Source organism: Cupriavidus sp. GW822-FHT02D05 (genome assembly GCF_058802485.1).
The window spans coordinates 1-114,272 of sequence record NZ_JBXAOE010000024.1 but is presented as its reverse complement, the minus strand read 5'-3'; the positions used below and the strand labels follow the sequence as shown (position 1 = coordinate 114,272).

The 114,272-nt window shown below is 65.7% G+C and carries 96 protein-coding genes and 2 pseudogenes (1 of these 98 running past the window's edge); 64 read left to right on the top strand and 34 right to left on the bottom strand.

Going from position 1 to position 114,272, the window contains the following annotated elements; genetic code table 11:
* The 3 genes from AC1RQK_RS28395 to AC1RQK_RS28385 form a co-directional block, all read right to left on the bottom strand.
* Window positions 1-1,089 carry the 5' portion of a tripartite tricarboxylate transporter permease gene (locus AC1RQK_RS28395; RefSeq protein WP_492812536.1) on the bottom strand. It extends 300 nt beyond the left edge of the window, so the window shows 1,089 of its 1,389 coding nt (coding positions 1-1,089); the start codon lies at window positions 1,087-1,089; its stop codon lies beyond the left edge, outside the window.
* Between the two features lie 39 nt (window positions 1,090-1,128).
* The gene (locus AC1RQK_RS28390; RefSeq protein WP_492812534.1) at window positions 1,129-1,638 is read right to left on the bottom strand and encodes a hypothetical protein; all 510 of its coding nucleotides are present in this window, start codon (window positions 1,636-1,638) and stop codon (window positions 1,129-1,131) included.
* 118 nt (window positions 1,639-1,756) lie between these two features.
* On the bottom strand, window positions 1,757-3,043 hold the full coding sequence (locus AC1RQK_RS28385) for a hydroxymethylglutaryl-CoA reductase, degradative (protein WP_492812532.1): 1,287 nt from the start codon (window positions 3,041-3,043) through the stop codon (window positions 1,757-1,759).
* 111 nt (window positions 3,044-3,154) lie between these two features.
* Between AC1RQK_RS28385 and AC1RQK_RS28380 the strand changes: the two genes are divergently transcribed.
* Window positions 3,155-4,546 (top strand): aminotransferase-like domain-containing protein, encoded by a 1,392-nt coding sequence (locus AC1RQK_RS28380; protein WP_492812530.1) that lies wholly within the window; start codon window positions 3,155-3,157, stop codon window positions 4,544-4,546.
* A 243-nt stretch (window positions 4,547-4,789) separates the two neighbouring features.
* Window positions 4,790-5,443, top strand: coding sequence for a peroxiredoxin (locus AC1RQK_RS28375; protein WP_006158821.1), 654 nt, complete (start codon window positions 4,790-4,792; stop codon window positions 5,441-5,443).
* Window positions 5,444-5,605: 162 nt separating this feature from the next.
* Here the strand turns inward: AC1RQK_RS28375 and AC1RQK_RS28370 are convergent, their stop codons facing one another.
* The 3 genes from AC1RQK_RS28370 to AC1RQK_RS28360 form a co-directional block, all read right to left on the bottom strand.
* A complete protein-coding gene (locus AC1RQK_RS28370; RefSeq protein WP_492376364.1) occupies window positions 5,606-5,890 on the bottom strand; it encodes a hypothetical protein in 285 nt (94 codons plus the stop codon).
* A 133-nt stretch (window positions 5,891-6,023) separates the two neighbouring features.
* Window positions 6,024-7,241, bottom strand: a complete 1,218-nt coding sequence (locus AC1RQK_RS28365) for a CaiB/BaiF CoA transferase family protein (protein WP_492376363.1) — start codon at window positions 7,239-7,241, stop codon at window positions 6,024-6,026.
* 81 nt (window positions 7,242-7,322) lie between these two features.
* A complete protein-coding gene (locus tag AC1RQK_RS28360) occupies window positions 7,323-8,294 on the bottom strand; it encodes a patatin-like phospholipase family protein (RefSeq protein ID WP_492376362.1) in 972 nt (323 codons plus the stop codon).
* A 175-nt stretch (window positions 8,295-8,469) separates the two neighbouring features.
* Here AC1RQK_RS28360 and poxR point away from each other — a divergent pair, with 175 nt between their 5' ends.
* The 15 genes and pseudogenes from poxR to dmpG all read left to right on the top strand — a co-directional run bounded on the left by poxR (window position 8,470) and on the right by dmpG (window position 23,175).
* Window positions 8,470-10,173: a phenol degradation transcriptional regulator PoxR gene (gene poxR, locus AC1RQK_RS28355; RefSeq protein WP_492812527.1), complete on the top strand. Its 1,704-nt coding sequence runs from the start codon at window positions 8,470-8,472 to the stop codon at window positions 10,171-10,173.
* Window positions 10,174-11,437: 1,264 nt separating this feature from the next.
* Window positions 11,438-11,656: a phenol hydroxylase subunit gene (locus tag AC1RQK_RS28350; protein WP_150987093.1), complete on the top strand. Its 219-nt coding sequence runs from the start codon at window positions 11,438-11,440 to the stop codon at window positions 11,654-11,656.
* A gap of 88 nt (window positions 11,657-11,744) precedes the next feature.
* Window positions 11,745-12,740: an aromatic/alkene monooxygenase hydroxylase subunit beta gene (locus tag AC1RQK_RS28345; protein ID WP_492375386.1), complete on the top strand. Its 996-nt coding sequence runs from the start codon at window positions 11,745-11,747 to the stop codon at window positions 12,738-12,740.
* A 10-nt stretch (window positions 12,741-12,750) separates the two neighbouring features.
* A complete protein-coding gene (locus AC1RQK_RS28340) occupies window positions 12,751-13,023 on the top strand; it encodes an MmoB/DmpM family protein (RefSeq protein ID WP_492375385.1) in 273 nt (90 codons plus the stop codon).
* Between the two features lie 39 nt (window positions 13,024-13,062).
* Window positions 13,063-14,577, top strand: a complete 1,515-nt coding sequence (locus AC1RQK_RS28335) for an aromatic/alkene/methane monooxygenase hydroxylase/oxygenase subunit alpha (RefSeq protein WP_150987097.1) — start codon at window positions 13,063-13,065, stop codon at window positions 14,575-14,577.
* A 32-nt stretch (window positions 14,578-14,609) separates the two neighbouring features.
* Entirely contained in the window at window positions 14,610-14,969 is a 360-nt protein-coding gene (locus AC1RQK_RS28330; RefSeq protein WP_416053218.1) for a phenol hydroxylase subunit P4, read from the top strand.
* A 28-nt stretch (window positions 14,970-14,997) separates the two neighbouring features.
* Window positions 14,998-16,065: an NADH:ubiquinone reductase (Na(+)-transporting) subunit F gene (locus tag AC1RQK_RS28325; protein ID WP_492375384.1), complete on the top strand. Its 1,068-nt coding sequence runs from the start codon at window positions 14,998-15,000 to the stop codon at window positions 16,063-16,065.
* 13 nt (window positions 16,066-16,078) lie between these two features.
* Window positions 16,079-16,426: a 2Fe-2S iron-sulfur cluster binding domain-containing protein gene (locus AC1RQK_RS28320; RefSeq protein WP_492375383.1), complete on the top strand. Its 348-nt coding sequence runs from the start codon at window positions 16,079-16,081 to the stop codon at window positions 16,424-16,426.
* 61 nt (window positions 16,427-16,487) lie between these two features.
* Window positions 16,488-17,420: a catechol 2,3-dioxygenase gene (locus AC1RQK_RS28315; protein WP_174423991.1), complete on the top strand. Its 933-nt coding sequence runs from the start codon at window positions 16,488-16,490 to the stop codon at window positions 17,418-17,420.
* Window positions 17,421-17,728: 308 nt separating this feature from the next.
* Window positions 17,729-19,183, top strand: a complete 1,455-nt coding sequence (locus tag AC1RQK_RS28310) for a 2-hydroxymuconic semialdehyde dehydrogenase (protein WP_492812523.1) — start codon at window positions 17,729-17,731, stop codon at window positions 19,181-19,183.
* A gap of 8 nt (window positions 19,184-19,191) precedes the next feature.
* Window positions 19,192-19,974 (top strand): 2-oxopent-4-enoate hydratase, encoded by a 783-nt coding sequence (gene dmpE, locus AC1RQK_RS28305; protein ID WP_492812521.1) that lies wholly within the window; start codon window positions 19,192-19,194, stop codon window positions 19,972-19,974.
* A 32-nt stretch (window positions 19,975-20,006) separates the two neighbouring features.
* Window positions 20,007-20,795 (top strand): 2-oxo-3-hexenedioate decarboxylase, encoded by a 789-nt coding sequence (gene dmpH / locus AC1RQK_RS28300; RefSeq protein ID WP_492812519.1) that lies wholly within the window; start codon window positions 20,007-20,009, stop codon window positions 20,793-20,795.
* An 81-nt stretch (window positions 20,796-20,876) separates the two neighbouring features.
* Window positions 20,877-21,071 (top strand): annotated as a pseudogene (gene thmT / locus AC1RQK_RS28295) (2-hydroxymuconate tautomerase); the annotation flags it as partial.
* Window positions 21,072-21,132: 61 nt separating this feature from the next.
* Entirely contained in the window at window positions 21,133-22,098 is a 966-nt protein-coding gene (locus tag AC1RQK_RS28290) for an acetaldehyde dehydrogenase (acetylating) (RefSeq protein ID WP_492375379.1), read from the top strand.
* A gap of 24 nt (window positions 22,099-22,122) precedes the next feature.
* Window positions 22,123-23,175: a 4-hydroxy-2-oxovalerate aldolase gene (gene dmpG / locus AC1RQK_RS28285; protein WP_492375378.1), complete on the top strand. Its 1,053-nt coding sequence runs from the start codon at window positions 22,123-22,125 to the stop codon at window positions 23,173-23,175.
* A gap of 45 nt (window positions 23,176-23,220) precedes the next feature.
* Here the strand turns inward: dmpG and AC1RQK_RS28280 are convergent, their stop codons facing one another.
* Window positions 23,221-24,174 carry a GlxA family transcriptional regulator gene (locus AC1RQK_RS28280; protein WP_492375377.1) on the bottom strand — a complete coding sequence of 318 codons (954 nt, stop codon included), beginning with the start codon at window positions 24,172-24,174 and terminating at the stop codon, window positions 23,221-23,223.
* 124 nt (window positions 24,175-24,298) lie between these two features.
* Here AC1RQK_RS28280 and AC1RQK_RS28275 point away from each other — a divergent pair, with 124 nt between their 5' ends.
* From AC1RQK_RS28275 to AC1RQK_RS28255, 5 genes and pseudogenes are all read left to right on the top strand, one after another.
* Window positions 24,299-25,150 carry an SDR family NAD(P)-dependent oxidoreductase gene (locus AC1RQK_RS28275; protein ID WP_492375376.1) on the top strand — a complete coding sequence of 284 codons (852 nt, stop codon included), beginning with the start codon at window positions 24,299-24,301 and terminating at the stop codon, window positions 25,148-25,150.
* A gap of 1,184 nt (window positions 25,151-26,334) precedes the next feature.
* Window positions 26,335-26,577: pseudogene (locus tag AC1RQK_RS28270) on the top strand (hypothetical protein); the annotation flags it as partial.
* A gap of 98 nt (window positions 26,578-26,675) precedes the next feature.
* Window positions 26,676-28,724: an ATP-binding protein gene (locus AC1RQK_RS28265; protein ID WP_492375375.1), complete on the top strand. Its 2,049-nt coding sequence runs from the start codon at window positions 26,676-26,678 to the stop codon at window positions 28,722-28,724.
* Window positions 28,725-28,862: 138 nt separating this feature from the next.
* On the top strand, window positions 28,863-30,719 hold the full coding sequence (locus AC1RQK_RS28260) for a diguanylate cyclase domain-containing protein (protein ID WP_492375374.1): 1,857 nt from the start codon (window positions 28,863-28,865) through the stop codon (window positions 30,717-30,719).
* Window positions 30,720-30,963: 244 nt separating this feature from the next.
* Window positions 30,964-33,666 (top strand): excinuclease ABC subunit UvrA, encoded by a 2,703-nt coding sequence (locus AC1RQK_RS28255; RefSeq protein WP_492375373.1) that lies wholly within the window; start codon window positions 30,964-30,966, stop codon window positions 33,664-33,666.
* A gap of 58 nt (window positions 33,667-33,724) precedes the next feature.
* Here AC1RQK_RS28255 and AC1RQK_RS28250 read toward each other — a convergent pair whose 3' ends face one another.
* Window positions 33,725-34,498: an IclR family transcriptional regulator gene (locus AC1RQK_RS28250; protein ID WP_492812514.1), complete on the bottom strand. Its 774-nt coding sequence runs from the start codon at window positions 34,496-34,498 to the stop codon at window positions 33,725-33,727.
* Between the two features lie 97 nt (window positions 34,499-34,595).
* On the opposite strand from AC1RQK_RS28250, the gene AC1RQK_RS28245 reads away from it, so the two are divergent.
* The 8 genes from AC1RQK_RS28245 (at window position 34,596) to AC1RQK_RS28210 (ending at window position 41,662) form a co-directional block, all read left to right on the top strand.
* Window positions 34,596-35,564 (top strand): Bug family tripartite tricarboxylate transporter substrate binding protein, encoded by a 969-nt coding sequence (locus tag AC1RQK_RS28245; protein WP_150987139.1) that lies wholly within the window; start codon window positions 34,596-34,598, stop codon window positions 35,562-35,564.
* A gap of 79 nt (window positions 35,565-35,643) precedes the next feature.
* Entirely contained in the window at window positions 35,644-36,327 is a 684-nt protein-coding gene (locus AC1RQK_RS28240) for an RraA family protein (RefSeq protein ID WP_416053202.1), read from the top strand.
* Entirely contained in the window at window positions 36,324-37,274 is a 951-nt protein-coding gene (locus tag AC1RQK_RS28235) for an NAD(P)-dependent oxidoreductase (RefSeq protein WP_492812511.1), read from the top strand. The genes AC1RQK_RS28240 and AC1RQK_RS28235 overlap by 4 nt, the downstream gene beginning before the upstream one ends.
* 256 nt (window positions 37,275-37,530) lie before the next feature.
* Window positions 37,531-38,445: a Bug family tripartite tricarboxylate transporter substrate binding protein gene (locus AC1RQK_RS28230; RefSeq protein ID WP_253931491.1), complete on the top strand. Its 915-nt coding sequence runs from the start codon at window positions 37,531-37,533 to the stop codon at window positions 38,443-38,445.
* A complete protein-coding gene (locus tag AC1RQK_RS28225; RefSeq protein ID WP_492812509.1) occupies window positions 38,442-38,690 on the top strand; it encodes a hypothetical protein in 249 nt (82 codons plus the stop codon). The genes AC1RQK_RS28230 and AC1RQK_RS28225 overlap by 4 nt, the downstream gene beginning before the upstream one ends.
* A gap of 80 nt (window positions 38,691-38,770) precedes the next feature.
* The gene (locus AC1RQK_RS28220) at window positions 38,771-39,715 is read left to right on the top strand and encodes an SMP-30/gluconolactonase/LRE family protein (RefSeq protein WP_492812507.1); all 945 of its coding nucleotides are present in this window, start codon (window positions 38,771-38,773) and stop codon (window positions 39,713-39,715) included.
* Between the two features lie 89 nt (window positions 39,716-39,804).
* The gene (locus AC1RQK_RS28215) at window positions 39,805-40,644 is read left to right on the top strand and encodes an amidohydrolase family protein (protein WP_492812505.1); all 840 of its coding nucleotides are present in this window, start codon (window positions 39,805-39,807) and stop codon (window positions 40,642-40,644) included.
* Between the two features lie 40 nt (window positions 40,645-40,684).
* The gene (locus AC1RQK_RS28210) at window positions 40,685-41,662 is read left to right on the top strand and encodes a Bug family tripartite tricarboxylate transporter substrate binding protein (protein WP_492812503.1); all 978 of its coding nucleotides are present in this window, start codon (window positions 40,685-40,687) and stop codon (window positions 41,660-41,662) included.
* Window positions 41,663-41,784: 122 nt separating this feature from the next.
* Here AC1RQK_RS28210 and AC1RQK_RS28205 read toward each other — a convergent pair whose 3' ends face one another.
* Complete coding sequence (locus AC1RQK_RS28205; protein ID WP_492375365.1) at window positions 41,785-42,690, bottom strand: LysR family transcriptional regulator; 906 nt, start codon at window positions 42,688-42,690, stop codon at window positions 41,785-41,787.
* Between the two features lie 469 nt (window positions 42,691-43,159).
* Between AC1RQK_RS28205 and AC1RQK_RS28200 the strand changes: the two genes are divergently transcribed.
* From AC1RQK_RS28200 to AC1RQK_RS28170, 7 genes are all read left to right on the top strand, one after another.
* On the top strand, window positions 43,160-46,207 hold the full coding sequence (locus AC1RQK_RS28200) for a xanthine dehydrogenase family protein molybdopterin-binding subunit (RefSeq protein ID WP_492812500.1): 3,048 nt from the start codon (window positions 43,160-43,162) through the stop codon (window positions 46,205-46,207).
* Window positions 46,204-47,019, top strand: a complete 816-nt coding sequence (locus tag AC1RQK_RS28195) for an FAD binding domain-containing protein (RefSeq protein ID WP_492812498.1) — start codon at window positions 46,204-46,206, stop codon at window positions 47,017-47,019. The genes AC1RQK_RS28200 and AC1RQK_RS28195 overlap by 4 nt, the downstream gene beginning before the upstream one ends.
* Entirely contained in the window at window positions 47,016-47,594 is a 579-nt protein-coding gene (locus tag AC1RQK_RS28190; RefSeq protein ID WP_492812496.1) for a (2Fe-2S)-binding protein, read from the top strand. Before AC1RQK_RS28195 ends, AC1RQK_RS28190 begins: the two co-directional genes overlap by 4 nt.
* The gene (locus AC1RQK_RS28185) at window positions 47,587-49,203 is read left to right on the top strand and encodes an AMP-binding protein (protein WP_492812494.1); all 1,617 of its coding nucleotides are present in this window, start codon (window positions 47,587-47,589) and stop codon (window positions 49,201-49,203) included. The genes AC1RQK_RS28190 and AC1RQK_RS28185 overlap by 8 nt, the downstream gene beginning before the upstream one ends.
* Before the next feature lie 3 nt (window positions 49,204-49,206).
* Window positions 49,207-50,022, top strand: coding sequence for an enoyl-CoA hydratase/isomerase family protein (locus AC1RQK_RS28180; protein ID WP_492812492.1), 816 nt, complete (start codon window positions 49,207-49,209; stop codon window positions 50,020-50,022).
* Between the two features lie 90 nt (window positions 50,023-50,112).
* Entirely contained in the window at window positions 50,113-51,462 is a 1,350-nt protein-coding gene (locus tag AC1RQK_RS28175) for an MFS transporter (RefSeq protein WP_492812490.1), read from the top strand.
* Window positions 51,463-51,559: 97 nt separating this feature from the next.
* Window positions 51,560-53,329, top strand: a complete 1,770-nt coding sequence (locus AC1RQK_RS28170; RefSeq protein ID WP_492812488.1) for a putative bifunctional diguanylate cyclase/phosphodiesterase — start codon at window positions 51,560-51,562, stop codon at window positions 53,327-53,329.
* Window positions 53,330-53,393: 64 nt separating this feature from the next.
* Here the strand turns inward: AC1RQK_RS28170 and AC1RQK_RS28165 are convergent, their stop codons facing one another.
* The 5 genes from AC1RQK_RS28165 to AC1RQK_RS28145 form a co-directional block, all read right to left on the bottom strand.
* The gene (locus AC1RQK_RS28165; protein ID WP_492812486.1) at window positions 53,394-55,202 is read right to left on the bottom strand and encodes a methyl-accepting chemotaxis protein; all 1,809 of its coding nucleotides are present in this window, start codon (window positions 55,200-55,202) and stop codon (window positions 53,394-53,396) included.
* Between the two features lie 397 nt (window positions 55,203-55,599).
* Entirely contained in the window at window positions 55,600-56,583 is a 984-nt protein-coding gene (locus tag AC1RQK_RS28160) for an aliphatic sulfonate ABC transporter substrate-binding protein (RefSeq protein WP_492375114.1), read from the bottom strand.
* A gap of 210 nt (window positions 56,584-56,793) precedes the next feature.
* On the bottom strand, window positions 56,794-57,606 hold the full coding sequence (locus AC1RQK_RS28155) for a MetQ/NlpA family ABC transporter substrate-binding protein (protein ID WP_492375115.1): 813 nt from the start codon (window positions 57,604-57,606) through the stop codon (window positions 56,794-56,796).
* Between the two features lie 474 nt (window positions 57,607-58,080).
* Window positions 58,081-59,355 (bottom strand): O-acetylhomoserine aminocarboxypropyltransferase/cysteine synthase family protein, encoded by a 1,275-nt coding sequence (locus AC1RQK_RS28150; RefSeq protein WP_492812483.1) that lies wholly within the window; start codon window positions 59,353-59,355, stop codon window positions 58,081-58,083.
* A gap of 121 nt (window positions 59,356-59,476) precedes the next feature.
* Window positions 59,477-60,445 (bottom strand): aliphatic sulfonate ABC transporter substrate-binding protein, encoded by a 969-nt coding sequence (locus AC1RQK_RS28145; protein WP_492375117.1) that lies wholly within the window; start codon window positions 60,443-60,445, stop codon window positions 59,477-59,479.
* A 691-nt stretch (window positions 60,446-61,136) separates the two neighbouring features.
* On the opposite strand from AC1RQK_RS28145, the gene cyoA reads away from it, so the two are divergent.
* The 9 genes from cyoA (at window position 61,137) to AC1RQK_RS28100 (ending at window position 70,932) form a co-directional block, all read left to right on the top strand.
* Window positions 61,137-62,105, top strand: a complete 969-nt coding sequence (gene cyoA, locus AC1RQK_RS28140; protein WP_492812481.1) for a ubiquinol oxidase subunit II — start codon at window positions 61,137-61,139, stop codon at window positions 62,103-62,105.
* Between the two features lie 8 nt (window positions 62,106-62,113).
* Window positions 62,114-64,090 carry a cytochrome o ubiquinol oxidase subunit I gene (gene cyoB, locus AC1RQK_RS28135; protein ID WP_492375119.1) on the top strand — a complete coding sequence of 659 codons (1,977 nt, stop codon included), beginning with the start codon at window positions 62,114-62,116 and terminating at the stop codon, window positions 64,088-64,090.
* A 3-nt stretch (window positions 64,091-64,093) separates the two neighbouring features.
* The gene (cyoC, locus tag AC1RQK_RS28130) at window positions 64,094-64,744 is read left to right on the top strand and encodes a cytochrome o ubiquinol oxidase subunit III (protein WP_477133450.1); all 651 of its coding nucleotides are present in this window, start codon (window positions 64,094-64,096) and stop codon (window positions 64,742-64,744) included.
* Complete coding sequence (locus AC1RQK_RS28125; RefSeq protein WP_150987177.1) at window positions 64,744-65,118, top strand: cytochrome o ubiquinol oxidase subunit IV; 375 nt, start codon at window positions 64,744-64,746, stop codon at window positions 65,116-65,118. Before cyoC ends, AC1RQK_RS28125 begins: the two co-directional genes overlap by 1 nt.
* A 390-nt stretch (window positions 65,119-65,508) precedes the next feature.
* The gene (locus AC1RQK_RS28120; protein WP_043356066.1) at window positions 65,509-66,291 is read left to right on the top strand and encodes a GntR family transcriptional regulator; all 783 of its coding nucleotides are present in this window, start codon (window positions 65,509-65,511) and stop codon (window positions 66,289-66,291) included.
* A gap of 62 nt (window positions 66,292-66,353) precedes the next feature.
* Window positions 66,354-67,400 carry a Rieske 2Fe-2S domain-containing protein gene (locus tag AC1RQK_RS28115; protein WP_492812478.1) on the top strand — a complete coding sequence of 349 codons (1,047 nt, stop codon included), beginning with the start codon at window positions 66,354-66,356 and terminating at the stop codon, window positions 67,398-67,400.
* On the top strand, window positions 67,400-68,344 hold the full coding sequence (locus tag AC1RQK_RS28110) for a PDR/VanB family oxidoreductase (RefSeq protein ID WP_492812476.1): 945 nt from the start codon (window positions 67,400-67,402) through the stop codon (window positions 68,342-68,344). The genes AC1RQK_RS28115 and AC1RQK_RS28110 overlap by 1 nt, the downstream gene beginning before the upstream one ends.
* A 64-nt stretch (window positions 68,345-68,408) precedes the next feature.
* Window positions 68,409-69,746: an MFS transporter gene (locus tag AC1RQK_RS28105; protein WP_253931963.1), complete on the top strand. Its 1,338-nt coding sequence runs from the start codon at window positions 68,409-68,411 to the stop codon at window positions 69,744-69,746.
* A 91-nt stretch (window positions 69,747-69,837) separates the two neighbouring features.
* Window positions 69,838-70,932 (top strand): porin, encoded by a 1,095-nt coding sequence (locus AC1RQK_RS28100; protein ID WP_492812474.1) that lies wholly within the window; start codon window positions 69,838-69,840, stop codon window positions 70,930-70,932.
* 91 nt (window positions 70,933-71,023) lie between these two features.
* Here AC1RQK_RS28100 and AC1RQK_RS28095 read toward each other — a convergent pair whose 3' ends face one another.
* The 6 genes from AC1RQK_RS28095 to AC1RQK_RS28070 are packed head-to-tail and all read right to left on the bottom strand — an operon-like array spanning window position 71,024 to window position 77,087.
* Window positions 71,024-72,388, bottom strand: a complete 1,365-nt coding sequence (locus tag AC1RQK_RS28095) for an LLM class flavin-dependent oxidoreductase (protein WP_492812472.1) — start codon at window positions 72,386-72,388, stop codon at window positions 71,024-71,026.
* An 11-nt stretch (window positions 72,389-72,399) separates the two neighbouring features.
* A complete protein-coding gene (locus tag AC1RQK_RS28090) occupies window positions 72,400-73,350 on the bottom strand; it encodes a TauD/TfdA dioxygenase family protein (protein WP_492375125.1) in 951 nt (316 codons plus the stop codon).
* Between the two features lie 31 nt (window positions 73,351-73,381).
* Complete coding sequence (locus AC1RQK_RS28085) at window positions 73,382-74,224, bottom strand: ABC transporter ATP-binding protein (RefSeq protein ID WP_492375126.1); 843 nt, start codon at window positions 74,222-74,224, stop codon at window positions 73,382-73,384.
* A gap of 56 nt (window positions 74,225-74,280) precedes the next feature.
* On the bottom strand, window positions 74,281-75,102 hold the full coding sequence (locus tag AC1RQK_RS28080; RefSeq protein WP_492812469.1) for an ABC transporter permease: 822 nt from the start codon (window positions 75,100-75,102) through the stop codon (window positions 74,281-74,283).
* A 34-nt stretch (window positions 75,103-75,136) separates the two neighbouring features.
* Window positions 75,137-75,985, bottom strand: a complete 849-nt coding sequence (locus AC1RQK_RS28075) for an ABC transporter permease (RefSeq protein ID WP_492375128.1) — start codon at window positions 75,983-75,985, stop codon at window positions 75,137-75,139.
* A gap of 4 nt (window positions 75,986-75,989) precedes the next feature.
* The gene (locus AC1RQK_RS28070) at window positions 75,990-77,087 is read right to left on the bottom strand and encodes an ABC transporter substrate-binding protein (RefSeq protein ID WP_492812466.1); all 1,098 of its coding nucleotides are present in this window, start codon (window positions 77,085-77,087) and stop codon (window positions 75,990-75,992) included.
* 250 nt (window positions 77,088-77,337) lie between these two features.
* On the opposite strand from AC1RQK_RS28070, the gene soxC reads away from it, so the two are divergent.
* From soxC to AC1RQK_RS28040, 6 genes are all read left to right on the top strand, one after another.
* Window positions 77,338-78,603 carry a sulfite dehydrogenase gene (gene soxC / locus AC1RQK_RS28065; RefSeq protein WP_492812464.1) on the top strand — a complete coding sequence of 422 codons (1,266 nt, stop codon included), beginning with the start codon at window positions 77,338-77,340 and terminating at the stop codon, window positions 78,601-78,603.
* Window positions 78,590-79,189 carry a c-type cytochrome gene (locus tag AC1RQK_RS28060; RefSeq protein WP_492812462.1) on the top strand — a complete coding sequence of 200 codons (600 nt, stop codon included), beginning with the start codon at window positions 78,590-78,592 and terminating at the stop codon, window positions 79,187-79,189. The genes soxC and AC1RQK_RS28060 overlap by 14 nt, the downstream gene beginning before the upstream one ends.
* A 205-nt stretch (window positions 79,190-79,394) precedes the next feature.
* Window positions 79,395-80,312: a TauD/TfdA dioxygenase family protein gene (locus tag AC1RQK_RS28055; RefSeq protein ID WP_492812460.1), complete on the top strand. Its 918-nt coding sequence runs from the start codon at window positions 79,395-79,397 to the stop codon at window positions 80,310-80,312.
* Between the two features lie 115 nt (window positions 80,313-80,427).
* Window positions 80,428-81,462, top strand: coding sequence for an ABC transporter substrate-binding protein (locus AC1RQK_RS28050; RefSeq protein WP_370563885.1), 1,035 nt, complete (start codon window positions 80,428-80,430; stop codon window positions 81,460-81,462).
* A gap of 1 nt (window position 81,463) precedes the next feature.
* Window positions 81,464-82,312 carry an ABC transporter ATP-binding protein gene (locus AC1RQK_RS28045; protein WP_492375133.1) on the top strand — a complete coding sequence of 283 codons (849 nt, stop codon included), beginning with the start codon at window positions 81,464-81,466 and terminating at the stop codon, window positions 82,310-82,312.
* 19 nt (window positions 82,313-82,331) lie between these two features.
* Window positions 82,332-83,228, top strand: coding sequence for an ABC transporter permease (locus AC1RQK_RS28040; RefSeq protein ID WP_492812457.1), 897 nt, complete (start codon window positions 82,332-82,334; stop codon window positions 83,226-83,228).
* 54 nt (window positions 83,229-83,282) lie between these two features.
* Here AC1RQK_RS28040 and AC1RQK_RS28035 read toward each other — a convergent pair whose 3' ends face one another.
* The 3 genes from AC1RQK_RS28035 to AC1RQK_RS28025 form a co-directional block, all read right to left on the bottom strand.
* Window positions 83,283-83,828, bottom strand: coding sequence for a shikimate kinase (locus tag AC1RQK_RS28035; RefSeq protein ID WP_150987212.1), 546 nt, complete (start codon window positions 83,826-83,828; stop codon window positions 83,283-83,285).
* Window positions 83,829-83,917: 89 nt separating this feature from the next.
* Window positions 83,918-84,742, bottom strand: coding sequence for a 3-oxoadipate:acetyl-CoA acetyltransferase (locus AC1RQK_RS28030; protein ID WP_492375135.1), 825 nt, complete (start codon window positions 84,740-84,742; stop codon window positions 83,918-83,920).
* 46 nt (window positions 84,743-84,788) lie between these two features.
* Window positions 84,789-86,672 (bottom strand): bifunctional sugar phosphate isomerase/epimerase/4-hydroxyphenylpyruvate dioxygenase family protein, encoded by a 1,884-nt coding sequence (locus AC1RQK_RS28025; RefSeq protein ID WP_492375136.1) that lies wholly within the window; start codon window positions 86,670-86,672, stop codon window positions 84,789-84,791.
* Between the two features lie 131 nt (window positions 86,673-86,803).
* Between AC1RQK_RS28025 and AC1RQK_RS28020 the strand changes: the two genes are divergently transcribed.
* Window positions 86,804-87,571, top strand: coding sequence for an IclR family transcriptional regulator domain-containing protein (locus tag AC1RQK_RS28020; RefSeq protein WP_309404875.1), 768 nt, complete (start codon window positions 86,804-86,806; stop codon window positions 87,569-87,571).
* 24 nt (window positions 87,572-87,595) lie between these two features.
* On the opposite strand, the gene AC1RQK_RS28015 is transcribed toward AC1RQK_RS28020, so the two are convergent.
* From AC1RQK_RS28015 to AC1RQK_RS28000, 4 genes are all read right to left on the bottom strand, one after another.
* Window positions 87,596-88,555, bottom strand: coding sequence for an AEC family transporter (locus AC1RQK_RS28015; RefSeq protein ID WP_492375137.1), 960 nt, complete (start codon window positions 88,553-88,555; stop codon window positions 87,596-87,598).
* A gap of 74 nt (window positions 88,556-88,629) precedes the next feature.
* The gene (locus AC1RQK_RS28010; RefSeq protein WP_492375138.1) at window positions 88,630-89,691 is read right to left on the bottom strand and encodes a porin; all 1,062 of its coding nucleotides are present in this window, start codon (window positions 89,689-89,691) and stop codon (window positions 88,630-88,632) included.
* A gap of 329 nt (window positions 89,692-90,020) precedes the next feature.
* Window positions 90,021-91,433, bottom strand: coding sequence for an MFS transporter (locus AC1RQK_RS28005; protein WP_492375139.1), 1,413 nt, complete (start codon window positions 91,431-91,433; stop codon window positions 90,021-90,023).
* A 290-nt stretch (window positions 91,434-91,723) separates the two neighbouring features.
* The gene (locus AC1RQK_RS28000; RefSeq protein ID WP_492375140.1) at window positions 91,724-92,683 is read right to left on the bottom strand and encodes a LysR family transcriptional regulator; all 960 of its coding nucleotides are present in this window, start codon (window positions 92,681-92,683) and stop codon (window positions 91,724-91,726) included.
* Window positions 92,684-92,804: 121 nt separating this feature from the next.
* On the opposite strand from AC1RQK_RS28000, the gene AC1RQK_RS27995 reads away from it, so the two are divergent.
* Window positions 92,805-93,857 (top strand): Gfo/Idh/MocA family protein, encoded by a 1,053-nt coding sequence (locus AC1RQK_RS27995; protein WP_492375141.1) that lies wholly within the window; start codon window positions 92,805-92,807, stop codon window positions 93,855-93,857.
* Window positions 93,858-93,934: 77 nt separating this feature from the next.
* Complete coding sequence (aroQ, locus tag AC1RQK_RS27990) at window positions 93,935-94,384, top strand: type II 3-dehydroquinate dehydratase (RefSeq protein ID WP_492375142.1); 450 nt, start codon at window positions 93,935-93,937, stop codon at window positions 94,382-94,384.
* A 514-nt stretch (window positions 94,385-94,898) separates the two neighbouring features.
* On the opposite strand, the gene AC1RQK_RS27985 is transcribed toward aroQ, so the two are convergent.
* Window positions 94,899-95,732 carry a shikimate dehydrogenase family protein gene (locus AC1RQK_RS27985; protein WP_492376772.1) on the bottom strand — a complete coding sequence of 278 codons (834 nt, stop codon included), beginning with the start codon at window positions 95,730-95,732 and terminating at the stop codon, window positions 94,899-94,901.
* Window positions 95,733-96,177: 445 nt separating this feature from the next.
* Here AC1RQK_RS27985 and AC1RQK_RS27980 point away from each other — a divergent pair, with 445 nt between their 5' ends.
* From AC1RQK_RS27980 to AC1RQK_RS27970, 3 genes are all read left to right on the top strand, one after another.
* Entirely contained in the window at window positions 96,178-97,323 is a 1,146-nt protein-coding gene (locus AC1RQK_RS27980; protein WP_492376773.1) for a 4-hydroxyphenylpyruvate dioxygenase family protein, read from the top strand.
* Window positions 97,324-97,557: 234 nt separating this feature from the next.
* Window positions 97,558-98,520: a hypothetical protein gene (locus tag AC1RQK_RS27975; protein ID WP_492376774.1), complete on the top strand. Its 963-nt coding sequence runs from the start codon at window positions 97,558-97,560 to the stop codon at window positions 98,518-98,520.
* Window positions 98,521-98,614: 94 nt separating this feature from the next.
* Complete coding sequence (locus AC1RQK_RS27970) at window positions 98,615-99,385, top strand: class I SAM-dependent methyltransferase (RefSeq protein WP_492376775.1); 771 nt, start codon at window positions 98,615-98,617, stop codon at window positions 99,383-99,385.
* Window positions 99,386-99,426: 41 nt separating this feature from the next.
* On the opposite strand, the gene AC1RQK_RS27965 is transcribed toward AC1RQK_RS27970, so the two are convergent.
* From AC1RQK_RS27965 to AC1RQK_RS27955, 3 genes are read right to left on the bottom strand one after another with little or no spacing between them, the layout of a single operon-like run.
* Window positions 99,427-100,923, bottom strand: a complete 1,497-nt coding sequence (locus tag AC1RQK_RS27965) for an efflux transporter outer membrane subunit (protein ID WP_492387171.1) — start codon at window positions 100,921-100,923, stop codon at window positions 99,427-99,429.
* A 1-nt stretch (window position 100,924) separates the two neighbouring features.
* Window positions 100,925-104,140: an efflux RND transporter permease subunit gene (locus AC1RQK_RS27960; RefSeq protein ID WP_492812449.1), complete on the bottom strand. Its 3,216-nt coding sequence runs from the start codon at window positions 104,138-104,140 to the stop codon at window positions 100,925-100,927.
* A 15-nt stretch (window positions 104,141-104,155) separates the two neighbouring features.
* Complete coding sequence (locus AC1RQK_RS27955) at window positions 104,156-105,388, bottom strand: efflux RND transporter periplasmic adaptor subunit (RefSeq protein ID WP_492376597.1); 1,233 nt, start codon at window positions 105,386-105,388, stop codon at window positions 104,156-104,158.
* Between the two features lie 698 nt (window positions 105,389-106,086).
* Here AC1RQK_RS27955 and AC1RQK_RS27950 point away from each other — a divergent pair.
* The 6 genes from AC1RQK_RS27950 to AC1RQK_RS27925 all read left to right on the top strand — a co-directional run bounded on the left by AC1RQK_RS27950 (window position 106,087) and on the right by AC1RQK_RS27925 (window position 110,805).
* On the top strand, window positions 106,087-106,266 hold the full coding sequence (locus tag AC1RQK_RS27950; protein WP_492376596.1) for a hypothetical protein: 180 nt from the start codon (window positions 106,087-106,089) through the stop codon (window positions 106,264-106,266).
* A 46-nt stretch (window positions 106,267-106,312) separates the two neighbouring features.
* Window positions 106,313-106,861: a sigma-70 family RNA polymerase sigma factor gene (locus AC1RQK_RS27945; RefSeq protein WP_492376595.1), complete on the top strand. Its 549-nt coding sequence runs from the start codon at window positions 106,313-106,315 to the stop codon at window positions 106,859-106,861.
* On the top strand, window positions 106,858-107,649 hold the full coding sequence (locus AC1RQK_RS27940) for an anti-sigma factor family protein (protein ID WP_492376594.1): 792 nt from the start codon (window positions 106,858-106,860) through the stop codon (window positions 107,647-107,649). The genes AC1RQK_RS27945 and AC1RQK_RS27940 overlap by 4 nt, the downstream gene beginning before the upstream one ends.
* 196 nt (window positions 107,650-107,845) lie before the next feature.
* Window positions 107,846-108,304: a hypothetical protein gene (locus tag AC1RQK_RS27935; RefSeq protein ID WP_416053151.1), complete on the top strand. Its 459-nt coding sequence runs from the start codon at window positions 107,846-107,848 to the stop codon at window positions 108,302-108,304.
* A gap of 309 nt (window positions 108,305-108,613) precedes the next feature.
* Window positions 108,614-109,342: an IclR family transcriptional regulator gene (locus tag AC1RQK_RS27930; protein WP_492376593.1), complete on the top strand. Its 729-nt coding sequence runs from the start codon at window positions 108,614-108,616 to the stop codon at window positions 109,340-109,342.
* Between the two features lie 233 nt (window positions 109,343-109,575).
* Complete coding sequence (locus AC1RQK_RS27925; protein WP_492376592.1) at window positions 109,576-110,805, top strand: GGDEF domain-containing protein; 1,230 nt, start codon at window positions 109,576-109,578, stop codon at window positions 110,803-110,805.
* Between the two features lie 37 nt (window positions 110,806-110,842).
* Here the strand turns inward: AC1RQK_RS27925 and AC1RQK_RS27920 are convergent, their stop codons facing one another.
* From AC1RQK_RS27920 to AC1RQK_RS27910, 3 genes are all read right to left on the bottom strand, one after another.
* Window positions 110,843-111,709 (bottom strand): citryl-CoA lyase, encoded by an 867-nt coding sequence (locus tag AC1RQK_RS27920; RefSeq protein ID WP_492376591.1) that lies wholly within the window; start codon window positions 111,707-111,709, stop codon window positions 110,843-110,845.
* Window positions 111,706-112,905, bottom strand: coding sequence for a CaiB/BaiF CoA transferase family protein (locus AC1RQK_RS27915; RefSeq protein WP_253933369.1), 1,200 nt, complete (start codon window positions 112,903-112,905; stop codon window positions 111,706-111,708). Before AC1RQK_RS27915 ends, AC1RQK_RS27920 begins: the two co-directional genes overlap by 4 nt.
* 72 nt (window positions 112,906-112,977) lie before the next feature.
* Complete coding sequence (locus tag AC1RQK_RS27910; protein WP_492376590.1) at window positions 112,978-113,955, bottom strand: Bug family tripartite tricarboxylate transporter substrate binding protein; 978 nt, start codon at window positions 113,953-113,955, stop codon at window positions 112,978-112,980.
* Window positions 113,956-114,272 lie beyond the last annotated feature (317 nt).

Here is a 114,272-nt window from a genome sequence, read left to right as displayed (position 1 = left end):
CCCGTAGCCGAGAAACTCCCAGTGGTTCAGCAGGTTGTGCAGGTTGTGGGTCTGGCCGGCGCCGGCGTCCACGGTGTAGACGGGCGGCGCGTTGAACAGCGGCGCGGCGGGGCCGGCAGCAACCGGGCTGAGCGGCAAGCCGAAGGCGATGAGCGGGATCAGGGCCTCGGCAATATAGGTGGCTTCCGTGATGCCATTGCGTGCGCTGAGCACGGTGGTCAGGCGGTGATAGGCGTGCTTGACCCGTGCCCCCACGATCTCGCCGAGGACCACGGTCATGGCGACCGGGCTGAACACGAACGTCGCGCTCGACACGGTGGCGGTGGCCACGGTCCATTTCACCTGGCTGCGATCTAGCACCTTGAACGGATTGGGGAAGTACCCCGACCAGCCTTTGACGTCAGGCGCCAGCGCGAACGTGCGCACGCGGTCCCGCTGCATGCGCGGGCGATCCACCGGGGAGATGGAGGAGAAGAGATCCGCAATGAGCGGGCCGATGGCAATGCCCAGGAAGTAGCTGATGCTCAGCTTGACACCGAACTTCGCCGTCAGCGTCTGCAACGCCACGATGACCACGACAAAGGGTACCAGCGTGGCCACCGAGGCCCACCTGCCGGCGGAGCTGTAGGCGATGATCACGGCGGCCACCACGAAGATCCACGGCGCGGCCTTGGTGATCGCCGAGCCGAACGGCGCGAGCAGGACGGCGAAGAGCACCGCCAGCGGCACGGCGATAAACGCCGCGATGAGGGCGCCCGAGATCATCTTGCGCAGCGCGATATGCGGCACGCCCAGGTTGCGCAGATGGTTGGCGTCCTGCAGCAGCGGCGTGGCCATCGTGTCGCCGGGGATGCCGAGCAGCGCGGTCGGGATGGCGTGGGTCATGTGCTTGGCGACGGCGCCGGCAAGGAAGAACGTGAAGACCCCCTCGGGCGGCACGCCCAGCAACACCACCAGCAGCGTCAGCGGCGCCAGCGTGGTGGTTTCATCGGTGCCGGAGATCAGGCCGATCGCCGCAAAGACGACGGCGCCGGCCAGCCCCATGCCGGCGGCAATGAGAATGTGGGTAAGCAATGCAGATTCGATCATGATGAGCCTTCGATATCCTGGATATCCGTGGGCCGGCGTTCAAGCCAGGTTGGACCGGGGACTGACGGGCGTGGTGTGTGTGGTGGGCGTGGAGAGCGCCACGTCCTGCGCCGGCTGCGGCACGCCGTTGCGGCGCTCGCGCGCGGCGAAGAGCTCGAAGAGTTGCAGCTCCTTGAGCTCCTGCACCACGGGCGCGGGAAGGTCCGCGATGGCGCCGAGCCCGCCGGCTTCCTCCGCGAGCTTGTCCAGCACTTGCTCGCGCCAGGTCGGATCGGCGGCCTCGCCTTCGATCACTTCCCGCTTGGGCCGGAACAGGCAGGCGCAGATGAGGCCCGCGAGCAGGCAGCCTGCCAGGCCGGCCAGCATGGCGTAGGCACGCGCCAGCTCCGGTGTCTTGACCAGCCCGTTGAGCATGCGGCTGGCGAGCAGGAATCCCGTCAGGCTGACCACGGCCCCGATGGCGATGGACCACGCCAGGTGCCGGGTATCCGCGGTGTCTCCCCAAACCTCGACGAGACGCCGCGCCGAGGGCGCTTGCTGTGTGTTCATTGACATGTCTCCGGATGTGGCTGGCATCCCGGTGCGTGCTTGCATGCTTGCGCGCGTCGATGCCAGCTCTGGTTCTTGTTGTTCGCCGCGGCTGTGCCGCATGTTCCTGCTTACCTGCTTACCTGCTCCTGAGCGCCGCCAGCAACGCTACCGCCCGGTCGGTGCGCACGTCTTTCTCCTCGGCCATGCGCTTTGCAATGCGGTCGACCTCGTCGCCGGTGGCGCCGGCCACCAGCGCGATATTGCGCGCATGCAGCGCCATGTGGCCGCGCTGGATGCCCTCGGTAGCCAGCGCCCGCAGCGCGCCAAGATTCTGCGCCAGGCCCACCGCGACCGCGGTCTCGCCGAGTTCCTGGGCGGATTTGACGTCGAGGATCTTCAGCGCCAGGCGTGCCAGCGGATGCGTCTTGGTGGCACCCCCGACGAGACCCACCGGCATCGGCATTTCGATGGTGCCGACCAGGGCGCCGCCGGTGTCTTTCTCCCAGTGCGTCAGAGACGTATAGCGGCCGCCGCGGCAGGCATAGGCATGGGCGCCGGCCTCGACCGCGCGCCAGTCATTGCCGGTCGCCACGATCACGGGGTCGATGCCGTTCATGATTCCCTTGTTGTGCGTGGCGGCCCGGTAGGGGTCGATGGCGGCAAAGGTATACGCGTCGATCACGCCCTCGATGATCTCGGCGCCGCTGCGCTCCTGGGTGGCGAGCACCGCCGGCGTCAGCCGCACGCGGGCACGCGCCAGCCGCAGGTCGGCCAGGTTGGAGAGGATGCGCAGCCGCACGGAGCCGCCGGTGATGTTCTCCACAAGCGGCGAAACGGCTTCGGCCATGGTGTTTACCGTGTTGGCGCCCATGGCATCGCGCACATCCACGATCAGGTGGATCACAACCATGGCCCCGCGCGGCGTATCGGGGAAGACATGGACCTCGATGTCCTTGCAGCCGCCGCCAAGGCCAATCAGCACCTTGTCGCGGCTGTTTGCCACGTCCAGGATCGCGGCCCGCTGCTTCAGCAAGGCCTGCCGGGCGCCGTAAGGGTCCGTGACGCCCAGGACCTGCACCTGCGCCCGCATCAGCGGACCTGTGCTGGAAGCCTCGAAGCCGCCGCATTCGCGCGCCAGCTTGGCCATGAACGAGGCCGCGGCCACCACCGACGGCTCTTCCACCACCATCGGCACCAGCACGTCCCGGCCATTGACCTGGAAGTTGCCCGCGACGCCAAACGGCAGCTCAAATGTGCCGATCACATTCTCGATCATGCCGTTGGCGAGTTCGACACCCAGGGCGCCGGGCTCGGCCACGAGCCGGATGTCGTGCGCCGACAAGGCGGCGGCATCGCCTACGTAGGCCAGGCGCTGGGCAGGCGTCATGGCGCGGAAATTGGGCAGGCGAGAATCGGTCACCATCGGTGTCTCCGTGAGTGGGTTTGGAATGGAGACAGTTTAGGTACACTGTACCAGCATAAAAAGGTACAGTTGGGCAGGACAGTTTGATCCAGCCTTCCGGAGCACAAGCCGATGACGAACCCCAGATCCCCCTCGATTGCCACCGTGCTGGCCGATGCCATCGAGAGGCAGATTGTCGAAGGCGCTTACCGCACCGGCGACAAGCTGCCCTCGCTCAGGGAGCTGGCGCAGCTACACGGGTACAGCAAGAACACGGTCGTCGCCGCGTTCGAGATCCTGGTGGGGCGCGCGCTGGTGGAACCCCGGCGCGGCGCGGGCTACTTCGTGCTCGAGCGGCCCGCCAAAGCGCCGCGGGACGAAGATGCCGGTTCGCTGCGGCGCGCGATGGACATCGTCTGGCTGATGCGCGAGCAATTGAAGAGCAGCCCGGACGTGCTGGCGGTGGGCGATGGGTTTCCGCCGGTGGCGTGGCTAGCGGAAGCGCGCCTGGACAAGTACCACCACAAGGTGGTGCGCACCGGCCTGGGCGCCTTGTTCCGCTACGGCAACCGCTTCGGCTACGGGCCCCTGCGCGATCACCTGGTGCGCAAGCTGGGCGACCTTGGCATCGGCGCCGATCCCCGGCAGATCGTGCTGACGCATGGCGCCAACGATGCCATCGACCTGGTGATACGGTATTTCCTGCCGGCCGGCGCGACGGTCCTGGTCGACGATCCCGGCTATTACCCGCTGTTCGGCAAGCTCAAGCTGGCTGGCGTCAGGATTGTCGGCGTGCCGCGCCTTGCCGATGGGCCTGACCTGGAGGCGCTGGAGCAGTTGCTGATCCAGGAACGGCCGCGCTTGTTCTTCACCCAGTCCGTCGCGCACAACCCCACCGGCTCGGACCTCTCCGCCGCCAAGGCCTACCGCGTGCTGCAGCTGGCGCAGAAGTTCGACCTGCTGCTGGTGGAAAACGATGCGCTGGCGGATTTCAAGCCCACCACGCTGCCCCGGCTCGCGGCGCTGGATCAGCTGGAGCGGACCATCTATATCGGCAGCTTCTCCAAGTCCGTCTCCGCCGCGTTGCGGGTGGGATTCATTGCCTGCGGTGCGGATCTGGCAAGCGATCTCGCCGATCTCAAGGCGCTGATCCACGTGAGCAGCTCGGAGTACTGCGAGCGCACCGTCGATGTGATCCTGAGCGAAGGGCACTACCAGCGCTACATCACCAAGCTGCGCTCCCGCCTGGCGGAGGCCACCGACAAGGCGCTGGCGCTGTTCGAGCGGCTGGATGCGCGCATCTTTGCGCGGACCGGGCAGAGCTTGTACCTGTGGGGGGCGTTGCCGAACGTGGACGACTCGCTGGTGCTGGCGCAGAGGCTGCTGCCGCAGAAGGTCGTGATCGCCCCGGGCCGCGTCTTCCGCGTGGACTCCGAGGCGACATCGCCGTGGTCGCGCTTCAATGTGGGCGCGGTGCTGGATCCCAGGTTCGAGGCGGCTGTACGCGGCGCGCTGGATCGTTAGCGCAATGCCGCAACGGAATATCCGGCTGGCGCAGGTGATTCACGAAGTACGCGAGATCGGTTGCCGGGCGTGCGGCGCATGGTACTGGAGGCGCGCTTGCATTACCTCTCGTATCCACCTTTGCGCAGCGTCACAGCCCACTATACTGAGCCTAGCGCGCCGAAAGTCACGGCAGCGTCGGGACGACAGCCGCTACCATGCCGGTCATTGTCTCGCCCCCACTTAAACCCATGGAGGTTGAACATGTCGATTCGCATCGGTGACGAAGCGCCCGATTTCACTGCCGATACCACGGAGGGGAAAATCAGTTTCCACGAATGGATTGGGGACAAATGGGCCATCCTGTTTTCCCATCCGAAGGACTTCACCCCGGTCTGTACCACGGAACTGGGCTATATGGCCCGGCTCAAGCCGGAATTCGACCGGCGCAACACCAAGATCATCGGCCTGAGCGTGGACCCGGTCGCGGACCACCAGAAGTGGGTCAAGGACATCGAGGAGACGCAGGGCCACGCCGTCAACTATCCCATGATCGGCGACGTCGACCTCACGGTCGCAAAGCTCTACGACATGATTCATCCGAACGCGAGTGGCGGGCCGCGCACTGCCGTGGACAATGCCACCGTGCGCTCGGTGTTCCTGATCGGGCCGGACAAGAAAGTCAAGGCGATGCTGGTCTATCCGATGAGCGCCGGCCGCAATTTTGACGAAGTGCTGCGGCTGCTGGATTCGCTGCAGCTGAATGCAAAGCACACGGTAGCCACGCCGGTGAACTGGAAGCCGGGCGAAGACGTGATCATCCCCACCTCGGTCTCCGACGACGACGCCAAGAAGAAATACCCGCAGGGTTTCAAGACGCTCAAGCCGTATCTGCGGGTGGTGTCGCAGCCGAAGTAAGGCATGCGTCGGATGGGCTCGCAGTGCGATGGTGGCGCCGGTCCTCCGGCTGGAGGACGGTGCGTATTGTTGTAAGCCCGGTCGTAAGCGCGGTCGTAAGCGCGGTCGTAAGCGCGGTCGCGAACCCGGTCGCATGCCTGGTCGCGAGCGCGCATGCGCTCGTCAGCCCGCGCCTGCCAGCGAAGCCCTCAGTTCATCGCGCTGCGTGAAACTCGGCGTGGCCAGCCAGCCGACGAAGTCGTCGTGCCAGTTCTCCCAGGCGTTTTCGTCGAAGTCGAAGGCCTCGTCCAGGTGCCCGCCGTCGCGCAGGTAGGTGCCGACGATCCGCGTGCCATCCCAGTACGCCGCCACCGCCACGTCGGCGAGGTCCGCCGTGGTCCCGACCGGGAGGTCGCGCAGCAACATGGACAAGTGTGCCTTGAACGATGCGAATTCGTTTGAGGTCATGGCTTGCTCCGCTGATGGGAAGAGTATGTCCAGAGGATGTACCCGTTCCCGGGGCGCGTCAATTCCGAGCGTTGCGCGCCGCACGCAAGGCAGCCAACCGAGCGGCCAACCGAATGGCCAACCGAATGGCCAACTACAGGATTCCCCGCTCCCTCAAGCCCGCGACGTCCTCGTCGCTTAAGCCCAGTTCCGCCCGCAGGGCCGCATCCGTGTGCTCGCCCAGCATCGGCGGGCAGCGCATCGCCACGGGCGTGGCCGAGAACCGCATCGGGCTGCGCAGGCTCGGCGCATTCACGCCGCGCCCGTGCGGCAGTTGCACCAGCAAGCCCCGATGCTTCACCTGCGCATCTTCGAACACTTCGTCGAGCTCGTTGATCGGGCCGCCGGGCACGCCGGCGCGCTCCAGCGACGCCAGCAGGTCCGCCGCGTTCCAGGTGGCCACTCGCTCGGCAATCGTCTCGCGCAGCGTATCGCGGTTGGCAACCCGGTTGGCGTTCTGCATGTAACGCGGATCAGCGGCCAGCTCGGGCATGCCGAGCAGCTTGCACAGCGCGGCGAACTGGCCGTTGTTGCCGGAGGCAATGATCAGGTGGCCGTCGCGGCAGGCAAAGACTTCGGAGGGCGCGGCCACGGGGTTGCTGTTGCCGGCGCGCCGGGGCAGCTTGCCGGTCATCTGGTAGCCCAGCGCCAGGTGGCCATTGACGGCGACCGAGGCATCGAGCATGGCGGCATCGATGTACTGGCCTTCGCCGGTGGCCTGGCGGTGGTAGAGCGCGCCTAGCAGGGAGACGGTGGCGTACAGGCCGGTGAGGATGTCGGTGATGGGGATGGCGGTGCGCATCGGCTCGCCGCCAGGGCTGCCGTCCGGCTGGCCGCAGGTGCTCATCAGGCCGGCCATGCCTTGCAGGATGAAGTCATAGGCCGGGCGCGCTGCGTAGGGGCCATCGGGGCCGAAGCCGGTGACCGAGCAATAGATCACATCGGGGCGCACCGCGCGGATGGACTCGTAGTCCAGGCCGTATTTCTTCAGGCTGCCAGCCTTGTAGTTCTCCACCACCACGTCGCAACGGGCGGCCAGCTGGCGTACCAGCTCGGCGCCCTCGGGCCGGGAGATATCGATGGTGAGCGACTGCTTGCCGCGGTTGCAGGCCAGGTAGAAGGCGGAGTCGTTGGTGGCCGCGCCCTGCGCATCGGTCAGGAACGGGCCCATCTTGCGGGTGTCGTCGCCGTCGCCGGGCTTCTCGATCTTGTAGACGGTGGCACCCATGTCGGCCAGGTTCTGCGTGGCCCATGGGCCGGCTACCACCCGCGTCAGGTCGAGTACCTTGATGCCGTCGAGAATTGCGCTCATGTGCTTGCCACCCGGAGGATTGAGATCCCGCATCATTCGCCGGATCGGCCGGCCACGCAATTCGCCAATGCCAAAGCCAGCTTACTGCGGGGCGCAAGCGTGCGTGTGGCCGGCGTGGGGTTGATGCGTATGGTCGGACCCTTGTGCCGGGTGCGCGGGGTGCGCCTGGTGCGGATCGTAGTCGCAGCTCGGGTTGGCTTCGTCGTGCGAATGCGGGGACAGCGCGCCGGGGATGTGCCGGCTGTCGAGTCCGCCGGCGTTGAGCCAGGCCAGCGTGGCCGCGGCGGCACGGTCTATCAGCGTGCCGCACTGGGTGTAGTCGTAGGGGGAGACGTCGAGCGGGCACAGCGGCGGGACCACCGAGATATGCGCGTGATCGGCCCAGCGCTCGAGGTCCTGCACCAGCTGGCGCGCCACCAGCAGCGACAGCGCGTTGAAGGCATGGTCGATGGGCCCGCGCGGCTCGCGCCGCCGCGCGCAGGCAAAGCCTGCCGGCAGCACCACCACGCGTGTGGCGCCCAGGCGGATGGCGGTGGACACCGGCGTGTTGTTGGCCACGCCGCCATCTATCAGTTGCCGCCCGCCCAGCGACACCGGCGGAAACACGCCCGGGATGGCTGCGCTGGCGAGCACCGACTGGACCAGGCTGCCGGAGGACAACACCACCTCCGCGCCGGTTGCCATATCGGTGGCCACCACGTATAGCGGCACTTCAGCGCGCTCCAGTGCAATATCGCCAAAGTGGCGCGACAGCAGGCGCTGCAGCGCGGCGGAGTCGACCAGGTGGGCGCGCTGTCCGCGCAGCATGCCAAACAGGCTGCGCCACGACCACGGCATCACCTCGGCCCGGCGCAAGCCGCGCCAGAGCGTCTCGAGCTGGTTGGTGCCTGCGACATGCGGGTTGCAGGCGTAGTAGGCGCCGTTGATGGCGCCGGCCGAGGCGCCGATCACCAGGTCGGGCTTGACGCCCCACGCCACCAGCTCGCGCAGCATGCCGGCCTCGATGGCGCCGAGGCTGCCGCCGCCTGCAAAGACAAATGCGGTTTTTTCCATAGTTTGTGGTGCGGTGCAATAGCCCCGGGGATCCCTGTCAAGGAAAGCATAGGCGACATTGCGCCGGCATGACAGGCGCACGTGGGGCCGGTGGGCGCGGATGGCACATAATGTGCGTGCAGTGCTAGGAAAAGCACGCGCGCCGAGGGTGTCCTGGCCGCCAAGAGAGGAGACAATGAGCAGTTCAACCGACAAGTTTTCGGCCACCATGCGCGACGGCCTGGCCCATCTCGCGCGGCGCCTGCGCTTTGCCATGGAGGAGGGTTCCATCTGGCTGGACGAGCAGCGCATGATCCTGATTCATACTGCGGCGCTGGGCGCCTTGCGCAAGGAATTGGTGGATACCCTAGGCATGGAGCGCGCGCGCGGCTTGTTCATGCGCATGGGCTTTCATTCCGGCATGCGCGACGCGGAGCTGGCCAAGAAGCTGCGCCCGGGCGACAGCGACTTTGGCCTGCTCGAGATCGGGCCCTGCCTGCACACCATCGAAGGCGTGGTGCGGGTGACGCCGGTCAAGGTGGACATCGACATCGCCGCGGGCATCTACGACGGCGAATTCCTGTGGGAGGACTCCTTCGAAGGCGACGTGCACCGGCAGTTGTTCGGCATTGTCGACGCGCCTGCCTGCTGGATGCAGATCGGCTACGCCACGGGCTACACCTCGGCCCTGATGGGCCGCACCATCCTCTACCGCGAGGTCGAGTGCATTGCCTGCGGCGCTGATCACTGCCGCATCGTCGGCAAGCCGCTGGAGGCGTGGGAGGACGGCGCCGAAGTGCTGGCGCTTTACCAGCCCGACCCGGTGATCGAGACCATCCTGGAATTGCAAAGCGAGGTCGAGCACCTGCGCGCCTTGCAGCGCAGCACCGACAAGCCAGCCGACCTGGTCGGCGGCTCGCCCGAGTTCCGCGCTGCCTGGGGCTTGCTGCAACGCGCCGCCGGGAGCAGCGTCACGGTGCTGCTGCTGGGCGAGACCGGCGTTGGCAAGGAGCGCTTTGCGCAAGCGTTGCACGGCGTGAGCGCCCGGGCCGACAAGCCCTTCATCGCGGTCAATTGCGCCGCGATTCCCGATGAGCTGATCGAGGCCGAGCTGTTCGGCGTGGAGAAGGGCGCCTTCACGGGCGCGCACCAGTCGCGCCCGGGCCGCTTCGAGCGGGCGCATGGCGGCACCCTGTTCCTGGATGAGCTGGGCGAGCTGTCGGCGTCGGCGCAGTCCAAGCTGCTGCGGGTGCTGCAGGAGGGCGAGGTAGAGCGCGTGGGCGGCACCGAGCCGCGCAAGGTGGATGTGCGGCTGGTGGCGGCCACCAACGTGGACCTGGCCGAGGCCGTGAAGCAGGGCACCTTCCGCAAGGACTTGTATTACCGGCTCAACGTCTACCCCGTCACCATTCCGCCGCTGCGCGAGCGGCTCGACGATATCCGCCTGCTGGTGGAGCGCTTCGTGGCCCGCTACGGCGCGCGCCACGGCAAGAAGATCGTCGGCATCACCGACCGCGCGCTGGCCGAGCTGCGCCGCTATGACTGGCCGGGCAATGTGCGCGAGCTGGAGAACGTGATCGAGCGTGGCGTGATCCTGGCCAGCAACGGGGGGCAGATATCAGCGGACCACCTGTTCCTGCCGACCAGCGCGCCGCCTGGCATGGACACCGCGCCGCGCCTTGGCGTCAAGGGCACCTTGCCCGAACTGCGGGAGGCCGCCGTGCATGGCTTGCTCGATCATATGGCTGAGCAGCAGCTCGCGCTGGGCGATGTGGAGACGGTGTTGATGGAGGCGGCCATGCAGCGCGCCAATGGGAATATGAGCCAGGCGGCGCGGTTGCTGGGGATTACGCGGCCGCAGTTGGCGTATCGGTGGAAGATGAGGGGAGGGGGGCGTTGATCGTATGGTGGCTGGTTGTTTGATCGGCGGTGGCATCTTGCGCCCAAGTGCGTACGACATCGGCCTTTGGGGTTGGTCGCTGTTTCTTTGAACGGCGATGGTTATTGCACCCAAGAGCCATACGACATCCCCCTGCGGGGGCTGCCGGTCACTCTTCTTTGCGTCGGCAAAGAAGACTAACGAGAAGAAAGCCGACCCTGCCGGGAGCAGAGCAATAAGGCTCTCGAATATCGGTGGTTTCGTCGTACGGCCCGGAGTGTTGGCTGGCCTTCGCCATACCGGCTTGGAGGGCATCGAAAATGCATGACCCAATGGTCACGTGGTGGAGCCCCTGATCGCTTTGCTCGGTGAGCGTTCGACCATCTGCCGTTACCGGCACGAAGCGCCGCGACACATCGCCCGTCAATGGTTTCGTGGTGGGGCGGGCGCGGTGGTGAAGGTCTCGGGCTAATCAAGGCGGTGCCACCGCGCCCACGACGGAACCGGTGCGCTCGCAACTTCGTGGCCGGCCGCGCCGCGAGCGACAGACAGCTTGAAGCAAGTGGTGTCTACTACCGGGGGCCTCACCACGAATCCCGGAAGCTGGCAGATTCGTGGCCGGTCAAACCGGTACCGGCAGAAGCGAGCAGAACCGCTGGCCCTACGACGAAACCAGCGCCCTGCGCCCCCGCGATTGTTCTGCTCCCGGCAGGGTCGGCTTTCTTCTCGTTAGTCTTCTTTGCCGACGCAAAGAAGAGTGACCGGCAGCCCCCGCAGGGGGATGTCGTATGGCCTTTGGGTGCAAAAACCAACGCCGTACAAAGAAAGAGCGACCAACCCAGCAGAGCGATGTCGTCTGGCTCTTGGGTGCAAACGCCAACACCGTTCAAACAATCACCGCCACCCACCCCCAATGACCCATTTAATCATTTGATCCATCCACCAATCCCCACCCCAATCAAGTAACCACCCCGCTTATTGCGCCGCATGCGCCCGCAATCCCTTCCCCCTCCTACTTCTAACCCCCTTCCTTGTTGCAACGCCGCAGCCTTGCGAAGTCACACCTGGCTCCCCGCAAACTGCCACCCGGCGCGGCCTTTGATCATTTGATCAAATTCCACCATCCACTTCATCAATTGATTGAGCCCCGGCGCACGCGCAGTTCCGGGTAAACGCGAAACCCAGCGCGGCCCGAATCCCGACGCGCCTTGTGGCGCCGTCGTTTGCGCCAGCTGGCACGCTCTTCGCAATAGAGGCCATACAGCCCACGCGAAGGAGCAGCGTCATGATCAACCAGTCGGTCCCCTTGTTTGAAGCCTCGCCCCGGTTCGTCCGCGTTGATGGCCGCACGCCCGAGGGCTTTGTGCAGTTCGCGTTCAGCGTGGCGGACCCCGAGCTCAATGTCGAGCTGATCATGCCCGAGCCGATGTTCGAGGCCTTCTGCAGCGTCAACCACGTGCGCTTCCTGCCGCCGGAGATCCCCGCGCCCGATCAGGACGACTGAGCACGGCCAGCCCCCACGCACCGGACCACCCACCGAACCACGCACAGAACCACCCACATAAAAACAGCAAGACCCAGGAGACCAAGCGATGCAAGTCGATATCAAGACCCAGCAGATCCAGCCGCTGCGCCAGACCTACGGCCATGTGGCGCGCCGCTTTGGCGACAAGCCCGCCTCGCGCTACCAGGAGGCCACCTACGATGTGCAGTCGGAAGTGAATTTTCACTACCGCCCGACCTGGGACTCGCAACACGAGATCTACGACAAGCGCCGCACCGCGATCGTGATGGCGGACTGGTACGCGCTCAAGGACCCGCGCCAGTACTTCTACGGCGCCTACGTGACGGCGCGCGGCCGCCAGCAGGACGCCACCGAGAAGAGCTTTGCCTTCGTGGAAAAGCGCGGCTTGCTGCAGGCGTTGCCCGCCGAATGGCAGGACCGCCTGGCCGACGGCCTGCTGCCGCTGCGCCATGTGGAGTGGGGCGCCAACATGAACAACTTCTATTGCGCCGACTACGGCTGGGGCACGGCCATCACCCAGGCCTGCACCTACTGCGCGATGGATCGCCTGGGCATTGCCCAGTACCTGTCGCGCATCGGCATGCTGCTCGACGGCAACACCGGTGTGGCGCTGGAGCGCGCCAAGGTGGCCTGGATGGAGAGCGCCGCGTGGCAGCCGATGCGCCGGCTGGTCGAGCGCAGCTTTGTGATCGAGGACTGGTTCGAGACCTTCGTTACCCAGAACCTCGTGCTCGACGGGCTCCTGTATCCGCTGGTGTACCAGCACGCCGACGCGGCCATCGTGCGCGCCTGCGGCACCGGGCTGGCGGTGCTGACTGAGTTCATGAACGACTGGCGCGAGGAGCACGCACGCTGGGTCGACGCGGTGATCCAGACCGCCGCGGCAGAGTCCGATGCCAATCGCATGCTGCTGTCCGGCTGGGCTCGCGCCGCACGCGCGCAGGTGGCCGAGGCGCTGGTGCCGGTGGCCGACACCTTGCTGGGCGAGGGCGGCGAGCAGGTGGTGGCGCTGTGCGTGGAGCAGTTCGACACGCGTCTTAACAAGCTCGGCCTTGCCGCCTGAGGAAACCGCCATGACCGCCAACGTCTATATCGCGCTGCAGAGCAACGACGACACCCGTCCCATCATCGAGGCCATCACCGAGGCCAACCCACACGCGGTGGTGTCGCAGTTTCCCGCCATGGTGAAGATCGACGCGCCGGGACACCTGACCATCCTGCGCGAACTGGTCTCCGACAAGCTCGGGCGCGACTGGAACCTGCAGGAGATCCACCTGAACCTGATTTCGCTGTCGGGAAACATCGACGAAGACGACGACGCCTTCACCCTGCACTGGAACGCCTGAATCGGCCCGCCCACAGCAAAAACAACGGAGACAGACAACATGGACGCACGCAAGAAGCTCAACCTGCGCGAGAAGTACGCCACGATGACGCGCGACCTCGGCTGGGAAACCACCTACGAGCCGATGGACAAGGTTTTTCCCTACGACAAGTACGAAGGCATCAAGATCCACGACTGGGATAAATGGGAAGACCCGTTCCGCATGACCATGGACGCCTACTGGAAATACCAGTCGGAAAAGGAGCGCAAGCTGTACGCGATCATCGATTCGTTCGTGCAGAACAACGGCCACCTCAACGTCTCGGACCCACGCTACCTGAACGCGCTGCGCCTGTTCCTGACCGGCGTGACGCCGCTGGAGTACGCGGCGCACCGCGGCTACGCCCACCTCGGACGGCACTTTCGCGGCGCCGGCGCGCGGGTGGCGGCGCAGATGCAGTCGATCGACGAGCTGCGCCACGCCCAGACCCAGATGCACACGCTGTCGGTCTACAACAAGTACTTCAACGGCTTCGGCGAATGGCAGCACATGCATGACCGGGTCTGGTACCTGTCCGTGCCCAAGTCCTATTTCGAAGACGCCATGAGCGCGGGCCCGTTCGAGTTCATCACCGCGATCTCGTTCTCCTTCGAATATGTGCTGACCAACCTGCTGTTCATGCCCTTCATGTCGGGTGCGGCCTACAACGGCGACATGGCCACGGTGACCTTCGGCTTCTCGGCGCAGTCCGACGAATCGCGCCATATGACGCTGGGCCTGGAAGTGGTGAAGTTCCTGTGCCAGCAGGACCCGGACAATATCCCCATCCTGCAGAAGTGGCTGGACAAATGGTTCTGGCGCGGCTTTCGCCTGCTTACGCTGGTCGGCATGATGATGGACTACATGCTGCCCAAGCGCGTGATGTCGTGGGCGGAAGCCTGGGAGATGTACTTCGAGCAGGCCGGCGGCGCGCTGTTCAAGGACCTGGAGCGCTACGGCCTGCGCATGCCCAAGTACCACGAGGTGGCCACCAAGACCAAGGACCGCATCACCCACGAGGCTTGGGGCACCTTCTACAACTACGCTGCCGCGGCCGGCTTCCATACCTGGGTGCCCAAGCAGGACGAAATGGCCTGGCTGACGGAGAAATATCCCGACACCTTCGCGCGCTACTACAAGCCGCGCCTCGACTACTGGCAGGAGCGCCAGCAGCAAGGGGAGCGCTTCTACAACGCCACGCTGCCGATGCTGTGCCAGACCTGCCAGATCCCGATGGTGTTTTCGGAGCCGGACGACCCCACCCAGACCTGCTACCGGGAGAGCAGCTACCACGGCATGCGGTTCCACTTCTGCTCGGACGGCTGCAAGGACATCTTCGACGGCGAGCCGCAGAAGTACGCGCAGGCCTGGTTGCCCGTGCACCAGATCTACCAGGGCAACTGCGGCGGTGGATCGCTGGACGACGTGCTTAAGTGGTACCGCATCAACCCTGGCGCGGACAACCTGGATTTCGAAGGTTCGCAGGATCAGAAGAACTGGAACGCCTGGAAAGGCGTGCCGGGCACGGCTGCCTGAGCAGCTGGCAGACAAGAAATAAGGAGACCACCATGTCCGTCGTATCCATTGGCCCCTACGCGTTCGAGCCCGCCGACCGCGAAGCGGTGTTCCACGGCAACCGCCTGCTCTACATCGGCTGGGACCGCCACCTGCTGTTCTGTGCGCCGCATTGCCTTCCCTTGCCGCCGTCGATGCGCCTGCGCGATGTCGTGGAGAACGTGCTGCCGGGCGTCTACGGCTATCACCCTGACTTTGCCCGCATCGACTGGAGCCGCGTGGAGTGGCTGCGCGGCAGCGAGCCCTGGCAGCCAGACCTTGATCGCACGCTGGAAGAGAACGGCCTGGGCCACAAGGCGGTGATCCGGTTCCGCACACCGGGGCTGGATGGCATTGGCGGCAGTGGCAGCTAACAGTGGCAGCTAAGGTAGGAGACACAAGATGTATTCCCTGACCATTGAACCGATCGGGCAGACCATACCCATCGCGCCGGGCCAGACCGTGCTGGATGCTTGCCTGCGCAACGGCGTGTGGCTGCCGCACGCCTGCTGCCACGGGCTGTGCGCCACCTGCAAGGTGCAGGTGGTGGAGGGCGAGTTCGAGCATGGAGAGGCCTCCAGCTTCGCGCTGATGGACTTCGAGCGCGACAGCGGGCAGTGCCTGGCCTGCTGCGCCACCGCGCAGTCCGACATGGTGATCGAGGCCGATATCGAGGAAGACGCCGACTCGCTCGGACTGCCGCTGGCTGACTATCGTGCCGAGGTGGTGGAGGCCCGCGCGCTGACCCCCACCATCCGCGGCATCTGGCTGCGCGTGAAGGGGGGCGCTGCGGCTGCCTTCCAGGCCGGCCAGTACCTCAACCTGCGCGTGCCGGGCTGCGACCAGCCGCGCGCGTTCTCGCTGGCCAACCGTCCGGGCGACGACGTGGTGGAGCTGCATGTGCGGCGGGTGGAAGGCGGGCAGGCCACCGGCTACCTGCACGATCGGTTGTCGGTGGGCGACGAACTCGGTTTCTCCGCGCCTTACGGCCGCTTCTTCGTGCGCAAGTCAGCGCAAAAGCCGATGCTGTTCCTGGCGGGCGGCTCAGGCTTGTCCAGCCCGCGCGCCATGATCCTGGACATGCTCGCCGCCGGCGAGACCCTGCCGATCACGCTGGTGCAGGGCGCGCGCAACCGCACGGAGCTGTACTACGACGAGGCGTTCCGTGCACTGGCCGGCGCGCATCCCAACTTCCGCTATGTGCCCGCGCTCTCCGACGAACCGGCGGACAGTGGCTGGGTTGGCGCGCGCGGCTATGTGCATGACGTCCTGCACGGCCTTTATGCCAATGGCGCTACCGCCGACTTCCGTGGCCACAAGGCCTATCTGTGCGGCCCGCCGCCGATGATCGAAGCCTGCATCCGCACGTTGATGCAGGGCCGGCTGTTCGAGGAGGACATCCACACCGAGAAGTTCATCTCGGCCGGCGACGCACAGAACAGCGCGCGCAGCCCGCTGTTCAAGATCTGATGGAGGGCGCGGCATGCATACCGTCGAGATCGCGGGAAGCGGCCAGTGCTACCCCTGCGCGCCGGAGCAGAACCTGCTGCGCGCCATGGAAGCCCTGGGCAAGCGTGGCATTCCCGCGGGCTGCCGGGGCGGTGGCTGCGGGGTGTGCAAGGTGCGCATCGAGGTTGGCCGCTACCACACCGGCAAGATGAGCCGCGCCTGCCTGTCGGAGGCGGAGGAGGTGAGTGGGGTTGTGCTCGCCTGCAAGGCCTTCCCCGACAGCGATATCCGCCTGCAGCCGGTGGCGTTGCTGCAGCGCTGCCTGGACAAGCAGCGGGCGCGGCAGGAGGCAGCGCAAGCGCAGTTGAACAAGCAGCAATAAATGCAGCAAAAAAAGCAGCAATAAAAGATGGACCAATAACCCCATCATCAAGGAGACAGTCATGGCATTGACAGGCGTATTGCGCCCGGGGCACGTGGCACTGCGCGTGCTGGAACTCGAACCGGCGCTCAAGCACTACACCGAGGTTCTCGGGCTGATCGAAACCGCGCGCGACGACAAGGGCCGCGTCTACCTGAAGGCCTGGGACGAGCACGATCACCACAGTGTGGTCCTGCGCGAGGCCGACAGCCCGGGCATGGACTACATGGGCTTTCGCGTGGATAGCGGCCGCACGCTGGAGCGGCTGGCGCAGGAGGTGGAGCAGTCCGGACTCGCTTCGGACTTCCAGTGGATTCCCGCCGGCGAGCATCCGCGCACCGGCGTGCGCTTTCGCTTCACCATTCCCACGGGACATGCCATCGAGCTCTTTGCCGACAAGGACAAGCTGGGCTGCCTGACCGGCGACAGCAACCCCGACCCGTGGCCGGACGACCTGCGCGGCATGGCGCCCAGCCGCTTCGATCATTGCCTGCTGTACGGCGATGACCTGGATGGCACGGTCAAGCTGTTCCGCGACGTGCTTGGCTTCACGCTGGCCGAGGAGGTGGTCGCCGGCCCTGACAAGATGATGATCGGCGCCTTCCTGACGTGCTCCAACAAGGCGCATGACATCGCCTTCATCCGGCATGCGGAGAAGAACAAGTTCCATCACGCCTCGTTCAACCTGGACAACTGGGGCGAGGTGTTGAAGGCCGCCGACATTATTTCCAAAAAGGACGTGTCGCTCGATATCGGGCCGACGCGCCATGGCATTACACGCGGCGCGACGATCTATTTCTTCGATCCTTCGGGCAACCGGAACGAGGTCTTTTCCGGCGGCTATATCCACTATCCGGACAAGCCGACCATCACATGGACCGACAACGAACTGGGCAGGGCGATCTTCTATCACGACCGCAAGCTGAACGACGCGTTCCTGAATGTACTGACCTGATTCCCGGCGCGACGACTTCTCCGATGCCAAATGTTCGCTCCCCTCTCCCACCGTGTGGGAGAGGGGAGCAAAGCAGGGTAGAGGCGTAGTGAGACGAGACGTCAGGAACCAAATGTTTGCTCCCCTCTCCCGCTTGCGGGAGAGGGGCGGGGGAGAGGGCGGGCGGTGGCAATAGTGAAGGCGCTCACTCCGAGCTAACGCCCACCCTCTCCCCGGTCCCTCTCCCACTGCGTGGGAGAGGGGAGCAAGGCGAAAGGCGAAAGACAGCAAGGCAAAGCGGCGCACCCTGCCGCACCAAGCGAGACAACATGAAAGAGTTCAAGAACTTCATCAACGGCGAATGGGTGGCCACCAACCGCCAGTTCGACGACCGCAACCCGGTCGACAACAGTCTGATCGCCCGTGTGCACGAAGCCGGGCAGGCCGAGGTCGATGCCGCCGTCGCAGCGGCAAAGCAAGCGCTGAGGGGCCCGTGGGGCAAGATGACCGTGGCGCGGCGCGTCGAGATATTGCACGCGGTGGCCGATGGCATCAACCGCCGCTTCGACGACTTCCTGCAAGCCGAGATCGCCGATACCGGCAAGCCGCACTCCCTTGCCAGCCACATCGATATCCCGCGTGGCGCCGCCAACTTCAAGGTGTTCGCCGACCTGATCAAGAACGTGCCGGCAGAGAGCTTTGCCATGGCCACGCCGGATGGCGGTGAGGCCATCAACTATGCGGTGCGCTCGCCGCGCGGCGTGATCGGCGTGGTGTGCCCGTGGAACCTGCCGCTGCTGCTGATGACCTGGAAGGTAGGCCCCGCGCTGGCGTGCGGCAACACGGTGGTGGTCAAGCCATCCGAGGAAACGCCGGCGACCGCCACGCTGCTCGGGGAGGTCATGAACGAGGCCGGCGTGCCGCCAGGCGTCTACAACGTGATCCATGGTTTCGGCCCGGATTCCGCTGGCGCCTTCCTGACCGCGCATCCGGATGTGAACGGCATCACCTTCACCGGCGAGACGCGTACTGGCGAGGCCATCATGAAGGCGGCTGCCAATGGCGTGCGCCCGGTTTCGTTCGAGCTGGGCGGCAAGAATGCCGGCATCGTGTTCGCCGACGCGGATTTCGACAAGGCTGTGGCCGGCATCACCCGCTCGGCCTTCGAGAACAGCGGCCAGGTCTGCCTGGGCACCGAGCGCGTCTATGTGCAGCGGCCCATCTTCGCGCGTTTCGTCGCGGCGCTCAAGGCCAGGGCCGAGGCCCTGCGCATTGGCAGGCCGAATGACGAGGGCGTCAACATGGGCCCGCTGGTGTCGCTGGAGCACCGCGACAAGGTGCTGTCCTACTACCGCAAGGCGGTGGATGCGGGCGCTACCGTGGTCACCGGCGGGGGGGTGCCTGATATGCCCGGCGCGCTGGCCGAGGGCGCCTGGGTGCAGCCCACCATCTGGACCGGCCTGCCGGAGGACTCGGCGGTGATCCGCGAGGAGATCTTCGGCCCCTGCTGCCATATCGCGCCGTTCGATACCGAGGAAGAGGCCATCCGCCTCGCCAACGACACGCCTTACGGGCTGGCCGCCACCGTGTGGACGTCCGACCTGGGCACCGCGCACCGCATGGGCAGCGCGCTGGAGGTGGGCATCTGCTGGATCAACGCGTGGTTCCTGCGCGACCTGCGCACCGCCTTCGGCGGCGCCAAGCAATCCGGCATCGGCCGCGAGGGCGGGGTGCACTCGCTGGAGTTCTATACCGAGCTGCGCAATGTGTGCGTGAAACTTTGAGGCAGGCCATGAGACCAGAAGACATTGTTGAGATCGGCACGAGCTTGCATCAGGCGCTGGATAAACGGCAAGCCATCGCCCCGCTGACCGAGCGCTATCCCGAACTGTCCATCGACGACGCCTACCGCATCCAGCTGGCTATGGTGCAGCACCGCCTGGACGCCGGCGAGCGCGTGATCGGCAAGAAGATCGGCGTGACCAGCCGGGTGGTGATGGACATGCTCGACGTGCGCCAGCCGGACTTCGGCCACCTGCTGTCCGGCATGGTCTACGGAGACGGCGCCGCCATTGCCGCCGATACGCTGATCGCGCCCAAGGCGGAGGGCGAGATCGCCTTCGTGCTCAAGGAAGACCTGGAAGGTCCCGGCGTGACCAACGCCGATGTGCTGCGCGCCACCGCCTATGTGCTGCCGTGCTTCGAGATCGTCGACTCGCGCATCCGCGACTGGAAGATCCGGATCCAGGACACCGTGGCGGACAACGCATCGTCTGGTGTGTTCGTGCTGGGCGACGCCGCCGTGGACCCGCGCGGCCTTGACCTTGGCACCGTTGGCATGACGCTGGAGAAAAACGGCGAGATCGTCGCCACTGGCGCGGGCGCTGCCGCCCTCGGCCACCCGGCCAACGCCGTGGCGTGGCTGGCCAATACGCTTGGGCGTCTTGGCATGGGGCTGAAGAAGGGCGAGGTGATCCTGTCAGGCTCGCTGGCCGCGATGGTGCCCGTCCAGGCCGGCGACCAGCTTCGCATCAGCCTGGGCGGCATCGGCTCCGCCGGCGTGCGCTTCGTTTGATCGGATTTCATATAGCAGCCCAGGACAACGCCATGCACCTCACCCAAGACACCATCCAGCAGCTCGCCGAGCACCTGGATAACGCCGAGCGCAACCGCGAGCCGGTGCGCAAGATTACCGACACCCATCCCGATATGGACTGGGATGACGCCTACGCCATCCAGGACGCGATCCGGGCGCGCAAGCAAGCGCGCGGCACCCGCATTGCGGGCCTGAAGATGGGGCTGACCTCGTTTGCCAAGATGCGCCAGATGGGCGTGACCGATCCGGTCTATGGCTTCTTGACCGACTACGGCGCCTGCACGGACGGTGGCGCCATCGATACCGCATCGTTGATCCATCCCAAGGTGGAGGCCGAGATCGCCTTCGTGCTCAAGCATCCGCTCAAAGGGCCGGGCTGCCATATCGGCGACGTGCTGGCCGCCACCGATTTCGTGCTGCCGGCGGTGGAGGTGATCGACTCGCGCTATGAGAACTTCCGCTTCGACCTCAAGAGCGTGATCGCCGATAACACGTCGTCGGCACGCTTTGTCGTCGGCGGCACGCATCGCAGCGCCGAGGGGATGGACCTGAAGAACCTTGGCGTGGTGCTGGAGAAGAACGGCGAAGTGGTGGCCACCGCCGCCGGCGCAGCCGTGCTCGGCCACCCGGCCAGCAGCGTGGCCATGCTGGCGAACATGCTTGGCGCACGTGGGCGCGAGCTGCCGGCGGGCACCTTCATCATGACCGGTGGCGTAACCGAGGCCATCGCGGTGGCGGCCGGCGATAACATCACGGTGCGCTACCAGCATCTCGGCACCGTATCGATGCGTTTCGTTTGATGCGCTTCGTTTGATGCGCCCGGCGAGCGTGCTGGTGGCGCGGTACGATGCCACCCACTCAACCCACCCCGCAGGAGAAAAACCATGCCCATCATGCAAGTGTTTCTGATCGAAGGCCGGACCGAGGAACAAAAGGCTCGCCTGATCAGCGCGCTGACGGACGCCGCCGTGGAATCAATCGGCGCGCCGATCGAGAGCGTGCGCGTGATGATTACCGAGGTGCCCAAGACGCAGTTTGGCATCGCGGGCAAGACAGCGAAGGAACTCGGCCGCTGAGGGAGCGGCATACGGAATGCCTGGCGGCACCCGACCTGGACCGCCCGGGCACGGAGACAACATGGACATGAAAGCAGGCGCCGGTGGCAGCCATCCGCCCGGCAAGCACAAGGTAGCCATCATCGGCTCGGGCAATATCGGCACCGACCTGATGATCAAGGTCATGCGCCACGGCCGGCATCTGGAGATGGGCGCGATGGTCGGCATCGACACCGCCTCCGACGGCCTGGCCCGGGCCGCGCGGCTGGGCGTGCCCACCACGGCCGAGGGCATCGAAGGCCTGGTGAGGATGGCCGGCTTTGGCGATATCCGCATCGCCTTCGACGCCACCTCGGCCGGCGCCCACGCGCATCACAACCAGATCCTGCAGCAGCACGGCGTCCAGGTGATCGACCTGACCCCGGCCGCGCTCGGGCCGTACGTGGTGCCGGTGGTCAACCTGGACCAGCAGCTCGGTGCCAGCAATATCAATATGGTCACCTGCGGCGGCCAGGCCACCATCCCGATGGTGGCGGCGGTGTCTCGCGTGGCCAAGGTGCATTACGCGGAGATCGTGGCCTCGATCTCCAGCAAGTCCGCCGGGCCGGGCACGCGCGCCAATATCGACGAATTTACCGAGACCACCAGCCAGGCGATCTGCTCCGTGGGCGGCGCGGCGCGCGGCAAGGCCATCATCGTGCTGAATCCGGCCGAGCCGCCGCTGATGATGCGCGACACGGTGTTCACGCTGTCCGACGACGCTGACGAGGCGGCGATAGAAGCCAGCGTGCAAGCCATGGCGAAGGCGGTGCAGGCCTATGTGCCCGGCTACCGGCTCAAGCAGCGGGTGCAGTTCGAGCGCATCGATCCGTGCGCGCCGTTGAATATCCCGGGGCTGGGGCGGATGAGCGGGCTGAAGACATCGATCTTCCTCGAAGTGGAAGGCGCCGCCCATTACCTGCCGGCTTATGCCGGCAACCTCGACATCATGACCAGCGCCGCGCTCGCCTGCGCCGAGCGCCTGGCGCAAACACGGCTGGCTGCGTAAGCGGCGCGCTCACGGAGACAAGACATGACCCAGCAAGCCACGCAGAAGAAACTCTATATCTCGGATGTCACGCTGCGCGACGGCAGCCACGCCATCCGCCATCAATACAGCCTGGCCGACGTGCGCCGCATCGCCGCAGCGCTGGACGGCGCCAAGGTGGACTCGATCGAAGTCGCGCATGGCGACGGGCTCGCCGGCTCCAGCTTCAATTACGGCTTCGGCGCGCATACGGACCTTGAGTGGATCGCGGCGGCGGCAGAGACCGTCCGCCATGCCAAGGTCGCCACCTTGCTGCTGCCCGGCGTGGGCACCGTGCACGACCTGCGCGCCGCGTACGATGCCGGCGCGCGCGTGGTGCGGGTTGCCACGCACTGCACCGAGGCGGATGTGTCGCGCCAGCATATCGAGTACGCGCGCGAGCTCGGCATGGACACGGTGGGCTTCCTGATGATGAGCCACATGACCACGCCCGCCGCGCTGGCGCAGCAGGCCAAGCTGATGGAAAGCTACGGCGCCGAGACCGTCTACGTGGTGGATTCTGGTGGCGCGCTCAATATGAACGACGTGCGCGACCGCTTCCGCGCCTTCAAGGACGTGCTCAAGCCGCAGACCCAGACCGGCATGCACGCACACCACAACCTGAGCCTGGGCGTGGCCAACTCCATCGTCGCGGTGGAAGAAGGCTGCGACCGTGTGGACGCGAGCCTGGCCGGCATGGGCGCGGGCGCAGGGAACGCGCCGCTGGAGGTGTTTATCGCCGCCGCCAGCCGGCTCGGGTGGAACCACGGCTGCGATCTCTACACGCTGATGGACGCCGCCGACGAGATCGTGCGGCCGCTGCAGGACCGCCCGGTACGCGTGGACCGCGAGACCCTCGCGCTGGGCTATGCGGGCGTCTATTCCAGCTTCCTGCGCCACGCGGAGGCAGCCGCCGGGCGCTATGCGCTCAAGACCGTGGATATCCTGGTGGAGCTAGGCCAGCGCCGCATGGTGGGCGGGCAGGAAGACATGATCGTCGACGTGGCGCTGGACCTGGTGGCGCGGCGCGAGGCGGGACAGGCGCGGATCACGGCGTAAGCCCCGCCCAGCCGAAGGGCGGCCGTCCGATCGGGGCACCAGCACTCAAGCCTCCATCGGCTCCTCTTCCCCGCGCGCCATGCGCCGGATCGCCTGCGGCGGTTGCCCGAACGCCCGCAGGAACGCGCGCCGCATGCGCTCGCGGTCGCCAAAGCCGGTCTCCTTGGCCACCACATCGATCGGATGCCGCCCGGACTCCATCATCAGCCGTGCGGCCTCGATGCGCAGGTGCTCCACGGCCTTGGCCGGGGTCTGTCCCGTTTCTTCGCGGAAGGAGCGGCTGAACTGGCGCGGGCTAAGGTGTGCCGCTTGCGCCAGTTGATCGACGGACAATTCGGCGTGCAGGTTCTGACGGGCAAAGGCGAGCGCGGACTGGATGCGATCGGACTTGGGCTCAAGCTCGAGCAGCGCCGAGAACTGCGATTGCCCGCCGGCACGGCGGTGATAGACAACGAGCTTGCGCGCGACAGTGCGCGCGGCTTCGGCGCCGGCGTCTTTCTCGACCAGCGCCAAGGCCAGGTCGATGCAGGCGGTCATGCCGGCGGAGGTCCAGACCGGTCCGTCGATGATGAAGATGCGGTCCTCCTCGACGCTGACCGCGGGATACGTGCGCCGGAACCGGGCGGCGTAAAACCAGTGGGTGGTGGCCCGGCGGCCGTCCAGCAGCCCAGCCTCGGCGAGGTTGAAGGCGCCCGTGCAGGTGGCGCCGATGCGTCGTGTGGCGCGCGCCGCCTTTTGCAGGAAGGCGACCAGGCCGGGTGACGCCGGCTGGATATCGTTGTCGCCCACCACCAGCAGCGTGTCGAACGCGCGGTCGTCGAATGCCTCCGTGGTAACGCAGAAGCCTGCCGAGGTTGGCACCGGCCCGCCTTGCTCGGACAGCAGGTGGACCGCGTAGAGCGGTTTGGCCGAGTTGAGATTGGCGAACTCAAGGACTGTGGTGACGCCCAGGTTCATGACCTGGAAGCCGGGATAAAGGACGATTCCGATACGCAGCATGGCGAACTCCCACAGATGGCATAAAAGGTGGCATCTATGACATTGTTGCCATCGGATTATGCACCTAATCTTCGTTCCGTGGTGGCCGGCAACGGGCCGGCAGCACCGAAATCGGAGAACGGACATGACCGCATCGACAGCAACCTTGACAGCAACCTCGGTTACCTCGGCAACCTCGGGAATCCATTCGCATCAAGGCACCGCCGTGATTACCGGCGCGTCTTCAGGGATCGGCGCCGTCTACGCGGACCGGCTCGCCCGGCGCGGCTACGACCTGATCGTGGTCGCCCGCAACCGCGACAGGCTGGCCACGCTGGCAGAACGCCTGACCAGCGAGACGGGACGCTCCGTGGAGATCGTGACCGCGGATCTCGGCGCCGATGCCGATGTCCGCCGCCTGGAGACACTGCTGCGCACCGACGCCAGCATCACCATGCTGGTCAACAACGCGGGCATCGGCGCGGCGGGGCCGCTGCTCCAGTCCGATGCCGACAAGATGGCGGCGATGATCGCGCTCAACGTCACCGCGCTGACCCGACTGACCTACGCCGCCGCGCACGGCCTGGTGGCGCGCGGCAAGGGGACGATCATCAACATCGCCTCGATCGTGGCGGTGGCCCCGGAATTGCTCAACGGCGTCTACGGCGGGTCGAAGGCCTTCGTGCTGGCCTTTACGCAATCGCTGCAGCATGAACTGGCGGACAAGGGCGTGCGCGTGCAGGCCGTGCTGCCTGGTGCGATCCGTACGGAGTTCTGGGATGTGGCCGGCCAGCCGGTGGAGAGCCTGCCGCAGGACTGGGTGATGAGCGCGGACGACCTGGTTGACGCGGCCCTGTCCGGGCTGGACCAGGGCGAGGTGGTGACGCTGCCGTCGCTGCCGGACGCAGCGGACTGGCACGCCTTCGAGACCGCCCGCGCGGCGCTGGGGCCGAACCTGTCGCGCAGCGTGCCGGCGGCGCGCTTCAGGGCCGCCTGAAAGGCGATCGCTTCAGAATGCACGATAGATAAGCTCTCGGGAGCCCGGCCAGAAGCTGGCCGGCGCTCGGCAAAGGCTTGATCCATCTGATGTGGCCGCCGGTCGGAAGGTGTTGTCGGTGAAATTTTTACCGCTCTCCGGCTCTGGCTGAGTTGGTCATTTGGGCTAGCTTGCGCACTGAGTTTGTCAAAACTAGTTCAGTGGACGCTGCTGGTTCATTTGCATTGTAGGCAAGCAGCCTCTTGTCTATCAGTCTGTTAATTTGCCACCAGTGAATTATGTCTTTTTCAATTGAATCTGCACTGAGAAGGAAGACCACGGACGTAATGGAACCCCAAGGGTTCCTGACGATCTGTAGACGGGCGCCACGCGCCATTTCTCGTAGGATTTCTCCGCTCCGCATTTTGAAATTACCAATAGAAATGTGTTTTTTTAGTCTCGGTGTTCATGTTGCCTGAAGCAGGGTTGTGCATCCGATGATAGACAGAGCCCGTGGGTAGCAACTGACGGCTAAGAGCAAGGTTGGGGACGGCGGCCCGCCGATCGGAACGCTCAGCGTAGAGGAAACCATGGCGCCAAAGCTGACAAAAGCTGACAGTTGCACGCAGCAGCGTGAATGGCGGCACCGGGGGGGCGACAAGGACGGCTAGCAGGCGTGGGTGATGCGGGATCTGCGTGGGATCTGCTAGGTGCTTTGAGGGAGTGCGCGGCACGCCACCAGCAGGGCTCGTGCGCGGCATTTCGTCGCTCGACGACTGCGACGCGCCACTCAAGACCATTCAAGTGATCGATTAGGTATCAGAAAATCTGTGAGATTTTGGTGCTCATATCAGATTTTTTGTCGAAAAATTTCCAGGAAGACCCGGCCAATATCGGAGGAAAACCTTTTATTTGGCTTGCCGTGCGGCCGAATGTGCCCACTAAGGACCGCCCGCATACCATCATTAAAAGTGATGAATGTAATCAAAAAACTATATTAGAACTAATACCGTAATCTCACTAAGCTCCTGTTCGACGTTGCATGTCCCCGGCGGATTCGCCTGTCGGGGCCGACGCGCAGAACGGAGTCAGGAATGAGGCAGAACGATGCCGGCGGCATGACCGGCGCGACACTGGAGACAGCGGTAGCGGGTGTTCGCCGTGTGCCGCGTGGCATCTCCCCGTGCCGGCCCGCAGCGGCGGCCATCCACCTTGAATCCGCAGCGGCCGGCGCGGCCGCGCGCCAGCGTCACGTCGGCCGCTCGATGCAGCGGCTCGAGGATGCCGCGATCCTCACCGGCCGTGGCCGCTATGGCGCCGACCTGGCAGCCTGGTCGCGCTCCTTCGTGGTGGGGGTGAAGGCGCCGATGGTGCAATGGGCGCTGGCCATGGACCGCGTGCGCTATGTGGGTGAGCCAATCCCGATGTGCAAACAACGGACTCGAGCGCCCGTCGCGGGAAAACCGCACACCGGGTTCGGAGGCAGGGGACGGCGCTCGCCGTTTCCTGGCGCGTTTATTTCATCTTTTTGGGGTGGCTAGGATTCATGGGTCTGGAGATATATAGGCCGCTAGCGGCCGAAGACACGGCGCGCACCATCACCCCGGGCATTTCGGCATTCCTGCTCGTACTGTCGGTCTGGCTGGGGTTCGCGCTCTGGGCCGGATGGGACAGAGGCAGCGAACTACGCAAGATCCAGGCTGATGCCGACCGGCTTGCCTATACCCTCGGCCAGCACGTCGAGCGCACATTGATGGAGGCGGACCAACTGACCTCCCTGCTAGGCGGCGCCGTCATCGAACGGGGGCCGGACTTGCCGCTTGCCGAATGGACCCGCAACGGTCATCTCGGTGCCGAACCCTTCCTTCAAACCGCGATTCTGGATGAAAGTGGCGTCCTCAGGGCATCGACCAATCCGACATTCGAAGCGCTTGACCTAGGCGATAGCGAGCTTTTGCGCATACACGCCGACAATCCCGGGCCAACATTGTTGGTCAGCAAGCCGCTGCGGGGGCGCAGTTCAGGTCGCTGGGTAGTTCAGCTTTCCAAGGGAATCGTGGGGCCGACCGGCCGTTTCATGGGGGTCGTCGTGGTGTCGCTTGACCCACTCTCCCTGACGAGCATCTACAAGAGCATCTATTTGGGCAGCCGGGGTGCAATCGGTCTGCTGGGCACCAATGATTTCATCTACCGGGTGCGTTGGAGCGGGGCGGCTTCCGACCCTGGGCAACCGCTGCCGGCGAGCTCTGCGGCCCGGCGAGCCGTAGCTGCCGCGGCCCACGCCGAAGTGGTGGAGAAGAGCCCACTGGACGATGTCGAGCGCATTTATGGCGTACATCGGCTGTCGAGAGGAAACTTGGCGGTCGTGATCGGCTACGACCTCCATGAAGCACTATCAATGTACCGCGCCAGGCTGCTCCTCGTCGCTTGCATTGCAAGCTTCCTATCTGCGCTGATCATCTTCGTCCAGATGCGCCAGGCCAAGTCAATCGAGAGGATGGCGAAGCTGGCGGATCGCGCGGCGGTGGTCAGTCGCCGGCTACGAGAAAGGAACCAGCACCTGCATGCGCTGTTCTTTGCCTCGCCGGACGGCGTTGCCATATTCGATAAGGATCGCCACGTGGAAGACGCCAACGGCGGGCTGTGCGACGCCCTGGGCGTTTCGCCCGGGGACTTGCGCGGCGCCACGCCACAACGGTTCGTTGACCTTCTGTATCGAGGTCGACGTCCCACGCGGGACTCAGTCACCCCGTCCGAACTACTTGCAAAGATCGACTGTGCCGCAGTCTCGCACGAATTTAGCGGTGTTATCGAGTTCGATATAGCGGATTCATCCAGCTACGCCATACGTGTTGTGCATACCAGCGACGGCGCTGGCTGTGTGGTGGCTGTCTGGGACGTAAGCGAAATGCGGCGCGAGGAACGGGCCAAATCGCATTTCATTGCTACCGCAGAAGCTGAAATCAAGATACCCATCGCAAACGTCGTCGGATATGCCGACCTCCTCGCCGCCGATCTGATCCCCCCGGAAGAACGCCTTGGCATCTATCGCACGATTCGTTCGCAAGCCCAGCGCATCAGCCAGTTCGTTTCGAATCACCTTCAACTGATGCGCCTGGAAACACTAGGCGCATCCGAGATGACGTTTCATCGGGTGGATCTCGCAAGGCTCGTGCGAGACGTGGCTGAGGCAGGGTTCGCGGACGATAGCCGGGTGACGCTGGAGTCAGCGAGAGAGCCTGTCTTCGTGATGGGTGACGCCGCCTCCCTCGCCAGCGTGATACGCCATTTGCTGGAGAATGCCGTGAAGTACGGGCTTGGGAGAGAGGTCAACATCTCGGTTGCTAGCGCGTTGGTCGAACGCCGCAACGCCGTGCTGAAAGTGACCGATCGAGGCATGGGGATCAAAGCTGATGAACTCAGGCTGGTGTTCGACAAATTTTTCCGACGCAAGCTGCAGCACGGGTCGGCCGGCGATGGTCTGGGCCTTGCCCTCGTGCGTGAGATTGTGCTGCTACATCGCGGCCATATTTCTCTTGAGAGCGAAGCAGGCAAGGGCACGACCGTTACGCTGCACCTTCCGGCGGTGGAATAGCTTTAGTGTGACGTGATCGGCGAGGACGTCGATAAGTGCGCTACACAATCTGACCGGAACGGAGCATGGAGCGTGAATGACGAAAGCATCATGGATGCGCAGCAGCAGCAACAACAACGATAACCAGCCAGCGCCACCATGCCACCAGAAAGCAATTATGATCGGTACTATGAGCGCGTGACCCGGGTCGCCGCGCGCGCGCTGAATCTACCAATATCCGTCGTATGTCTCGACAGACTGGGCCAGCCAGAAGTCATAGGCGCAAGCGGGTGCGAACGGGACGTCGTATTCCATGTGCAGACGTACTATAGCCGGACGCTCCAATGCGAGGAACCGTTCGTCGTCAGGGATGCGCTGTCCGATGCGGAGCTTGCGCAAGGACCACTGGCAACCAGCGAATTGCGGTTCCGCTTTTTCGCAGGCATTGCGCTGCGTCTGCCGTGCGGCAGACCCATCGGTATGCTATGTGTGATGCACGCGTTGCCGCGGCGCTTCAGGCGCCAGCAACGTCAGATGCTAGTAGACTTGGGGCAAATGATCGAGCACGAAGTTGGCCTGCGCAAGCTGGACAGCTCTGATCGTTTGGAGGTGCTTCACGCGATCGACCGACTTCAAGCCCAGCATGCGCTTTACGTCGAGACGTTCCATCGAACGCCGGTCGCTATCGCGCATATCGGAAGGGACTGGGAGTGGCGGCACATGAATGATGCCTGCGTGAAATTCTTCGCGCACTCGCGCGCTCCGCTGACGAAAACGAACATCCTCGATCTGCTGGATGCGAGCGACCGGACCAACCTTGAACAGGCCGTGCAGGCACTCAATCGTGGCCGCGGGGTCGAAGTCCGGACGCTCGACGTAACGTTCCGGTTGCGCAACAAGCAAAGTAAGCCAGCGCGAGTGCAGGTGGCACTGAAGCAGACGACGTCAACCCACGACGGAGGCTGGCTGTTTGTCATTCACGATACCCAGGCGGAGCAACGGGAAAAAGCCGTGCGCGATGCGCGGGAGGCTGCGTTGCATCGGGGAGCGCATGAGGCCTCGGAGGTTCTGCGCAGGGCGCGCGAGCAACTGACGACCGCCGAGCGGCAATTGGGAGACACGCGGGTAGATTTGCGCGCCATTGCTGACAATCTGCCGGTGCTGGTCGCTTACGTCGACAGTGAGCGACGTTTTCGGTTCGCCAACTCAACCTATCGCGAGTGGCTGGGGTTGGACCCGGAGGAGATCGTGGGGCGGCTCACCCATGAGGTTCTCGACGCTGACTATGCTGCTGCCATCGAGCCGTACGTCCAACGCGTGCTCAGCGGCGAAAGGGTCGAGTACGAGGTTGGAGCGACGCTTAACGGGAGTCGACGTGTCCTGCGTGGTGTGCTGGTGCCGCGTCGGGTCCACGATCAGGCGGCTGATGGATACTACCTGCTGGTGCAGGATGTGACTGAGCGAACGGCATTGCTCGATCGCCTGCGGCACCAGGCGTTCCACGACGCGCTGACCGGCCTGCCTAACAGACGCTCGTTCCTCGAGAGGCTGGATGAGGCATGCGCAGCAAGCGGCGACGGTGTGGCTGCCATCATGTTTATCGACCTGGATGGCTTCAAGGCTGTCAACGATACATACGGGCATCAGTGCGGCGACGAAGTCCTTGTTGAAGCCGCGCGCCGGATCAGCCGCTGCGTACGTGGCGGGGACCTGGTTGCGCGGCATGCAGGGGATGAGTTCACGTTGCTGCTGACCGGCCCTGCGATCGATCGTGTTGCACTGGAGAAAATTGCAAGCGCAATCCTGCGGACACTGAGCCAGCCCATCAGGTTCGGGGCAAACGTCGTCCAGTTATCGGCGAGTATCGGCGTGCTACCGCACAACCAGGCAGCGTCATTGAGCGGCGAAGCCCTGTTACGCGCCGCGGACGCCGCAATGTATCGTGCGAAAGTCGCAGGCAAGGCGCGTATTGTCGTGCACGAGCTTAACGATTCACCGGCCGGGATGCACGGTTGAGAACGAAGAACGTCGCGGATTCCGGAACATGATGCTCGTTGCGTAGGCAATGCACGAGTAAGTAGCTTCACGGTAGCGCGGTCGAAATCACCAGAGAGCCATTTCGCTGACCCAAGCGCTTGCGCCTGAAAATCCAGTAGAGTAAGGAGTCGGATCGCTAGCTCGCCCCCGTACGGTGGGATCCGGCGGCGCGCGGCTTGCGACCACGTTCAAGACCGTCACCCCCGCACCTATCCCTGCTGCCATGACCAAGCCCCCACGGTCCTCGACTGTCAAGCATCCTGTTGATCACCCTGAGTCGCCCACGCTCGCGCCACGCGGCTTCGTCCAGGTTCGCGGCGCACGGGAGCACAACCTGAAGAATGTCGACGTCGACATTCCCCGCGATGCGTTGGTGGTGTTTACCGGCGTGTCCGGTTCCGGCAAGTCGTCGCTCGCGTTCGGCACGCTTTACGCGGAAGCGCAGCGGCGTTATTTCGAGTCGGTCGCGCCCTACGCGCGGCGGCTGATCGAGCAGGTCGGCGCGCCCGACGTCGATGCGATCGAAGGCCTGCCGCCGGCGGTCGCCTTGCAGCAGCAGCGCGGCACGCCGAGCGCGCGTTCGTCAGTGGGCAGCGTGACGACGCTGTCGAGCCTCGTGCGGATGATGTACTCGCGAACCGGCAGCTACCCGCCGAAGCAGCCAATGCTGTATGCGGAGGACTTCTCGCCGAATACGGTACAGGGCGCCTGCCCGACCTGCCACGGGCTCGGCCGCGTATATAGCGTGACCGAACGCTCGCTGGTGCCCGACGACTCGCTCACGATTCGCCAGCGCGCGATCGCGGCATGGCCGCCCGCTTGGCACGGCCAGAATCTGCGCGACATACTCGTCACGCTCGGTTACGACGTCGACACGCCGTGGCGCGATCTGCCTAAGAAAGACCGCGACTGGATTCTGTTTACCGACGAACAGCCAACGGTGCCGGTCTATGCCGGCTTGACGCCGAAGGAGACGCGCGCCGCCCTCAGGCGCAAGGCAGAGCCCAGCTACCAGGGCACGTTCACCGGCGCGCGCCGGTACGTGTTGCACACCTTCGCAAATACGCAGAGCGCGTTGATGAAGAAACGCGTGTCGCAGTTCATGATCGGCGGCGAATGTCCGTCGTGTCATGGTAAGCGTCTGAAGGCGGAAGCTCTCTCGGTGACATTCGCCGGTATGGATATCGGCGAGCTGTCACAACTCCCCATCGCTCGGCTCGCCGCGTTGCTCGAACCCGTCTCGCGCGGCCAGTGGCCGTCTTCCAGCACATCTCCCGACGGCGCGATTCTCGACAGGAACAGTCGGCGCAAGGCGACCGCCGGACGTGTCGCGGCCGGCGGACAGGCTCACCAGGGGGCGCCTGACGTGCGCCGTACGCCTAACCTGTCCGACGAGAAACGTGTGGCAGCGCAGCGGCTCGCTATCGAGCTGCTCGAACGTCTGAACACCTTGATCGACCTCGGTCTTGGCTATCTTGCGCTGGACCGTGCGACACCAACGCTGTCCTCCGGAGAACTGCAACGGCTGCGGCTCGCGACGCAGTTGTCGTCACAGCTATTCGGCGTTATTTACGTGCTCGACGAGCCGTCTGCCGGACTGCATCCCGCGGACGGCGATGCGTTGCTCGAAGCTTTACAGCGCCTGAAGGCTGCGGGCAATTCGCTGTTCGTGGTCGAGCACGACATTGGCGTGATGCGGCGCGCCGACTGGCTCGTCGACGTGGGCCCGGATGCCGGCGAGGCGGGCGGACGTGTGATCTACAGCGGACCGCCCGCTGGCCTTGCAGATGTCGAAAGCTCGCGCACACGCCGCTACCTGTTTGCGCAGGGCGAGCTAGAGACGCAGGCGAGCGAGGCTGCGACTCGTGCGCGCCGCGAGCCCCGCGGCTGGCTGCGGCTCGAAGACGTGACGCGCAACAATCTGCATAATCTTGCTGCGGATTTTCCACTGGGTTGCCTGACCACGGTAACGGGCATCTCGGGATCGGGCAAGTCCAGCCTCGTGAGCCAGGCGCTGACGGAGCTTGTGGCGGAACATCTCGGGCGCGCAGCCGATCTTGCCGAAGACGACGAAGTCGACCCGCTCTTTGCCGCCCCGCCCGTCACGACCGACGGGCGGATCACAGCCGGCATGGACAAGATCAAACGTCTCGTGCGCGTCGACCAGAAGCCGATTGGCCGTACGCCGCGCTCGAATCTTGCGACCTATTGCGGTTTGTTCGACGCTGTGCGCAAGCTGTTCGCGGCGACTCCCGCTGCACGCAAGCATCGCTACAGCGCCGGCCGGTTCTCGTTCAACGTCGCGCAGGGGCGATGTCCGACGTGCGAGGGCGAAGGCTTCGTGATGGTCGAGCTGCTGTTTTTGCCCAGCGTCTACGCGCCCTGCTCGACCTGTCAGGGCAGCCGCTACAACCCGCAGACGCTCGAGATTCGCTGGCGCGAGCGCAATATTGCCGAGGTGCTGGCGATGACCGTGGACACCGCATGCGACTTCTTCGTCGACGAGGCGCAGGTGATGCGCTCACTGACTGTGCTCCGTAATATCGGCCTCGGCTATCTACGGCTTGGTCAGCCGGCCACCGAGCTCTCTGGAGGCGAAGCGCAACGCATCAAACTTGCGACCGAGCTACAGCGTGCGCAACGCGGCGATACGCTCTACATCCTCGACGAGCCGACGACCGGTCTGCATCCAGCCGACACCGATCGCCTGATGGTGCATCTGCATGGGCTCGTCGATGCCGGCAATACCGTGGTGCTGGTCGAGCACGACATGCGTGTCGCGGCGCAAAGCGACTGGATCCTCGACATCGGCCCGGGTGCGGGGGAAGGCGGCGGAAGGATCGTTGTGAGTGGCGTTCCGCAGACGGTGGCGCTCGCCGTGGACAGTCGTACCGCGAGCTATCTGCAGGCCGTGATATTTCGTTGATCTGGCGGGTCGGCGGGGCACGCCGAGAACGCTTTGCGCTTGCTCGATGGCGCGCCTGTCAAGGATGCCAGGTCGAAGGACTGACCGGCAAAGCAGCCGCAGGTCGGCGGCTCCCCGCCATCTCGTAGGAAAGCTGGTTGGCCGCGTCCATGACGGTCTGTGCCAGCGCGAGTAGTTTTTCCTCGGTCAGGCGCGAGGTAGGGCCGGAGATGCAGGCAGACCCGAGCAACTTCCAATGTAAGCCGAATACCGGGGCCGCCACGCTGGAGACTTCCGGTTCGCGCTCGCCCATGGAGAGGTGGTAGCCGCGCCGCCGGATCGATTCGTAAGGCTCCCCGGGCTCCCCGGAGAACGCCAGGATGACCCGCCCCGGTGCGCCACTGTCCAGCGGTAGCGCGGCTCCGATGCGCACGTGGTGCCGGATGGCTTGCGGGCCTTCCACGCGCACCAGGCACGTGCGCTGTTCGCCTTCGCGCACATAGAAAGAGGCGCTTTCGCCCGTCCTGATCGTCAGCTCCCGCAGCACCGGCTCCGCCACTTCATACACGTTGAAGGTGGCCTGGTAGCACGCGCCCAGCCAGCCGGCGGCGCGTCCCAGGCGCCAACTGCCATCTTCCTTTTGCACAAGGTAGTTGTCCGTCGCCAGCGTACGCGCCAGGCGCAGGACCGTCGTCTTGTGGAAACCCGTGCGGCGGCTGAGTTCGGCCAGGGTGAGTTGTGCGTCACTTACGCCAAAGGCTTCCAGGACGCGCAGCGCCCGGCGTACCGCGATCACGCCGCCGCCAGCATCTTCAGCCACGTCGCCGGCGGCCAGGGGAGTCGATGAGTCCATGGTATGGAATGGGTTGCGTTAGACGAAACGGTATTGTACCTGTTGCAACAGGCGACCAGAATCCACTCCGACAAATAACGAGATTCGGAGACATGCAATGAAGCTGCCGTACCGCGGTCTGGTGACCGCCATCCTTTGCGCCCTCGCTTTCCCGGCCCTGGCCGATACCTATCCCACCAAGCCCATTCGCGTGATCGTGCCGTTCCCGGCCGGTGGCGGCACGGACATCATTGCCCGCGAGGTGACCAACAAGGTGGCGATGGCCATGGGCTGGCGCTTCGTGGTGGACAACAAGCCGGGCTCGGGCGGCAACCTCGGCGTGGACGCCGCTGCCAAGGCCAGCGGCGATGGCTACACCATCGTGTTGGGCCAGACCAGCAACTTGGCGATCAACCCCACGCTCTACCGCAAGCTGCCCTACGACGTGGCGAAGGACCTGACTCCCGTGAGCCTGGTGGCCAGCGCACCGCTGGTGCTGGTGACCACGATGGAGTCGCCCTACAAGACGCTGGCGGATGTGGTGGCGGCCAGCAAGGCCAAGCCCGGCAGCATCAATGTGGCTTCCCCCGGCAACGGCACGGTGGCGCACCTGACCAGCGAGTTGTTCCAGAAAACGGCGGGGATCAAGCTAACCCACGTGCCATACAAGGGGGCGGCCCAGGCCGTCAACGACCTGATCGGCGGCCAGGTTCAGCTCTACCTGTCGTCGGTGCCGACGCTGATCGGCCACATCCGCAACGGCAAGATGCGCCCCCTGGCCGTGACGTCGGCCAAGCGCATGCCCGACTTGCCCAATGTGCCCACCATTGCCGAATCCGGCTACAGCGGCTTCGAGGCCGTGACCTGGTTTGGATTCGTGGCGCCCGCCGCTACGCCCAAGGACATCGTGGTGCGCCTGAATACCGAGTTCAACAAGGCATTGCAGGTGCCTGACCTGAAGAAGAAGCTGAACGACCAGGGGGCCGATGTATTGGGCGGTACGCCCGAGCAGTTCGGCGCGCTGATGAAGAAAGACACGATCCGCTGGTCGACCGCCGTCAAGGCATCTGGCGCGCAGGTGGATTGATCCTCGCTGTCCCACGCATCGCCGCCATCGCTCGCCGCCTCAACGAATCTCTCGTCCCCAACGTCCCAGGAGTCATGCCATGAGCTTGCCCAACATTATCAAATCCTTCGACCGCGTGCCCGCCGACATCGTCGCCCAGGCCGCTAAATTCCAACCGGCCATCCTGGCCGACGTGGCAGGCCGCCGTGGCGCGCTGCATGGCCGCATCCGCGCCCTGCGGCCGCACATGAAGCTGGCGGGCACCGCTTTTACTGTGGAAGTACGCCCCGGCGACAACCTGATGATCCACGCCGCGATGGCGCTGGCCCAGCCCGGCGACGTGCTGGTGATCGACGGCAAGGGTGACCAGAGCAGCGCGCTGATGGGCACCATCATGATGAATGCATGCCGCCAGCGCGGCATCGCCGGCGTGGTGATCGACGGCGCGGTGCGCGACAGCCTGGAAATCGACGAGATGGATTACCCGGTGTTCTCGGTGGGCACCAACCCCAACGGCCCGACCAAGGAAGTGGGCGGGCGCATCGGCCACCCGGTCTCGGTCGGTGGCGTCACGGTCAACCCTGGCGACTTCATCTGCGGCGACGCCGACGGCCTGGTGGTGGTCGAGCGTGAAAAGATCGCGTCGCTGCTGCCGCTCGCCGAGCACAAGGAAGCCGCGGAAGCCCGGCGCATCGCGCAGATCAAGGAAGGCAAGACCAACGCGCCGTGGCTGGTTGCCTCGCTCATCACCGCAGGCGTGTTGAAAGAAGGGGAGACGCTGTGAGCAACAAGCCAGCCATCCTCGTCACCGCAGCCGACCTCGCGCCACAAGCCGAGGCATTGCTCGGCGATTTTGAGATCGTCTACGCCGGCAAGACGCCCCAGGCCGCCGACCTTGTGGCGTTGGCTCAGCGCCACAACCCGGTCGGCATCATCGTGCGCTACGGCGCGGTGACGCCGGAAATCATGGACGCGGCGCCTGCGCTGAAGGTCATCTCCAAGCACGGGAGCGGCACCGACACCATCGACAAGGCCGCCGCGGCACAACGCGGCATCGAGGTGACAGCCGCCGTCGGTGCGAATGCCGCCGCGGTGGCCGAGCAGGCCCTGGCACTGCTGCTGGGCTGCGCCAAATCTGTGGTGCTGCTCAATGCGCGTATGCATGCCGGGCACTGGGACAAGGCCACGCACAAGAGCGTTGAGCTGGCAGGTGCCACTATCGGCCTGATTGGCCTGGGCGCCATCGGCCAGCGCTTTGCCAGGATGTGCGATGCCATGGGCATGCGCGTGATCGGCTTCGATCCGTTTGCCAAGGAACTGCCGGACTATATCGAGCCCGTGAACCTGGAAACGATCTGGAAAGCGTCGGACGTGATTTCACTGCACTGCCCGCTGACCGCCGAGAACCGGCAACTGATCAACGCGCAAACGCTGGCGCGCTGCAGGAAGGGCGTAATCCTGGTCAATACGGCGCGGGGCGGCTTGGTCGATGAACCAGCATTGCTGGCAGCCGTGCGCTCGGGCCAGGTTGCCATGGCGGGGCTGGACAGCTTCGCGGTCGAACCGATGACGGTGCCGCATATCTTTCACGGCCAGCCTGGCTTTCTTCTCAGTCCGCACATTGGCGGCGTGACCAGCACCGCGTACGTGAACATGGGCGTGGCGGCGGCGCGGAACACGCTGGGTGTGCTGGCGCGTGCTGAGGCCCCGGTGCTGGCCAAAGCCGGCTAAGGCGCAACGAAACTGCCTGCAGCGCAGCCCGAAGCTGACCGGATGCGCCCAAATCGTTTGAAGTGCCTGAGGTCTTTCGCCCCCTCTCCCCACCGGGGAGAGGGGTGCTAGCCATCGTAGGGCGACGCGTGGCGTGCACACGCACACGAACGCGCGATTACCCCAAGAAAATAGTTGGAGACAAACAATGACAACCAGATCACCCTTAGTCTTGGCCCTTTGCCGCGGCGCACTGGGCGCGCTTGCGTGGATCGCCATGTCCGTGCACGCACAGACATGGCCCGCCAAGCCAGTGAGGATCATCGTGCCCTATCCCCCGGGCGGCGCCGTGGATGCTGTCACCCGCAAGATGGCGCAGCGGCTTACGGAGCAGACAGGCCGGAGTTTCTTCGTCGAGAACAAGGCGGGCGCCACCGGTACCATCGGTATCTCGCAAGTGGTGCACGCCCCGGCCGATGGTTATACGCTGCTTGCCAACGACACCACGTTCTCGCTGCTGCCGCATATCTTCAAGAAGCTGCCGTTCGACTATGCGACGGACCTGCAACCGGTGGCGGCCTTCGTGTTTGCTCCAATGGCTGTTGCGGTCAAAGCGGACAGCAAGTTCAAGACCATGGGCGATCTGGTGGCGGCCGCTCGCGCGGGCGACGGCAAGGTTAGCTATGGTTCCGGCGGCGCTGGCACCACGCCGCACTTCGCCAGCGAGGCACTGGGCATGGCGACGGGCGCTCACTTCATGCACGTTCCATTCAAGGGTGCGGGCGAGGCCACGCTGGCGCTGCTTGGCGGCACCATTGACTACCAGATCGCTTCTACGCCCGGGGTCATCGGGCAGGTCAAGGGCGGCAGCCTGCGGCTGCTGGCAGTCAGCGGCGACAAGCGTCTGCCCGCCTTGCCCAACGTGCCTACATTTGCCGAGGCGGGCGTCAAGGGCTATGGCGTGGTCAACTTCACCGGCCTCTGGGCGCCCCGCGGCACGCCGGCGGCGGTGACGGATCGCCTGCAAAAGGAAGTGGCCACTGCCATGGCGTCGCAGGACATGAAGACCTTTGCCGAAGGCATTGGCGCGGACCCGGGCTATTGGGATGCCGCGGCGTTCGCCCGGCAGCTTTCAGAACGCACGGCGTTCTGGGGCAAGATCGCTGCCAACACGGCGTTTGAAAAGCAATGAGCACCGCAATGAGCACCGGCAAGTACCGGCAACACAAGTCCGACATGCAAGTCGTGCCAGCGCATGTGCGCCTGGTCCAGCGCGAGGTGCAAGCCTACCTGGCTGCGTCAGGCACGACGCAACGGCTGCGCTCGCTGGGGCTAGAGCCCGCGGCTCTGTGTGGCGAGGGGTTTGCCGCGCGGATCGACCGCGAGGTGGCAGGATATAGCCAGATCGCCCAGGCGTTGGGTTTCACGGCTGATTGACGCAGTGCGGGCGGCTGCACCGCTAGCCAGCGGCAAATACTGACAATCCTTATCCATTCACTGCGCACAGCCAAATTGCCATGTTCCTGCTGAATACCCCGGAAGTCCGAGAGTTCGACGTGTTTACCAGCATGCCGGCGCGTTATCGCCAACGCAGGCGAACGGCCTGGGCGGATGCCAACCAGGGCGGACGCGAAATCGACTGCTTTCTGGAGGGGCCTGTATTCGACCGGGAGGGCAACCTCTATGTCGGCGATATACCCAACGGGCGCGTCTTGCGCATCGACCCGGCAGGCGAGTGGAACGTGGTGGCGCAGTGGGACGGCGAGCCCAACGGCATGAAGTTCCTCAACGCGAACGAACTGCTGGTAACGGACTACCGCCGTGGCCTGATGCTTGTCGATGTACGCGTCGGCAGTGCAAAGCCGTACCTGGACCGCCGCAACACGGAGAGCTTCAAGGGAGTCAACGACCTTACGCTGGATTCGCAGGGCAACATCTATTTCACCGACCAGGGGCAGACCGGACTGCACGACCCGACCGGACGCGTCTACCGGCTGAGCGTGGACGGGCGGCTGGAACTGCTGCTCTCCAATGTGCCCAGCCCGAACGGTATCGTGCTGTCACCCGATGAGAAATTCCTGTTCGTCGCGGTGACGCGGGGAAATTGCGTCTGGCGCATGCCCATCCTCGCCGATGGCGGCGTGTCCAAGGCCGGGCAGTTCTTCACCTCCTATGGACCGAGTGGCCCTGACGGGTTGGCCATGGATGTATCGGGCCGGCTGCTGGTGGCGAACCCCGGACTGGCCTACGTGTGGGTGCTCAGCCATCGCGCTGAGCCGGTGCAGGTGCTGCGCGGCCCCGCCGGGCATTCGCTGACCAATCTCGCCTTTGGCGGCCCCGCCGGCAAGACGTTATTTGCGACAGACTCCACGGCGGGAGACATCCTGCGCATAGAGATGGATGTGGCGGGCATGCCGCTGTGGCGGCGGGACGGAGAGCCGACGCGACACAACGCTGGATGAGCCGTGCTGGCAAGATGCTGGGCATCGCGATCGGAAAAATCGTCCAGGCACCGCGGTGTTTCACGCGAGCTTGGTTCGGAGAACATTAGATGAGAGCCCTTGGCCATCCCTTCATTGCGAACGCTTGCGATTGCCATATGCACGTCTACGATAGCCGCTATCCGGCTGCAGGGACTGCAACGCTGCGACCACCAGATGCGCTCGTCCCGGACTACCGGGCGGTGCAGGGGGCGATGGGAACCACCCGAGCCGTAGTGGTCACGCCGTCCACCTATGGCACGGACAACAGGCCCACATTGGCTGCCCTGCGAGAGTTGGGCGTGGAGGCCCGTGGCGTCGCGGTGGTGGACACCTCCATTACCGAGAGTGAGCTCGAAAGCCTGCATGCATCCGGCATTCGAGGCATCAGGTTCAACCTCACGATGCCCGGTCCAGTAGACATGGAGATGCTTGCACCGCTTGCTGCGCGTGTCGCGCCTCTGGGCTGGCACATTCAACTCAATGCGCCTGCCGCGTGGTTGCCGCACATGCAACCACTGTTGAAGACCTTGCCCGCTCGCATCGTATTTGACCACTACGGGCACTTGCCATTCGGAGGGGCCGAGTTCGAACCTGCGTTCGAGGTCATTGCAAGCCTGTTGGGTGAGGGCAGGGCTTGGGTGAAGCTGTCTGGTCCTTACATTGAGTCCAGGGAAGGACCACCACTATACGGCGACGTCGCTTCGCTTGCGCGTCGCTATCTCGAATGCGCACCCGGCCAGATGGTCTGGGGATCGGACTGGCCACACCCAACAATCATTGCCAAGGGCCGCTCGCCAGCAGATGACGGCGAGCTGATGTCGCTCTTCCGGCAATGGTGTGGCGACGATGCACTGGCCAAGCAAGTTCTTGCCGATAACCCCCGAAGACTCTACGGCTTTGGCCCCTGATGCCGATGTCAGATAACAGCAATCCAAGGAGACCGTTCCAATGAAAATCAGGCAATTGTTTATCACGCTCTGCATTCCCCTGCTGGCGTGCGTCACGGCGAGTGTCTCGGCGCAGTCTGACTGGCCCAGTCGGGTGATCACTTATGTCGTGCCTTATCCGGCCGGTGGCACCACCGACATCCTGGCGCGCCTGATCGCGCAGAAGCTTGGCCAGGCGCTGCACACCACCGTGGTGGTGGAGAACCGACCCGGCGCCACTGGCGCCATCGGCTCAGCCTTCGTGGCACGCGCGCCGGCCGACGGTTACACGTTGCTGGGCGCGTCCACCGCGTCGCACGCGATCAACCCGGCGCTCAATCCGAAGTTGCCCTATGACGCCATCAAGTCCTTCGAGCCCGTGGTGATGATCGGCACTATCCCCAGCGTGCTGATCGTCGGCCCCAACAGCCCGTACCGCAACGTGCAGGCGCTGCTGGCTGCCGCCAAAGCAAAGCCCGGCGCCGTCACCTTTGCCTCGGGCGGCAGCGGCACCATCCTGCAGATGTCCGGCGAACTGCTCAAAGAGGAGCGCAAGGTTGACATGACCCACGTGCCCTACAAGGGAGACGTCCCCGCCATCCAGGATGTGATGGCCGGCCACGTGGACTTTATGTTTGCGCCCACCGCGCCCATCTTGCCGCATGTGCAGGGTGGCAAGCTGCGCGCGCTCGGCGTGGCTACCAAGGCGCGCGTGGCCAGCTTGCCGGCGGTGCCGACCATGGCCGAGGCGGGCGTGCCCGATTTCGAGGCCGAGCAGTGGCAGGCTGTGTTTGCTCCGGCCGGCACGCCGGCGACCATCGTGCAACGCCTGAACACCGAGATCAACCGTATCCTGAAGGATCCGGAAGTGGTGGCACACCTGGACAAGCTGGGCGTCAAGGTGGTCGGTGGCACCCCGCAGCAGTTGTCGGCCTTCCAGAAGGCCGACATCGCCAAGTGGGCGCGCGTGGGCAACGCCGCGGGTGTGACGCTGGAGTAGGCAGGGTGCCCGACTTGTTTTGCGTGTTGCTGTTGACGCCTTCCCGGCGCATGACCTCGAAGCCGGCACGATCCGGAAAGTAGCCTGCCGTATCGTGCCCTTCCTGATGCCGGGCACCCGGATCAGCCGGCGGTGCCTGACACCCTGCGGATCTCCTCGGCCACGATCGCGATCAGCGCATCGGCTGCCGTGCTGAGCGGGCGCTGCGGATGGCTCACGCACACCAGGTGGCGCACGATGCGCGGCGCCAGGATGGGGTACACGCGCAGCCGGCCCTCGTCCACCGCGCGTTGCACCACGATGCGCGGCAGCACCGTGCCAAAGCGGGTGGCCTCGACGAACTGGACGATGGTGCCGAGGATGTCGATCTCGAACTTCGGCTGCAGGGTCACGTCTTCCAGTTGCGTGGCCGCATCCAGCACGCCGCGCAAGCCGTGGCGCTTGGTGGGCAGCACCAGCTCCAGCCCCGGCAGCTTGGTGAGTTCCACCGCTGCCGGCAGTTCCGGGCCATGCTCGGCGCTGGTGACCAGCACCATTTCCTCGTCATGAAGGGATTGCACATGGAGTGAGAGCTTGCCACGGGGCTTATGCACCACGGCCGCGTCGAGCTGGCCGGCGGAGACCAGGTCGATCAGCGTGGCGCTGAATCCGTCCGCCACCGATACCTCCACATTCGGGTAGCGCGCGTTGAAGCGCACCAGCGACCCCACCAGCACGCTTTCCGTTTCCGACGCCACCATGCCGATGGAGATGTTGCCGGCCACCTGCTCCTCGCGTTGCATCAGTTGCTGCCGGGCGTTGGCGAGGTCCCGCGTGATCGGCAGGCACAGCCGGTACATCATGCGGCCGGCCGCTGTCGGCACCATCCCGTGCGGGATGCGATCGAACAGCTTCTGTCCGAACTCCTCTTCCAGCTTGGCGATCTGCATGCTGAGCGCCGGTTGCACGATATTCAGCCGCTTGGCCGCGCGCGTGACGGAGCCATCTTCGAACAGCGCAATGAAGTACTGGATCTGTTTGATGTCCATGCCAAGTGATCGATTAGGTATCAAAAAATCTGTTAGCTTGAAGTGATCGTATCAGATTTTATGTTGTCACGTTGCCGGAACGACTGGCCACTATCTGGGGAAAACCCTTATCATCGGTGCGTCAGCAGCCCAGATGTGCCCGCTAAAGTCCACCTGGAGTGGCATCATTGGAACTGATAAGCATAATCAAAAAACAATATTAGAACTAATACCATAATCTCACTAAGCTCCTGTTCAACGTTGCATGTCCCCGGCGGATTCGCCTGTCGGGGCCGACGCGCAGAACGGAGTCAGGAATGAGACAGAACGATGCTGGCGGCATGACCGGCACGACACTGGAGACAGCGGTAGCGGGCGTTCGCCCCGTGTCGCGTTGCATCTCCCTGTGCCGGCCCGCAATTCCCGCAATCCCCGCAATCCCCGCTAACCAGATGGACCGTGCCAGTCCCGCCTCGCGGGAGGGCCGGTCATGAGCGACAAGCGCAGCCTGCCCGCCGCAGCGGCGGCCATCCACCTTGAATCCGCAGCGGCCGGCGCAGCCGCGCGCCAGCGTCACGTCGGCCGCTCGATGGAGCGGCTCGAGGACGCCGCGATCCTCACCGGCCGTGGCCGCTATGGCGACGACCTGGGCGTGAAGCCGGGCACCCTGCACGCCGCGATCGTGCGGTCCCCGCATGCGCATGCCGAACTCGGCACCATCGATGCCAGCGCGGCGCTTGCCGCGCCGGGCGTGCATGCCGTGCTGACCGGCGCCGACCTGGTGGCCTGGTCGCGTCCCTTCGTGGTCGCCGTGAAGTCGCCAATGGAGCAATGGGCGCTGGCCATGGACCGCGTGCGCTATGTGGGCGAGCCGGTGGCCGTGGTAATGGCCGAGAGCCGTGCCCTGGCCGAAGACGCGCTTGACCTGGTGCGGGTGAATTACCGCGTGTTGCCGCCGGTGGTATCGATCGAGGCCGCGCTGGCCGACGATGCGCCCATCCTGCATCCCGGCGTAGGCGCCAATGTGGTGAGCGACCGTCACTTCCGCTACGGCGAGCCTGAAGCCGCCTTTGCCGCTGCGCCGCACCGGGTCACGCTGACCGCGCACTATCCGCGCAACACCTGCACGCCGATTGAATGCGGCGTGGTGATTGCCGAGTTCCTGCCCGGTGACGAAGGCTACGACGTCACCTCCAATTTCATGGGGCCGTTCTCGCTGCATGCGGTGATGGCGATGGCGCTCAAGGTGCCGGCCAACCGGCTGCGCCACAAGGCCCCGCGCGATTCCGGCGGCAGCTTTGGCGTCAAGCAGGCGGTGTTTCCTTACGCGGTGCTGATGTGCCTGGCGTCCCGCAAGGCCGGCGCGCCGGTGAAGTGGGTGGAGGACCGCCTCGAACATCTCAGCGCGGCCACCTCCGCCACCGCGCGGCTGTCCACGCTGGAAGCCGCGGTGGAGTCAGACGGCCGCATCAAAGCGCTGGCCTATGACCAGATCGAAGACTGCGGCGGCTATCTGCGCGCGCCGGAGCCCGCTACCTTCTACCGCATGCACGGCTGCCTGACTGGCGCCTACGACATCCCCAACCTGCTGGTGCGCAACCGCGTGGTGATGACCAACAAGACGCCCACCGGCCTGGTGCGGGGCTTTGGCGGCCCGCAGGTGTATTTTGCGCTGGAGCGGCTGGTGCATCGCATCGCGACACAACTCGGGCTCGATCCACTCGATGTGTATCGGCGCAACTTTGTCGCCGCCGATGCCTTTCCCTATCGCGCCGCGGCGGGCGCGTTGCTGGACTCCGGCAACTACCAGCTGGCGCTGGCGCGCGCGCTGGAAGAGGGCGGCTACTACGAGCTGAAGTGCCGCCGCGATGCCGCACGCGCCGAGGGCCGGCTCTATGGCATCGGCTTTGCCGCCATCGTCGAGCCGTCGGTGTCGAACATGGGCTATATCACCACCGCCATGCCCGCCGAGGCGCGCAAGAAAGCGGGGCCGAAGAACGGCGCCATCGCCAGCGCCACGGTCAGCGTCGACCTGCTCGGCGGCGTGGTGGTCACCATTGCCTCGACGCCGGCCGGGCAGGGCCATATGACAGTGTGCGCGCAGGTGGTGGCCGATGTGCTCGGCGTGAATCCGGCCGACGTGGTCGTGAACGTCGAGTTCGATACGCACAAGGATGCATGGTCGGTCGCCGCCGGCAACTACTCCAGCCGTTTCGCCGGCGCCGTGGCCGGCACCGTGCACCTGGCCGCCGAGCGGGTGCGCGACAAGTTGGCGCGCATCGTGGCGCCGCAGTTCGGCTGCACGCCCGCCGAGGTGGTGTTCGACGACGGCCGCATTGCCCGTAAAGGCGCGCCCGAATCCGGCCTGCCCTTCACGCGCGTGGCCAGCAATGCGCCGCACTGGTCACCGCAGCAGCTGCCGGCGGGAGAAGAGCCGGGCCTGCGCGAGACGGTGTTCTGGTCGCCGCCCAACCTGGAAGCGCCGGATGAGAACGACCGCATCAACACCTCGGCCGCCTACGGCTTCGCCTTCGATATGTGCGGCGTAGAGATCGACCGCGCCACGGGGCGCGTGCGCATCGACCGCTACGTGACCGCGCACGACGCCGGCACGCTGCTCAACCCGGCGCTGGCCGATGGCCAGATCCGTGGTGCCTTCGCCCAAGGGCTGGGCGCGGCGCTGATGGAAGAGTTCCGCTATGGCGCCGACGGCAGCTTCCAGTCCGGCACGCTGGCCGACTACCTGATGCCGACCACCTGCGAGGTGCCGGACCCGGTGATCGTGCACCTGGAGACGCCCAGCCCCTTCACGCCGCTCGGCGCCAAGGGCCTGGGCGAGGGCAACAACATGAGCACGCCGCCCTGCATCGCCAACGCGGTGGCCGACGCGCTAGGCGAGCAGGACATCCGCCTGCCGCTGACCCCGGCCAAGGTGATGGCCATGGTGGGCTTCGACGATCCGCCACCGTCGCGCCCCGAGCTGCTCGAAGCGATGCGCGAGGCCGCCGCGCCAGCGGCCCGCAAGGGCAGCGGCAAGGCGCTCACCGCGCGCGGCTCGGTGGATCTGGATGCCACGCCCGAAGCCATCTTCGCCGTGCTGGTGGACCCGCAGGCGCTGGCCAAGGTGGTGCCCGGCTGCCACGCGCTGGAGCGCACCGCCGAGAACCACTACCGCGCCGACGTGACGGTGGGGGTTGGCATGATCAAGGCCCGCTTCGAGGCGGAGATCGCACTGTCGGACCTCGATCCCCCGCGCCGGCTGCGGCTGGCAGGCGCAGGCATGTCCTCGCTGGGCAGTGCGCGCGGCGCCGGCCTGGTGGAGTTGGTCCCGCATGGCAGCGGCACGCGCCTGAGTTACGACTACGAGGCCGAGGTATCCGGCAAGGTCGCTGCCGTGGGCGGCCGCATGCTGGAGGGCGCCGCCAAGGTGGTGCTGCGCCAGTTGTTTGAATCGCTCGGCCGCCAGGCCGCCGGCAAGCCGGTACGGCCGCAAGGCTGGCTTGCCCGCCTGCTGGCCCGCTTGGGAGTACGCCGATGAAACCATCCGCTTTCGATTACCTGCGCGCCGAAACCACGCAGCACGCGCTCGATGCGCTGGCTCGTGGCGGCGAGGGCGCGCGCGTGCTGGCCGGTGGCCAGTCGCTGATGGCGGTGCTCAATATGCGCCTGGCGCAGCCGCAATTGCTGATCGATATCTCGCGCACCGCCGAGCTGAACACGGTGCGGGTGGAAGACGCTCACCTGGTGGTGGGTGCCGCGGCCACGCAGGGCAGCGTCGAATGGCGCCGCTCGCTGGCCGACGAGGTGCCGCTGCTGGCCATGGCCTTTCCGCATATCTCGCATTTCCAGATCCGCAATCGCGGCACCGTGTGCGGCTCGGTCGCCCATGCCGACCCGAGCGCGGAATTGCCCCTGGTGCTGACCGCGCTGGGCGGCGAGGTGATGCTGCGTTCAGCCCGCCGCCGCCGCGTGCTGCCGGCGGCCAGCTTCTTCCAGGGCATGTTGATGACGGCGCGCGAGCCCGACGAGCTGGTGGAGGCGGTGCGCTTTCCGCTGCGGCGCCCCGGCGCGCGCTACGGCTTTGCCGAGTTCTCCGCACGCCATGGCGATTTTGCGCTGGTGGCCTGCGCGGCCACCGTGACCGATGACGCCATCGCGCTGGCGGTTGGCGGCGTGGCGGACCGGCCGGTGCTGGAAACCTGGCCGCGCCTGCAGGGCAAGGACCTGGAGGAGGCCATCAACGATTTCAGTTGGAAACTGGGCGCGCAGGACGACGCCCATATCAGCGCGCAGTACCGCCGGCACCTGGTGCGGCAACTGGGCATGCGTGTGATCGAGGAGGCAAAATGAGCAAGACCACCAAGGGCGCCGAATCCGGCAAGCCCGCCCAGGTGATGCAGCGCCAGGAGCAACGCCGCATCACCCTGACCCTGAACAGCCGCGAACGCAGCGGCTACTGCGAGCCGCGCGAGCTGCTGTCGGACTTCCTGCGCCACGAGCTCGGCGCCACTGGCACCCATGTGGGTTGCGAGCATGGCGTCTGCGGCGCATGCACGGTGCGGGTCGACGGCGTAGCCGCGCGCTCGTGCCTGATGCTGGCCGTGCAGGCCGAGGACCGCGCCATCGATACCGTCGAAGGCCTGGCGCCGGCCGAGGGACTGGGCGACCTGCAAGAAGCCTTCCGCCGCCACCACGCACTGCAGTGCGGATTCTGCACGGCCGGCATCCTGATGTCGTGCGCGGACTACCTGGAGCGCGTGCCGGAACCCAGCGAAGCGCAGGTGCGCGACATGCTGTCCGGCCACCTGTGCCGCTGTACGGGCTACACCCCCATCGTGGCCGCCGTGCTCGACGTAGCCGCGATCCGTGCACGGGCTCGTCATGCTGCTGCCGGCGTAGATACCCAGGAGGCCTGCGATGCTTGATCTTGGCCGCACCTTCTTGCAAAGCGTGGAGCGCAGCCCGCACGCGCCCGCCATTGTCGACGGCGACCTGATGCTTACCTATGCGCAATGGTACGAGCGCATCCGGTGCGTGGCGTGTGGCCTGCGCGAGATCGGCCTGGCGCCGGGCGATCGCCTGCTGGCCGTGCTGCAAAACCGCTGGGAAATGGCCACGCTGCACTGGGCCTGCCAGTTCGCCGGCATCGTGATGGTGCCGCTGAACTGGCGCGCCAAGCCGGAGGAGCTCGATTACTGCGTGCAGGATGCCGGCGTCAGGGCGCTGGTGTTCGAGCCGGTCAGCGCCGATGCGGTGCTGGGCAGCCTCGCGGCCCAGGCCGTGCCCTGCATTGCGCTGGACTGCGCGGCTGGCGGCTCGATGTCCTTCGCTTCGCTGCTGGACAGCGTTGCGCTGCATGGCGGCCCGGTGGCCGAAGCGGGTGATGTCTCGCTGATGCTCTACACCTCGGGCACCACCGGCAAGCCCAAGGGCGTGCCGCGCCGCCACCAGCAGGAGCGCGCCGCGGCGCTGGCGCACGTGGCGCAGAACCTGTATCGCCATGGTGAGCGCACCCTTGGCGTGATGCCGCTCTACCACACCATGGGCGTGCGCTCGCTGCTGGCAATGGCGCTGGTGGATGGCCTGTTCGTCTGCGTGCGGCGCTGGAACGCCGGGCAGGCGCTCAAGGAGATCGCCACTCACCGGATCACCTGCCTGTACCTGGTGCCGACGCTGTACCACGACCTGCTGGCCGATCCGGGATTCGATCCCCCGGCGATCCGCACCGTGACCAAGCTCGGCTTTGCCGGTGCCTCAATGAGCGACGGCCTGCTGCGCCGCCTCGCGCAGGCCTTCGAGCCGGAGCTGTTCGTGAACCACTACGGCTCGTCGGAGGTGTACACCTTCAGCGTGGACCAGCGTGCCACCCGCAAGCCCGGCAGCGCCGGGCGCGCCGGCATCAATACGCGCCTGCGCGTGGTGCGCCTGGATGCCCGCTCACCCGACGATCTGGCGGCTACCGGCGAGGAAGGCCAGATCATCGCCGACCTGCGCGGCGACGAGGCCTTCGAGGGCTACTGGAACCGCGACGACGCCAACGCCAAATCGCTGCGCGATGGCTGGTACTTCACCGGCGACACCGGCTACTTCGATGCCGAGGGCGATCTCTTCGTCAGCGGCCGGGTGGACGACATGATCATCAGCGGCGGCGAGAACATCTCCCCGGTCGATATCGAATCGGTGCTGTCGCTGCATCCGGCGGTCGATGAGGTGGCGGTGGCCGGCGTGCCGGATCCGCGCTGGGGCCAGAAGGTGGTGGCTTTCGTCAAGCCGCGCGGCAACATCGACGCGCAAGCCCTGGATACCTACTGCCGCGGCTCCGACCTGGTCAATTTCAAGCGCCCGCGCGACTACGTTTTCGTGGAGGAGATTCCGAAGTCGCCGGTTGGCAAGATCCTGCGGCGCAAGTTGTCCGCCGGCGAATACGCGCTGGCCCCGCATTCCATGAGCCCCGACCCTAATACCAACCCCAACCCCAACCCCAACCCCAACCAGGCTGCGGACGCCGCGCCTGTCGATACCATCAAGGAGTAAGACATGACCCAGGCAATCGAGATGATCCATCCCGACCAACAGCGGCTCCAGCAACTCGACGGCTTCTCCGTGGAGATCGATGCCGGGCGCGAGCGTGCGGACATCATCCTGCACCGTCCACCCTACAACGTGATCGCCATGGCAGCGCGCGACCAGTTGCGTGCCGTCATTGAAGCGCTGGATGCCGACGATCGCGTGCGCGTGATCGTGCTGCGTTCGCAAGGCGAGCATTTTTCCAGCGGCGGCGATATCAAGGGATTCCTGGAGGCATCGCCCGAGCATGTCTCGCAACTGGCCTGGAACGTGGCGGCACCGGCGCGCTGCAGCAAGCCGGTGATTGCCGCCAACCGCGGCTACTGCTTTGGCGTGGGCTTCGAGCTGTCGCTGGCGTGCGACTTCCGCATCGCCACCGAGACCACGCAGTACGCGCTGCCGGAACAGAAGCTCGGCCAGATCCCCGGCTCGGGCGGCTCGGCGCGCCTGCAGAAGATGGTGGGCATCGGCCGCACCAAGGACATCGTGATGCGCTCGCGCCGCATCTCGGGCAAGCAGGCTTATGAGTGGGGCATCGCCGTGGAATGCGTGGCAGACGCCGAGCTGGAAGCCGCCACCGATGCGCTGGTCGACGAGCTGCGCGGCTTCTCGCCGCTGGCGCAGCGCACCGCCAAGAAGCTGCTCAACGACACCGAGGACGCGCCGCTGTCGATCGCCATCGAGCTGGAAGGGCATTGCTATAGCCGCCTGCGCAGCTCGGACGATTTCCGCGAAGGCGTGCAAGCGTTCCACGGCAAGCGCAAGCCGGCGTTCCGCGGCAGCTGATGGAAATCGCGGGCGCGCCGGCAAGGCACCGCCCGCGCGTCATAGCTGCCGTAATGATCCAAGCAGAGATCCAAATCAAAGGAGACAACAATGGAAGCCGTAGCAAAGAAGAGTGCAGCGACGATCAGCGAGGCGCTGCCAGCGGCGAACAATCGCCAGGTGTTTGGTGCCGTGGCGGCGTCCTGCATGGGATGGGCGCTGGACCTGTTCGACCTGTTCATCCTGCTGTTCGTGGCGCCCGTGATCGGCAGGCTGTTTTTCCCGTCGGAGCACGCGATGCTGTCGCTGGCGGCGGTGTATGCGTCGTTTGCCGTGACGCTGCTGATGCGGCCACTCGGCTCGGCGATCTTCGGCTCTTATGCCGACCGCCACGGCCGCAAGGGGGCGATGGTCGTTGCCGTCACTGGCGTTGGCTTGTCCACGGCGGCGTTCGGCCTGCTGCCTACGGTGGGTCAGGTGGGGCTGCTTGCGCCAGCCTTGTTTATCCTGCTGCGGCTGGTGCAGGGTATCTTCGTTGGTGGCGTGGTGGCATCCACCCACACCATCGGTACCGAATCGGTGCCCCCATCCTGGCGCGGCGCCGTCTCCGGGCTGGTCGGTGGCGGTGGCGCGGGTATCGGGGCACTGCTGGCTTCTATTACTTACATGGCGATGACCGCGCTGTTTCCGGGGGAAGCGTTCGATGCCTGGGGTTGGCGCTGCATGTTCTTCTCCGGCATCATCAGCTCGGTGCTCGGCCTGTTCATCTTCAACTCGCTGGAGGAGTCTCCGCTGTGGAAGCAGTTGCAGGCGGCCAAGGGGCATGCCGCGCCGGTTGAGAACCCGCTGCGCGTGATCTTCTCCCGCCAGTACCGTGGCGTCCTCTTCGTCAACATCCTGCTCACCGTGGGCGGTGGCAGCGCCTACTACCTGACCTCCGGCTATCTGCCGACCTTCCTCAAGGTGGTGGTGAAGGCATCGGCTGGCGAGTCTGCCGCCATCCTGATGGCCAGCAGTTTGGGTGTGATCGTGGCATCGATTCTTGCCGGCCACCTCAGTACGATGATCGGCCGCAAGCGAGCCTTCCTGTTGATCGGCACGCTGAACGTGGTGGTGCTGCCGTTGCTCTACCAGTGGATGCCGGCGGCGCCGGACACCACCACGCTCGGCCTGTATGCCGTGGTGCTGTCCATGCTGGGCTGCAGCGGCTTCGCCCCGATCCTCATTTTCCTGAACGAACGGTTCCCCACCAGCATCCGTGCCACGGGGACCGGCCTGTCATGGAATATCGGATTTGCCGTCGGTGGCATGATGCCGACGTTTGCTTCGCTGTGCGCCAGCACCCCGGCCGAACTGCCCATGGTGCTGGGCATCTTCCTGGCGGTTGTCACCATCATCTACCTGGTGGGTGCGTTCATCGTTCCGGAGACGGCAGGGCGCCTTGGCGACAATGGAGCGTAGAGATCCAGCATGCGGGGGCTGCATCTTCCCCATGAAAGGCGGGGGGGCGCGAGCGCATCCCGATGTTCGTAGCGGTGGCAAACGCGGCTAGAATGCAATGACCCCGCGGTTTGCGCACGTGCGATGCCTTTGGGTCCGACGCGAACAGATGGCCCCAAACAAAATGGAACGACAGCCTGACTTTTGTCCTCCCCGCCCGAAAGATGCCGGCGCCCGACAGCCCGCACCGCCTCACCTTGGTGACCTGCTTGATAGCCTGAGCGACGGATTCATGTCGATAGACAGATCGTGGCGCTTCACCTATCTCAACCATACAGCCGAACGATACTTGCAGCAGGAGCGGCAAAACCTGCTGGGGCGCGACATCTGGCAGTGTTACCCGGACTTGGTGGACTCCGGCTACTACCGCGTCTATCAGCAGACGGCGGCAACTGGACTCCCCGGTCGGCATACTGACTATTACGCACCGCTCGGCACCTGGTTTGAGGCTCGCTCATTTGCCCACGACGATGGCATTACGGTACTCTTCCGCGACGTCACGCGCGAACACGAGCACGCGGCGCTGTTGGAGTTTGAAGCTAGTCACGACTATCTGACTGGTTTGCCCAACCGGCGCAAGTGCATGGAAACGCTATCAGGCGCGGTCGCCGAGGCCGCTTCACCAGGCTTTACGCAGGGTGCTTCCCTGGCTGTGCTGTTTATTGACCTGGACCAATTCAAGGAAGTCAACGATGCGTTCGGTCATGCTGTCGGCGATGATCTGCTGCGCGGCTTTGCGAAAAGGCTAGTCGCAATTCTCGAACCTGAATGTTTCGCCGCGCGCGTAGGGGGCGACGAGTTTGTCCTGCTGTTACGCAATACGACCGAGAACGCGGCAGAAGCGTTCGCGCATGCGGTGCTCCGTGAGCTCGCGATGCCATTCGGGGCATGCGGAAGATCCGTCTGCCTGTCGGCTAGCATTGGCATCGCGCTACTGAGAGAAGCACCGGAATCGGCCGAGGCATTGCTGAGTCGTGCCGACACGGCCATGTACGCAGCGAAGTCATCTGGCCGATTTCAGGTGCGCGCGTACGATGGCGCACTCGATCGGGGCATGCGTGACCGCCTTGCCTTGCGCATGGATCTTCGTGAGGCGTTTGCCGCGAACCAGTTCGAGCTTCATTTCCAGCCTCAGATAGCACTCGCGGATGCTTTACCAATCGGTGCTGAGGCGCTGCTTCGCTGGCGTCATCCTGAACGAGGATTGCTGATGCCGCACGCATTCCTGGATGTGTTACTTGAGTCCCCATATGAAGGCGCCCTCGTCGAATGGCTACTCAATGCAGTTTGCCAGCATATCGGTGCATGGCGACAGTTGGGTGTATCCATACCGCGGATCAGCCTCAATCTGTCGGCTCGGCAACTTCTCTGTGTGGGACTTACCGATATGATTCTCCGTATCGCGAGGGCATACGACGTGTCCCCCGCAATGCTCGACATTGAAGTCACGGAGGACAGCCTGGTGAGCGATATCGAGAAGGCAACGTCCGTGCTCGCGGCGCTGAAGCTAGCCGGCATATCCACATCGCTGGACGACTTCGGCTCTGGATACTCCAGTCTCGGCTATCTGGTCCGACTGCCCATCGACACCCTGAAGATCGACAAGTCGTTTGTTCGAGCGCTGGCCGATTCGGAGAAGGCGTCTGCGATCATCCGCAGCATTGTCGGTCTCGCTCGTTCGCTGGGAATGAGAACAATCGCGGAAGGCGTCGAGTGCCAAGGCCAGGCAGCGGAGTTGAAGGATGCCGGATGCGACGCCATTCAGGGCTATCTAGTCAGCCGCCCGCTTGACTCGGAGGCCTTTGCGGAATTCATGCTGCGTGTGTGATAGTGCCATTCAGGCAGAGGGGAGAACACCGAGATGCGGGAGCCCGCCATGGGCTCCCAGTACCTCACCCCAGCCTGAACTGCCCCACGACCCCCGCCAACGCGCCCGCCTGCCCCTGCAACGCCTCGGCCGCCGCGGTGGATTCCTCCACCAGAGCCGCGTTCTGCTGCACCATCTGATCCAGCTGGCTGACCGCCCGGTTCACCTCCTGGATGCCCCGGGTCTGCTCCTGCGCCGCATTGGTGATCTCGGAAATGATGCTGGTCACCTTGTCCACGTTCCCGACGATCGCATTCATCGTGTCTCCGGCGCGGCGTACCTGCCCGGAGCCGGACACCACGCTGTCGACGGTGGTCTCGATCAGCGTCTTGATCTCCTTCGCAGCCTGCGAACTGCGCTGCGCCAGCCCGCGCACCTCACCGGCAACCACGGCAAATCCACGGCCCTGCTCGCCGGCACGCGCCGCTTCCACCGCAGCATTCAGCGCAAGGATGTTGGTCTGGAATGCAATGCCTTCGATCACGCCGATGATGTCGGACACCTTGACCGAAGCCCGCTCGATCTCGCTCATGGTCTGAATGGCCTCGCCAATGGCGGCGCCACCATTGCCAGCGACCTGGGAGGCTGCGATCGCAGACGCATCGGCCTGCTTGGCCGACATGGCGGACTGGCTCACGGTCGCGGTGATCTGTTCCATCGACGCCGCCGTCTCTTCCAGGCTCGCCGCAGCCGATTCAGTTCGCCGCGAAAGGTCGATGTTTCCGGCCGCGATCTCGTCAGCGGCCGCATGTACAGATGCACTGGCATCCCGAATCTGGCGCATCACGCTGACCAGCTTCTCGGCGAAGGCGTTGAACGCCTGCGCAATCTGCGCCACCTCATCGGAGCCATTGGCTGGCAGGCGGCGCGTCAGGTCGCCATCCCCGCTACCGATATCCCGCATGGCGTCGCGAATCACCGACAGCCTTCGGAATGAAACCGCTGTCACCCCGGCGACGATGGCGGCCGCCACGCAAGCGATCACGATCAGCACGAACACCGATGCCATCAGCATGGAGCGCATGCCTGCGGTCGCCTCGCCCTGGTCCAGCGCGATCACGGCAATCCAGTCCGTGCCGGGCACGCCGCGCGCCCGCAGCAGCTTGGGCGCATTGTCCACATCGACCTGCAACGGGGCCTTGGCGCCTTCGAGCGCTGCGAGCTTGTCGATGGCAAGCGCGGGCATCAGATCCGTCAGGGGCTTGAGCGTGAGCTTATCGTCCTGGTGGGCCACGATCTTGCCGTCCTTTGTTACCAGCACGCCGAAGCTGGCAGGCGTGGGGTGGATGGCCTTGATGGTGGCGATGACGCTGTCCATGGACACGTCGCCGGCCACCACGCCCTTGAGCGCGCCGTCGCGCAGGATGGGCACGGCGAAGGTCACGACCAGCTTGCCGCTGCTGGCGGCCACGTAGGGCGGCGTGACCACCGGCTTGCCCGCGGCTACGGCCTGCTTGTACCAGGGGCGGGACGTGGGATCGTAATTGGGCCGCAGGCCTTCGGTATCAGAAAACCGGTGGGACTTGTCGGGAAAACCGATGTAGGTCATGACGAAGCCGCCGGCGCTGCCTACCTGCTTGAGCGCGGCGATGGCGGCGTTGGTGTCGGGCTGCGTTGCCGCGTCCTGCAGCGAGTCGATCATCTGCGTGTGGCTCGCCACCCAGTCGGCGATGGCGCCGACGTGGCCGTTCTGCACGGCGGCCAGGTTGCTGTCGATGGCGTCGTCGTTGTACGAACTGGCCACCACGTGATTGATAACGGCATTGGCGATGAGCGCCACCACGACGATGGCCACGGATAGGGCCACGATGCGCGCGCGGAGGGAGGACAGCATAGTTGGATCTTTTATGTTTGGCTCATCTGGCGGATAGCCTTTGGAGCGGTGGGGGCGAAGGGTCCTGGCTCGCTCTTACGGCATTGTTGCCGGCGAATTTAGGACCATCGGGCAGCCTATTTTTAAAGTGCGAAGAGCGCCATTCGGATATCCGGATGAAGCGCGATCTGGCTGTTCGGATATCCGGATGCTCGGTTTTTTCGGGTGTTTGGCACCGAAGTGGTGCGTCTGTTGGCATGGACGGAGCCTGCCTCGCGCAAAAAAAATGGCCTCCGAAGTGGAGGCCTCTCGTCTTTGTGAGGTCGTGTTCTGCGCGTGAGAGCGCTGTGTCTTTTCCGCTGCCAGTGCGCACGGACCTTCAACTGCTAACGTGGCGGCAAGCGAAGGGTCCCGAGGGTCAAGCGCGCCGCCATACCGGCGACTCCGCCACCACGACCTTGCGCGGCAGGATCTTCTGGCTGGTGAACGCATCGGCGATGCGCTGCTGCTCATCGAGCGAGGCCGCATCTACCGTCTGCACCTGGTACGTCCGGCGGCGGTTGGCGGCTTCCACCGTGGGCGCGTCCAGGCCGATCAGCGGCGCATGCCACTGCGCGGCGGCCGCGGGGTTTTGCTTGATCCATTCGCCGGCGCGGCGCAGTTCTTCATAGACCACGGCCAGCACGTCCGCATGCTTTCGCGCGTACGGCGTGGCGGCGAGGTAGAAGCGCCGGTAGCTCGAAAGCCCCTTGCCATCGCGCAGGATGCGCGCGTTGGCCTGGCGTTGCACTGCCGCCAGGAACGGGTCCCAGATCACCCAGGCGGCCACGCTGCCGCGCTCGAAGGCGGCGCGCGCGTCGGCCGGGCTCAGGTAGGCGGGCTCGATGTCGCGGATCGACAGCCCCGCGCTGGCCAGCGCTTCGAGCAGCAGGTAGTGCGCGCCCGCGCCCTTGGCAAAGGCAATGCGCTGGCCTTTGAGGTGGGCGATTTCCTTGATCGGCGAATCCTGCCGCACCACAATGGCCTGCGCTTCGGGCGAGGGCGTCTCGATGGCATAGTAGGTCAGGTTGGCGCCGGCCGCGAGCGCGAAGGGCGGCACCGCGTCGGCCACGTCCGCACTCAGGTCGAGGTTGCCGATATTGAGGGATTCCAGCAGCGGCAGGCCCGAGGTGAATTCATACCATTGCACCGATGCGCCCAGCGGCGCGAGCGCCTTCTCCAGCGTCTCGCGTGATTTCAGCAGGATCATCAGCGTGGACGATTTCTGGAAGCCGATGCGCAGTGTGTGCTTTGGCGCCTGCGCGCGTGCTGGCAAGGCCGTGCCAAGCGCGCCGGCCGTGCCGGCGGCCAGCATGCCGCTGACAACGATTCTCCGCCGCCGCTGGTTGAGTTCGTTTGTCATTGCCGCTCCCCGCGTGTCTTTCAAGTTGTAAGGGGAAGAGGGTAGGCGAAAGCCATGCCGCAAGGAACGAAGAATGCCGCAGTTGCTTATGCGGGGAGGTGTGAAGAAGCCGGCGCCGGTGCGTGCCGATGTGCATGATGGCGCGTCAAAGAAAAAGAGCCCCGCATGGGGGCTCCCTGACAGCGCCGCGCCATCGGTGCGCGGCCTGGCTTAGCGCTGGTAGGCCGGCGGCAGGAAGCCGGCAAAGCGTTGCTGCGTGGTCGCCTTGAATTCCGGCGACTGGTAAGCCTCGCGGATGTCCTTGACGAACGGCTTGCCGGTGTCGGCGGTGCGCACGGCAACCAGGTTCATGTAGTAGTCGGGAATCTTTTCCAGGCTGAGCGCTTCGGTTAGCTTGAGGCCGGAGGACAGCGCGAAGTTGCCGTTGACGAAGGCGAAGTCCACGTCGTCGAGCGAGCGCGGCAGTTGCGCGGCTTCGAGCTGGATCAGCTTGAGCTTGTTCGGGTTGCCTTCGATGTCGCGCTCACTGGCGCGGATCGGGTCGGTGCCGGCCTTGAGCGTGATCCAGCCGATCTGCTGGAGCATGGCGATGGCGCGTGCCAGGTTGGACGGATCGTTAGGCAGCGACACCGACGCGCCCGGCTTCACTTCCGTCAGCGACTTGTGCTTGCGGCTGTAGATGCCGATCGGGGCGGTGGGGACCTGGATGACTTCCGACAATTGCAGCTTGCGGTCGCCGGAGAACTTCTTCAGGTAGGCCACGTGCTGGAAGGCATTGGCGTCGATGGCGCCATCGGCCAGCGCCAGGTTGGGCTGCACGTAGTCGCTGAACTCAACGATAGTGACCTTGTAGCCTTTTTTTTCCAGCAGGGGCTTGATGCCGTAGCGGATCTGGTCGGAGTAGGGACCAGCGGTGGCGCCGAAGCGGATTTCCTTTTTGTCCGGATCAGCCGCGCCGGCCGTCTGGATCGCGCCGAGCGCGAGCACCGCGGCAATCAGTCGAATTCCGAAACCCAGTTTCATCTAAAGCTCCCCGTATTGTTTGTGTGCATCGTGGCTTACCGGGATGGCGGCAAGCAAGGATGCCCATTGTAGGGAAGTGCATACGTTCAAGGAACGAGTAAAAATGCATGGTCTTATAACGCACTTGCATATGCCTGTATGTGGGTTTGCAGGCGTTCGTGTGACGCCAACGGCTGTTGCGCTGCGGAATATGCATACGCAATCGGGTAGTAGTTGCGGGATAACCCGTATTGCGGTTATGATTGAACTGTCTCCTCCAATCCCACCAAGGAATTGGATTCGCGCCCGCCTCATTGGTGGGCGTTTTTGTTTGTGCTTCCCATTTTTGGGCTTCCAAGCGGGCTTAAGCGGCGGGCTTAAGCGATCGCCAGCGCGGCGGAAAACAAGAAGGGCCGGTGGCATCCATGTGCCACCGGCCCTTCTTGTTGCGAGCGCCGCGTTGCGACGCCAGCTACTGCGCTACCCCGCCACCCCTCAGGCCGCGGCCAGCGCGCGCTCCAGGTCTTCCAGCAGGTCGTCGATATGCTCGATGCCGATCGACAGGCGCACCATGTCTTCGCTGACACCAGCGGCCTTCAGCTCGGCTGCGTCGAGCTGGCGGTGCGTGGTGGAGGCCGGATGGGTCGCCAGCGACTTGGCGTCGCCGATGTTGACCAGGCGGGTGAACAGTTGCAGCGCGTCCAGGAAGCGCGCGCCGGCTTCGCGGCCGCCGCTCTTCAGGCCGAACGACAGGATGCCGGGGCCGCGCCCGCCCAGGTAGCGCTGCACCAGCGCGTGGTCCGGGTGCTCCGGCAGGCCGGCAAAGTTGACCCACTCCACCTTGGAGCTGGCCTTCAGGTGGCGCGCGACAGCCAGCGCGTTCTCGGTGATGCGGTCCAGCCGCAGCGCCAGGGTCTCGATGCCTTGCAGGATCAGGAAGGCATTGAACGGCGACAGCGCCGCGCCGGTATTGCGCAGCGGCACCACGCGGGCGCGGCCGATATAGGCCGCCGCGCCGAGCGCTTCGGTGTAGACCACGCCGTGGTACGACACATCCGGCTCGTTCAGGCGCTTGAAGCGCGCCTTGTGCTCGGCCCACGGGAACTTGCCGCTATCGACGATGGCGCCGCCCACGCTGTTGCCGTGGCCGCCCAGGTATTTGGTGAGCGAGTGCACGACGATGTCCGCGCCATGCTCGAACGGACGGCACAGGTAGGGCGAGGGCACGGTGTTGTCCACGATCAGCGGGATGCCGTGGCTATGCGCCACCTTGGCAATGGCTGCGATATCGACGATGTTGCCCAGCGGGTTGCCCACCGACTCCACGAAGATCGCCTTGGTGCGCGCATCCACCAGGTCGCCGAAGGCGGCCGGGTTGCGGCCATCGGCAAAGCGGGTCTCGATGCCGGACAGGGGCAGCGTGTGCGCGAACAGGTTGTAGGTGCCGCCGTAGAGCTGGCTGGCCGAGATGATGTTGTCGCCGGCCTCGGCGATGGTCTGGATGGCATAGGTGATGGCCGCCATGCCGGACGCCAGCGCCAGCGCGCCCACGCCGCCCTCGAGCGCGGCCAGCCGCTGCTCCAGCACGTCGTTGGTGGGGTTCATGATGCGGCTGTAGATATTGCCGGGCACCTTGAGGTCGAACAGGTCGGCGCCGTGCTGCGCGTTGTCGAACGCATACGCGACGGTCTGGTAGATCGGCACGGCCACGGCACGCGTGGTGGGGTCCGGGGAGTAGCCGCCGTGAACGGCAATTGTCTCGATTTTCATGATGTCGTTGTCTTTTTGTTGGAATGAATACGCTCAGGAACGGGCATGGTAGCAGCCGTGGTTCGCGTGTGCCATCCGGGGCGGACCGCGCGGGCCCGCCCCGGATTCGGGCCTTGGCCCCTTACTGGCTGGCCAGGGGGAAGCTCGCCTGCCAGACGTTGTCCTTGACCTTGACGGCGGTGGGGATCAGTTTCTGCTCATGGAACAGGTCGGCCACCCGCTGCTGGGCGGCGATCACCTCCGGCGTCACCGGGGTGGCGCCGTACGGCACGCGCTTGAGCCAGGTCTCCACGACCTGCGTGTCCAGGCCCACGGCAGGCGCGAGCAGGGCGGCAGTCTCGCCGGGGTTCTTCACCACCCACAGGCCGGTCGTGCGCAGTTGCTCCAGGATGGCATTGACCACTTGCGGCTGCGCTTTGACGAAGCCGTTGGCGGCTTCATAGAAGTTGAAGGGGGAGGGCACGCCTTCATAGTCGGCGATGGTGCGCACCTTCAGCGCCTTCTGCGCCAGCGCGTAGTACGGGTCCCAGACCACCCAGGCGTCCACGTTGCCGCTCTCGAAGGCGGCGCGCGCATCGGCGGGCGGCAGGTAGATCGGCTGGATGTCCTGCAGGGCCAGCCCATGCTTGTTCAGCAACTGCACCAGCAGGTAGTTGGAGCTGGAGCCTTTTTGCAAGGCGATGCGCTTGCCGCGCAGGTCGGCCACCGAGCGGATCGGCGACTTCTCCAGCACGAACAGCGCCTCGTTGGTCTTGCCGCCTGGCTCTGCGCCCACGTAGACAAAGTTGGCACGCGCCGCCTGGGCGAACACTGCCGGCGGCGCGCCCGTGTAGCCAAAGTCGATGCCGCCGGCATTGAGCGCCTCCAGCAACTGCGGGCCGGCGGGGAATTCCTTCCACTCCACCTTGAAGCCGAGCGGGGCGAGCTTTTTCTCCAGCGAGCCCTGCGCTTTGAGCACGGCCAGCAGGCCGGCCTTCTGGTAGCCCACGCGGACCGACGCGTCGGCGGCATGGCCGGCGGCGGACCAGGACAGCGCGGCGATGGCCAGGGCGCGGCCGACAACGGGTAGCCATTGGCGGAAAGGATGCATTGCGATGTTCTCCGAAGTCGACGATGCGGTAGCAAGGATCTGAGGTTGGGATGCGGCCCTATGGTTGCGAAATCGCGCGAGGAGGGGAACGAAGGTTATTGCATTTGCATAGAACCGCGGCGGGCGCAACGCGCCGGCAAGCAGGTTTTGGAGGTCCATGGCATCCTGCTTTCCACCGCATTGCCCACTGAAATGCTCACCGCACGCGCGTTGCGGTTTGTGCAGCTGCTTTCAAGGGTGCGCACCCCTGCGACACCTTGCCGCAGTCAAAAATGTCTCGGCTTAGTTGGGTGTTGCCTGTGAGATGGCAGAAGAAGCTGCATTGTCCGATTTTCCGAACAGTGTGTTCTATATCACGGGTTTACCCTCAATGCTGCGATGCGGTAGATTCGCGGCCACGATGTCTGACGTACCGCGAACCTCACCCGAACACCCTGCTTGCCCACCAGGCAAGCTCGCCGGGCCGCGCCACGCCGACGTCCTCCTGTGTGGACCGCCGCAGTCCCACTTTGATCCGTCCCACAAGGACCAAGCCAGGCTGCCGCTGATCGGCGCGTCCCCCGGCACACCGGTCGCTTGACCCGGATCTGACCCAGTTTCCCCCAAGCCTTAAGCCTGCCTCTTGCTCGCGCATCTGGCAGCAGAATCACGCCGCGCCGTCGCTGCCGTGGCCAACTCAACCAGTCGTGACATGAAGATACCCAAACTTCCGCGTTGGACGCGGCTAATGCCTTGCGCCGCCGTGCTCTTGCTGGCCGGATGCAACATGGCCGTGCTAGATCCGAAGGGCCAGATTGGCGCCGACGTCAAAAACATCATCCTGATCGCGACCTGGTTGATGCTGCTTGTCGTGGTGCCGGTGATCGTGCTGGTCTTCACCTTCGCCTGGAAGTACCGCGCCAGCAACAAGTCGGCCCGCTACGAGCCGGACTGGTCCCACTCGACCGGGATCGAAGTCGTGGTCTGGCTGATTCCCTGCCTGATCATCCTGGTGCTGGGCATCATCACGTGGAAGTCCTCGCACGACCTGGACCCCTATAAGCCCATCGAATCCAACGTCAAGCCGATCACCATCGAGGCGGTTGCGCTGAACTGGAAATGGCTGTTCATCTATCCGGACCTGGGCATTGCCACGGTCAACGAGATCGCGTTCCCGGTGAACACTCCCGTGAACTTCAAGATCACGTCGGATTCGATCATGAATTCCTTCTTCATTCCGCAACTGGGCAGCCAGGTGTACGCCATGGCGGGCATGGAGACCAAGCTGCACCTGATCGCCAGCGAGACCGGCGCGTTCGACGGCATGTCGGCCAACTACAGCGGCGGCGGCTTCTCGGGCATGAAGTTCAAGGCCAAGTCGGTGTCGAACTTCGACTTCGAGGCGTGGGTCAAGCAGGTCCGCGCCTCGTCGAGCCAGCTGACCCTGGCTGACTACAGCGCGCTGGCCAAGCCCAGCGAGGCGAATCCCGTGGCGCTGTACGCCAAGGTCGATCCGCAGCTGTACCACGGCATCCTGCACAAGTACATGGACGGCGCCGGTGGCGCTATCGCCGGCAACGGCACCTCGTTTGGTCCCGTCTGCACCTCGCGCAACACCCTTGGCGTGAGCCAGGTGTCCATGGCCGCGCCCGCTACGCCGGCGCCGGGCTCGAATTCCTAGGAGTAGAGATGTTTGGCAAATTGAGTTTGGATGCCATCCCGTTCCACGAGCCCATCATCATGGGCACGTTGACGATGGTGGCGCTGGGTGGCGTGGCGCTATGCGCGCTGATCACCTATTTCGGCAAGTGGAAATGGCTGTGGAACGACTGGTTCACCTCGGTCGACCACAAGAAGATCGGCATCATGTATTCCGTGGTTGCGCTGATCATGCTGCTGCGCGGCTTTGCCGACGCCATCATGATGCGTACCCAGCTGGCGTTGTCCACCAACGGCTCGCCGGGCATCCTGCCGCCTGAGCACTACGACCAGATCTTCACCGCCCACGGCGTGATCATGATCTTCTTCGTGGCGATGCCGCTGATGACGGGCCTGATGAACCTGGTCGTGCCGCTGCAGATCGGCGCGCGCGACGTGGCCTTCCCGTTCCTCAACACGCTGAGCTTCTGGCTGTTCGTTGCCGGCGCGATGCTGGTCAACGTCTCGCTGGGCGTTGGCGAGTTCGCGCGCACCGGCTGGCTGGCCTATCCGCCGTTGTCCGGCATTGCGTACAGCCCTGGCGTGGGGGTGGACTACTACCTCTGGAGCTTGCAGATCTCGGGCCTGGGCACCTTGCTGACCGGCGTCAACTTCCTGGTGACCATCCTCAAGATGCGCGCCCCGGGCATGACCCTGATGCGCATGCCGGTGTTCACCTGGACCGCGCTGTGCACCAACGTGCTGATCATCGCCGCTTTCCCGGTGCTGACCGTCACGCTGGGCCTGCTGGGCCTTGACCGCTACCTGGGCATGCACTTCTTCACGAACGAAATGGGCGGCAACGCCATGATGTACGTGAACCTGATCTGGATCTGGGGCCACCCCGAGGTGTACATCCTGATCCTGCCGGCATTCGGCATCTTCTCGGAAATCATCTCGACGTTCTCCGGCAAGAAGCTGTTCGGCTACAAGGGCATGGTCTACGCGACCTGCGCCATCATGGTGCTGTCGTTCCTGGTCTGGCTGCACCACTTCTTCACGATGGGCTCCGGCGCCAACGTGAATGCGTTCTTCGGCATCACCACCATGATCATCTCCATCCCGACCGGGGTGAAGATCTTCAACTGGCTGTTCACCATGTACCGCGGCCGTGTGCAGATGACCACGCCCGTGCTGTGGACGCTGGGCTTCATGGTCACCTTCGTGATCGGCGGCATGACCGGCGTGCTGATGGCAGTGCCGGCGGCTGACTTCGTGCTGCACAACAGCCTGTTCCTGATCGCCCACTTCCACAACGTGATCATCGGTGGCGTGCTGTTCGGCTACATCGCCGGCATTACCTACTGGTTCCCGAAGGCCTTCGGCTTCAAGCTCGACGAGCGCCTGGGCAAGTACGCGTTCTGGTGCTGGATCATCGGTTTCTACCTGGCCTTCATGCCGCTGTACGCGCTGGGCTTCATGGGCATGACCCGTCGCCTGAACCACACCGACAATCCGGCGTGGAACCCGTACCTGTACGTGGCCGTGCTCGGCGCCGCGTTTGTTGGCCTGGGCATCCTGTTCCAGATCCTGCAGATCGTGGTCAGCGTGCGCCGCCGCAAGGAACTCCTCGACGTGACGGGCGACCCCTGGGGTGGCCGTACGCTGGAGTGGGCAACTTCGTCGCCGCCGCCGTTCTACAACTTCGCGCATACCCCGGTGGTGCGTGACCTGGACGCGTTCGCCGACATGAAGGCGCGTGGTGAAGTGCCGCAGCAACAAGCGCACTACGAGCAGATCCACATGCCGAAGAACACCGGCGCCGGCTTCTACATCGGTGCCTTCAGCCTGGCGCTGGGCTTTGCCCTGACCTGGCATATCTGGTGGCTGGCGGCGGTAGGCCTGGTTGGCATGATCGTCAGCTTTATCTTCCGCAGCAACGACGACCACATCGACTACTACGTGCCCGCGCACGAAGTCAAGGCGGTCGAAACGAGCCATTTCCAGCGCATTGCGTCACAGGCCTGAACCATGACGACTGAAGTCCTACAGCGTTATCCCGCGCATGGCGCCGCCCAGGCGCATGCCCACTCGCACGATCATTCGCACGATCACGCCCATCACGACACCAGCGCCAACACGGTGTTTGGTTTCTGGGTGTACCTGATGAGCGACTGCATCATCTTCGCCGGGTTGTTCGCCGCGTTCGCGGTGCTGCGTGGCGAAGTGGCAGGCGGCCCGTCGGGCAAGGAGTTGTTCGAGCTGAACTACGTCCTGGTCGAGACCTTCCTGCTGTTGTTCAGCAGCTTGACCTCGGGCATGGCAATGATCTCCCTGCATAACGGCCAGCGTGCCCGCCTGCAGTTCTGGCTTGGCATCACGTTCTTGCTGGGCGTGGCGTTCATCGGCATGGAAATCAACGAGTTCCATCACATGATCGCCGAGGGCGCCGGCCCCGAGCGCAGCGCCTTCCTGTCGTCGTTCTTCACGCTGGTCGGCACCCACGGCCTGCACGTGGCGAGCGGCCTGCTGTGGATGGCTGTGCTGATGTGGCAGATCTCCCGCAAGGGCCTGACCCCGACCATGACCAAGCGCCTGGCCTGCTTCGCCTTGTTCTGGCACTTTCTGGACATCGTCTGGATCGGCGTGTTCACCGTGGTCTACCTGATGGGAGCGATGTAATGGAACATAGCAACGTCTCTGCCGCCGGCGCTCACCGCGCCCACGACGGGCACGGCACCACGTCCGCAGGCGCCAGCCATGGCAGCGTCAAGTCGTATGTGATCGGCTTCGTGCTGGCGGTGATCCTGACCGTCATCCCGTTCAAGCTGGTGATGGGCGGCACGCTGGAAGCCTCGACCACGCTGGCCGTGATCCTGGGCCTGGCGGTCGTGCAGATCGTCGTGCACCTGATCTATTTCCTGCACCTGGACAGCTCGTCGGAGCAGCGCTGGAACGTGATGGCCCTGGCCTTCACCGCGCTGATCCTGCTGATCGTGGTGGCGGGCTCGCTGTGGATCATGCACAACATGAACGCCAATATGATGGTGCATTGAGCGTGAAGGGTGGCTAAGCGCGGTTCGGCTTTCTGTCGAACCGCGTCACGCAAACGATGTGACAAGACGACCCGGTCGCGTGAGCGCCCGGGTCGTTTTTGTTTGTGCGGCAGCGGAACATGTGTTTCTGGCATCGCGGGCAGTGGGTTTTTGCCCCGCCAGGCCTTGATTCTTAGTTGTATACAACATGTTCTATGTGGTCGAGTATTCCCCCGAAATACGCTGCCTGTCTTCTCGTTACTCTCTGGTTCTTCGCGTTTTATCGACGTTTACCCTCGGTTTTCAGCTTTCACATTGCCTGGTCAGTTTCTTGTGGATACACTCTGTATTCAACAGCGGCCATCTTGCATCACCGGACACGCTCGCCCCCACAATGAGAGACAGCGCATCATGCAGACCGACAACGACAACGACAATCTCAGCGACAGCAAAGCCGGCGCCAGCGCTTCCCAGGCGGTCCGGGCCCTGCTCGGATTGCGGGAGCTGATCCTCGGCGGCGATCTCGCGCCGGGCGCCCGTATCTCCGAACTGTGGGTGGTTGAGCGCCTCGGCGTCTCCCGCACCCCGATCCGGGCCGCGTTGATCCGGTTGCAGGAAGAAGGCCTGGTCGAGCCCATCCCATCCGGCGGCTTTGCGGTCCGTTCCTTCGCCGAAAGTGAAATCAGCGATGCGATCGAACTGCGGGGCACGATGGAAGGCATGGCGGCACGGCTTGCCGCGGAGCGTGGCGTCGGCCAGACCATCCTGAGCGGCTTGCGCGACTGCATCACGCAAATCGACACGGCGCTCACCGGCGAGCTGACCGCGGTCAAGTTCTCTGCTTACGTCGATCTCAACGCGCGCTTCCACCAGTTGTTGGCTGAGGCGGCCGGCAGCCCCCTGGTTGCACGGCAGATCGAGAAAGTGATGAATATCCCGTTCGCCTCCGCCAGCGCCTTCGTGATGGTCCAGTCCATCGATGAAAGCGCGCGCGAAATGCTGCTGCTTGCGCAGGCGCAGCACCGCTCGGTGGTCGAGGCGATCGAGCTGCGCGAGGGCGCCCGCGCCGAAGCGCTGATGCGTGAACACAGCCGCATCGCCAACCGCAACCTCAAGATCGCCATGCAGAACCAGCAGGCGATGTCGCAGGTGCTCGGCGGCAGCCTGATTCGCCGCGCAGGCCGCCCGGCCTGACCTAATCCACTTTCGTAAGTCACTGAACCTTGGCGCGCTCGGGCGCCAGGGAGGGGATCGCTATGTTTCTGAAAAACACCTGGTACGTGGCCTGCACGCCGGACGAACTCGCGGGAAAGCCGCTTGGCCGCACGATCTGCAATGAAAAAATGGTGCTGTTCCGGGGCGAGGACGGCAACGTCGCCGCGCTGGAGGACTTTTGCCCGCACCGTGGCGCGCCGCTTTCGCTGGGTTTTGTCCGCGACGGGCAACTGGTCTGCGGCTACCACGGCCTGACCATGGGCCGCGACGGCAAATGCGCCAGGATGGCCGGGCAGCGCGTCGGCGGGTTTCCGTCGATCCGCAGTTATCCGGCCGTCGAGCGTTACGGTTTTGTCTGGGTCTGGCCTGGCGACGCCGCGCTGGCCGATGCGGGTGCGATCCCGCATCTGGAGTGGGCGGTGAGCGCGGACTGGGCCCACGGCGGCGGGCTGTATCACATCCATTGCGACTACCGGCTGATGATCGACAACCTCATGGACCTGACCCATGAGACCTACGTCCATGCCTCCAGCATCGGGCAGGCCGAGATCGAAGAGTCGGCACCGGCCACCAAGGTCGAAGGCGACATGGTCGTGACCGGCCGGCATATGGAGGGCATCATGCCGCCGCCGTTCTGGGCCGCGGCGTTGCGCGGCAATGGCCTTGCGCACGATGTGCCTTGCGACCGCTGGCAGATCTGCCGCTTCACGCCGCCAAGCCACGTCATGATCGAGGTGGGCGTGGCGCACGCGGGCAAGGGCGGGTATCACGCCGAGCCGCAGCACAAGGCGTCGAGCATCGTGGTGGACTTCATCACGCCGGAAGCCGAGACCTCGATCTGGTACTTCTGGGGCATGGCGCGCAACTTCAAGGCAGACGACGCGCAACTGACCGAAACCATCCGCGAAGGGCAGGGCAAGATCTTCGCCGAAGACCTGGAAATGCTGGAGGCACAGCAGCGCAATATCCTGGCCAATCCCGAGCGCAAGCTGCTCAAGCTGAACATCGATGCCGGCGGCGTCCAGGCGCGGCGGATTCTGGATCGCCTGCTGCAGCAGGAACAGGCCGGGCAGGCGGAGGGCGCGTGATGCAGGTCAGGATCGCAAGCAAGGCCGACGCGGCGTCGGGCATCGCCGTGTTCGAGCTGGTCGCGCCGCACGGCGGCACCCTGCCGGCATTCACCGCGGGCGCGCATATCGACGTACGGATCGCGCCGGGACTGGTGCGTCAGTACTCCCTGTGCAACGACCCCGCCGAGACCCATCGCTACCAGATCGGCGTGCTGCGCGACCCCGCCTCCCGGGGCGGGTCGGTGGCCATGCACGCGCTGGCAGTCGGCGCCACGCTGGACATCAGCGAGCCGAAGAACCACTTTCCCCTGGCCGCCGGCGCCGCGCATTCGATCCTGCTCGCCGGCGGCATCGGCGTCACGCCGATCCTCGCCATGGCGCAGCGCCTTGCGCAATCCGGCGCCTCGTTCGAGTTGCACTACTGCACCCGCTCGGCGGCGCATACGGCGTTCCGCGAACGCCTTGCGCACGAGGATCTCCGGGACCGCACGCATTTCTATTTCGACGAGCCGCCGGGCCATCGGGCTGACCTGCCACGCTTGCTCGTCGCCCCCGGCGCACGGACGCATCTCTATGTGTGCGGCCCCGCCGGCTTCATGGATGCGGTGCTGCGCCGGGCGAAGGAGGCCGGCTGGCCGGAGGCGAATCTCCACCGCGAATACTTCGCCGCGCCCGAGGTGCCGGGCGCCGTCGCCGGGGCGTTCCAGGTGAAGGTCCAGAGCAGCGGACTGGTGATCGATGTCGAGCCGGAACAGACGGTGGTGCAGGCGCTGTCGGCCAATGGCGTGGAGATCCAGACCTCCTGCGAGCAGGGCGTGTGCGGGACCTGCCTGACGCGCGTGCTGGCGGGCGAGCCGGACCATCGCGATGCCTATCTGACCGATGAGGAACGCGCCGCCAACGATCAGTTCCTGCCGTGCTGCTCGCGCGCCCGGACGGGTTTGCTGGTGCTGGATTTGTAGTTGCCGTCAATCCAGATCGATCGGATCGGCCGGGTAAATCAAAATAAAACCATGGAGGTAGACAATGAAGCTCGACATCAGGGAAACCATCAACCAGGGCGAGATGAGCCGGTTCCAGATCATGGCGGTAGCGATCTGCATCGTGCTCAATATGCTCGACGGCTTTGACGTACTGGCGATGGCGTTTACCGCCTCGCATATCTCGGCCGACTGGCACCTGAGCGGCAAGGAGATTGGCGTCCTGCTCAGTGCCGGGCTGTTCGGCATGGCGGCGGGATCGCTGTTCCTGGCGCCCTGGGCCGACCGGCTCGGGCGCCGCCCCGTCATCCTGCTCTGCCTGGTGACGATCTCGGCGGGCATGCTTTGTTCTGCCTTCGCGCAGAGCGTGACCCAACTGGCGGCCATGCGGGCGATCACCGGGCTGGGCATCGGCGGCATGCTGGCCAGCATCAACGTCATTACGGGCGAATACGCCTCCGACAAGTGGCGCAGCACCGCGATCGTGCTGCAGGCCACCGGTTATCCGGTGGGCGCCACGATTGGCGGCGCCATCGCCGGCGTGCTGTTGCTGCACTACGGCTGGCGCAGCGTCTTCGTTTTTGGCGGGCTGGTCACGCTGGCCATGATCCCGGTCGTGCTGGCACGCTTGCCTGAATCGCTGGACTTCCTGATCGCCAGGCGCCCGGCCGGCGCGGTCGACAAGCTCAACAAGCTTCTCGCCGGCATGGGGCGCGAACGCATTACCGAAATGCCGGCGCGCGCCGCCGCGCAGACGCCAGCCCAGGGCGGGGTTCGCAGCTTGTTTGGCGGTCGCCTCGCCATGCAGACGCTGATGATCTGGACTTCGTTCTTCCTGGTGATGTTCAGCTTTTACTTTGTCCTGAGCTGGACGCCGAAGCTGCTGGTGGCGGCCGGCATGTCGGCGCAGCAGGGGATTACCGGCGGCGTGCTGCTCAACGTCGGTGGCATCGTGGGCGGCACGTTGTTCGGTTTCCTTGCCGCGCGCATCGGGCTCAAGCCGCTGCTGTGGAGCTGCTTTGTCCTGACCGCCTTGTTGCTGGTGGCATTCGGCATGTACGCCAATACCTTGTCGGTGGCGTTCGTGCTGGCCCTGTTCATCGGTGGCGGCATCTTCGGCTGCATGGTCGGCTTGTACGCCTACGCGCCCATTCTCTATCCGGCGCAAAACCGCACCACGGGCATGGGCTGGTCGATCGGCATGGGCCGCTTCGGCGCGGTGCTGGCCCCGCTGGTCGCCGGCGCGCTGGTCGACGCGGGCTGGCCCACCTCAAACCTGTACTACGTCTTCGCGCTGCCGCTGCTGGTAGCCATCGCCAGCGTCGGCTTGCTTGGCCGGTCCCCGGCCGCCGACGGACAAGCGGTACGTATCGCCGCGCACTGAGCGGTACCACATAGAACGCGCAATAGCGTGCCGACATTGGGCGGCAGGCCCCCGGCTTGCCCCAAATCTTAGAAGAAACGGGAGGATGACAATGAAACTTGGACATATGGTCGCAGCCATCGCGGCAGCGATCCCGGTGGTTGCCGCGGCGCAGAACGTGACGGCTTATGGGGTGGTGGATACGGGCGTGGAGTACATCTCCCATATCGGCGCGGCGAAGGACAATGTCTTGCGCATGCCGAACCTGACTGGCACGGTGCCGTCGCGCTGGGGCTTGCGCGGCACCGAGGACCTGGGCGGCGGCATGAAGGCAATCTTCTGGCTGGAGTCCGGGTTCGGGCCCGATAGCGGCGCCAGCAACCAGGGTGGACGCCTGTTCGGCCGCCAGGCGCTGGTGGGCCTGGCGGGGAACTGGGGGCAGGTCGCGCTGGGACGGCAGTACACCATGCTGTTCTGGGCCATGGCCGATCCCGACATCCTGGGGCCGAACGCCTTCGGATCGGGCTCGCTGGATAGCTACCTGCCCAATGCACGCACGGACAATGCCATCTCGTACAAGGGTACCTTCGGCGGCCTGACCGCCGGCGCCACCTACAGTTTCGGCCGCGATACGGTCAACGCGGGCCCGAGCCCCTCGGGCACCAACTGCGCCGGGGAGAATCCAGCGGACCAGCGCGCCTGTCGGGAGTGGTCCGCGATGCTCAAGTACGACACCGCGACCTGGAGTGTGGCAGCCGCCTACGATTCGCTGCGCGGCGGCCCGGGTGCCTTCGCCGGGCTGAACCGCAGCAGCCTGACGGATGACCGCCTGTCCATCAACGGCTATGTACTGGTCAACCGGGACACCAAGATCGGCCTGGGCTGGCTACGCCGGGACAACAGGGCCAGCCCGGCCCCCGTGAGCGACATGTTCTACGGCGGCGTGACGTATCAGGTGACGCCGGCCTTCAGCGTCGACGGCGAGGTGTTCAACCTGCGCTATCACAACAGCGCGGACAAGGCATGGCTATTCGCGGCGCGCGGCGTCTATGCCTTCACCAAGCGCACGTCCGTCTACGGCACGGCCGGCTTCATCAACAACGGCGGCAACCTGGCGCTGTCCGTCAGCAATGCGGGAACGGGCACCAATCCCGCACCCGGCGGTAGCCAGCTTGGTGCCATGGTCGGGATGAAACACGTGTTCTGACCATGCAAGCATGGCTGTGCTTGCGCAGCCCTGTCGCCTCGGACGGGCCAACTGGCAACCCTTGCTTCTTCGCAAGGCAATGCCTGGCCCGTCAGGCCACCTGCCGCGTGTCGCCAAACGCGCGCGGATGCGCCGGCCGCGCCAGGCCCAGGTGCTCGCGCAAGGTGCTGCCCGCGTAGCGCTCGCGAAACAGCCCGCGCCGGCGCAGCTCCGGCAGCACCAGTTCGATGAAGTCGTCGAGGCCGCCCGGCAGCCATGGCGGCATGATGTTGAAGCCGTCGGCGGCGCCGCCTTCAAACCAGGCCTGCAGCTGATCGGCGATGCTCTCGGCGGTGCCATGAATGGACCAGTGCCCGCGCGCGGTAGCCACGCGCAGGTAGAGCTGGCGAATGGTCAGTCCCTCGCGCCGGGCTAGCCCGGTCACCAGCTGGAAACGGCTCTTGGCGCCGTTGGGCTCGGGCAGGTCGTCGGGCAGCGGCCCGTCGAGCGGGTAGCCGGAGAGATCCACGCCGCCGAGGTTCTGCGACAGCAGGGCCAGCCCCACGGCCGGATGGATCAGGCTTTGCAGCGCCTCGAATTTCTCCTTCGCTTCGGCCTCGCTGCGCCCGATCACGGGGAACACGCCCGGCATGATCTTGAGCTGGTCGGGTGTGCGGCCATAGCGCGCCAGCCGGCCTTTCAGGCCCTGGTAAAAGGCCTGGGCATCCTCCAGCGACTGCTGCGCGGTAAAGATGACCTCCGCCGTGCGCGCCGCCAGTTCCTGTCCGGCCTCGGACGAGCCCGCCTGCACGATTACCGGATGGCCTTGTGGCGGGCGTGACACGTTGAGCGGCCCGCGCACCTGGAAATGCTTGCCGTGGTGATCCAGTGCGTGCAGCTTGTTGGCCGCGAAATGCAGGCCGCTTTCCTTGTCGTAGAGGAATGCGTCGTCTTCCCAGGTGTCCCAAAGCCCCGTCACCACATCCACGAATTCCTCGGCGCGCGCGTAGCGGTCAGCGTGCTCGGGGTGCTTGTCCAGGCTGAAGTTGCGCGCCTCGGCGTCGGACCACGACGTCACCACATTCCAGCCGGCGCGGCCGCCGCTCAGGTGATCGAGCGAGGCGAATTTGCGCGCGACGTGAAAGGGCTCGTTGTAGGTGGTGGAGACGGTGGCCACCAGGCCGATGCGCTCGGTCACCGCGGCCAGGGCCGAGAGCAGTGTCAGCGGCTCGAAGCTGGCGGCGCGCGCCGTGCGGGGCAGGGTGGCGTCGTCAAGCGCGCGGATTGCGACGCCGTCGGCGAGAAAGATCGTATCGAACTGCGCGGCCTCGGCGCTTTGCGCCAGCCGCACATAGTGCGCAAGATTCTGCCCGGCGTCGGCCTGCGCGCCGGGGTGGCGCCAGCCGGCCACATGGTGGCCGGTGGCTTGCAGGAAGGCGCCGAGCTTGAGCTGGCGCTTCTGTGCGGGTTGGCTCATCTGCGGCTCCCTTATGCGGCGGCGCGCGCCGGCGCCGCGTGGTTGGCCGGCTCGGCTTGCTTGGGCGCGGCGGACTTCACCGATACGCTGCGGCGTCCGTCCACGCTGACCGGCACATCGCCCGCGATGGTCACCCGGCGTACCACGCGTTTCGCATCGCCGTAGTCGTTGATGGCGTAGTGCTGGGTGGCGCGGTTGTCCCAGATCGCCACGTCGTTGGCGCGCCAGCGCCAGCGCACCGTGTTCTCAAGGCGATGGACGTGGTCTTGGAGTACGGAGACCAGATGCTGCGAGTCGGAGGACGAGTAGCCAAGCAGCTTCTTCACGAAATGCCCCAGCACCAGCGTGCGCTCGCCGGTTTCCGGGTGCACGCGCACCACCGGATGCTCGGTCTCGTAAATGGCGGCGGTGAAGACCTCGCGGTAGCGCTTGATGGCTTCGGTGCTGACCGTGTTGCGGGTGGCGGCGTAATCGTAGTCGTTGGTATGCAGCGCCCACAGGCGGTCGGCCAGTTCGCGCAGCGCCTCGGGCAGATCCTGGTAGGCTGCCGCCGTATTGGCCCATACGGTGTCGCCGCCGGCGGCGGGAATGACCACGCCGCGCAGCACGGACACCTGCGGGTAGGCCAGGTCGAAGGTCACATCGGTATGCCAGGAGTTGGCGCGGCCGCCGTGCTCGGAATCGAGTTCGAGCAGGAACCGCGTGCCGTCGCGCGAGGGCACGGTGGGGTGGGGCACGGGCGTGCCGAACAGGCTGGCAAAGCCTTCCTGGGCTTTGTCGTCCAGGTGGTCCTGATCGCGCAAGAACAGCACCTTGTGGCGCAGCAGCGCAGCGCGCACGGCGCCGAACGTGGTGGCGTCGAGGTCCGGCGCCAGCTTGATGCCGCGGATCTCGGCGCCGATGCGCCCGGCTACCGGGTGGATGTCTAGCCTGACTTGTGCTGTGGCTTGCTGCTGGGTCATCTGGGATTCTCCTGTGGGCGAGGGGCGCGATTCAGATCGCGAACTGGATATGGGGTGGCAGCCGGTCGGTGGTTTCCGGATCGGGTTCGCGCTTGATGGGCGCTTCCGCGAGATCGGCCGGGCGCCCGGTGAATTCCTGCAGCACGTCGTCCTTGACGCGTGCGAAGCCCAGCGCGGCGCGGTCGCGCGGATGGGCCAGCGGCACCGGCAGGATGCGCCGGATGCGCCCGGGCCGCGGCTCCATCACCACCACGCGATCGCCCAGGTAGATGGCTTCTTCGACATCGTGCGTGACCAGGATCATGGTGATGCCCTCGGCCTGCCAGATGCGGTGCAGCTCCTGCTGCAGGTAAGCGCGGGTCAGGGCGTCGAGCGCGCCGAAAGGCTCGTCGAGCAGCAGGATCTCCGGGCGCGTGACCAGCGCGCGGGCAATGGCCACGCGCTGGGACATGCCGCCCGATAGCTGGTGGGGGAACGCGGTCTCGAAGCCGGCCAGCCCCACCAGCGCGATATGCTCGCGCACCGTGCGGCGCTTCTCGGTCTCGGTCAGGTTGGCGTTGAGCAGCGCCGTGCGGATGTTCTGCTCCACCGTCAGCCACGGGAACAGCCGGTGCTCCTGGAACACGATGCCGCGGTCCAGGCTGGTGCCCACCACGCGCTTGCCGTCGAGCAGGATCTCGCCCTTGTAGTCCTCCTCCAGCCCCACCACCAGCCGCAGCAAGGTCGATTTGCCGCAGCCGCTGGCGCCGACGATGCTGACGAACTCGCCGGGCGCGATGGACAGCGTGATGTCTTCGAGGACGGGCAGGGGCTCGCCCTTGACTTCATATTGCTTGCGCAGGTGCGCGATATCGAGCGTGCCGGCTCGGGCCATGACAGGTCTCCGGGATGGGTTCAGAAGCAACGGGTTCAGAAGCAATGGGTTCAGGATCAGAAGGCGGCGACTGAGCGCCCGCGCCACGCCAGCAGGCGGCTCTCGATACGGCTGGCGATCCAGTTCAGCGTAGAGCCGACCAACCCGACCACGATCACGCCGAAGATCACCAGGTCCATCCAGAAATTCTCGCGGCCATCGGTCAGGGTGTTGCCGATGCCCTTGCCGGACACCAGCATGTACTCGGCGCCGAGCGTGGCCAGCCAGGCGTAGATCAGTGCCAGGTGGATGCCGGCGAAGATCGACGGCGAGGCCGACGGCAGCACCACGCGCAGTAGCACCTGCCGGCGCGAATACTTCAGTACGTTGGCCACTTCCAGCAGATCGGCGGGCACGGCGCGGATCCCCTCGAAGGTGTTGAGCACCACGGGGAAGAAAGCCGCGAGCGATAGGAACACCACCTTGGCGGTGTCGCCCAGCCCGAACCAGACCGAGATCAGCGGGATCCAGGCGAACAGCGAGATCTGCTTGATGGTGTGGAACGTCGGCCCCACCAGTTGCTCGAACAGCCGCGACAGCCCCAGCGCGGTGCCAAACAACAGGCCCACGCTGGCACCCAGCGCGAAGCCGGCAACGTCACGCCACAGGCTGGCCGACAGCGCGACAAACAGCGCGCCGCTGCGCACCTGCTCTACCGCCGTGGCCCAGACCTTGGACACCGGCACCAGCAGCGGCGACGTGCTCCAGCCAAAACGCACCGCGGCCCACCACAGGATGATCAGGCCGATAGGAAGTACCCAGCCGCGCAACGCGCGCGGGAGGCGCAGGGAGCGCGGGTTGCCGGATTTCGTTACCAGCGTCGCGGAGGCATCGGCCATGTTGTTTTCCTTTGCTGTTGATTTGCGCCGCAACTCAGAGCCCCGGCTTGCGCCAGCGCAATACCGCGCGCTCGGCCAGCGCCAGCACCTTGTCCAGCGCGAAGCCCACCGCGCCCACCACGATCACCGCCGCAATCACCATGTCGAGCTGGAACAGCTGCCGGCCGTACACGATCATGTAGCCCAGCCCTTCGGAGGAGGCCAGCAGCTCCACCACCACCAGCGCCAGCCACGCGTGCGTCAGGCCGTAGCGGATGCCGCTCCAGATCGGCGCGGCGGCGGCGGGAAACACCACCCGCGACAGCAGTTGCCAACGCGTGAAGCGCAGCACCCGCGCCACCTCGATATAGCGCGTGGGCACGTTCTGGATGCCCTTGTAGGTATTGAGCGCGATCGGTACCAGTGAGGCCTTGGCAATCAGGATGATCTTGAGCGCTTCGTCAATGCCGACCAGCAGCATCAGCAGCGGCAGCCAGCCCAGCACGGGCACCTGGCTGAAGGCCTTGAAGGTGGGGTAGACGTAATCGCGGAAGCTGGGCGACAGGCCCATCGCCACGCCCAGCGCCAGCCCGCCGGCCAGGCCCAGCGCAAAGCCGAGCGCCACGCGCAATGCGCTGACGGCCAGGTTGGCCTGCAGCTCGCCGCTTTGGTACAGCTCGGTGAGCGTGTGCCAGACGGTGTCGGGGGCGGGCAGCACCTGCGGCGGAATCCACGCGAAACGCGCCGCCACGTACCAGACCAGCAGCAGCGTCAGCGGCACCGGCCAGGCCAGCAGCCACGCGGCATGCTGCCGGGTGGGCCGCCAGCCGTGCAACCGCTTGCCGCGTTGCGCGGGGGCGGTGCCCGCCGCACCCGGCAGCGTCAGGGTATCGTTGGCTGCCATCGCGTCAGGCTCCGAGGATCTTGCCGTTGGGCTGGTAGACCGGCCAGTAGCTCTGCAGGCTCAGGTCGTTCAGCGCGGCCTTCAGGAAGCTCGGGTCGATCCACTGGTCCACGTCGAACTTCGCGCGTGAGAGCCGCAGGCGGTACGCCTGCTCGGTGGCGTCCTTGTAGCGGGTCACCAGGAAGGGGTCGAAGTTCGGGTTCAGCCGCACGCGCAGCGGTTCACCTTCGTAGTCTTCTTTCCAGTGCTCGTAGGGCGTGCCGGCGCGCGCCCAGGTACGCAGCACGTCTTCGCGGTTCTTTTCGTCGGAGGCCCAGCGTGCGGCCTGCACCGCGGTCTTGACCAGTTGCTGGGTGGCTTCGGGGTACTTGCTGGCGAACGCATCGGTCACCAGCACATGGCTCTGGCGCGTGTAGATCGGCGACTGGTTCTTGCTGGAGTACAGGATGCGCACCGCGCCCTTGTCGCGCAGGCGCAGGATATCCATGGCGCCGATGGCGCCGTCGATATCCCGCGTGGTGAGCGCGGCCAGGTAGCCGGCAGTGTCCAGGTTCAGCAAGCGCAGGTCCTTCTCGGCCAGGCCGTTGGCCTCAAGCAGGCGCAATGCCGGCAGATGCATATTGGTGCCCTTGAACAGCGACACGCGCTTGCCGCGCAGGTCCGCCACCGTCTTGAGCGGGGAGTCGGGCGGCACGCCGATATAGATATTGGTGCGCACGCCCGTGGCCAGCACCAGCCGTGTCTTGAGACCGGCGGCGCGCGCCACGATGGCGGGCAGGTCGCCCTGCATCGCAAAATCGAGCTGGTTGGTGCTGATGGCTTCATTCACGGCCGGCCCCGCGCCCTTGAAGAACAGCCATTCGATGCGCGTGCCTGACGGCTTGAACGCTTCCTCCAGCCAGCCGCGCGCATGCGCGATGGCCATGGAGCTGCCCGCGAAAGTGGGCGGCGTGCCGGTGGCCGGCTGCGCCACGCCAATGCGGATCACGTCGGGCCTGGCGCCGCCGCTGGCGCTGAATGCGCTCAGCGGGCTGGCGGATGCGGCGGCACCCAGGCCGGACACGGCAAGGCGTTTGAGGAGGGTTCGTCGCGTGATTGCCATCTTGGATGTGGTCCTGTGTCTTGTGCTCGTGGGGAGAATTCCACCAACGGCTCTCAAGATACGCGGCGCCATCGGCACAGCAGAACGAATGTTTCTGCTTTTGGATATGGCCTGCGCGCATATGCACCACAGATGGCGATGGCGACGCGGCAACGCATATGGGCATGCGCTTTCCTTCGTTCCGTGAGGCGGCGCGCTGGCATAGAGTGCGCCATTTTCGCTATGTGCCGAACGCACAAGGGCTGAGCCAATGACCAGCAACAACGAAAGGAACGGGCAGCCGCAGCCCGGCCGGCGCCGCTTCCTGCGCCAGGGCGCGGGTCTGGGTGGCGTGGCGCTCGCCGCCGGTGCGCCCGCCCCCGCGCGGGCCGAAGTACTGACGGTGCCGCCCTGGACCCGCACGCCCGGCGAGCCGGTGCTGTGGCACGCCTACGGCCAGCCCTCCGCGTTCGAGAAGAACGTGATCCGGCGCAACCGCGGCCCTGCGCCGATGCCCGGCGCGAACTCCTCCATGACGCCGCTGCAGGATCTGCGCGGCATCATCACGCCCACGGGCCTGGTGTTCGAGCGCCACCACGCCGGCATCCCGCAGATCAATCCGGCGCAGCACCGCCTCGCTGTGCATGGCCTGGTGGAGCGCCCGCGGATCTTCACCATGGACGACCTGGTGCGCTTGCCATCGGTCTCGCGCATCCACTTCCTGGAGTGCTCAGGCAATACCGGGCGCGAATGGCGCGCGCCCAGCGCCACTTCGGTGCAGATCAGCCACGGCTTGCTGTCGTGCTGCGAATGGACGGGCGTGCCCCTTTCCGTCGTGCTGGAGGAGGTGGGCGTGCGCCCCGAAGCCGCCTGGCTGCTGGCCGAGGGCGCTGATTCCGCCACCATGACGCGCAGCGTGCCGATGGCCAAGGCGATGGAAGACGCGCTGCTGGTCTACGCGCAGAACGGCGAGATGCTGCGGCCCGAGCACGGCTACCCGCTGCGGCTGTTCCTGCCGGGCTTCGAGGGCAATATGAGCATCAAGTGGCTGCGCCGGCTCAAGCTCGGCCGCGCGCCCTTCATGACGCGCGAAGAGACATCCAAGTACACGGACTCATTGCCGGACGGCAGCGCGCGCCAGTTCACCTTCATGATGGACGTGAAGTCCGTGATCACCTTTCCCGCGCCGGACCACCGGCTGCGCGACAAGGGCTTTTACGAAATCTCCGGCCTCGCCTGGTCTGGCTACGGCCGCATCCGGTGCGTGGAGGTGTCGGTGGATGGCGGGCGCAACTGGCGCGAGGCGCAGTTGCAGGATCCCGTGCTGGACCGCGCGCTCACGCGCTTTCGCCTGCCATGGCGCTGGGAGGGCGGCCCGGCCGTGCTGCAAAGCCGCGCCATCGACGAGGCGGGCAATGTGCAGCCCTTGCCGGACCAGTTGGTGGCCGCGCGTGGCTATGAGTCCACCTATCACTACAACGCCATACAAGCCTGGCGCGTCAGCGCCGACGGGAGCATTGCCAATGCGCGCGCTTGAATCCCACCGTACCCACATTGCCGCCGCCGCGCTGGCGATGGCCGCGGTCTGCGCGCAGGCACAGGCGCAAACCTACGGCATTGGCTTGCTGGCCAGCGAGCGCGATCTCGCCGCCTGGAACATCGATGTCACGCCAGATGGCGCCGGGCTGCCGCCAGGCAGCGGCAGCGTGACGCTTGGCAAGCAGGTCTACGAGAACCAGTGCGCCGCATGCCACGGCTTGAAAGGAGAAGGCAAGCCGGCCGATGCGCTGGTCGGCGGGCACGGCAGCCTGAAAGGCGGTGGCGTGAATGCCAAGGCGCCGTTGAAGACCATCGGCAGCTTCTGGCCGTATGCGACGACGGTGTTCGATTTCATCAACCGGGCCATGCCATACAACGCGCCGCAGAGCCTCAAGGCGGATGAGGTCTATGCCGTCACCGCGTATCTGCTGCACCTGAACGGCATCGTGCCGGCGGATGCCGTGCTGGATGCGCGCACGTTGCCGCAGGTGCGCATGCCGAATCGCGATGGCTTCGTCGCGGACGCGCGGCCCGATACGGCGAACGTGCCGTGCCGCCGCAGCTGTGGCGCACCGGCACGTTGAGACTACGCTGAAATCACGCGAGACGCCCATATGCGATAAGCGAATAAGCGGCAGCGATTACATTCGTTGACCGCTCCAATCCGAGGTCACTACAGTGCAAAGCTTAAGAACAAGCGGTGCAGGCCTGCCTATTGCCTTGAACAGCCAGGTGCGGTGCTGCGCGCGTTTCGCTACGTACTTTCGGTCCCCCGCCTAAGAGCCTGTCATGACGATTGGAACCCACCCGGCCTCAACTTCCCGTGCCACCGCGCCCGCTGCTTTCGCCGGCAACGCCCGGTTCGAGATCCGCCCCTTTGATGCGCCGCTGGGCGCCGAGATCGTTGGCCTGGACCTGGCCGAGCCGTTGTCCGCGGAAGACTTCGCCCGCATCCACCGCGCGCATCTGGACTACCAAGTGGTGGTCTTCCGTGATCAGCGCATTACGCCAGCGCAGCAGCTCGCGTTCAGCCGCCGCTTTGGCCCGCTGCAGATCCATGTGCTGCACCAGTTCCAGCTTGCCAACCACCCCGAGATCCTGATCGTCTCCAACGTGCTCAAGGACGGCAAGCCGATCGGGCTGGGCGATGCCGGGCATTTCTGGCATTCCGATCTCTCATACAAGGAAAAGCCCAGCCTGGGCTCGCTGCTGCATGCCCAGGAATTGCCGGCCGAGGGCGGCGACACCTTGTTCGCCAACATGCACCTGGCCTGGGAAACGCTGCCCGCGCATCTCAAGGCGAAGGTGGATGGGCGCAAAGCCGAGCACACCTACCTGGCCAAATACGCCGAGCTGCAACAGCGCAGCCCATGGCGTCCCAACCTGACGCCCGAGCAGATCGCGCAGGTGGCCCCCGTGCTGCAGCCGGTGGTGCGCACGCACCCGGAGACCGGCCGGCGCGCGCTGTTCGTCAGCGAGCATTTCACCACGCGCATCAAGGGGCTGCCCGAAGACGAAAGCCGCGACCTGCTGGCGCAGCTGTTCGCGCATAGCGTCAAGCCCGAGCATATCTACCGCCACGCCTGGCAGGAGCATGACCTGGTGTTCTGGGACAACCGCGCGCTGTTGCATCTGGCAGCAGGCTGCCCGCAGGCCATGCGCCGCGTGATGTACCGCACGACCATCGAAGGCGATCTGCCCGCCTGAGCGGCATGCGTCGCGCGCGGCGGGGTGGCTTGGCCCGCCCTGCGCTCTATCGAATTCACCGTATCCACCGTATCCGCAGTATCCGCAGTATCCGCAATATCCTCCGGAGTCTCGCATGTCCCTGCTACGTTCCCGTCTTTTCTCCGCCCGCTGGCCGCGTGGCGTCGTCGCGCTGACGCTCGCCGCCGGCATGGCGGCCACGGGCGCGGCCCACGCGGAAGGGAAGATCCGCATCGCCGAGCAATTCGGCGTGGTCTACCTGCTGCTCAACGTGGCGCGCGACCAGCAACTGATCGAGAAGCAAGGCAAGCAGCAGGGCGTGGACGTCAAGGTGGAATGGACCCAGCTCTCCGGCGGCGCCGCCGTCAACGATGCGCTGCTGTCCGGCGCCATCGATATCGCCGGCGCGGGCGTGGGCCCCTTGCTGACGGTGTGGGACCGCACGCACGGCAAGCAGAACGTGAAGGGCGTGGCATCGCTGGGCAATTTCCCTTACTACCTGGTCAGCAACAATCCCAAGGTCAAGACCATCGCCGACTTCACCGACAAGGACCGCATCGCGCTGCCCGCGGTATCGGTATCGGTGCAGTCGCGCGTGCTGCAACTGGCTGCGGCCAAGCAATGGGGCGACAAGGAGTTCAACCGGCTGGACAAGTGGACGGTGGCGGTGCCGCATCCCGATGCGGCTGCGGCCATCATCGCCGGTGGTACCGAGATCAGCGGCCATTTCGGCAACCCGCCGTTCCAGGAGCAGGAGCTGGCCGGCAATCCCAATGCGCGCATCGTGCTGAACTCGTATGACGTGCTGGGCGGCCCCAGCTCGGCCACGGTGCTCTATGCCACCGAGAAATTCCGCAACGACAACCCCAAGACCTACCGCGCCTTTGTCGATGCACTGGCCGAGGCGGCCAGGTTCGCCACCGCCAATCCGGAAGCCGCCGCCGATCTGTATATTCGCGTCAACAAGGCCAAGATCGATCGCGCGCTGCTGGTCAAGATCCTGAAGAACCCGCAGGTGCAGTTCAAGGTCGCGCCGCAGAACACCTTTGCGCTGGCCGAGTTCATGCACCGGGTGGGCGCCATCCGCAACCAGCCAAAATCCTGGCAGGATTATTTCTTCCAGGATCCGGTCACCGCGCAGGGCAGCTGACATGACCGCGCAACCTTCCCCGCTACGCGTGGTTTCCGCGCGCGCTGCCCCCGCGCCGCTGTTGCAGGTCGACGGCGTCTCGCTGGAATACCGCACCCCCGAGCGCGTGGTGCGCGCCACCCATCAGGTCAGCTTCGACGTCCATGCGGCCGATCGCTTTGTGCTGCTCGGCCCATCGGGCTGCGGCAAGTCGACCTTGCTCAAGGCCGTGGCGGGCTTCGTTGCGCCGTGCGAGGGCGAGATCCGGATCGAGGGCGCGCCTGTCAGCGCGCCCGGCGCCGACCGCATCGTGGTGTTCCAGGAGTTCGACCAGTTGCCGCCCTGGAAGACGGTGCGGCAGAACGTGATGTTCCCGCTCATGCAGTCGCGCGGCATGTCGCGCCGCGAGGCGTCCGAATGCGCGTCGCATTTCCTCGGCAAGGTGGGGCTGGCCAACTTTGCCGATGCCTATCCGCATACCCTGTCGGGCGGCATGAAGCAGCGCGTGGCGATTGCCCGCGCGCTGGCGATGCGCCCCAAGGTGCTACTGATGGACGAGCCCTTTGCCGCGCTGGATGCGCTTACGCGCCGGCGCATGCAGGAGGAGTTGCTGGCGCTGTGGCACGACGCCGCCTTCACGCTGCTGTTTGTCACGCATTCGATCGAAGAGGCGCTGGTGGTGGGCAGCCGCATCCTGCTGCTGTCGCCGCATCCGGGACGCGTGCGCGCCGAGCTCAACAGCCACCAGTTCGACCTGGCCAGCCAGGGCGGGGCGGAGTTCCAGGCGACCGCGCAACGCATCCACCATCTGCTGTTCGACGAAGCGCCGCACCCGGCGCCGTCGCCGGCGCGCACCGCGCAGGCGCGCTGAGTCCCTGCCAGGATCGACCATGACGAGCACGCACACGAGCACGACATCTTTTTCCGCCACCACGGTGGTCCGCGCCGAATACGAGTGCAAGCTCGAGCCCTTCACTGCCTTGCCGGTGGCGCGCGCCTTGCCCTGGCCGCAACGCCTGTGGCAGCAGGGCTGGCTGCGCAAGGCGCTGATCCTGGTGGTGCTGGCCTGCCTGTGGGAAATCATCGCGCGCGTGCAGGACAACGACCTGCTGTTGCCGAGCTTTCTCGCCACCGCACGCGCCTTTGCCGAAGGCATCGGCAATGGCGAGCTGCTGACCAAGGCCGGCATCTCCATGTCGGTGCTGTTGCAAGGCTATGCCGGCGGCATCGTGCTGGCCTTCGTGCTGACCACGCTGGCGGTGTCCACCGAACTGGGGCGCGACGTGCTGGACACGCTCACCTCCATGTTCAACCCGCTGCCGGCCATCGCGCTGCTGCCGCTGGCACTGCTGTGGTTTGGCCTTGGCAGCAAGAGCCTGGTGTTCGTGCTGATCCATTCGGTGCTTTGGCCGCTGGCGCTCAATACCTATGCGGGTTTTCGCGGGGTGCCGGCCACCTTGCGCATGGCCGGGCGCAACTATGGCCTGCGTGGGCTGCGCTATGTGCTGCTGATCCTGGTGCCCGCCGCGCTGCCGGCCATCCTGTCCGGGCTGAAGATAGGCTGGGCCTTTGCCTGGCGCACGCTGATCGCGGCGGAGCTGGTGTTTGGCGCATCGTCGGGCAAGGGCGGGCTGGGCTGGTACATCTTCCAGAACCGCAATGAGCTGTACACCGACCGCGTCTTCGCCGGCCTGGCCATGGTGATCCTGATCGGCCTGCTGGTGGAGAACCTGGTGTTCAGGACGCTGGAGCGTGTGACCGTGCGCCGCTGGGGCATGCAGCACTGAGGCGGCGGTAATGGGCAATAGTGCTGTTGCCGGCACGCGGCACCAGGGGCGGCTTCAGGGATCGACCGGAGGCGGCAGAACCCGCTCGCTCAAGCCCAGGCGCTCCAGCACGCGGCCGGCGGCATTCGCCACGCTGTCGCCATGCGGGGGCATGATCAGGTGCGCGGTCTCGCGATACAGCGGGTCGCGCACCTGGAACAGCGCTTCCAGCGTGGCGCGCGGGTTGGCGACCTGCAGCAAAGGGCGGTTGCGGTTGCGCCGCGTGCGGTGCCACAGCTCGGCGGGCGAGGCGCACAGGTAGATCACGCAGCCGCGCGAGCGCAGCATCTCGCGGTTTTCCGGGCGCAGCACGGCGCCGCCGCCGGTGGCCATCACGATGCCGCGGCGCTGGCTGAGCTCATCCAGCACCCGGCTTTCGCGTTCGCGAAAGCCTTCCTCGCCTTCCAGCTCGAAGATGGTGGGTATCCGCACGCCGCAACGCGCCTCGATTTCGTGGTCGGAATCGAAAAAAGGCAGCCCGAGCCGGCGCGCCACCGTCCTGCCGATGGTGGTCTTGCCGGCGCCCATGAAGCCCACGAAGAAGAGGTTATCGAAATCCAAGTTTGCGTTGAGCCGTTTTCGGCTCCGGATCCGGTCTTCTCTACGGTAGCACGAGATGCGTGGCGATCAAAACGGGGGCGGTAAAAAGCTCATGCCAGGCCGAGCAGCTGGCGGGCCTCTTGCGGCGTGGCCACGGCGCGGCCGTACTGCGCGCACAGCGCCGCCACCCGGCCCACCAACTGCGCGTTGCTGGCGGCCAGTGTGTCCTTGTCCCAGCGCACATTGTCTTCCAGGCCGGTGCGGCAGTGGCCGCCGAGCTGGAGCGTCCAGTGATTGACCTCCAGCTGGTGCCGGCCAATGCCCGCCGCGGTCCAGGTCGCGCCGGGCAGTACCTTGCCCAGTTGCGCCACCTGGAATTCGAGGATGTCCTTGCGCGCCGGCAGCGCATTCTTGATGCCGAACACAAATTGCACATGCACCGGTGGCAGCAGCAAGCCCTCCTTGACCAGGTCCGCCGTGTTGTAGAGCATCGCCAGGTCGAAGATCTCGATTTCGGGCTTGATGTGGTAGTCGCGCATGGCCTTGGCCAGCGCGCGTACGAAGTCGGGCGGGTTCTCGTAGACGGTGGTGGGGAAGTTGACCGAGCCCGTGGCCAGCGAGGCCATGTCCGGGCGCAGGTCGAGCATGGCGCCGCGCTGCTCCATGGCGCGTCCGCGCCCGCCGGTGGAGAACTGCACGATCATGCCCGGGCAATGCTTGCGGATGCCCTCCTGCAGCTCGGCGAAGCGCGCCGGGTCCGAGCTGGAATTGCCGGCTTCGTCGCGCACATGCAGATGCACCAGCGTGGCGCCTGCCTCGAAGCTCTGGTGCGTGCTCTCGATCTGCTCGGCGACCGAGATCGGGATGGCGGGATTGTCTTTCTTGCGGGGCACCGAGCCCGTGATGGCGACTGAGATGATGCAGGGATCTTGCATGTGAGGCTCCAATGTGAGGCTCCAATAAGGGATGACGCTGGCGGCTTCAGGCCGGACGACCCTGGCGGTTGCGGCTGGCCAGGGCTTGCGCGGCCATGCGCAGCGAGGCGTTGGCCGCGCCGAAGCCTAGGTAGCCATCGCGCTGCACCAGCTCGAAGAAGAAGCGGTCGTGGAAGGGCTCGGTGTACGCGTGCAGGAATTCACCACCGCCATCCCGGTCGTATAGCAACTGGTGTTGCCTCAGGCGTTCTAGTGCCGCATCGTCCAGCCCGAGCCGGGCGCCGACATCGTCGTAGTAGTTGTCCGGCACGTGGAGCATGGCGGCCTCGGCTGGCGCGACTTGCGCCAGCGTCGCGCACAGATCCGGCGTACGGAATGCGATGTGGTGGATGCCCGAGCCCGCGTAGGCGGTGATGAACCGGCCGGTTGCGGTGCGGCTGCTTTCCGAGACATTGAGCGGAATCCGCAGGCTCTGTTCCGCGCTGACCATGGCGCGGCTCTTGACCAGCCCATAGGGATCGGCGATTTCGTGCAGCGCCTGCGCCTGCAGGCCGAACACCGTCTTGTAGAACAGCACGAAGCTGTCGAGCCTGTGCGGCGGCAGCGCCTGGGCGATATGGTCGATGGCCATCAGCCCCGCGCCCGCGCTGTCGGCGCCGCCAGGTTCCAGCACGAAGTCGCTTTCGTAGATGCTGCGGTCCGATCCCTGTTCGTCGATCAGGTAGAACAGCATGCCGTCGGGCGCGCGCAATGCCGGAATGCGGCGCTCGTGCGGGCCGATGCGCTCGCGCCACTCCTTGCACAACAGGGTCCGGGCACGCGTGACGGCGCGTTGGGCATCGTCCACCTTCAGGCCCAGCGCGCACACGGAGGGGCCGTGCAGCTGGAAGTGCTCGGCCGCGGCGCTGTCCTGCTCGGCATTGAGGATGATGTTGACGCCGCCCTGCCGGTACAGCTCCACCGCCTTGGAGCGGTGGCGGCCCGCATGGCCAAAGCCCAGCGAGCGCAGGCGCGCGCCCAGCTCGCGCCCGGTCACGTAGTCCACCGCGAACTCCAGGAAGTCCACGCCGCCGAAGCGCGGCGGCGCCGGCAGGGGCGGGCCGCCCGCCTCGGACTCGAGCCAGATCAGCGAGCGCAGCCCATCGAGCGCGGTCAGGCGCGCGGGCGCCGCGCGGAATTCGTCATTGAAGATCTCCAGCGAGAGCGGTCCGCGATAGCCCGCGTCCATTGCCGCGCGCGCAAACTCGGTGACGGCCAGATCGCCCTGCCCGGGGAAATTGCGGTAATGCCGGCTCCACGACAGCACGTCCATGCTCATTCGCGGCGCGTCGGCCAGTTGCATGAAGAAGAGCTTTTGCGCTGGCACTTCGCCGATGCCTTCGAGCGTGTCGCCAAGCGCAAGCGTGTGAAAGCTATCCAGCACCAGGCCCAGCGCGGGGTGGTCGGCCTGCCGCACGATTTCCCACGCCTGGCGCCAGCGCCGGGTGTGTCGGCCCCAGGCCAGCGCCTCGTAGGCTACCGACAGTCCGCGTTTCGCCGCAGCCTCGGCCATGGCGCGCAGGTCGGCCGCCGCGCGCGCGGGATCGTCGATGGCGATCTCTTGCACATTGCTGCAGACCAGCACCATGCGCGCGCCGAGCTCTTCCATCACGTCGAACTTGCGCTCAGCCCGTGCCATGTTGCGCTCGCGGATCGCATCCGGCATGGCCTCGAAATCGCGCAAGGGCTGGTACAGCATGATGGCCAGGCCGAGGTCGGCCGCGATGCGGCGCACGTCGGCTGGCGAGCCGTCGAAGTTCAGCAGGTCGTTCTCGAAGATCTCGACCCCATCGAAGCCGGCCGCGGCGGCGGCCTCAAGTTTTTCAGGAAGCGTCCCGGAGAGCGATACGGTGGCGATTGATTTCGGGTGGCGCCAGATTGTGGTGTCCATGTCAGATCCTGCGTGCTTCGTGTAGGGCAAGATTAGGACTGATCGTAGGTGACAACAAGCGCAATTCGCGCGTAGGCGTGCGACAATCGCGCGTATGCGAGCGACTGGCGCTCGGGATTAGGGTTTTCGCTATGGATAAAGAACCATTGAGCCGTCGGGACTGGATTGCCGGGCTGGAGAAGGGCCTGGCCATCCTGGAGGCATTCGATAACGACCACCCACGCCTGACACCCACGCAGGCGGCCCAGCTCACCGGTCTCACGCGCACCGCGGCGCGGCGTTACCTGCTCACGCTGGAGCATCTGGGCTACACCACCAGCGATGGCACCTTGTTCAGCCTCACCCCGCGCGTGCTCAAGGTCGGGTGGTCGTACTTCGACTCCGCGCGCCTGCCGCGCACCGTGCAGCCTTTCCTGCAGCAGATCACCGCCGCCGTTGGCGAGCCGGCTTACCTGAGCGTGCTGGACGACTGGGAACTGGTGTTTATCTGCCGCACCGGCACCAGCCGGGTGATGAACACAGGCTTCGTGCTAGGCGCGCGCGTGCCGGCGCCGCTGGCGTCAGCCGGCGTGATGATGCTGGCGTCCGAGCCGGAGGATAAGGTCAAGGCCTGGCTGGAAGGCTGCGTGCTCACGCCTTACACGCCGTACACAATCATGCAGCAGGATCGGCTGATGGCGGAAATCCGCCGTGCCGGCGCCCAGGGTTATGCCTTGGTCGAGCAGCAGTTGCAGATCGGCGTGCGGGGGGTGGCGGTGCCGCTGCGGGATCGCCATGGGAAGGTGATCGCCGCGCTCAGCGTGAATATGCAGATCGGGGACGAGAGCGCGGAGCAGGCGCTGGAGCGGGTGCTGCGGGTGCTGCAGGATACGGCGATCTCGATCATGCGGGTATTGTGAGACTCGCCGCGCCCGGCAAGCCTGTCAGGGGAGCGCGTGAAATGCACCGAGCAAAAAGAGCAACGCGCTCAGCGTGAAGAAGGAAGCGATGGTTGTGATCAGCAAGGTCACAGCGCTGAAATCCTCCTGCCCGTAGGCCTGGCCCAGGGTGGCGTAGATGCCCATCATGGGCATGGCCGCCATCAGCACGGCCGCTGCGCTAAGCGAGCGGTCGATCTCAGGCAGCCCGAGCATCGGCAGCATCGTGATCGCCAGCAATACGCACAACGGATGCAGCACCAGCTTGCCCACGACAATGGGCACAATCCGCGAGCCGAGCCCGCCCATGGGCAGTCCGACCAGCGTGCCGCCGATGACAAACAGGGAGAGCGCACTGCAGGCGGTTGCCAGCGTATCGACGGTACGCGTGACCGGCGCGGGCAATGTCAAGCCAAGCACCGACACCGCCAGCCCCGCGAGCAAGCCAAGGATCAGCGGGTTGCAGATCAGCCGGGCCAGCGCTTTGCCTAACGTTTGCCACCCGCCCGTGCTGCCCGGTTTGCGCTCCGCCATGAAGAGCAGGAAAGGAATCACCAGCAGGTTTTCCACCACCATGTTGAGCGCGAGCGAAACGCCCGCTACCGGCGCCAGCGTCAACAGGAGGATGGGATAGCCGATGAACCCGCTGTTCGAGCACGACATGCCCATCGCATAGAACGCGCTGGTGGCCGGATTCAGCCGGCTGACGCGGCGGCACCAGGCATAGCCCAGGCCGATCACCGCCCACGATCCGATGCAATAGGCAAGCAGGTAGCTGACGTTGAGAATCTCGCCAACCTGGCGTTGCGACAGCGCGCGCAATAGCAGCGCCGGCAATGCCAGGTTGATCACGAACTTCCCGAACACGCGCATGTCGGCCTTGGCAAACAGCCCGGCGCGGGTCGTCGCGAATCCGATCAGAATGAGGATGTAGATCGGCGCGATGATCGCCAGGATATTTAACATGCGAGTCTTGTCTGTATTCTTGTCTGTATTCTTGCCGGCCTATCTGCTTGCCTGTCTATGTCCGGCTATGCGCCTCAGAACTTGTGCCGCAGGCCGGCCATGAAGCCCAGCCGGGTCGTGTTGCCGAACATATTGCCGCTGTTGTTGAAGTTTGGCGAGCTGTTCAGCGGGATCCAGGCGCCGCTCAGGTGGGTGTAATCCACTGCCACATAGACGTCCGTGCGCTTGCTGAAGTTGTAGTCCAGCATGCCGGCGGTGGTCATGCGCTTGCCGCTCTCGCCGGCATGCTTGAGCCAGTCGTACTGGAAGGTGCCGATCAAGCTGAGGGCTTCGGTGATATTCACGCGCGTGCCGATATAGCCCACGTTGCTGCGGTAGTCGGCCACATCCAGGCGGTTGTTGGTATAGCCCAGGTAATACTGCGCGCGCGACGCTTTCCAGGTACCCCCCAGGCCCCACACGGTTTGCTTGCTGGCCTGCGCGGCCGGCACGGCGCCGAAGAAGGCGGAGGAGACATCGTGCGTGACCTGGTAGACAGCGCCAACCTCGATGGGCCCGGTGCTGTAGACCAGCGAGCCGGCACTGGCGTTGCTGGCCTTGATGCTGCCCGCGACCTCGCCGAAGGTATAGGCCGCCGCCGCCTGCAGCCCGCCGAACGATTTGATGTACTTGATGGTGTTGTCGTAGCGCAGGCCGGTGTAGTTGCCGCCCTGGTAGCCGACGATGGAGTTGTTGGCGAAGGCCATGGCCTCGTAGGAGGACAGGATTTCGTGGGCGAGCGTGTATTGCCGGCCCAGCGCAAGCTTGCCGAAATCGCCGTCCAGGCCGATCACCGCGGTGCGCCCGAACAGGCGGCCGCCTTGCTGGCTGCTGCCGGTATCCGGGCTGAAACCCGATTCGAGGATGTAAAAGGCCTTCAGGTTGTTGCCGAGATCTTCGGTGCCGCGCAGGCCCCAGCGGCTGCCGGTGAGTTCGCCATCGGTCATTTCCCACTTGCTGTTGCCGGCGGCGTTCGCGTGGGTGCTGTAGCGGATGGTGGTGTCGACAAGACCATACAGGGTGACGCTGGATTGCTGGGCGAATGCGGGCAGGGCGGCGCTCCCCAGAACGAGCAGGGCGGCGGCTTTCTTGTTCATGTCGATACTCCTCCAGATACTTTTCATGTGGATATCAATATTGATATTGATTTTTTTAAAACGTGGGCTTGGTAATTCGATTCAATTCGATTTCATTCGATTGCGCTTTTGTGTTTCAGCGCTTTCAGGGAAATGGGCCCCCCTCGGTGCGTGCGATCGCACTGACATCAGGTGAAAGGAGCGTGACAGGGCCGTGATAGCACCGATATCGCCGATATCGCCAACAAGTGCATATCGGTGGCGGGCGACGGAGGTAGAACCTGGCCTCAGAGAGCGCTGGTCCGCGGCGGACCGGCTGCTCTGTGCTCCCTAGCCAGGCTGTGGTGCGCTCAGGCGGCTGCCCGGGCCACCTTTGTCTCGCCCATGGCCTCGGCGCGCAGCCGGTCATAGTCCTGCTTGTCCATGGGCGCGGCGTCGGGCTCGCCGAGTTCGCTCATGCGGATGCGGTGGGTTTCCCGGGCACTCAGGGCCGCCAGGGCTGCAACGATCGTCACGGCGAAGGTAATCGCGCCGATCGTCAGCGGGATATTGGCCGATCCCGGAGGTGCCACGGTGGCGAACAGCGCGGGAAGCAAGGCGGTGACGGCGGTGCCGATATTCTGCGCGATGGCCATGGCCGACACGCGCGAGCGTGTCGGGAACAACTCGGGGAAGAAGCTCGGGAAAATCGCGTTGTAGCCCTGGTAGACGATGCCCCACATCAGCAGCGATGCCACGATGGCAAGCGGCACGTTATGGATGCTGATGGCGTAGAGATAGAGGAAGGAAAGCAACCCGGAGCTAAGCGCGCCAATGACGATCGGCGGCTTGCGGCCGAACTTGTCGGACAGGTTGCCGACAATCGGAATGACCAGCACTGCGAGGATATTTCCTGCCACAGGAATCCACAGGTAAAGGCTCTTGTCGAAGCCGATGCCGTACGCCGGCTGCACCGCGTAGGCTGCGCCGAAGATCGTGGCTACCACCGGGATCACGTTCATCAGGGCCATGCACACCACGCGGATCATGTCGCGCCAGCTGAACTTGAAGGCTTCGATGATGGGCGAACGCACCACTTCGCCAGCCTTGGCTTCCTTGGCAAACGCCGGCGTCTCGGAGACTTCACGGCGGATGATGAAGCCGGCCACCAGCACGACGGCGCTCAGCAGGAACGGAATGCGCCAGCCCCAGGCATTGAACGCGTCCGACGGCATGTAGTAGGCAAGCGGCAGGAAGACTGCGGCGGCCAGGATCTGGCCGGCCTGCACGCCCTGGAGCGTGAAGCTGGCGTAGTAGCCGCGGCGCCCGAACGGCGCGTGCTCCAGGATCATCGAGCTGGCGCCGGAGATTTCACCGGCGACCGCGAAGCCCTGGATCAGGCGAAGGATAACCAGGAGCACCGGGGCGAGCATGCCAACCTGGCTGTAGGTCGGCAGCAGGCCGACTGCCACGGTCGAAAAGCCCATCAGGAACATGCACAGCACCAGCACGTTCTTGCGCCCGTGGGTGTCGCCCCAGTGGCCCAGGAAGAGGGCGCCGATGGGGCGGGCGATATAGCCGACACCGTAGGTTGCCAGCGAAGCAACGATGGCGACCTTGGGGTTGCCCGAGGGGAAGAAAATCTGGGGGAAGAGCAGCGACGCTGCCGTCGCATAGATGAAGAAATCGTAGTATTCGAGTGCCGAGCCGATCCAGCCGCTCGCGGTCGCCTTCTTGGTCTGGCGCTTGCCGTGCAGGTCACGGTCATTGAGGGTAGTAGCCAATTTCGTCTCCAATCATTGTTGGCTGGAAATTAAGCGATCCCTTGATCGTCGACAAGGCGAATTCTCGCAATTTGCGCGCTATTCGCGCAGACTGCGCGATATACGCGCAAAAGCCGGGTTTCTACCAGCGGGATGGCACCCCCAATCCGTTGCAAGGAGCGGTCGGATCCCACGCCCGTCTCAGGAGCGTGGCAGCCTCACCGGGGTTGTCTGCTTCATCATAAAAGTGATTTTTAGGTCATGCGGCGCTGGTTGGTGTCAGTTCACGCCCGTTTCCGACGTGCGGCACGCTACGCTGCTCCGGCTTCCAGGCTGGTTGCCAGCGCGTGTGGTCCTTGCGTGAGCTGCACCTTGAGGAAATCGATGCAGGCCCGCATCTTGGCCGAGCTTGAGGCGCGCGCGGTGGTCACCGCCCATACGTCGGCCGGCTGGTGGTACGCGGGCAGCACGCGCACCAGTGCGCCGCTGCGGATGCTGCTGGCCACGTCCCATATCGAAGCCATGATGATGCCGTAGCCTTCGTGCGCCCACTGGCGCACGATATCGCTGTGGTTGGAGGCCGTGGGCCCGGTGATCTTGACGGTTTCCGTGCCGCTGGGCCCGGCCATGCGCCATACCCCGAAGCGCTGGTCGCGGTCGCGAAAGGGCAGGCAGTCGTGCTGTGCCAGTTCTGCGAGAGTCCGGGGCTGGCCGTGCCGGACCAGGTAGGAGGGCGCGGCGCAGAGGATGCGGCTGCCCGGGGCGATCTTGTGGGCGATCAGGTGGGGTTCCTGGACTTCGCCCACGCGGATGTCGAGGTCGAAGTTCTCGGCGATCAGGTCGACGCGGCGGTCCAGCAGTTCCAGCCAGACTTCGAGCGCGGGATGGCGCTGGCGCAGCAGGGACAGCGCCGGGCAGAGGTGGTCGCGCCCGAGCCGCAAGCTGGTGCTGATGCGCAGCAGGCCCCGTGGCTCCGCGCTTGCGCCGCCAACCGCTTCCAGCATGCTCTCGACGTCATCCAGGATCTTCTGCGCCCACAGGAAGGCCGCTTCACCGTCGGCGCTCACGCTGACACGGCGCGTGGTGCGGTGGAACAATTTGACGCCGAGCATGGCCTCGAGGGTGGCGATGCGCTTGCTCACATGCGCGGCGGACAGGCCCATCTCGTTGGCGCCGGCGCTAAAGCTGGCGCGCCGGGCCACGGTGCAGAACAGGCGCAGATCCCGGAGGAAGGGATCATTGTTCGCCAATGGGACATTGTGACTTTCCATGACGCCTGATTATCGTATCGACGTATAACAGTACGCTGTGCTGATGGCCCCTGTCCAGGCGGCCGGATACGGGGCTCACCCCGGGGGCTCACCCCACGGTCATCCCTCACCAGCACAGCAAATGACAAAGCTCAGAATCGGCATTGCCGGCGCCGGCCTGATTGGCCGCCGCCATATGGAACTGGTGCAGGCCAGCCCGGCCTGCGAGCTGGCCGCCATTGCCGACCCCGCATCGGCCGCGGCCGAGGTGGCGCGCGCTACGGGCGTGCCCTTGTACGCTTCGCTAGATGCACTCCTTGCAGCGCAACGGCTCGATGGCATGATCCTCGCCACGCCAAACAAGCTGCATGTGGCAGACGCGCTGGCCTGCTTGCGCGCGGGCGTTCCGGCGCTGATTGAGAAGCCCGTGGCGCACAGCCTGGAGGAGGGCATGCGCTTGCGCCGGGCAGCCGAGGCGGCCACTGCAAAGCTGCTGGTAGGACATCACCGCGCGCACAGCCCGCTGCTGGCCCGCGCGCGCGAAATCGTGCAGCAAGGCGTGCTGGGCACGCCCGTGGCGGTGGTTGGCACGGCGATGTTCTGCAAGCCCGATGACTACTTCGCGGCGGCGCCGTGGCGCCGCCAGCCTGGCGGCGGGCCGATCCTGATCAACATGATTCACGAGATCGGCAACCTGCGGGCCTTGTGCGGCGAGATCGTGGCGGTGCAGGCGATGGCGTCGAACGCCGCGCGGCAGTTTCCGGTCGAGGACACGGTGGCGATCAACCTGCGCTTTGCCAATGGCGCGCTCGGCACGTTCATGCTGTCCGATAGCGCGGCTTCGGCGCGCAGTTGGGAGCAGACTTCGCGGGAGAACGCGGACTATGCCAGCTATCCGGACGAGGATTGCTATGTGATCGCCGGCACGCGCGGCTCGCTCGCGGTGCCAACCATGCGGCTCAAGACCTATGCGCAAGACCAGGACCGCTCGTGGTTCAGGCCCTTCCAGGCCAGCGTGGTCGAGCTCACGCGCGAGGATCCGCTCGCGCGCCAGCTCGCGCATTTCTGCGACGTGATCCGCGGCGCCGCCGCGCCGCTTGTCACCGTGCATGACGGGCTGCAGAATCTGCGCGTGACCGAAGCCATCGCCGAAGCTGCGCGCAGCGGGCGCATTGTCGAGACGGTGGACGCCTGAGCCGGGCGTCTTCAAGCCGGCGGCAACCGGCCGGCAGCAATCAACCAGACCCATCAGAGGAAACCAGAGGAACCACCATGAAATCCGTACTCGTCCTGAACGGGCCCAACCTGAACCTGCTGGGCACGCGCGAGCCGCAGATCTATGGCTCGACCACGCTCGCCGATGTCGAGGGCAGCCTGCGCCAGCAGGCCGGCCAGCTGGGTTTGTCCCTGGCCTGCTTTCAGAGCAACCATGAGGGCGCCATCGTCGATCGCATCCACGCAGCGCGCACCGAAGGCGTCAGCTTTATCCTGATCAATCCGGGCGCCTTCACCCACACCAGCGTGGCGATCCGCGACGCGTTTGCCGGGGTCGCCATTCCCTTCGTCGAGGTACATATCTCGAATGTCCACAAGCGCGAGGCGTTCCGCCATCACTCCTACCTGTCGGATATCGCGGAGGCGGTGATGGCGGGGTTCGGCACCCAGGGGTACGGGCTGGCGTTGCAGTTCATCGCCGCGAAACTGGCGGGCACGCCAGCCTGACAAATCCAATGCACAGGCCGAAGCCGCCGAACAGGCCAAAGCCATACGCTACGACGACGGCTGCTCCCAGTCTGCTCCCTCTCCCCCGGCCCCTCCCACAAGTGGGAGAGGGGAGCCAACCAGCGGCAAGACCAACCAACTGTGGTAGCCGTGTTTCCCGCCCGAAGGGGCGGAAAACACCCAAGCGCGATGCGAAGCGAGCCGTCAGGGTGTACCTAGGCCGTATGGGGCGCCTCGGGATTCGGCGAAAAGAGCGGAAAAGAGGGACCCATGTCTGAGTATCGCCTCAAGGCGATGCGAGTTTGGGTCCCGGCCGCTCTTTTCGCCGAAGCCCGAGGGGGTAGTCGCCCCATCCGGCGCGCCTTCTTTGCCTACTTTCTTGGCAAGACAAGAAAGTAGGTCGCCTCCCCGCAGGGGAGGTGAAACCGCCTTTGACTTTAAGCAGTTAAGCAGTTAAGCAGTTAAGCAGTTAAGCCGTTGAATTTGCAGTGAAAACCGCACGGATGGCAAACACTCAATAGGCGATCCTGGCAACGGCGCGCAGTTCCTCGGCCGTGGCCGTGCCAAAACCAAAGAATTCAAGATAGGCGGGAATCATCTCGAACAGCATGTCGGTGCCCACCTGGACCTGGCAGCCGCGCTCCAGCGCCGCGCGCAGCAAAGGCGTGTACTCCGTCTTCATCACGACCTCGCCCACCCAGGCTTGCGGGTCGATGCGGCTGACGTCGAAGGGCAGGGGATCGGCCTCGTTCATGCCCAGCGGCGTGGCATTGACCACCAGCTGGTAGCCGGCAGGATCGTTCGAGCCGGTGCCGACCTGCAATTGCGGGTAGTGCGCCTGCAGCCGCGCGGCCAGTGCCTGCGCCGAGGCGTCGCGCGCATCGAACAGGCCTAGCCGCGCCACCCCGGCGCCGGCCAGCGACGCGGCAATGGCCGAACCCACGCCGCCGCAGCCGGACACCAGCACGCTGGCACCCTGCAGCTGGCAGCCTTTGCGCTGGATGCCGCGCACGAAGCCCGCGCCATCGAACTGATCGCCGAGCAGGGTGCCGTCGTCGCGCAGCAGTACCGCGTTGCAGGCGCCGGCGATGCGGGCCGTCGGGGTGAGCGCATCCACCAGCGCCATGGTGGAAACCTTGTGCGGCATGGTGATAAGCGCGCCGCGCAGGTTGGTCAGCCGGAACAGCGCGCGCAAGCCATCGGCGAAGTGCTCGGCTTTCAGGCCCATGGGCACCACGACGGCATTGATGCCGCGCTGCGCGAACCAGGGGTTGTAGATCATCGGCGCCTTGAAGGACTCGGTGGGGTAGCCGATATGCGCGATGAGGATGGTCTTGCCGTCGATCATGGTGGTGTCCGTGTTGCCTGTTGCTCTACTTGTTGCCGTCTGTTCCGCAAGGTGGAAGCGAGGTGGGTAGCGCAAGCTTAAAGGGTGAAATGAGGCGAACCAAGAGGTGTAATGCGCACTATGCGCGATAGACGGACGTATGTGCGCGCTTATGGGGCGAAATTCGGGTTTGCCCCGGTGGATGAGGCCATTTTGCGGGGAAGGCATCAAAACTAAGGGTTTACCCATGATTGGTGCGTTCATCGCGCGCTGGCGCACGAATAGCGCGACAGGCCGGGGCGCTCCCATTGTTGGCGCGCGGGGCGCCCGCTACGCTTCGGCTGCCGCTGGCCGACCCCGCCACGGCGCCACGGCGGGGCACGGCGCCGGGCTAGAGCGAAGCCATGGCCCTTGCTATGATGGCTAACACCCGCAGCCACCACGGACCACATAAAAAGGAGCAGACATGAGCCGACCGGCAGACGTTTTTTCGCCGCGCGCCGACGATTTCCAGCCTTGGGAGAACCCGCTGGGCATCATGGGTTATGAGTTCGTCGAATTTGCGTCCCCCGATCCCGCGGCGCTTGGGCGTACCTTCGAGCGTTTCGGCTTTCATGCCATTGCCCAGCACCGGCACAAGAACGTGAAGCTGTTCCGCCAGGGCGAGATGAATTTCATCGTTGACGCGGAGCCGGATTCCTTCGCCACCCGCTATGCCTCCGAATATGGCCTCTCGATCTGCGCGGTCGGCATCCGCGTGAACGATGCCGCCACGGCATTCGCGCGCGCGGTCGATGCCGGTGCATGGCCGTTCGAGGCCGGCACGGTCGGCCCGATGGAGCTGAATATCCCGGCCATCCAGGGCATTGGCCGATCCATCATCTACTTTATCGACCGCTGGCGCGGCAAGGAGGGGCGGCCCGGCGACGTGGGCGACATCTCCATCTACGACGTGGATTTCCGCGCGCTGGCGCATGCCGCCACGGATACTGCCGCCACTACCGCTGGCGCCGGCCTGGCCCGCGTGGATCACGTGACGCAGGCGGTCGACCCCGGGCATCTGGAAGAGTGGCTCGATTTCTACCGCAAGGTGCTGGGCTTTCGCGAGATCCATGAGGTCAATGCCGGCTGGCATGTCGCGAGCGATTCCCGCGTGCTGCTTTCGCCCTGCGGCCTGATCCGCATCCCGATCTACGAGAAAGGCACGCAGCGCCACGACCAGATGGAGCACTACCTGTCGGGGCATCATGGCGAGGGCATCCAGCACATTGCGCTGGCGACCGACGACCTGGTGGCCAGCGCCGCCGCCCTGGCGCGCAACGGCGTGCGCTTTGTCGAGCCGCCCGCGGCCTACTACGACACTGTCGACGCGCGCGTGCCGGGCCACGGGCTGGATCTGGTGGCCTTGCGGCGCTACGGCATCCTGGTGGACGGCGCGCTGCGCGCCGACGGCACGCGCGAGGCCTTCCTGCAAGCCTTTGCCCGCCGCGAGGCCGGCGAGTTCTTCTTCGAAATCGTCCAGCGCGACAACTACCATGGCTTCGGCGAGGGCAACCTGCCCGCGCTGGAGGCCGCCATGGGCTCCGCCACTACACCCGACGCCCCGGCTTGAGGGCCCGGATGGCAGCCGGCCCGCCTTGACGGCGCGGACCAGCTCGCGGATAGTGCGGTGCGCGGCATCCGCGTGGCCATTTGCCACGGTTTCCGCAGTTCGTGATTCTCGCTTTGCCTCCCGCTTTGCCTCCCTATCCCTGGCCGCGCAGCCGCGGCCCTTGCGCCCGCCGTCAACATGACCTTTTGCTCGCTTCGTGCCGCCTCTGCGGATTCCCGACGTATTGCCAGGCGGATGCTGGCGCCGGCCCTGGCGCTTTGCCTCGGCTTGTCCGCCTGCTCGCGGCATGAGGCCCCGCCCGCGGCGGCTGGCGCTTCGTCCGCGCAGGCCGCGCCGGCCTCCGCCGCGGTGGCGCAGGCCGACACCCTCAAGCGCGAGGCCTTGATCCTGCTGGCCTTTCCCGCCTGGCGCGACGACGACAAAGGCCGCGTGGTGCGCGCCGCGTTGCCGGACCCGGACTACAAGGGCACGGGCGAGGCGCCGCTGGTGGAGGGCACCATCGATGTCAAGCCGATCCAGGTGATCCGGCTGGACGACACCCATGCGGCGATGCTGACCGAGGGCATGGTGGTGGATGAAGGCGGCACGCGCAACAATAGCCACGCGGCGGGTGCCTGGCTGGGCGCGTACTTCTTTACGCGCGATGCCACGGCCAGTGGCGAAAGCCCCGGCGGCTGGCGGCTCAGCCGGCGCGTTGATGGCTACGACTTCTCAGGCGGGCAAGGCTCGCTCGGCGAGTCCTCGATCGCGAAGATATCGGCCACGGACTTTGCGCTCACCCTGACCTGGGGCGGTTGCTGGCAAGGCTATTGCGGCAGCTGGGCGTCGTTCTATCGCCTGGCGCCGGGGCAGATCTCCACCCTGCTGGCCGGCGAGGCCATGAGCGCGGAGAATTCCGGCGCGCTCGAGCCATGCGAGGAGGCGCTGTCAGGCAAGTCCGCCGTGCTCGCGCAACGCGGCGCGGATAGCCAGGACGCCGGCGAGCAGGTCTGCTATGCGGTAGAGGGCAAACCGGCATTTGCCCTTGGCGCGGACACGCCGGGTGACCTGACCGTGACGTTCCGGGGCCAGGAGGTCAAAGTACCGGGAGGCGCGGCCAAGCCGCGGCGCAAATCGCTGGATGCGGTGGTGCGCTATCGCTTCCAGGACGGCAAGTACCAGGTCAGCCAGGGCGAGAACCCGGTGCCTTCGTTCTAGTTCCACTTCCTTCCTCCACTCCAGGGCCGCTGCGGCAAGGGGCTGGCTCCGGAGTGCCTGTCCAACGCACGAGAGAGATGAGAGACGCGCAACCATGACCGACATCCACCACGCCGCTGCCCAGGGCTTTTCCAGCCAGGCCGATACCTACGCCCGCGGGCGCCCCGACTATCCGAGCGCGCTTGGCGGCTGGCTGACGACGGAGCTCGGCCTGCAGCCCGGCAAGACGGTGCTGGACCTGGGCGCCGGCACCGGCAAGTTCAGCCGCCTGCTGCTGGCCACCGGCGCCAGCGTGATCGCGGTGGAACCCGTGGCCGCGATGCGCGCCCAGCTAAGCGCCGCCTTGCCCGCCGTGCAGGCGTTGGCGGGCACGGCCGAGGGCATCCCGCTGCCCGACGCCAGTGTCGATGCGGTGGTCTGCGCGCAGGCGTTCCACTGGTTTGCCAACGCCGCGGCCATGGCCGAGATCGGCCGTGTGCTGCGCCCGGGCGGCAAGCTCGGCCTGGTGTGGAACGTGCGCGATGAGTCGGTCGACTGGGTGGCGCAGCTGACCGCCATCATGACCCCGCTCGAGGGCGACGCGCCGCGCTTCTACAAGGGTGACTGGAAGAAGGTGTTCCCGGCCAGCGGCTTCGGCGAGCTGGGGCTGGCCAGCCTGCCTTACGAGCACGTTGGCCCCGCGCAGCAGGTGATCGTGGACCGGGTGATGTCGGTCAGCTTCATTGCCTCGCTGCCGGCCGCGGAGCAGGACGCGGTGCGCGCCCGGCTGCTGGCTGTGATCGACGGCAGCCCGGCGCTGGCCGGCAAGGCCAGCGTGGCGTTTCCCTACCGGACCGAGGTGTATAGCTGCCAGCGGCTGGCCTGACGGACCCGCTGCGGACCCGCAGCGGACACACATCGGGCACGCTACGGCGCGGCCGCCGGGCCTGGCGCGTTCGCGCTGTAGTCGAGCGGCGCGTCCGAGGGGCGGGGCGTGTCGCCCGCGCGCTCGATCCAGCCGCCGCCGAGGAACTGGTAGAGATCGACCAGGTTGGTCAGCCGTTGCAGCCGGGCGTTGATCAGCAGCAGTTGCGCGCTGTAGAGGTCGTTCTGCGCGGTCAGCACGCTCAGGTAGCTGTCCACCCCGTTGCGAAATCGCAGGTCCGACAGCACCAGCCGCCGCTCTTGCGAGCCGGTGAAGCGCTCAAGCGCCTTGATCTGGTTGTCGAAGGTGCCGCGCGCCGCCAGGCCATCGGACACCTCCCGAAAGGCGGTCTGGATGGCCTTCTCGTAGGTGGCGATCTCGATGCGCTTCTGTACCTGCGCCAGGTCCAGCGCGGCGATGTTCTGGCCGCCCTGGAAGATCGGCAAGGTGATCTGTGGCGCGAACGACCAGGCGCCGGAGCCCGGCTTGAACAAGCCGCCCAGCGTGGGCGACAGCGTGCCCGCGCTGCCGGTGAGCGTCACCCGCGGGAAAAACGCCGCGCGCGCCGCGCCGATGTTGGCATTGGCTGCCCGCAGCGATTGCTCCGCGGCGGCTATGTCCGGGCGCCGGGTCAGCAGGTCGGACGGCAAGCCCGCCGGGATGTCGGCCAGCAAGGCCTGGCTGTTGAGCGGCAGGCCAGGCGGCAGGTTATCCGGCAGCGGCTCGCCCACCAGCAGCACCAGTGCATTCTCGGACTGCGCGCGCAACCGGCTTTCCGTTTCCAGGTTGGCGCGCGCCTGCTCGACCACGCCTTCGGCCTGGCGCAGGGCCAGCTCCGAGCCCGTGCCGACGTCAAACTGCAGGCTGGTGATGCGTAAAGACTCCTCGGCCGTCACCAGCGTTGCGCGCGTGACGGCCAGCGCGTCGTCGTAGCTGAGCATGGTGAGGTACTGGTTCGCCACCGACGACAGCAAGGCTAGCTCCGCCGCCCTGCGGTTTTCCGCCAGCGACAGGAACTGCGCGAGGGCCTGGTCGTTCAGGCTGCGGATGCGGCCGAAGAAGTCGATTTCCCACGACGCGCTGAGGCCCACCGAATACTCGCCGGAGATGGTCTTGCCAAGGAAGGACAGGTTCTCCGGCGTGCGCGAGCGGCTCTGCGAGGCCACCGCGTTGACGGCCGGGAACAGGCCGGCGCGGCTGATCTGGTACTGCGCGCGCGCCGCCTCCATGTTCAGCACCGACACGCGCAGGTCGCGGTTGTTCTTGAGCGCGAGTTCCAGCAAGCGCTGCAGGCGCGCATCGGCAAAGAAGTCCCGCCAGCCGATCTCCGGGGCCGGCGTGCTGGCCGTGGCGCTGGCGGCGTCCGGCTGGGCGTCGTAGACGCCGCCGGCCGGGAAGGTGGGGGCAACGGGGGCGGCGGGGCGCTCATAGCGCGGCTGGAGCGTGCAGCCGGCAGCCAGGATGGCGGTGGCGGCGGCGATCAGTGCGAGTCTGGGCATCTCAATGTCCTTGGCCAGGCGTGCCGGCGTCGCCATCGCTGCTATCGCTGCTATCGTCATTGCCGCCGCCCGCATGGCCGGACGGGACGGGCGCAGGCGGCGACCCGGGCTTGTGCTTGGTCTTGCTGAACTTGCCGATCACGACGAAGAACATCGGGATCATGAAGATCGCGAGGAAGGTGGCGGTCAGCATCCCGCCGATCACGCCGGTGCCGATCGCATGCTGGCTGCCGGAGCCGGCGCCATTACTGAGCGCCAGCGGCAGCACGCCAAGGATGAAGGCCAGCGATGTCATCAGGATCGGGCGCAAGCGCAGGCGTGCCGCCTCCACCGCCGCGTCGACGGTGCTCATACCCTGGTCGCGCAGGTCGCGGGCGAACTCCACGATCAGGATGGCGTTCTTCGCCGACAGCCCCACCGTGGTCAGCAGGCCGACCTGGAAGAAGACGTCGTTCTCCAGCCCACGCAGGGTGGCGGCCAGCAGCGCGCCCAAAATCCCCAGCGGCACCACCATGATCACCGAGAACGGGATCGACCAGCTCTCATACAGCGCGGCCAGGCAAAGGAACACGACGAGGATCGAGATGCCATAGAGCAGTGGCGCCTGCGAGCCGGATTGGCGCTCCTGGTACGACAAGCCGGTCCATTCGTAGCCGATGCCGTCGGGCAGCTTCTGCGCGATGGCTTCCATGGCGTTCATCGCCTGGCCGGTCGATTTGCCGGCTGCCGCCGAGCCCTGGATCTCGACCGCCGGGATGCCGTTGAAGCGTTCGAGCTTGGGGGACCCGAAGATCCACGCCCCCGAGCCGAAGGCGCCGAAGGGCACCATCGTGCCAGTCGCATTGCGCACGTACCAGGCGTTCAGGTCCTCCGGGTTCATGCGGAACCTCGGTTCGCCCTGCACGTAGACCTTCTTGATCCGGTTGTCGGTATCGAGGAAGTTGTTCACGTATAACGACGCCCAGGCGGTCGAGAAGGTCTGGTCGATGTCGGCGGCGCTGACGCCCAGCGCATTGGCTTTTTCGCGGTCGATGTCGACCTTGAACTGCGGCGTATCGTTCAGGCCGTTCGGGCGCACCTGTGCCAGCAGCGCGTCCTTGGCCGCCATGCCGAGCAGCATGTTGCGCGCCTGCATCAGCTTCTCGTGGCCCACGCCGGCACGGTCCTGCAACTCGAAGTCGAAGCCTGCGGCCGTGCCGAGTTCCGGAATGGAAGGGGGGTTCAACGGGAACACGTTGGCGTCCTTGTATCCGGCAAAGTGCCCGAAAATCCGCCCGACCAAAGCGGGTGCTTTCAGGTTGGCGGACTCCCGCTGGGAGAAGTCCTTGAGCCGCACGAACACCAGGCCCGAGTTCTGGCCGCGGCCGGCAAAGCTGAAGCCGTTAACCGTCAGCACCGCTTCCACGGATTCCTTCTCGCTGTTGAGCAGGTACTCCTGCACATCCAGCAGCACCTTGGCGGTACGCTCCTGCGTGGAACCCACGGGTGCCTGCACCAGCACGAACATGGTGCCCTGGTCCTCTTCGGGCAGGAAGGCTTTCGGCAGGCGCACGAACAGCAAGCCCACCAGCAGGATCACCATCAGGTAGATGACCAGCCAACGGCCCGAGCGCCGGATCACGTGCTCCACGCCGCCGTGGTACTTCTTCTGGCTCCTGGCGAAGGTGCGGTTGAACCAGCCGAAGAAGCCGGTCTTTTCATCGTGGTGGCCTTTCGGGATCGGCTCGAGCATGGAAGCGCACAGCGCCGGCGTCAGGATCAGGGCCACCAAGACGGACAGCACCATGGCGGCAACGATGGTCAGTGAAAACTGCCGGTAGATCGCTCCCACCGAGCCGCCGGAGAATGCCACCGGCACGAACACCGCCGAGAGCACCAGCGCCACGCCCACCAGCGCGCCGGTGATCTGCTCCATGGCCTTGCGCGTGGCGTCGCGCGGCGACAAGCCTTCCTCGGCCATGACCCGCTCGACGTTTTCCACCACCACGATCGCATCGTCCACCAGCAGGCCGATGGCCAGCACCATGCCGAACATCGACAGGGTGTTGATCGAGAAGCCAACGACCGACATCACCGCGAAGGTGCCCAGCAGCACCACGGGCACCGCGATGGTCGGGATCAGCGTGGCGCGCAGGTTCTGCAGGAACAGGTACATCACCAGGAACACCAGCACGATGCCCTCGATCAGCGTCTTGATCACTTCCTCGATCGACAGCGTGATGAACGGCGTGATGTCGTACGGATACTCCACCACCACGCCTTGCGGTGCGTAGCGCTGCAGGTCGGCCATCTTGGCGCGCACCGCCTTGGCCGTGGCCAGCGCGTTGGCGCCGGTGGCGAGCTGGATGCCGAAGGCCGCGGTCGGCCGGCCGTTGTACTTGGTGTCGAAGTTATAGTTCTCGCCGCCCAGCTCGATGCGCGCCACATCCCTCAGGCGCACCTGCGAGCCGTCGGTATTCACCTTGAGCAGGATATTGCCGAACTGCGCGGGGGTTTGCAGCAGCGTGGCCTCGGTGATGGTGGCTTGCAGCATCTGGCCCGGCACCGACGGCGTGCCGCCCAGGCTGCCGCCAGCGACCTGCACGTTCTGCGCGGCCACCGCGTTCTTGACGTCGATCGGGGTCAGGCTGTAGTTGTTCAGCTTGGTCGCGTCGAGCCAGATCCGCATGGCGTACTGCGAGCCGAACAGCGTCACCGTGCCGACGCCGTCGATCCGGCTGACCGGGTCCAGCACCTTCGACGCCACGTAGTTCGCCAGGTCGTAGCGGCCCATGCTGCCGTCCTTGGACACGAAGGCGAGGATCAGCAAGAAGCTGCTGCTCGACTTGGTGACCTTGGTGCCCAGCTGCTGCACGGCCTGCGGCAGCAGCGGGGTGGCCAGTTGCAGCTTGTTTTGCACCTGGACCTGCGCAATGTCCGGGTTGGTGCCGGCCGCGAAAGTGAGCGTGATGGTGGCGGTGCCGGAGTCGTCGCTGGTCGACGACAGGTACAGCAGGTGGTCCAGGCCGCTCATCTGCTGCTCGATTACCTGCGTGACGGTGTCTTCGACGGTCTTGGCGGAAGCGCCGGGGTAGGTGGCGCTGATCTGCACGGCCGGCGGGGCAATCGTGGGGTACTGGGCAATGGGCAGCGTGGTGGTCGCGGCGAGGCCGGCCAGCATCAGGATGATCGCGATCACCCACGCAAAAATCGGCCGGTCGATAAAGAACTTTGCCATGAAGCTGGCTCCCGGTTATTGCGCGGCCGATGCTGCCGATGCTGCGGAAGGCGCCGATGCCGCTGGCGCGCCGGCGCCAGGCATGGCCTGCGCGCCGGAGGCCGGCTGCGCCGGTACCTGGGCTTCGACCGGCTTGACCGTCATGCCCGGCTTGGCTTTTTCCACGCCATTGACGATCACGCGATCGCCCGGCTGCAGGCCGCTGTCCACCACCCATCCGCTGCCGTAGGTGCCGGTGGTGACAATCTGGCGTTGCGTCACCTTGTTGTCCTGGCCGACGACCAGCGCCACGGCCTGCCCCTTCGCGTCATGCGTGACGCCGATCTGCGGCACGACGATGGCCTTGTCGTTGACGCCCTCGTCGATGCGCGCGCGCACGAACATGCCGGGCAGCAGCACGCGATCCTTGTTCGGGAAGATCGCACGCACCGTCACGGATCCCGTGCTCTGGTCCACGCTCACGTCGGTGAACTGGAGCTTGCCGGGCTGCGGATAGGCGCGTCCGTCTTCCAGCAGCAGCGTGACCTTGGCGGCATTGGCGCCGGTGGTCTGCAGGCGGCCCTCCTGGATCTGGCGGCGCAGCCGCAGCCCCTCGACGCTCGATTGCGTCAGGTTGACGTAGACCGGGTCCAGTTGCTGCACCGTGGTCAGCAGCGTGGCCTGGCTGGCCTGCACATAGGCGCCCGGCGTGACCTGCGACAAGCCGCTGCGTCCGCTGATGGGGGACACGACATCGGTGTAGCCCAGGTTGATCTGCGCGGTTTCCACCCCTGCCTTGCCCGATGCCACGTCGGCCACGGCCTGGCCCAGCGCGGCCACGGCGTTGTCGTAGTCCTGCTTGCTCACGGCGTTGGACGCCACCAGGATCTTGTAGCGCTGGACCAGTGCGTTCTGCGTGCCCACGTTGGCTTGTGCCTTCGCCAGCACGGCCTTGGCGTTGTTGAGCGCGGCAATGTAGGGCGTTGGGTCGATCTTGTAGAGGCGCTGGCCCAGCTTGACCTCATCGCCCTCGGTGAACTCGCGGCGCAGCACGATGCCGTCGACCCGCGCGCGCACCTGCGCGACCAGGTACGCGCTGGTGCGGCCCGGCAGTTCGGACGTGACGGGCACGGTGGCCGGCTTGACGGTGACGACGCCGACCTCCAGCGTCTGCGGCGGCGGCGCGGCGGGCTTCTGTCCGCATGCAGCAAGAATTACGGCAACCGTCGCGGCACTGATATGGCGAAAGGGAACCCGCTCGATGCGCATGAAGGGACCTCGGAATCGGTGAAAGTGGACGAGAAGCACAAACAACACGCGCACGCGCTGGCCACCCGGCATGGACAGGCAGAGCCGCTACACGGCACGGTAATCGGAGCCGTGCGCCGGCAACCGTTGTCCCGGTTGGCGCCTGGCAGGTGAGCAACCGCCGCCCCGGCCTTGCCGGCTGGCGGGCGGCTGTCGTGGATTCGGCTATGGATAGGCGCTGCGATCAGGGCGCCGGCGATGGCCGCAAGCCTCGCGCGGCGTGCGGGACAGGCCGCTAAAGCTTGGATGCCCGACCCTGCCATGCGGCGTGGCAGGACAAAGGCGAAGAGGGTAGGGGGAGGTGATTTCCGCAAACCGAATGCGAGCCCGTATCAGTGCACTCATGCCAGCCATTGCGCGATCACGGCATCGTGTCGTTGCACGCTGTGGCCCTTCCGGCACCGCCACAGCCGGGCGAAATGGTGCATCACATCACTCTAGATCACTTGCATGACAAAGCAAGAAGCGTCTCGAAGTATCGTGCGCCGCACGGGCCGGGCCAAGATGTGGGCCATGCTGCGCGCTGCGTGGGAGCGGGGGCAAAACATCCGCTTTGCGGAATAAAACCGGGGCGCCACGCGTTTACTCGGGTGGGCAGGACCGATTGGCGGCATCACCCGATGGCGTCACCATGCGGCCCGCCCGCCAAGGAGACCAACATGAAAGCGCTCCGCCTGGTTTCTGCCCTGCTGCTAGCCTTGATGGCGGTGGCGGCCTGTTCTTCCGATGGCGGTGGCGACGGGTCCGGCGGCGCCTCGGCCTCGCGCGATGGCAGCCGCGGCACGAGTGGCACGAGTGGCACAAGTGGCACCGGCGGCATGGGGACGAGGGGATATTGATCCCTGCCCCGATGCCTGCAGATGCGCCCCCCATGTCCTGTCAGCAGTGAGCGTTGGCGACGACATCGCGGTCTGGCTTCCGCAGCTGCGGCGCTATGCGCGCGCGCTCACCGGCGACGCGGCGTGGGCCGATGACCTGGTACAGGACACCGCGGAGCGCGCGCTTGCCCAAGGCAAGCGGCTGCCCGCAGGCATCCAGGCCCGGGCCTGGATGCTGACCGTGCTGCGCCACCTTTACATCGATCAGTTGCGCCGGCGCCGCGAAGTGGCGCTGGATGCGGCCGATCCGCTCTGGCAGCGGCAGGCGGCCCCTGCCAGCGAAGTCGACGGGCTGATGCTGCGCGATGTGCAGCGTGCGCTGTACCGCCTGCCGATCGAGCAGCGCGAGGTGCTGCTGCTGATCGTGCTGGAAGGCCTGCGCTACCAGGAAGCCGCCGCGGTCTTGCACGTGCCGCTGGGCACGGTGATGTCGCGCCTGTCCCGCGCGCGCGAGCATCTGCGCGCGTTGCTGGCCGATGGCGCCGGCGGCTCTGGTGGCACGGGTGGCGCCGGCGAGCGGCACGTACCGCTAAGGGTGGTGAGGAACACGCCATGAACGACGACCGCGGCCCCGGCCCCGCCTCTGACCCGAACGCCAGCGAGCCTGCACCCGACCTGGCGCGGCTGTGCGCGCTGGTGGACGGCGAATTGCCCGAGGCCGAAGGGGCGGCCCTGCGCGCGGCCCTCGCGCATGACGCGCGGGCGGCGGAGCTGGCGGAGCACTATGTCCAGCAGAACGCCGCGCTCAAGGCCTTGTTCCCGCTGCCAGCGGACCTGCGCTACGTGCTGGTCCGGGCGCGCGTGCCGTGGTGGCGCAGTGCGCTTGCCGCCACGGGCTGGGTGATGGCTGGCCTGGCGCTTGCATTCGGCGTGGCGTGGCTGCCAGGCGCCAGCGCGGACCCCAACGCATTTGCGCGCCGTGCCGACGCCGCCTATGTGGTGTTCGCGCCTGAAGAGCGTCATCCGGTCGAGGTGGCGGCAGCCGACCAGGCGCACCTGCGCGCGTGGTTGTCGCGCCGGCTCGCGCGTACGCTCACCATTCCGTCGCTGGACGAATACGGCTTCACGCTGCTGGGCGGTCGCCTGCTGGCGGGCGAGGCAGGCCCGGCCGCCCAGCTGATGTACCAGGACCCGGCCGGCGAGCGGCTCACGCTCTACATCACGCCGGCCGCGCCCGCCCTGGCCACGCTTGGCGTGCTGCGCCAGGCGGATCGCCGCACCTTTTACTGGGTCAGCGGCGGGGCCGGCTATGCGCTCTCCGGCCAGTTGGCCGAAGCGCGGCTGCGCGCCATCGCCGGCGATGTCTGCGCGAGCCTGGGCGGCGATCCGCAGGCATGGCAATAACAAGGGACAAGGGAGCGCGGAACGCAGCGGGAATGCATGGAATAAACGGGGCGCCTGATCCGTTTACCGAATGCAGGAACGCGCGCCGCGCAAGCGTGCCAGCGGGTCCGGCAGGCAAACCGATGTGCCGCGGGATGCGGTTCGGGCAATAGCCCGGCGCATCGCAACGTCGGGCATTCGATCCCGGGATGACATCATGAGCAAGGCTCTGGGTGCCGTGGCGGCGTTACTTGCCGGCCTCGGCCTGAGCGCGCCCGCGGCGGCGCAGGCGGTGGCCGCGGACGCATGGAATGGCTATTCGTCGCCTTGCCAGCAGATGGCAGGGCAGGTGGAGATCGACGGCTACCTGCAACAGGTGGTGGGGCTGGCCTGCCTGCAGCCGGATGGCTCCTGGCAGATGGTGGATAGTTCGGGCGGCGCGGTGGCGTATGGGCAGCCGGCTTACTACTACGACCCTTGGTACTGGACGCCGGTTGGCGTCGGCTTTGGCGCGAGTTTTATCTTTGTCGACCGCTTTCATCACGCGCACAACATGCACCGCGTGTTCCTGCCGCGCCCGGGCGGCGGCTTCCATGGCGGCTCGCGCGGGTCGTTTGTCGGCGCGCCACGCGGCGGCTTCCAGGGCGGGTTCCATGGTGGCGGCCATCATCACTGACGCAGGACGGCGCCCAATGTGAATGCGCGACAGGCGCCGCCACCGGATTGCTTGGCCGCACGCTTCGCGCGGGCCCTGCGTCGCTTCGCCGCAGGGCCTCTGGCCAGCGAGGCATCCCTCCACACCCGCTCGTGGCACCGATTGACAAGGCTGGTACCGTTCTGTACCGTGGAACTCCGTGCGGCTATGCCACTGGCTTTCCCCGGCCGACGGGATGCCGGCCCTGTGCCACGCCGCCGCTCCGCTTTTTCCCGCATTCCTGCATTCCCGCATTCCCGCATTCCTGACCTTTCCTGCCCTGTTTCCTTCATGCCACGTAAAGCCGCCCAGCTCTCCGAAGCCGACAAACATGCCGCCGAAGGCGGCGCCGTAGCCGTAGACCGGGCCTTGTTCGTGCTTTCCGCGTTCCACCTGGGCGACACCACGCTGAGCCTGGTGGAGCTGGCCCAGCGCACCGGGCTCTACAAAAGCACGCTGCTGCGCCTGCTGGCGTCGCTGGAGCATGCCAGGCTGATCCTGCGCCATACCGATGGCCGCTATGGGCTAGGCCCGGAAGTAGCGCGGCTGAACTCGGTGTATTCGGCTTCGTTCTCGCTCGAGCTCATCGTCATGCCGGTGCTGCGCCAGCTGGTGCAGGCCACGCGCGAAAGCGCCGCTTACCACGTCGAGCAGGGCGAGCACCGCCTGTGCCTGTACCGCGTCGACTCGCCCCAGCCGGTGCGCGACCATGCCAAGGCGGGCGAGCTGCTGCCGCGCAACCGCGGCGCCGGTGGCCGCGTGCTGCGCGCGTTCAGCGGGGCGCGGGGGGACCTTTACCAGAAGATACGGGAAGAGGGCGTCGCGGCGATGGTCGGGGATCGTCTCCCGGAGATTGCCGGCGTATCGTCGCCGGTGTTTGGCCCGGACGGCGAGCTCAAGGGCGCGCTGACCCTGACCTGCCCGACGCCGCGCTTCGACGAGGCCTTCCGCCCGCACGTCCTGCGGGCAGCCCGCGACCTGACCCTGGCGCTGGGGGGCACGTTCCCGTTTCCCGCCTGAGCTGCCCCAGATCGGTGCGGAACCGGTTCGGGTGTGGTGTTTGCTCCCCGGCGTTTGCGCCTTGCTCCTTGTGCCGTGCCCGGCAGCCAGGACGATGCCCGGCTTGTCGGGGGTGGCCCTGTCGGCGTCCGTGGCGATATCATGCGCCTTTGCGAAGTTGACCACGCAACCGGGCCTGCCTCTGAAGCCTTCCGTCAACGTCACCGGCAACACGGCATCTTCAAAGGAATTCCGTGCAGTTAGACCAGCAAACGATTGTCGTCGTCATGGTGGTGGTGTACGCCAGCACGCTGGCCATTTCGGCCGGCCTGCTCGGCGCCTTGCGGCCCAGCGCGGCCGGGCGCCTGTGGGCGCTCGGGCATCTGCTGGTGTCGGCCGCCGGGCTGGTGCTGGCGGCCAACGCTTCGGCCAGGCTGGTCTACGTCAGCGCGGGCGGGGCGGCTGCCTTTATCGCCGGCAGGCTGCTGATCTACCGCGGCGTGCGGGTGTATTACGGCATGGCGTCGTGGGATCGCACGCTCGCGGTGGGCGTGACGGTGGCAGCGCTGGCGCTGGTTGGCGCCGCCGGCATGGCTGGCGGCCAGGCACGCATGCATGTGATCGGCTACGGCTGCCTGGCCCTGGTGGCGGTGCTGACGGTCGTCACCCTGCTGCATGCCTACGATGGCCGGCGCAGCGTGGGCACGCCCCTGGTGGTGATTGCCAGCCTCGTTCACCTGGCCACGCACCTGGCCGGATTCGCCGCCGGGCTGGCAGGCAACGTGGCCTCAGGACCGTTCTATGCCAGCAGTGCCAACGGGATCTTGCTGGTGGCGCCGCTGGTGGGCACCTTGCTGGCCTTGTTCGGGTTTACGGTCATGGCGATGGAGCAGGTCATTGCCACCAATGAAAGCGGCGCCAGGCTCGATGCGCTGACGCGCCTGCTCAACCGGGGCGCGCTCGACAAGGCGGCCATCAGCCTGGTGGCTGCCTGGGAGCGTCACGGCCAGCCCTTGTCCTGCCTGGTGATCGATATCGACCATTTCAAGCAGGTCAATGACCGGCATGGCCACCATGCCGGTGACACCGTGCTCAAGCTGATCGCCGAGGCTATCGACAACTCGCGGCGTGCCTCCGATGTGGCCGGGCGCTACGGCGGCGAGGAATTCTGCATCCTCTGCCCGCATACCGACGAGGGCCAGGCCACCGCGCTGGCCAACCGGATCCTGAAAAAGGTGCGCGGCATTGCGCTGCCCGGCGACTCGGCGGCGTTTGCCAGCGTCAGCATCGGCGTGGCCGAGCTGCGGGGCGGGGCGGCGGGGGTGGAAGGGTTATGGCGCGCCTTGTTCGCGGCGGCCGACCGGGCGCTCTATGCGGCCAAGGAGTTTGGCCGGGACCGCTATACGCTGGCGTCCTGGATGGCGCCGTCCACGCGCCCGGTGCCCGGCGACGTGGGCGACTCCGCCCACGTGCCTGGCCGCTAGGACCGCTAGGGCCGGTAGCGTTGCCTCTGAGCCTGGATCAGTCCTGCGCCGTCGGCACGTCCCGGGGCGGGTGGCCGTCGTAAGTCCAGATGTACTGGCGCGGGATCGGGCCCTTGTTGCGGCCGCCTTGCTGCGTTTGCTCCCAGGCATGCGCCAGGATCCCGACCGAGCGCGACAGGCAGAACAGCCCGCGCGCCAGCGGCGCCGGGAAGCCCAGCTCCGCATAGATCACGGCCGTGGCCCCGTCGATATTCATGGGAATCGGCTTGCTGCGGCCCGCGCCCAGTTCGGCCTCCACCGCGCGTGCAATGGTGGCGAAGCGGCCCGAGACCACGCCATCGGCCGCGGCCTGGCCCACCAGCGCCAGCAGGCGCGGGGCGCGCGGGTCTAGCGGATGGAAGCGGTGGCCGAATCCGGACACGAACTTGCCGTGGTTGTCGCGGTAATCCGCCAGGGCGGCCTTGACCGCGGCTTCCTGGGTTTCGCCGCCGTCGATACGGCGTGCCACATCCTGGTACAGCTCCACCGCCTGCTCGCCGGCGCCGCCGTGCACATCGCCCAGCACGTTGACGGCGGACGCCATCGCATTGTTCAGGCCCACGCCACAGGTGGCGGCCATGCGGGCGATGGCGATGCTCGGCGCTTGCGGGCCGTGGTCCACCGCCGACATCAGCGCGGCGTCCAGCAACTCGCCTTGCCCGCGCGCCGGCAGCTCGCCGCGCAGCATCAGCCAGATCATCTGCGCGAACGACACCTGGCCGATCAGTTGCTCGATGGGATAGCCGCGGTAGCGGATCTCGCCGGGCTGCATGTCGATGATCTCGGTGCGCCACCAGTCCTGGGAGAGGCGCTGGCCTTCGTTGATGTCATTGGTGCCGGTGTTTGCCTTGGTAGGTTCACTCATACCGCGCGCTCCTTTTGCAGGGTTTCGATATCCGCCTCGCCGTAGCCAAGCTGGGCGAGGATCTCACGGGTGTGCTGGCCGAGCTCCGGCGGCGGGGTGTCGACCGACGGGGCCTCGCCATTGAGCTTGAAGCCCGTGCGCACCAGCCGGATGTCGCGGCCCACGCCGGGCACGTCGGCAAACTCACCGATCATGCCGCGCCCGCTCACCTGCGGGTGATCCAGCGTTTGCGGCACGCTGTAGACCGGGCCGGCCGGCACGCCCGCCTCGTTGAACAGTTTCCACCACGCATCGGCGGATTTCTTCGCCAGCTCTGCCTCCAGCTCGCGCGTGAGTTCGGCGCGGTTGGCCAGCCGCGCCTGGCGCTGCGCGAAGCGCGCGTCGGTGGCAAGTTCCGGGCGGCCCACCACGCGGCAGACCGCTTCGAACTGCTCCTGCTTGTTGGCAGCGATATTGATCAGGCCCTCGCCGGTATGGAACGCGCCCGACGGGCTGGCCGTCATGTTCTCATTGCCCATCGGCGCCGGGGTCTTGCCTGCGATCAGGTAGTTGGACACCACCCAGCCCATGGTGGCCAGGGTGGCTTCCAGCATCGACACGTCGATGAAGTAACCCTCGGTGCGCTGGTGATCCGCCAGCGCGGCGGCCACGGCAAAGGCCGCGGTGATGCCGCCGATGGTGTCGGAGACCGGGTAGCCCACGCGGTATGGCGCGGTCTGCGGGTCGCCGGTGATGCTCATCACCCCGGACATCCCCTGGATGATCTGGTCGTACGCCGGCAGGTCCGACAGCGGGCCGTCCTGCCCGAAGCCGGAAATGGCGCAATAGATCAGCTTGGGATGGATCTGCTTGAGCGCCTCGAAGCCCAGCCCCAGGCGGTCCATCACGCCGGGGCGGAAGTTCTCCACCAGGACGTCGGCGCTCTGCACCAGCTTGCGGAAGACTTCCTTGCCGCTCGCGTGCTTGAGGTTGATGGTGATGGAGCGCTTCCCGGGGTTCTGCGCCAGGAAGGACACGCCCATGAGCCGGCTGTTGAGCTCGGCGTCGGCGCCCAGCTGGCGGGCCAGGTCGCCGGTGCCGGGGGTTTCCACCTTGATGACCTCGGCGCCCATATGGGCGAGCTGGTGGCAGCAGAAGGGCCCGGCCAGCACGTTGGTGAGGTCGAGGACGCGGATATGGCGTAGCGGTTTTTGCATGGCGAGGCTTTGAGGTGTGGGTGCCGCGGCGCTTCGCAGTGGCGAAGCCGGCCGCGGCGAGCGGCGAAGGCGTTACTCTACCTTGGCGCCGGACTGGCGCACGAGGGTGCCCCAGCGGGTGTTTTCAGCCTTGATGAACGCGGCCAGGTCTTGCGGGGAGCCGCCGCGCGGCTCGCTGCCTTCCTCACGCATCTTGGCGATGGTATCGGGCTGGGCGATGGCCTTGTTGATCTCCTCGTTGACGCGCTTGACGATCTCCGCCGGCGTGCCGGCCGGCGCCACCAGCGCCTTCCAGTCCTCCGCCTGGAAGCCGGCATAGCCGCCTTCGATCACGGTCGGCACGTCGGCCAGCAGCGGCAGGCGCTTGGCCGAGGTCACGCCGAGTGCGCGCAGCTTGCCGGCCTTGATCATCGGCAGCGCGATCGGCGGCGTGGCGAAGTAAAAGTCGGTCTGGCCGCCCAGCAGGTCGGTCAGCGCCGGCGAGGCGCCCTTGTAGGGCACATGCAGCATCTTGATGCCCGTGCGGCGCGCGAACATCTCGCCCGTCAGGTGGCCCACAGTGCCCGTGCCGGCCGACGCCATCGAGAGCTGCCTGGCCTTGCCGGCGGTGACCAGGTCGGCCAGGTTCTTGTACGGCGCGTCCTTGCGCACGATCAGCACCAGCGGTTGCGCGGAAACCAGTGCCACCGGGGTGAAGTCCTTGACCGCGTCGTAGGGCATCCTGGGGTACAGCGTGGGATTGATCGCCAGGTTGGCAGTCTGGCCCATGCCGAGCGTGTAGCCATCGGGGCGGGCCTTGGCCACCGCGTCCATGCCGATATTGCCGCCCGCGCCAGCGCGGTTTTCCACCACCACGTTCCAGTGGGTGGTCATGCCCACCTTGTTGAACACCAGGCGCGCCATGACGTCGGTGCCGCCGGCCGGCGGGAAAGGGACCACCAGGCGTACCGGCTGGCTCGGATAGGTGTCCGCGGCAGCGGGGATGGCACCTGCGGCGAGCAGGGCGGGGACTGCGAGCAGCAGCAGGGCGCGGATGGGGAAGCGTTTCATTGTGTTGTGTCTCCGGATTGGGGTGGTGCACGGCACCGGCGGATGGTTTTTGTGTTCTGTAGAATAGAACGTTAGTCTTACTTAGGGAATTTAGGTGGGAGGATAGGAGGGGGGAGGGGGGATGTCAAGGGGTGGGGTTTGGGAGGGATTTGTTGCGGCGTCGGTTTTTGTAGCCAAGGGCCGTACGACATCTGCCTGCGGGGTTGGTCTGCTGTTTCTTTGTACGGCGATGGTTTTTGGACCCAAGAGCCATACGACATCCCCCTGCGGGGGCTGCCGGTCACTCTTCTTTGCGTCGGCAAAGAAGACTAACGAGA

Bases quoted from the DNA above. Each gene is read 5' to 3' on its own strand.
- AC1RQK_RS28325 (WP_492375384.1), top strand. From the start codon at position 14,998: ATGTATTCCCTGACCATTGAACCGATCGGGCAGACCATACCCATCGCG.
- AC1RQK_RS28390 (WP_492812534.1), bottom strand. From the start codon at position 1,638: ATGAACACACAGCAAGCGCCCTCGGCGCGGCGTCTCGTCGAGGTTTGG.
- AC1RQK_RS27965 (WP_492387171.1), bottom strand. From the start codon at position 100,923: ATGCCCAGACTCGCACTGATCGCCGCCGCCACCGCCATCCTGGCTGCC.
- AC1RQK_RS28070 (WP_492812466.1), bottom strand. From the start codon at position 77,087: ATGGCAATCACGCGACGAACCCTCCTCAAACGCCTTGCCGTGTCCGGC.
- AC1RQK_RS28330 (WP_416053218.1), top strand. From the start codon at position 14,610: ATGTCCGTCGTATCCATTGGCCCCTACGCGTTCGAGCCCGCCGACCGC.
- AC1RQK_RS27960 (WP_492812449.1), bottom strand. From the start codon at position 104,140: ATGGCAAAGTTCTTTATCGACCGGCCGATTTTTGCGTGGGTGATCGCG.
- AC1RQK_RS27985 (WP_492376772.1), bottom strand. From the start codon at position 95,732: ATGATCGACGGCAAGACCATCCTCATCGCGCATATCGGCTACCCCACC.
- AC1RQK_RS28275 (WP_492375376.1), top strand. From the start codon at position 24,299: ATGACCGCATCGACAGCAACCTTGACAGCAACCTCGGTTACCTCGGCA.
- AC1RQK_RS28155 (WP_492375115.1), bottom strand. From the start codon at position 57,606: ATGAAACTGGGTTTCGGAATTCGACTGATTGCCGCGGTGCTCGCGCTC.
- AC1RQK_RS28320 (WP_492375383.1), top strand. From the start codon at position 16,079: ATGCATACCGTCGAGATCGCGGGAAGCGGCCAGTGCTACCCCTGCGCG.
- AC1RQK_RS28280 (WP_492375377.1), bottom strand. From the start codon at position 24,174: ATGCTGCGTATCGGAATCGTCCTTTATCCCGGCTTCCAGGTCATGAAC.
- AC1RQK_RS27970 (WP_492376775.1), top strand. From the start codon at position 98,615: ATGACCGACATCCACCACGCCGCTGCCCAGGGCTTTTCCAGCCAGGCC.
- AC1RQK_RS28200 (WP_492812500.1), top strand. From the start codon at position 43,160: ATGAGCGACAAGCGCAGCCTGCCCGCCGCAGCGGCGGCCATCCACCTT.
- AC1RQK_RS28030 (WP_492375135.1), bottom strand. From the start codon at position 84,742: ATGCAAGATCCCTGCATCATCTCAGTCGCCATCACGGGCTCGGTGCCC.
- soxC (WP_492812464.1), top strand. From the start codon at position 77,338: ATGACCAGCAACAACGAAAGGAACGGGCAGCCGCAGCCCGGCCGGCGC.
- AC1RQK_RS28040 (WP_492812457.1), top strand. From the start codon at position 82,332: ATGACGAGCACGCACACGAGCACGACATCTTTTTCCGCCACCACGGTG.
- AC1RQK_RS28090 (WP_492375125.1), bottom strand. From the start codon at position 73,350: ATGACCCAGCAGCAAGCCACAGCACAAGTCAGGCTAGACATCCACCCG.
- AC1RQK_RS27930 (WP_492376593.1), top strand. From the start codon at position 108,614: ATGCCACGTAAAGCCGCCCAGCTCTCCGAAGCCGACAAACATGCCGCC.
- AC1RQK_RS28175 (WP_492812490.1), top strand. From the start codon at position 50,113: ATGGAAGCCGTAGCAAAGAAGAGTGCAGCGACGATCAGCGAGGCGCTG.
- AC1RQK_RS28225 (WP_492812509.1), top strand. From the start codon at position 38,442: ATGAGCACCGCAATGAGCACCGGCAAGTACCGGCAACACAAGTCCGAC.
- AC1RQK_RS28165 (WP_492812486.1), bottom strand. From the start codon at position 55,202: ATGCTGTCCTCCCTCCGCGCGCGCATCGTGGCCCTATCCGTGGCCATC.
- AC1RQK_RS28150 (WP_492812483.1), bottom strand. From the start codon at position 59,355: ATGAAAATCGAGACAATTGCCGTTCACGGCGGCTACTCCCCGGACCCC.
- AC1RQK_RS28010 (WP_492375138.1), bottom strand. From the start codon at position 89,691: ATGAACAAGAAAGCCGCCGCCCTGCTCGTTCTGGGGAGCGCCGCCCTG.
- AC1RQK_RS28075 (WP_492375128.1), bottom strand. From the start codon at position 75,985: ATGGCAGCCAACGATACCCTGACGCTGCCGGGTGCGGCGGGCACCGCC.
- AC1RQK_RS28315 (WP_174423991.1), top strand. From the start codon at position 16,488: ATGGCATTGACAGGCGTATTGCGCCCGGGGCACGTGGCACTGCGCGTG.
- AC1RQK_RS27920 (WP_492376591.1), bottom strand. From the start codon at position 111,709: ATGAGTGAACCTACCAAGGCAAACACCGGCACCAATGACATCAACGAA.
- AC1RQK_RS28210 (WP_492812503.1), top strand. From the start codon at position 40,685: ATGAAAATCAGGCAATTGTTTATCACGCTCTGCATTCCCCTGCTGGCG.
- AC1RQK_RS28345 (WP_492375386.1), top strand. From the start codon at position 11,745: ATGCAAGTCGATATCAAGACCCAGCAGATCCAGCCGCTGCGCCAGACC.
- dmpE (WP_492812521.1), top strand. From the start codon at position 19,192: ATGAGACCAGAAGACATTGTTGAGATCGGCACGAGCTTGCATCAGGCG.
- AC1RQK_RS28060 (WP_492812462.1), top strand. From the start codon at position 78,590: ATGCGCGCGCTTGAATCCCACCGTACCCACATTGCCGCCGCCGCGCTG.
- AC1RQK_RS28250 (WP_492812514.1), bottom strand. From the start codon at position 34,498: ATGGACTCATCGACTCCCCTGGCCGCCGGCGACGTGGCTGAAGATGCT.
- poxR (WP_492812527.1), top strand. From the start codon at position 8,470: ATGAGCAGTTCAACCGACAAGTTTTCGGCCACCATGCGCGACGGCCTG.
- AC1RQK_RS28265 (WP_492375375.1), top strand. From the start codon at position 26,676: ATGGGTCTGGAGATATATAGGCCGCTAGCGGCCGAAGACACGGCGCGC.
- AC1RQK_RS27980 (WP_492376773.1), top strand. From the start codon at position 96,178: ATGAGCCGACCGGCAGACGTTTTTTCGCCGCGCGCCGACGATTTCCAG.
- AC1RQK_RS28240 (WP_416053202.1), top strand. From the start codon at position 35,644: ATGAGCTTGCCCAACATTATCAAATCCTTCGACCGCGTGCCCGCCGAC.
- AC1RQK_RS28230 (WP_253931491.1), top strand. From the start codon at position 37,531: ATGTCCGTGCACGCACAGACATGGCCCGCCAAGCCAGTGAGGATCATC.
- AC1RQK_RS27975 (WP_492376774.1), top strand. From the start codon at position 97,558: ATGCTGGCGCCGGCCCTGGCGCTTTGCCTCGGCTTGTCCGCCTGCTCG.
- AC1RQK_RS28020 (WP_309404875.1), top strand. From the start codon at position 86,804: ATGGATAAAGAACCATTGAGCCGTCGGGACTGGATTGCCGGGCTGGAG.
- AC1RQK_RS28120 (WP_043356066.1), top strand. From the start codon at position 65,509: ATGCAGACCGACAACGACAACGACAATCTCAGCGACAGCAAAGCCGGC.
- AC1RQK_RS28125 (WP_150987177.1), top strand. From the start codon at position 64,744: ATGGAACATAGCAACGTCTCTGCCGCCGGCGCTCACCGCGCCCACGAC.
- AC1RQK_RS28385 (WP_492812532.1), bottom strand. From the start codon at position 3,043: ATGGTGACCGATTCTCGCCTGCCCAATTTCCGCGCCATGACGCCTGCC.
- AC1RQK_RS28340 (WP_492375385.1), top strand. From the start codon at position 12,751: ATGACCGCCAACGTCTATATCGCGCTGCAGAGCAACGACGACACCCGT.
- AC1RQK_RS28255 (WP_492375373.1), top strand. From the start codon at position 30,964: ATGACCAAGCCCCCACGGTCCTCGACTGTCAAGCATCCTGTTGATCAC.
- AC1RQK_RS28360 (WP_492376362.1), bottom strand. From the start codon at position 8,294: ATGGAAAAAACCGCATTTGTCTTTGCAGGCGGCGGCAGCCTCGGCGCC.
- cyoA (WP_492812481.1), top strand. From the start codon at position 61,137: ATGAAGATACCCAAACTTCCGCGTTGGACGCGGCTAATGCCTTGCGCC.
- AC1RQK_RS28105 (WP_253931963.1), top strand. From the start codon at position 68,409: ATGAAGCTCGACATCAGGGAAACCATCAACCAGGGCGAGATGAGCCGG.
- AC1RQK_RS28025 (WP_492375136.1), bottom strand. From the start codon at position 86,672: ATGGACACCACAATCTGGCGCCACCCGAAATCAATCGCCACCGTATCG.
- AC1RQK_RS28160 (WP_492375114.1), bottom strand. From the start codon at position 56,583: ATGACAAACGAACTCAACCAGCGGCGGCGGAGAATCGTTGTCAGCGGC.
- AC1RQK_RS28190 (WP_492812496.1), top strand. From the start codon at position 47,016: ATGAGCAAGACCACCAAGGGCGCCGAATCCGGCAAGCCCGCCCAGGTG.
- AC1RQK_RS27910 (WP_492376590.1), bottom strand. From the start codon at position 113,955: ATGAAACGCTTCCCCATCCGCGCCCTGCTGCTGCTCGCAGTCCCCGCC.
- AC1RQK_RS28290 (WP_492375379.1), top strand. From the start codon at position 21,133: ATGGACATGAAAGCAGGCGCCGGTGGCAGCCATCCGCCCGGCAAGCAC.
- AC1RQK_RS28170 (WP_492812488.1), top strand. From the start codon at position 51,560: ATGACCCCGCGGTTTGCGCACGTGCGATGCCTTTGGGTCCGACGCGAA.
- AC1RQK_RS28080 (WP_492812469.1), bottom strand. From the start codon at position 75,102: ATGGCCGATGCCTCCGCGACGCTGGTAACGAAATCCGGCAACCCGCGC.
- AC1RQK_RS28055 (WP_492812460.1), top strand. From the start codon at position 79,395: ATGACGATTGGAACCCACCCGGCCTCAACTTCCCGTGCCACCGCGCCC.
- AC1RQK_RS27995 (WP_492375141.1), top strand. From the start codon at position 92,805: ATGACAAAGCTCAGAATCGGCATTGCCGGCGCCGGCCTGATTGGCCGC.
- AC1RQK_RS28375 (WP_006158821.1), top strand. From the start codon at position 4,790: ATGTCGATTCGCATCGGTGACGAAGCGCCCGATTTCACTGCCGATACC.
- AC1RQK_RS28365 (WP_492376363.1), bottom strand. From the start codon at position 7,241: ATGAGCGCAATTCTCGACGGCATCAAGGTACTCGACCTGACGCGGGTG.
- AC1RQK_RS28185 (WP_492812494.1), top strand. From the start codon at position 47,587: ATGCTTGATCTTGGCCGCACCTTCTTGCAAAGCGTGGAGCGCAGCCCG.
- AC1RQK_RS28000 (WP_492375140.1), bottom strand. From the start codon at position 92,683: ATGGAAAGTCACAATGTCCCATTGGCGAACAATGATCCCTTCCTCCGG.
- dmpG (WP_492375378.1), top strand. From the start codon at position 22,123: ATGACCCAGCAAGCCACGCAGAAGAAACTCTATATCTCGGATGTCACG.
- AC1RQK_RS27955 (WP_492376597.1), bottom strand. From the start codon at position 105,388: ATGCGCATCGAGCGGGTTCCCTTTCGCCATATCAGTGCCGCGACGGTT.
- aroQ (WP_492375142.1), top strand. From the start codon at position 93,935: ATGAAATCCGTACTCGTCCTGAACGGGCCCAACCTGAACCTGCTGGGC.
- AC1RQK_RS28380 (WP_492812530.1), top strand. From the start codon at position 3,155: ATGACGAACCCCAGATCCCCCTCGATTGCCACCGTGCTGGCCGATGCC.
- AC1RQK_RS27940 (WP_492376594.1), top strand. From the start codon at position 106,858: ATGAACGACGACCGCGGCCCCGGCCCCGCCTCTGACCCGAACGCCAGC.
- AC1RQK_RS28115 (WP_492812478.1), top strand. From the start codon at position 66,354: ATGTTTCTGAAAAACACCTGGTACGTGGCCTGCACGCCGGACGAACTC.
- AC1RQK_RS27915 (WP_253933369.1), bottom strand. From the start codon at position 112,905: ATGCAAAAACCGCTACGCCATATCCGCGTCCTCGACCTCACCAACGTG.
- cyoC (WP_477133450.1), top strand. From the start codon at position 64,094: ATGACGACTGAAGTCCTACAGCGTTATCCCGCGCATGGCGCCGCCCAG.
- AC1RQK_RS28350 (WP_150987093.1), top strand. From the start codon at position 11,438: ATGATCAACCAGTCGGTCCCCTTGTTTGAAGCCTCGCCCCGGTTCGTC.
- AC1RQK_RS28145 (WP_492375117.1), bottom strand. From the start codon at position 60,445: ATGCATCCTTTCCGCCAATGGCTACCCGTTGTCGGCCGCGCCCTGGCC.
- AC1RQK_RS28110 (WP_492812476.1), top strand. From the start codon at position 67,400: ATGCAGGTCAGGATCGCAAGCAAGGCCGACGCGGCGTCGGGCATCGCC.
- AC1RQK_RS28370 (WP_492376364.1), bottom strand. From the start codon at position 5,890: ATGACCTCAAACGAATTCGCATCGTTCAAGGCACACTTGTCCATGTTG.
- AC1RQK_RS28195 (WP_492812498.1), top strand. From the start codon at position 46,204: ATGAAACCATCCGCTTTCGATTACCTGCGCGCCGAAACCACGCAGCAC.
- AC1RQK_RS28260 (WP_492375374.1), top strand. From the start codon at position 28,863: ATGCCACCAGAAAGCAATTATGATCGGTACTATGAGCGCGTGACCCGG.
- AC1RQK_RS28220 (WP_492812507.1), top strand. From the start codon at position 38,771: ATGTTCCTGCTGAATACCCCGGAAGTCCGAGAGTTCGACGTGTTTACC.
- AC1RQK_RS28310 (WP_492812523.1), top strand. From the start codon at position 17,729: ATGAAAGAGTTCAAGAACTTCATCAACGGCGAATGGGTGGCCACCAAC.
- AC1RQK_RS28095 (WP_492812472.1), bottom strand. From the start codon at position 72,388: ATGAGCCAACCCGCACAGAAGCGCCAGCTCAAGCTCGGCGCCTTCCTG.
- AC1RQK_RS28100 (WP_492812474.1), top strand. From the start codon at position 69,838: ATGAAACTTGGACATATGGTCGCAGCCATCGCGGCAGCGATCCCGGTG.
- AC1RQK_RS27935 (WP_416053151.1), top strand. From the start codon at position 107,846: ATGAGCAAGGCTCTGGGTGCCGTGGCGGCGTTACTTGCCGGCCTCGGC.
- AC1RQK_RS27950 (WP_492376596.1), top strand. From the start codon at position 106,087: ATGAAAGCGCTCCGCCTGGTTTCTGCCCTGCTGCTAGCCTTGATGGCG.
- cyoB (WP_492375119.1), top strand. From the start codon at position 62,114: ATGTTTGGCAAATTGAGTTTGGATGCCATCCCGTTCCACGAGCCCATC.
- AC1RQK_RS28245 (WP_150987139.1), top strand. From the start codon at position 34,596: ATGAAGCTGCCGTACCGCGGTCTGGTGACCGCCATCCTTTGCGCCCTC.
- AC1RQK_RS28015 (WP_492375137.1), bottom strand. From the start codon at position 88,555: ATGTTAAATATCCTGGCGATCATCGCGCCGATCTACATCCTCATTCTG.
- AC1RQK_RS28335 (WP_150987097.1), top strand. From the start codon at position 13,063: ATGGACGCACGCAAGAAGCTCAACCTGCGCGAGAAGTACGCCACGATG.
- dmpH (WP_492812519.1), top strand. From the start codon at position 20,007: ATGCACCTCACCCAAGACACCATCCAGCAGCTCGCCGAGCACCTGGAT.
- AC1RQK_RS28205 (WP_492375365.1), bottom strand. From the start codon at position 42,690: ATGGACATCAAACAGATCCAGTACTTCATTGCGCTGTTCGAAGATGGC.
- AC1RQK_RS28180 (WP_492812492.1), top strand. From the start codon at position 49,207: ATGACCCAGGCAATCGAGATGATCCATCCCGACCAACAGCGGCTCCAG.
- AC1RQK_RS28215 (WP_492812505.1), top strand. From the start codon at position 39,805: ATGAGAGCCCTTGGCCATCCCTTCATTGCGAACGCTTGCGATTGCCAT.
- AC1RQK_RS28050 (WP_370563885.1), top strand. From the start codon at position 80,428: ATGTCCCTGCTACGTTCCCGTCTTTTCTCCGCCCGCTGGCCGCGTGGC.
- AC1RQK_RS28045 (WP_492375133.1), top strand. From the start codon at position 81,464: ATGACCGCGCAACCTTCCCCGCTACGCGTGGTTTCCGCGCGCGCTGCC.
- AC1RQK_RS28085 (WP_492375126.1), bottom strand. From the start codon at position 74,224: ATGGCCCGAGCCGGCACGCTCGATATCGCGCACCTGCGCAAGCAATAT.